Below are 115,343 nucleotides of genomic sequence, written 5' to 3' on the forward strand. Positions count from 1 at the left end.
AAGGCCTTGGTGGCGAGCCAGATGAACACGCAGCGAATCGTCACGAAAAAGACGATGAAGATGGCTGCATCGGTCCAGCTCCAGCGTCCTGGCATCAGAAAAATCTAAGCGGGAGAGCGATGTGGTTGAAAACGCTGGTTCACGCGTTCACGTGCAGCCTAGCCCTTGTTGCCTGCGCTGGCACGGTGGCCCGGTCGCGGTCGCGCGTGAGCGATATGCCCGTCACGTGGTACGCCGGAGGCATAACCTGTGACGCCCGCCCAACGTTCCGTATACATGAGTACCGGGAGGGCCTCTACATCCTGCGGCAGCCCGCCTGCACGAACTACGAGAAGCCGTTTCTCTACCTGCTCATCGGTAGCACGCGGGCGTTGCTGATCGACACGGGCGCCGGCGGTATCGACGTGGCGGCGCCAATCGACAGTCTGCTCACCGCGTGGCGCGCGACGCACGGCGGCGCTGTACGTCAGCTCGTGGTGGCGCACAGTCACGGCCACGGCGACCATACCGCTGGCGACGCGCAATTCCGTGACCGCGCCGGCATCGTGCTCGTTCCCCGCGATAGCGCGGCGGTGTACGCCTTCTTCGGATTTCGCGCGCAGCGCTCCGACGCGCAGCGTACCGACGCGGTGTCATTCGATCTGGGCGGTCGCATGCTGGACGTGCTCGCCATTCCGGGACACGAGGCCGCGAGTGTCGCCTTTTACGATCGAAATTCGGCCGTACTCCTGACGGGTGACACGTTCTATCCGGGGCGGCTCTATGTGCGCGACACGGCGGCGTTTGCCGCCAGCACGGCGCGCTTGGTCGCGTTCACGGCATCACGCACGGTGTCGGCGATCCTCGGCACCCACATTGAGCAAGCGCGTACGCCGTTCACGGACTATCCGGTGGGCACGGTTGACCAGCCGGATGAGGACCGACTCGAACTCTCGCGTGCCGATCTGGTCATGCTCGACTCCGCCGTTCGCACCATGCGCGGCCGATTTACCCGCACGCGCTTGCCGCGCTTTACGATCTGGCCGCGCTGACGAACGTCGCCGCTTGGATGCGTCATGGACGCAACATGGTCGCGTCATCGTCGCAGCATCGTCGCATCATGGTCGCAATATCTGCACACGCTGGGTCCGCCTCCGGGAGAAGCTCAGCGATAGCGGACGCCGCCCACCATCACGAATGTCACCCGCCGCGTCGCGCCGATGTCACGGGACGGATCGCCATCGACGGCAATGAGGTCCGCTTCGTAGCCCGGCACAATGCTGCCGATGCGGTCGCCGAGGCCGAGGGCTTCGGCACCGACGCTCGTCGCCGAGATGATCGCTGCCATGGGCGACTGACCTGACTTCACGCGACAGAGCAACTCGTCGGCATTTCGCCCGTGGGCGAGTGCCACCGCGTCAGTGCCGAACACGATCTTGAGCTTCGGGACGCGCAGCGCGCGCGTGTACATCGCGCTGGCCGTAGGGATGGCCGCCTTCAGTGGTGCGAGTGTGGAGTCGGTGAAGCTGTAGGCGTCAGGATGGTCGATGTAATTCTGGAACACGAGACAGAGTTGCGGATCGAAGATGGTGCCATGCTCTGCCATGAGCGTGAGCTCGGCATCGGTGACGAAGATCCCATGCTCGATCTGGGTACACCCACCGAGGACTGCAGCCCTCACGCTCGCCGCACTGATCGCATGCACCAGCGTGCGCAATCCGAGTGATTTCGCCTCGCCGCAGATCGCGGCGATCTGTTCGTTGGACAGGGTCTGCGCACCGCCCGCGCCCAAGCCGCTGGACGCAAAGAGCTTGATCAGGTCTGCCCCCTGTGCTTTGAGCCCGCGAACCAGGACGCGCATGGAATCGGGCGACGGACGCGTACTGTTGATCGGCGCGAGCGAGGTGAGCAATCGCGGCCCCGGAATGCGGCCTCGGGAAATGGCATCTCGCAGCTCGCTGTCTTCGGGTCCACCGATGCTCTGGATCGTGGTAAACCCCGCCATCAGTGTGGCGTACAGGTTGCCGGCCCGCGCCAGCGCAGCCTCGGTGGGCGTATCACCACTGCGCGGGGAATTCCGCTTACCCTGCTTGTCGACATACCAGCCGGGATGCGTGTGCGCGTCGATCAGCCCGGGCAACAGCGTCGCCGCGCCAAGCTCAATGCGGGTCGCGCCCGAGAGCGTAACGGGCCTCGTGCTCACCCGCTCGATGCGACGCCCCCGCACCACCACCCACACGTTGTTGAGGCGCCCGCCACGGCCGTCGAGCATGGTGCCGGCGTGAATGACGGTGAGCGAGTCGGGGAGTCGGCGTGACGCGAGTGCTGGCCGAGGAAAAAGACTGAGGAGGCAACCGGCCCACAGGGCCACGGAGAGCGTGAGCGCGCGTCGATTCATGATCGGTGTGGCGATGTGTATGGCTGTTGGCTATCGGGTCGCGCGCACGAATCGCTGCATCCGGGCAGCGAGGAACTCGGCGGCCCGCCACTCGCCGTAGTACCACGGATTCCACGGGCGCAGGCCGGCGGTAAAGCCCACATGTCCCCCGCGCGCAGGGAATTCGAGCTCGACCTGATCGTTCTCGCGAACCGCGTGTCGGACCTCCTCCAGCACGTCGGACGGCAGGAACGGGTCGTCGACCGCGCTGAGCAGGAGCGTCGGGAGCTGAATCCGCGCCAGATACGGTAGAGAACTGGCGCGGGCATAGTAGTCGGCCGCGTCGCGAAAGCCGTGCAGCGGCGCCGTGAAGGCGTCGTCGAACTCCCAGAGCGTGCGGGCGTTCTGTACCCGGCGCAGCGGGGCCAACTCGGGATGCCGGTCAATCTTGGTCAGCGCCTTCGGGATCAGCGACTTGAGAAAGAACTTCTCGTAGATCGCACCGAACCCCCGTCCAATATGGCGAGAGGCCCTGGCGAGGTCGTACGGCACCGACATCCCGACCGCGCCCACGACCTGCTCCGGAAGCACGTCGCCGAACTCGCCGAGTAGCTTGCACAGCACATTGCCACCCAACGAGACGCCCATCAGGCCGAGGGGCGCGTCGGGGAATTCGCGGGAAATCTGCTCGACAACCCACAGGGGGTCGGTGGTCTCGCCGGAGTGGTAGCTGCGCGGCAACCGATTCGGCTCGGTGCCGCACGTGCGGAAGAGCAGCAAATCGGCCGCCCACCCCCGCTGACTCGCCTCGCGGAACATGGCGCGGGCGTAATGGGAGTGCATGCCCCCCTCGAGCCCGTGAAATAGCAGGAGTCGGGGAGCCGCTGCACCCTCGGCGCTCTCCAATCGCGCGATCTCAACGAAGTCGCCGTCGGGGGTGTCCCGGCGCTCCACACGGACGGCTAGCGCGGGCTCCCGGCGGCCGATCCGCCCCCACAGCGTGGCGCTGTGAGGATCCGGAAGCCACCAAGCTGGCCGATAGGGGCGCGATGTCGTGGACATGGAGACAATATGTAGAGTGTTCGGCAAGGTTCCTTCCCCTGTCACCCCCCCACGTGATTTCGCGCCTCCTCAGGAACCTGACCTTTCAGGTGCTCGTTGCCGTCTCGCTTGGCATTCTGCTGGGCGTCGTCGCCCCGGATACCGCCAAGTCGCTCAAGCCCCTCGGCGACACGTTCATCAATCTCGTGAAGATGGTGATCACGCCGATCATCTTCCTCACGATTGTGCACGGCATCGCGAGCATGGCGGATCTCCGCAAGCTCGGACGCGTGGGTGGCAAGGCGCTGCTGTACTTCGAACTGGTGTCCACGCTGGCGTTGGCGATCGGCTTGATCATCGTGAACGTGACCAAGCCCGGCGCCGGCCTCGACATCTCGACGATGCAACTCGGGGACGTGAGCAAGTACACGACGGCCGGTGCGCAACAGAGCACGCTCGAGTTTCTGCTGCACATCGTGCCCAGCAACATCGTGGCCGCGTTCGCAAGCGGAGAACTGCTTCCGGTCGTGTTCTTCTCGGTGCTCTTCGGCGTCGCGCTCACGGCGGTGGGTGATGCGGGACGCGACATCGCCGATCTGCTGGTGCGATTTCAGGCCGTGTTCTTCAAGATCGTCTCGATGGTCATGGTGCTCGCGCCGATCGGCGCCTTCGGCGCCATGGCATACACGGTCGGTGCCTTCGGACTCAAGACGCTCGTACCGCTCGCCCGGCTGATGCTCGACGTGTATGCCACGATGGCCGTGTTCGTGTTCGTCGTGCTCGGATTGATCTGCCGCGCCTATGGCTTCCGGATCTGGAAGTTCCTGCGTTTCATCAAGGACGAGATTCTCCTGGTGCTCGGCACGTCGAGTTCCGAGGCCGCGCTACCGCGCATGCTGATCAAGCTCGAACAGTACGGCTGCGCGAAGCCCATCGTGGGGTTGGTGATTCCCACCGGCTATTCGTTCAATCTCGATGGCACGAGCATCTACCTGTCGATGGCCACGATCTTCATCGCGCAGGTGTACAAGGTGGACTTGAGCCTCACCCAGCAGCTCACACTGCTTGGCATTCTCATGCTGACCAGCAAAGGCGCCGCCGGCGTGACAGGCTCGGGCTTCATCGTCTTGGCCAGCACCCTCGCCGCCACCCGCACGGTGCCGGTAGAAGGCGTGGCGCTATTGCTTGGCGTGGACCGCTTCATGTCCGAAGCGCGCGCGATCACGAACCTGATCGGCAACGGTGTCGCGACGCTGGTCGTGTCACGGAGTGAAGGCGCGTTCGATGATGAAAAACGGAAGATCGCGGAGGCCACGGGGGCAACCGTGTGATCTCGCACCGGAAGTAATTTGGGTGCGAACGTGTGGTCGTCCGGTTGAAGTACCGCTTCGGCACCTCCGCACGCACCGCTTCCGCTAGTCGCCCACACGCTCACCCCCAAATAGCTTCCCCTCGGAAATCACACCATGGAAACCGTGGTCCAGGTTTTTGGCACCAAGAAAAGTGCCGATACGCGTAAAGCGCAGCGCTTCTTTCAGGAGCGCCGCATCAAGGTGCATTTCTGTGACTTGGCGGAACGACCGGCGTCGATCGGAGAGCTCAAGCGCTTCACGCAGAAGTTCGGCGTGGACGCGATCATTGATCGCACGTCGAAGCGCTTTCTCGATCTTGGACTGCGTCAGGCGCTGTACGGCGAGGAGCGTTGGCTCAGTATCCTTTCCGAGGAGCCGTTCATTCTGAAGCAGCCGCTCGTGCGGTTCCAGAACAAGGTGTGCGTTGGCGTGGACGAAAAGCTGTGGAAGGAGTGGCTCGCGTCCTAGCTCACGCGGTGTACCGCGTACCACAGTGAGGGGAGCGCCGCGCTCCACGCCAGGAGAAACCGATTGAGTCCGAAGAGTGCGGCTGTTGTCGCGTGAAATGTGAACGCCGCGGCGATGACCGCGAGGCAGGCAATGGGATCGAACCACGCCAACGGGGCGAGGCATTCGAAGCCAATCACGCCCAGCGACGCGACGCGTAGCGCTGGCAGGTCGTTCGGAATGCGACGCGGCACCCAGGCCGGTACACCATACGCCGGGAGCGAGAGAAAGGCCGACAGCGCCTGTCCGTTCCACCAGCTGGGCTCCCTCGCTTTCACGATGCCGGCGCGGACGTACGACAGCGTGAGCTGCGCGGCGATGTAGAGCACGCCGCCCTCGTGGACGACGCCAGCCACGTTGGAGAGCTGCGCCACAGCGAGCCCGCCGAGCACGGTGAAGAGCATGGCATCGCTGCCGCCGTTCACGTTCCCGCGAAAACGCAGGGCTGCAAGCCACGAGGTGAACGCCAGCGCCGCAGCGGCGACGCACCCTGCGCTTGTGCCCGGTGCAACCGCCAGGATCGCGGCAAGCGCGAGCTGCGCCATGAGTACCAACGTGAACGCGCGCGGGCCGAGCAGCCGCCGCCAGATGCCCCACTGCTGAGAGAGGAACGGTGCCCGCCACACGCCGCGATCGGAGAGCGCCTGACACGCAGCGAGCAGTTCGAGCGCGTTGACCGCGGCCGCCAGCGCCGCGAGGCGGCACATCCAGACAATGGTGGTGGTAAGCAGGGCAGGGAGTTCGCTCACGAGGTCCCACGAGCGTTCGGTCGCGTCAGGCAATCGCTCTCGTACACGACGTCCATGGCGCCATCCTCATCGTCGGTAACGACCAACCGAAGCTGCCAGCCGTCGTATCCGGCCGACTTCGCCAACGCGTTGCTGGCCAATGCGTTCTCGGCCAACGCGGTCACCAGCGCCAGCGACTCCTGGCAGGCGGCCGACCGTTCTCCGAGCTCGACCAGCTCAGTGTACCATCGCTCAACGAGCGTCTGGGCGGCCAGCGTCTGCGTGCCGGCAGGATTGAAGACCACGTGCCACCAGCGACGGGGCGCTGGGCGAACCACAGGGTCCCACGGGCTCGTCGTACCGTTGCCGAAAAGCAGTCTGAGCTGGAGGGTGGGTGGCAGGCGGGCCACGTCGAAGAACTCCCACGCCGGAAACAGCTGACGCAGTAGCGTTGAGGAAGGCGTCGTCATGGACAGAAATGTACGGCAAGAGCGGTCCGGAGCGTTTTCGCTGACAGGCATTCTCCCGACAGCAGGAGTGGGGAACCCCCGATAACGTATCGGGTTCAGTCGTCGCAGACTGGGGACAACGGAGGTGGATGTGCGCACTCGAATACGGAATGTCTCGCCGCGACCACGTGTGACACGCGACCTTCCGGTGGAATCACCGGACGCACTGGCCGCTGCGCTGGTGAGTGACGCGATACGTCGCCGTGGGGCCCGCTTCACTGGCGAGCCCATTCGAATCGCGGTGCTGGATCGCAATCAACTCTCCCGGCAGGCGCTGACCGCGCTGCTGGCGCGAGATCCGCGCCTTCATTTGGTCGGTGATTCGTCCGAACTCGAGCAGTGCATCAGCCACGCGACGCATCGCGCAGCGCAGGTGGTGCTGCTGTCCGCCGAGCCGGACGCGGCTGCCGTGATCAAACAAGTCGCGGCGTTGGCAGCGCTACCCCTTGGGCCGCACGTGATCGTGCTGAACGGCGCGCAGCACCCCGACGAAGTGCTCGAGGCATTCCGCGCTGGCGCGTACGGGTATTTGCCGTGGAGCGCCTCCTTCACGGAGCTGATCGAAGCGATCGAGATGGTCGCTGACGGCATGAGCTATGTGTTGCCAACGACCGCCAAAGCGCTGGCCACGGGACTCCGCACGCCGCCGCTGGTAGCGCCTCTGGGGAGTTCGTGTCTCGACGTGCTGAGCGCACGGGAGCGCACGGTCCTCGAGCGCATCGCGCGCGGCTACAGCGGACCGGAAGTTGCCGAGCAGTTGGGCATTACGGTGAAGACGGTGGACACGTATCGCCATCGCATTCACGAGAAACTGGGCGTGCATCATCGCAGCGACTACGTGCGGATCGCGCTCGATAACAACCTCCTGCACCGAGAGCCGGCGTAGTATCCGGCATCGTGTGAGGCGTTCGCCCGGCAGACGAGCCGAGGCAGCGACCTGAAGTTCTGCGTCCGCGATGCACTCCCCGCACGTCCCGATGGAGATCCTGATGTCTACCTCAATGCCGCAACCGTTCGATGCACAGCCGTTCTCGCCACTCTTGTCACCCGCACTGGTACAGCGCACGGTGTTCGACAACGGCGTAGAGGCGGAGATCAGCCTGATCGCCGATCGCACGTACACCCCCCGTGACGATCGCGAGTTGCTCGCGGCATCGACGCGCGCGCTGCGCGATGCGTCCCATGTGCCGAAGGGTCGCGTGGTCGCGAGCGTGCGTGGCGGCACGGTAGTCCTCGATAAACGCACGTCGTTCTACTACGAACGCGCGGCGGCTGAGTGTGCGGTGCGTTTCCTCGACGGCGTGCGCTCCGTCGAGAATCACATTCTGGTGGAGCCGACGGCCCTGGCCGATGCCGTGCGACTGCGTATTGCCGACGCGCTGCTCCGCACCGCGGTGAACGAGGCCACGCACATCGCCGTGCAGGCGGTTGGCGGAACGGTCATTCTGCAGGGTGTCATTCAATCCTCCGCCGAACGCGACGCGGCTGAGCGCGCGGCATGGACCGTTGCGGGTGTGCACTTGGTGATCGACAACCTGATCGTCAGCGCATAGCCACGTGACGCAAGCTGTTCTTTCACGTTCTCCCTTACCGGAGCCGGCAATGCCGACCCATGCGCCGAACACTCGTCGTGCGACCGACCTGCTGAACACCTTCGCGCCGACGGTCGCCCCGGCGGGGCCGATTCTCATCGCGACCGATACCTCGTCCGCCTCCGATGCCGCGTTTCCGATGGCGCGTCTGCTCGCTGCATCGCTGAATGCATCGGTGGAAGTCGTGAGCGCCCTGCGGCCGAACACCATGCCGATGTATGCGTACGAGCCCGTCCCGTATTGGACGCAGGCCGAGCCGTATCTCCTGGACGGTCGCCAGTCGGAGATCGACCGGCAAATCGGGCGTACGACGCCCGTTGGCACGGCGTGGCCCGTGCGGGTGCGCGTAGGTGAGCCACTCACGGAGATTGTGGAAGATGCGCGCGCGATCGATGCGCGCGTGATCATCGTTGGTCGCGGACGGCACTCCATGCTCGCCCGGGTGTTCGGCGGCGAATCGGTGCTGCGGCTGCTGCAACTGGGCGATACGCCGGTGTTGGCCGTCGAACCGGGGTCGGACACGCCGCCGATGAATGTGGTGATCGCCACCGACTTCAGCGCCTTCAGTCTCTATGCGGCACAGGTTGCCATGGGCCTGATTGCGCCTCCGGCCACCGTGCGGCTGGTGCACGTGGGTCCCACGCTCAGCGAACCCGATGCGGCGAACGCGGCCATCGTGGATGGGTACACGAATGAGATCGCCACAGGATTCGCTCTACTGAAGGAGCATCTTGAGCCGCGCGGCTTCATCGTGGAAACTGTCTCGCTGCAGGGCAGTCCGTCGGCGCGTCTGCTCGAGTATCTCGAGACTTCTCAGGCCGATCTCGTGGTCACGGCTACCCACGGCTACGGTTTCCTGCGTCGGATGGTGCTGGGTAGCGTGACCACGGACCTGATACGCTCGGCGCCGTGCTCGGTGTTGTGCGTACCCGGACGCGCGCGCACCATCGCCGCGGCTCGCGCCAACGCGACGGCCAAGCAGCAGACGCGCACGTATGCGCTCGACGTGCTCGACGCCGAGCTTAACGCGTTCACCACGCGCAACGCCGGTCGCTCCTGCAGCATCGAGATGGATCGTGTCGATCTCGGCGCGCAGTCGCTGGGGCACGGCATGCCGCTGGTCGGCGCCACCTATGACAAGCACGATCGCAGCGTCTCGCTGATGTTCGGTGCATCGAGCCTGCTCGGTGAGCACCTTAGTCATCGCATGCAGGGGTGCGAGTCGGTGCACACCATCTCGAATGCCCAAGGTCGGGATCAGGTCATGCGCATCGTGCACGACGGTGGCCAGACGCTGTTGCTGCTCGATTGAGAGCTGCGACCGCGCGGGTCACTAGCGCTCCAACCCGGCGGCGCGTGTGAGGCGGTCAACCTGCCGCAGCACTGCGTCACCGGTCGTGCTGTCTCCGGCCGCCCGCGAACCAAAGCCCAGCAGCTGTCCGGTAATGACGTAGGCAGCCGGAATGGACACCGACGGCGAGTCCACCCATTCACCCTGAGCCAGCAAGGCGGCTGGTGCACGGTACGATTGCCACAACGCCCGCGTGCGCTCCAGGTCGAGATGACCACCGGGATAGGCCATGTACTCCGGGTGCGATGCAGCTGGCTCGTTCAGCAGTCGCTGCGTAAGCCCCTGTGTCACCACGTAGTCGTTCAGACCAATGCCGCGCGGATAGCCGCCAATGGAGAAGTGAATGGGTCGCGCGGGGAATGTGGACTTGATGAATTGCAGCACCATCAACTGATCCCGTGTGAGATAGCCCGCCGGAATGACGGCATCGATGCCCGCGTGTTGAAATCTTGCCGTTTCCTGCAGCTGCAGATACGGCGGAACGGCGTCGGTCTCGGCCGCGGTCAGTGCGCCGAACGCTGTGGCCGGCACGGTCGTACTCAAGGCCCGATAGGCCGCAATACCACTGCCGTCGTACGGCACGGGTGGCCGCTGCAGCAGCTGTCGTGCGTACCAATCCGTGTTCAGATACGGTACCAGCGCGATGGTGACATCGGGACGTATGCCTTCAACAAACTGCGCGTACCAGACGGGAAACGAATCATTGTCGCCGTTGGTGATCAGCACGCCATTGGGTTCGACCGACTGCAGCAGGTCACGCGCCCAGAGCGCCGTGAATTCGTGTCCGCGCCGCGAGGCAGACCCGCCGTTCACCAGCAGCGGCACCAACGCCAGTGACATCACGACACTGGTGCGCGCCCACGTGGCTCGCCGGGACAGCTGCTGCCACAAGGCGCCAAGGCCCATGCCCACCCACACACTCCAGGTGGCGAAGCTCCACAAGTAGAAATAGTCACGGTCGCGGACTTCGCGGTTCACGCTGTCGCCAAGATCCGGTGCTTGTGAAGCACCGTACTTGAAGTTCAGATACACGATCAGTGCGGGCGTGAGCGTGAAGATGAGTGGCGCCACGAACGCGAACGAGGCGCGGTCACGCTGGAAATGACGCACACCACCGAACACGCCGAGTGCCAACACGCCCAGCGCGAGCAGCTGTTGCGCTCGCGGGTGCTGCTGCCACGCGTCGCGCATCCATTGCCATTCGAAGTACTGCCACCACATACCGAACTGTGCGCCGATCGGCGCCTGACGCACGGCGACGTTGTGTCCGCCGTACTGCTCTCGGCTCACGTTCGACATCAGCTTCGTCCACGTTTCGGCGCTGAAGGTACACGACAGCTCCGGCGCGCCGACGCAGGCGGTGGGTTCACCCACATTGATCACCGGGCGATGCGCGGCGCGAATGGGTTGAAACAGAAATGGCGTGAGCCCTATGCTCATCATGAGCGCGGCCGCACTCAGCGTGCGCCATCGCAGCAACGTGCCCGGACGGCGCAGCAGGACGAACAATCCCACCGCTGGTAGGGGCAGAAAGCCGGCGGGGTGATTGGCGTAGCCCATTCCGCACAGATAGGCGATGAGCACGAGGAAGGCATTGTTGCGCGTGTCGTGCCAGCGCAGTGCACACCACGCGGATACCGCGAGGCCGAGCATCGCCACCGTGTACACCTTTTCGTTCACGACGCTCTGGTTCCACACCGTGAAGGCGGTGGCACCGATCCACGCGGCGGCAGCAGCGGTGACCAGTCGCGGCACGCGCGGCATGTCGAACCCGCGCAGTGAGCGATGCGCCACCAGAAACCAGCAACCGGCCGACAGAGCACTGGTGGTGGCAGCCAGCAGATTCACCCGCGCGGCGTAGGTCAGCGATACGGGCAGCAGCGATGTCGCCTGCGCGAACGCGTGGGCGAGCAGCACGAACATCGGATTCCCCGGCGGATGCGGAATGCCGAGCACCTTGGCGGCGGCGATGTACTCGCTGGCGTCCCACATCGCCGTGGTGGGCGCGAGCGTGAACGCATAGAGCGCGAGGACCGCGAGCGAGACCACGGCCGCCGCGCGGTACGGCGGCGCGTCTTCCTCGGGTGAATCGGATCCGAATGCGTTGCCGGCTACGAGGATCGCGATCGGTACGAACACGACGTAGCCAAGGGTGAGCAACGCCGCGGCCAGGTCGGTGCCGCCGCGCCACAGGTCGACATAGCCGGCCAACAGGGTGCACAGCGCGAACAGCGCGCAGCCAGCGGGGGCCCCGCGCGAGCGGAGAGCGTGAAGCAGCATGCGTTGTGTCTGGAGAAAGGGCGATCGCGCGTCGGCGATCAGTGTGGCGAATCAGTTCTGCGCGGGGAGCGGTGCGGCCGGGATGACACGCTCACGCATCGGGGTTTCGCTGGCGTCGCTCACGACGAAGGCGAAGTCGAGGGCATCGCGGGGCACGAGCACGCGCGCCCGCCACTCGTCGGCCTGCGGCGAATCGCTGGCCATAGCGGTGCTACCGCGATGCCAGCCGTTGAACGTGCCGATCACTTCGGCCGCACCGATATGCGGTCCGCGAATGGCGAACTGCACGATCCGTAGGGTGTCGAGCAGGCGTGCGCCAAGCGAGTCAGGCGCGCCGACGGCCGGCACGACGGTGTCGCCGAGGACGACGGCCGACGTCTGCAGCTGCGCCATCACGGCGAGCTGGTCACCGCGATGCACCGACACCATGAAGGCGAGCATGACGGTGAGCAGCACGCCGCCGGCGCCGGTGAGCGAGCCGCGGCGCAACCAGCGTGAGGCCCGAACTGCGGCCGGCGCGGACAACCGACGCGGAGCGGGGAACCGACGGACGGCCTGCATGATGGACTCCGGCGAGCCACCCCGACTCGTGACCGGTGCACGCAGCGCGTCGATCGCCCAGCCGGGAAGCGAGGGAGGGATCTGGTCAGTCATGAGACTCAGGCATGGAGGTGCTCCGCGAGCAGGGCGCGTAGTCGGGTACAGGCGCGTTGCACGCGCATCTTGAGGGCGGACACGCCGACCCCGGTGATTGACGCCATCTCTTCATAGCTCAACTCGTCGGCGAAGCGCAGGACCACGGCCTCCCGGTGTTCGGGGCTGAGCAGAGCGAGCGCCTGGGCGAGATCGGTGCGTCGCTCGGCGGCTTCGTGGTCCGATTCCGCAGCGAGCTCGGCGGGCACGCCCGAGCGCTGCCCAGATAGTTCGGTATCGAACCGTGCATAGCGGGCCATGCGAGCGGACCGCGTGCGGCACTGGTTCACGAGGATGCGCAGCAGCCACGCCCCGAAGCGGTCGCCTCCGCTGTCGTCACCACTGCTTCTGGGCCGGTAGCTCCCGAGATGCCGGTAGGCGCGCACAAACGCGTCTTGCACCGCGTCCTCGGCGTCGTCGGAGTCAGCCAGCAGATGTGTCGCCACGCGCAGACAACGGGCGTGGTACCGGTCAACGATCAACGCGAAGGCGTTGACGTCTCCGGCCAGCACCCGTCGGATAATCGTGGCGTCGGCCGTAGTGGCCTCAGGCGTGGACATGCCCAATAACTCGCGGAAATCGGGGATCGTCACAAGTTGGGGGAAACCAACGTGGAGATCGTGTGGCTGGCTACTCCGGTACACCGCTGGCGAAGAAACTGGGCATCGTGGAGGGCACCGTGGTGCATGTCGTGCACGAGCCGTCGCACTACAAGACGCTGCTCGACCCGCTGCCGTCGTCGGTGCGCTTTCTGTCGCGGCTCACACCGGCGGCGCAGGTGGTGCACCTGTTCACGGCCGAGCGCGCTGAACTCGCGTCACGACTCACCGCGTGGCGCACCGCGCTTCCGGACACCGTCGTGATCTGGGTGTCATGGCCAAAGAAAAGCGCCAAGGTCGCGACGGATATCACGGAGGATACCGTACGCGCCGTGGCGCTTCCGTTGGGCTTCGTCGACGTGAAAGTGTGCGCCGTCGACGAGGTGTGGTCGGGTCTTAAGCTCGTGGTGCGGAAAGAACTCCGCGTCGCCGGCGGGCCATGAGGCCAACGGCAGCCAAGCCGGCGGCCATCAGCAGCACTGAGGACGGCTCGGGAACGACGGTGACGAAGCCGCGGATTTCACCGCCGCCAGACGTCGTGGTGTGGATGTTGAAATAGACCTTGCCGGCGTTCAGGCCGGTTGCAAACGCGGCTTCGGCAGTGGCTGTCGTTCCACCGTTTGCGGTAATGAAGGCGGCGTTCCACGAGCTGGGCAAGCTGAGATCGAGCAGGGCCCCAAACGTCCCGCTCGTTAAACCGCTGGGAAATCCCGCGAGCGTCGGCGTGGTACTCGCCACGCCGACTGTTCCGGCGAGCGCGACCGCGGTGCAGCAATGCAGGTGCGCTGCCGTGACGTTCCCTGTGAGTCCGGAAAACGACGTATTGATGCTCAGCGTGCGATTCGTCGCGTTGTACACAAACAGCGCGAAGCCGGTGCCTGCCGACACGACGGGCGGTGACTCATTGGCCCCGTTCAGCGTCGCGCTGTACGTCTGCGCTGCCGCCGTCGAGGCGACCGAAGCAAGCCCGAGTGCCACACCGATGCTCAGGCTGCGAATGCTGAAACGATTCATGAACCCCTCCCTGTCGAAGACGATCTCCGGGCTCGCCGCATTGACGAGCGCAGACGTGTCTGGCAGCACAACACGCGCCAACGCAGCTCTACTCGTCCCCATCAGGCTACTTCCACGCGGTAACGATCGCTTCACCGATCCGACCGATCACGGCGTTTCCTTCGGCGTCCACCCAATAGCGCGTGTCCGTGTTTTCCTTCGTGAGCACACAAGCAACGACGCGCGCTGGCAGCGAGAACACACCACAATCGGTGCGTGAGGCATCCACATCGCCGCTCTTGTGCGCGAGGCGTGTGCCGTAGGTGAACCGGGCCAGTTTCGAGTCGTCCTGATTATCGGCCAGGATGCGAAGCATGGTCGAGTCTGCTGCCGTACTCACCGCTTTACCTTGCGCCAGCAGCGCAAAGAGCTGCGCCATCTCATTGGGTGTCGTCACGCCCAGTCCGTATTTGGCCGAGCTGTCGGGTGCGACGCTCGCGATGCGTGTCATCGAGCCGCTGTGCACTTTCGTGTGCGCGAGTCCAAGCGCTTCCATCTTCTGCCACACGCGCCGGATCTTGATACGATCGAGCACGAGATTGGTGGCCGTGTTGTCGCTCAGCGTGCTCATGAGATAGGCCACGTCCCACAGGCGCAACGTGAGCGGGGTGCGCAGATTCTGCAGCTGCCCCGCACCGCCAACCTTGTCGATCTCCGTGAGCACGATGGGATCGTCGAGCGTGAGCTGCTTCTTTTCCGCCAAATCGAACAGCGTGACGAGAATCGGCACCTTGATCAGCGAGGCCGTGGAGAATGTCTCGTTGCCACGTTGTTCGAGATGCTCACCCGTCTCGAGATTCGTGATGCTGTATCCGACCACACCGCGGTGCGCGGCGGACAGACTGTCGAGCGTGCGGCGGAGCACGGCTGTCTTCGTGCTCTGCGCGTCGGCGTGGCGCTCGAAGGCGAGAAGCGACAGCGTACACAACATCGCGAGGGTTCCGCGCACGACGCGGCTGGGACGAGCGGACATAGCGGCAGGCTCCGGCAGAGCGAACAGGAAGGGCGAGGACTCTAATGTGCGCCTGGTTGCTTCGCGAGGGGAGCGTGCTACGATCAAGATATGCCTCGATTTCTCTCGACCGCGCTGGCGTCGATCACGATGCTGGCCACCATGCTGGTGCCGTCGATGCTGGCCGGCTGCAAGAGCGCGCCCACCGCTCCCGGCTTTCCCGAGGGCTCGGTGCGGGTGCTCTTCATTGGGAACTCGCTGACCTACACCAACGACCTGCCGGGCATGTTCATGGCCGTCGCGCAGCACGCGGGGCGCACGGACGTGCGGGCAGCCGGTGTGGCGTTCGCCGACTTCGCCCTCGAGGATCATTGGGCCGAGGGCACGGCGCGGTCGTCGCTCGCGAAGAACCGGTGGGAGTACGTAGTGATGCAACAGGGGTCGTCGGCGCTGGCGGCCAGCCAGAGCACCCTGCGCACCTGGAGCCAGCAGTTCGATCCCCCAATCCGAGCGGCCGGTGCCACGCCGGTGCTGTTTATGGTGTGGCCGACGGTTGACCGGACGTTCGATTTTCCTGCCGTGCGCGAAGCGTACACGAATGCCGCCGTCGCCATCGATGGCCTGTTCGCGCCGGCCGGTGATGCGTGGGTGGCCTACGGAAATCTCAACGCGCTCTATTCGGCCGACGGACGGCATCCGACCGCTGCCGGCACCTACCTCGCGGCGATCGTGCTGCTGGAACGACTCACCGGCATTCGGGTCGAGCTGCTACCGGCCACGATTCCGGGCTCGGCCATCGCACCGAACGATGTGCGTGCGCTGCAGCGCGCTGCGCGTACGGCGCTCGATCGCAATCCTGCGCGCCCGCGTGCCGTGCCGCAATGACCGCGTCTTTGACGGCCGACTTCGCTAAGTTCGGACACATGTCCGGACCGAAGTTTCGACGGCGGAGGCGCTGATGGAGATTTACAAGCAGTTCACTTTTGAAGCCGCGCATCGGTTACCGAATGTGCCACCGGGGCACCAGTGCGCGCGGCTGCATGGGCACTCGTTCGAAGTGACCGTCCACGTGCGAGGGCCGCTGTCGGCCCACGAGGGATGGGTCATGGACTTCGCCGACCTGAAAGCGTCGGTCAAGCCGATCATCGACGAGCTCGATCACTATTACCTGAATGATATCGCCGGGCTGGAGAATCCGACCAGCGAAGTCATCGCGCGGTGGATCTGGCGTCGTCTCGTACCTACGCTCGCCGGTCTGAGTCAGATCGTAGTTCGGGAAACGTGTACATCAGGGTGCGTGTATCGCGGCGAAGACGAGTAGCGGATGCCCCTATTGGTCGAGCGCGCTCGTGATGATCTCGACGAGCGTGTCGATGGACATGGGTTTCTGCACCACCTCGACGACATTCGCCCCACGGGGGCCGTCGGGACTCACGTCGCGGCTGAAGCCGGTCATGAGTACCACGGGAACTGCGGGATAGCGCACGCGCAGCTCTTCGGCGAGGCGATCTCCCGACATGTTCGGCATGGACACGTCGGAGAGAATGAGATCGGGCCGGACGGTGCCCTGATCGAGCTGACGCAGGGCGTCCTCGCCATCGTGGCTCGTGACGACAGTATAGCCGCGCCGCTGCAACGCCTTCGCCAGCGCCCGCGCGAGGAACGGTTCGTCGTCGACCAGTAACAACGTCCCGCCCGACGTGGAGATGATCGACGCTTCTGGTACGCGTGGCGTGGGCTCCCGATCAGCGAGCGGCAGTTCGATACGAAACGATGTGCCTTCGCCGAGCGCCGTATTCACTGAAATGGTGCCGCCGTGCGCCAGCACCGCCCCGTGCGCGACGGCCAAGCCCATGCCGTTGCCTTCGCCCATCGCCTTCGTGGTGAAAAACGGTTCGAAGATTCGACGTGCGGTCTCGGCCGACATGCCGATGCCATTATCCTGTACGGTCAGTACCGCGACCTGACGACCGGTGGCGTCGAATTCGGTGTGCAGCGTGACCGCAACCGCCGGCGAATGCGTTGCGCGCACCGCGTGCTCGGCGTTCACGCACAGATTGACCAGCATCTGTTGAAGTTCGCTGGCGTTCCCGGAAATGTTGACGGGCTCCTTCGGAAGGGCGACCTCGAGATGCACGCGCGTCGACATCGTCGAGCGTACCAGGCGGACACTCTCGACCGCGAGCGCGGTGAGGTCGAGTGCACCGTACGGCGTATCGGCCTGCCGACTGAAGGTCAAAATCTGTCGGATCAGTTCGCGGGCGCGCGTGCTCGCAATGCCGATGGACTCGAGCTCGTCGACCACCGCGGCGGGCACGTTGGGTTCGCCGAGCGCCAGATCGACATTGGCCAGGACCACCGCGAGCATGTTGTTGAAATCGTGCGCGATGCCACCGGCGAGTGCGCCCAACGACTCCATGCGCTCGCTCTGTTTGGCCTGCGCGGCCGAGGTCAGGCGCTCGGTCTGGTCTTCCACCGTTCCCACGAACCCGGTGCACCGTTCGCTCTCCGTAACCGCCGCCAACCAGAGCCGAAACGCACGGTCTTCCTCACTCCCATGCACGCCGACGCGCCGTACACGGAACTCCGTGATCAGGTCGGTGCCGGCGCGACTCGCGCCCGCCAGTTCGTCGGACACGCGATCGCGATCTTCGGGATGCACGTGCACCAGAATGCCGCCAGTGCGTGACGCGTCGGTCGAGACCCCGAGCATCGACGCCAGTCTCTCGTTCACGTACTGAAACTGGCCGGTCGGGTCGGCCAGAAAGATGCCGAGCGATGACGCCGACGCGAGCGTGCGAAAGCGCGACTCACTCACCCGCAGCGCGTCCTCGCTCACGATGCGCGCCGTGACATCGTGCGAGACCACCGACACCCCGTACACCTCACCGGTTTGATCGAACATCGGGCTGACGGTATGGTCGCGCACATAGTCGATCCCGTCGAAGGTCGTGCGCGCCGATCCGTGCACGACCGTGCCCTGCAGCGCACCGTCGTACCACGATTTCCAGCGATCGCGCATCGTGGCATCGGTGCTAGCCACGAAGACGCTGTCCCCGATCTCTGGACGGCGATTCGTCATTTGCTCGATGACGGCGTTGAACGCCGCGTTGGCGCTCTGCAGCCGATACTCGCGGTCGACCACCCAGATCGGCGTCGGCGTGTTGTCGAGGACGGTGCGCAACCGGTTCCGCTCATTCACCAGCTCGCCGACCAGCCGCCGGTAGAACTCATCGGGCGCGGGCGCGATCGGTTGCGGCAGATGCGTGAGCGGCGGGGCGGGACTTCGTCGGCGCGGTGACAGATCCACCGCGTGGCCCATCCAATGGTCCGGCTGGTCGGGAATGAACGCGCACACCAGCAGCACTGGCACGCGCGACCCGTCCTTCCGGAAAAATTCCTTCTCGTAGGGCACCGTAAAGCCACCGCTGGCGGCGGCTTGCCGCATCTCGGCATCATCAAGGTGCAGAAACTCGGGCGGGGTCAACGCGCGCCAATCGATGCGACCCGCCGCAAGCTCGTCCTGCGTGTACCCGATTATCCTCAGGAAGGCATCGTCAGCGGCCGTGATCTTCGCACCCGTGCCCCACATCACGCCCATCGGCGTATCGTATGCGCGTGACCCTGCGAACGGCGAACCCATGACGGCAATCAGCTGAAGACAGGGAGGAGTAGACCTCCGTGCGTTCAGAGGCCCAGGCTGACTCAACCATAATCATACCGCTATGACCGAAAGTATGCACGTTCCGGCGTCGCCCGGTCAGTACGCCCTGTCGCCGATCGTCGCTGGCGTGTGGCGCCTGGCCGATTGGACGTGGAGCGCGGCCGAACGGCTGACGTGGATGGAGGGGTGTCTCGATCTCGGTGTCACCAGTTTCGATCACGCCGACATCTACGGTGGCTATCGGGTGGAAGAGCTGTTCGGCGAGGCGTTGGCGTTGTCGCCGAGCGTGCGACAGCGCATGCAACTGGTGAGCAAGTGCGGCATCCGGTTGCGCCATCCCGCGCGCCCGGCGCACCGGATCAAGCACTACGACAGCTCGGCGTTGCACATCATCGCGAGCGCCGAGGAATCGCTGCGCCTGCTGGGCACGGACTATCTGGATGTGCTGCTGTTGCATCGTCCCGATCCATTGATGGATGCCGACGAGGTGGCGCGAGCGTTCGACGAGCTGCGCACGTCGGGCAAGGTGCGGTACTTCGGCGTGTCGAACTTTACCCCGGCGCAATTCGACCTGCTGCAAAGTCGTACGCCACTGGTGACGAACCAGATCGAGCTGCATCCGCTGCATCGCACGCCGCTCACCGACGGCACACTCGATCACTGCCAACGGCGGCGCATCCGCCCCATGATCTGGTCGCCACTGGCCGGCGGCAAGTTGTTCACCAGCGAAGACGTGGCGGCCCGCCGTGTGCGCGGCATGCTGCAGCAGATCGCCACCGGGCACGGGGTGAGTGCGGCCACGATCGCGTTCGCGTGGCTCCTGCGTCATCCGAGTCGCCCGATTCCCTTGGCGGGCTCCGGACGGTTGGAGGCCATGCGCGAAGCGGTGGCGGCGCTCACGGTGCGTCTGGATGCACAGGAGTGGACGGAGATCTACACGGCTGGCACGGGGATGGACGTGGCGTGATCGCGTGAGGACAGCGAACGGCAACGGCAACAGCGGGAACACGGATGAAAAGGGGATATCTCGGATTACACAGATAAACAAAAGCCTTGAGGTGTTGCAGGAAGATCAACGATGCGAGACGTACACACGGCGCGGCTTATCTGTGCGATCGGTGTCATCCCTCTAAGATCCGTGTTCCCGCTGTTGCCGTTGCCGGCGCCGGTGCTGTTCGATGCGGCCTAGCGATTACCCCACGCTTGCAGGATCACGTCGAGATCGAGATCAGGCGCCAGGAAGCAGCCGTGGCCGTGGCCGTGGAGCACGCGCATGGCGGCGTTGGGGACACGCGCCGACATGTAGGTGGCTTGCTCGACCGATGCAATGAGGTGGTCCTCGTCGGCGGCGAGAAAAAGCGTCGGCACGCGGATCTCCTTCAGGTGGCGACGCAGGTCGTAGTGTGTGAGGATGCGCAGCCGGTTGATGTAGCCGAGTCGCGTGGTGGCGCGGGTGAGCAGGAGAAAACGGTTGATCTCGTCGCGGTGCGTGTGCGACGAATGCAGGCGCGAGGCGGTGAGCTGCCGGGCCATGCGCATCGTACCCCAGGGAACGACCCTGGCGGCGGTGATGGCCGCGTACAGCTTGAGCTTGGGCGTGATGCGCGAGAAAGAGTTGAGGATCACGAGCGCACGGATGCGCGCCGGGTGTGCCAGCGCGAAGCTCATGGCGAGTGCGCCCCCGAACGATTCACCGACCACGATGGCGGGCGTTCCGTCGGGCACGGCCTCGTCCAGATGGCGAACGATCTCGGCGACCAGCGTGTCCATACTGCGCGCATCATCGCGCAGTCGGAAGGTGATCACGCGGAAGCGGTGCGCGAGCAGGCGCGCCTGTCGGTAAAAGAGCAGACCCGTGCCGTCGAGACCGGGGATATAGATCAGTGGTGGCCCTTCGCCCTGAACGTGACAATGTTCAGGGTGGTGCGAGGCGGGATAAATGTCTCCGCGCTCGCTCACCGCCGCCTCTCCGGCTTTCTCATGCGAAACGCTCTGCGTAGGGCTCAATGATGGCGACATCGCGTGGTACGGCTCGGTTCCTCTGGGCCTCTGTGTCGGTGGTGTTCGTGGAAACGATCATCACCGGCCTCGCGCTCGCTCCCGCTGTGCTGTTCATACATTGGCAGTCCACGTGGCCGCTGTCCACATGGATTCGCCTGACGCTGGCGTCGCTCGCCTTCGCGCCAGTGTACCTCGTGTGCGCCATCTCGCTCATGGCGTACTCTGCGCTCGCCACCAGAGCCCTCGGCTGGCGCACGCCGGCCGACGTGGCGCTGCCGCTGCGGGACTTCAGCTGGCCCGTGCTCGACTGGGGGCGCTACCTGATGACCATCCACGTGGTGCGCGTGTTCGCCGGTCCGGCGTTCCGTTCGACCACGATCTGGAACTGGTACATGCGCCTCAACGGCGCACGCGTGGGCCGCGACGTGTGGGTAAACAGCCTCTCCCTGATGGACCACAACCTGCTCGAGTTCGCCGACGGCGTCGTGATCGGATCCGACGCCCACGTCTCAGGTCATGTGGTCGAACACGGCATCCTGAAAACGGCCCCCGTCCGACTCGGCCGGAATACGCTCATCGGCATCGGCAGCGTGATCGGCATCGGCGTCGAATCCGGAGACGGTGTGCAGGTCGGCGCGCTGAGTGTCGTGCCGAAATTCGCCACGCTCGACGCCGGTGGCGTGTATGTCGGCGTGCCGGTGGTACGACTGCACTGACGGGCCGCAGCAGTAACGGCAACGGCAACAGCAACGGCTGGAACACGGAGGGAACGGATCTCACTGATGACACAGATAAGCAAACAGCGCGGTTCGTTTATCTGTGATATCGGTGCAATCCGCCTACTCCGTGTTCCGGCTGTTGCTTTGGCGGTTGCTCCTCTGCGGTCGTTCAACCGTTGCCGTCTGGCACACCATGTGCCTGTCAGTCAAATTCCTGACAGCGCACGTCACCCCGCCCCTTCAAATCCGGACCAATGGCTGCTTCCAGTCTGCTCGCCCTGATCGATGACATCTCGACGCTGCTCGACGACGTCGCGGTGCTCACCAAGGTGGCGGCCACGAAAACCGCCGGGGTGATGGGCGACGACTTGGCACTGAATGCGGAGCAGGTATCGGGGGTGAACGTCGACCGCGAGTTGCCCGTCGTGTGGGCGGTGGCCAAGGGGTCGTTCGTGAACAAGCTCATCCTCGTACCGGCGGCGCTGCTGATCAGCGCATTCGTGCCGGTCGCGATCATGCCGTTAATGATCATCGGCGGTCTGTTCCTCTGCTTCGAAGGCGTGGAGAAGCTCGCGCACAAGTATCTCCACCATGATGACGAGCTGAAGTCGGGCGAACTGTTGAAGGCCGTGGCCGATCCGTCGGTGGACTTGGTGGCCTTCGAGCAGGACAAGGTGAAGGGCGCCGTACGTACCGACTTCGTGTTGTCCGCCGAGATCGTCGTCATTACCCTCGGCACCATGGCCGCCGCCCCGCTCATGCAACAGGTGGTGGCGCTCAGTGCCGTTGGGATCGGCGCAACGGTGCTCGTGTACGGATTGGTGGCCGGCATCGTCAAGCTGGACGACCTCGGGCTCGCGCTACACCGCCGAACGGATGCGACCGCCCGTGCGCTGGGTGCGTTCATCCTGCGCGCGGCGCCGCTGCTCATGAAGAGCCTCTCGGTGCTGGGTACGGCGGCGATGTTCACCGTGGGTGGCAGCATCATCGCGCACGGGGTGCCGTTTATTGAGCATTTTGTGGAAGGGGTGGGCCACTCGCTGACCGAACGCAGCGCCGTACTCGCGTTCATGGCCACCACGGTGATCGATGCCTTGGTCGGACTCGTGTCCGGTGCGATTGCCGTGATGCTATTCACACTCGGGAAGAAGATGTTCGGGAAGGGGAAGTAGCGCCGAAGCGCAGGCGGTTGCACGTTCATCCGCATGCGACTCTCCCTCCTGTTCAGCCTCGCGCTGGCGTCGGTCTCGACGTCCGTATCGGCGCAGCAAGCTCCCCTTGGCGGATGGCCACAGCATTCGCGCGCGCGACCTACGCCAAAGCTCGTGACGCCGGGTGCCGGTTCCTTCACGCCGCCACCGTCCGATGCCATTGTGCTGTTCAGCGGCACCTCGCTCGCGCTCTGGACACAGAACGACGGCAGCTCGGCCAAGTGGCGCATTGTCGACGGCGCGTTCGAAGTGGCGCCGGGTACGGGTGGCATCATGTCGCGCGATTCGGTCGGTGATGTGCAGCTGCACATCGAGTGGATGTCACCGTCCCCGGCGCGCGGCAGCGATCAGGATCGCGGCAATAGCGGCGTGTTCTTTGGCGGCGGCCGCTACGAAGTGCAGGTGCTCGATTCGTATCGCAATCCGACGTACGCCGACGGTCAAGCGGCGTCGCTGTACGGGCAGTATCCGCCGCTCGTGAACGCCAGTCGCGCGCCCGGCGAGTGGCAGAGTTACGACATCACGTACCGTCGTCCGCGCTTCTCGGCCGCCAATCGGTTGCTCTCGCCGGCGATGATCTCGGTGCTGCACAACGGGGTGCTGGTGCAGGATCATCGTGAACTGATCGGGCCCACCGCCAACGGCTCGCGTCCGCCGTATGAGGCGCATCCCGACCGCTTGCCGATCGCACTGCAGGATCACGAACATCCGGTGCGCTTCCGCAACATCTGGTATCGCTCGCTCGAAGCGCTACCGGGCGAGTCGGTGCAGTATCGTTCGCCCGAAGGCGAGGTGTATCGCTCGATGGCGACGACGCGTGAGGTGGCAGACGCAAAGGAGCAGCTCGAGAGCGACCGCACACATCTGCCGCGCTATATCACGCTCGGTGTGGCGCAGTCGAATGTGCGACAGTTCCGCGAAGCCATCGTGACGTTCACCCGCGGACTGGCCGCCGTTCCCAACGACGGCACGGCGCAGTCGAAGCGCGATCGCGCGATGCTGCTGCGGTGGCGTGGACATCGCTTCTTGTCGGTACGCGAGTTCGCCAAGGCCGATGCCGATCTCACCGCTGGCTATGCGCTCGACAGCACCAATTACGGGATTCTGTTTCACCTCGGGGTGTTGCGCTATCTGCAAGGCAACTTCGCGCAGGCCGCCTCACTGTTTGCGAAAGCGCAGCCGCGCGCGCCCGATGGTGGTGAACTGACCGGGAGCACCGACTGGTTGTGGCTCTCGCTGTCGCGCGCCGGTCGTGCCGCCGAAGCCACCGCCATGCTGGCGCGAAAGCCCGATTCACTCGCTGCGCCACCGGGCTACGCCTACGCGTCGCGACTGCGGCTGTATCGTGGTGCCGTCACCCCCGATCAACTGTTCACACCGGCCGACACCGCCGACGTGCAGATCGCGACGCTCAGCTACGGCCTCGGCACCTGGTATCTCGTGAAGGGCGATACCGTCCGCGCACGTGGCTCCTTCGAACGGGCCATGCAGGGCGGTGGATGGCCCGGCTTCGCCTTCATGGCCGCCGAAGTCGAACTGCGCCGGCTCAAGAAGCGGTAGAACCGCGCGCAGGTTTAGGGGTCGTGGGGGGCAGGGGATCGTCGCGATCCACTGCCCCCCAATCGCGTTTCGGCGCGCCGCGTTTCGGACCGTCATGTGGCTTCTCCTTGGTGACCGGCTTGGCCGGAAGCCGCTTGCGCCCCGTTCCTCCTTTGCCGCCTTTCATCGCCTACTGCTTCGCGATGATGCGGTCCTTGATCTTCGCGTATAGCACGGCGGAGAGAATCTTCTTCGACACGAGATCGTTCTTCGCCTTGTACGGACGGCCGCCGATGATCTTGGCGGCATACGCGTCACCGATGCCGGGAATGCCCTTGAGCACGTCGGCGCTGGCGCTGTTGATGTCGATCAAGCCAGACGCGGCGGCCACCGCAGCGGCCTTCGGTGCGGCCACGGCGGCCGGCTTGGCCGACGGCATCGCAGACGGCTTCGCCACCTGCGCGTGAACTGCCATCGGCGTGGCGAAGGCGAGAGCGAGGCAGAACGAGCGAAGCAGGCGCATGAGCGAATCCGGCCGGAGGATGAGCGTGAAAAGTTTGTGCGTACTTCGCGTATTCTAGCGATCGCCGGTTTGTCCGTAAAACGCGTCCCCCCAGCAGCTCGCTGATCCATCGGTCTTGAGGGCGCAGCCATGACTGCCGCCCATGCCCATGCGGTGGTGTCGGGTCGCGTCGCCGCCGCGGAACGCGCCGCCGATGTTCTTCACCGGCCGGTTTACGCCGCTCGACTGCGTCTCCCCGTTGCCAAGGCCGCCGAAGTAGTTGCTGCCCCAGCAATAGAGCTCATTGCCCGGCGTGTGGGCGCAGGTGCCCACCGCGCCCGCCGCAATGCCGTCGTATGTGCGTCCGCCCACCACCGGCGAGGGCACGCCGCGATGCGAGATCACGGTGCCGTCGCCCAGCTGACCGGCGCTTTCGTTCAGGCCCCAGCAGAGCGCGGCACCGGCGGTGGTCACGCCACAGGTGTGCTCGTGGCCCGTCGCCAATTGGGTCCAGCGCCGACCGCCACTGACCTCCCGCGGACGGGCCTCGGCGAGTCCGAACGAGTTGTACGGCACCTCACCCACACCGAGCTGTCCCCAGCGATTCGATCCCCAGCAGTAGCCGATGCCGTCCACTGCCACTGCACAGGTCGTGCTCAGCGAGGCGTCAATCGACGCGAAGCGTATGGGGCTCCCCACCACCATCGGCGCCGTCCTCGATGTGGCCGTGCCGTCGCCCAGCTGTCCGAATTGATTCTCACCCCAGCACATCGCCGTGCCGCCGGCCGTGAGCGCGCAGCTATGCGCCCCGCCAACGGTAATGGCGACGAATGTGGAATCGGTCTGCACCCGTACCGGTGTGGCGCTCGATGCGGTGGTGCTGTCGCCGAGCAACGTACGTACGCCGGGGTAACCGCCACCCCAGCAGTAGGCCCGCCCCTCGGTGGTGAGCGCGCAGGTGGACGTGACGCCGGCGGCGATATCGGACCATGCCAGCGGGCCGGCCACCCGCAGCGGAGTCCGGCTGCAGGAAAACGTGCCGCACAGGGGCGGCGCGCTCGCGGCACCAAGCTGCCGGTACTCATCGCTTCCCCAGCACCAGCCTTGGCCACTCGTCGTCACCGCGCAGCTGTGAAAGAATCCGGCCGAGATGCGCGCATACTGTCGCGAGCCACTCACGGTCACTGGCGTCGGTACGGCGCGACCGGCGTACGGATTGTTCACCGCCGCCACGTCGCACGCCCCAGAGGCCACGGACAGCATGAACAGCAGCGCCACGCGCACGGCAGCAGACAGCGACGGTAAGAAACGACGGGCACGTTGGCAGTGAGATGTCATGCCGCCAAGGATACGTAGGCCGCCTGCGCGCTGACATACGTCACGCGGCGTAGACCGTATGCTGCTCACGTCGAACACGGCATGCGACACTTCGGTCAGCTGTCCGTTACCGAGCGCGTGGCAACGGCAGCTGCAGCGCCGCACGAATCGCCGACTCCACCAGCGGCGCCATGAGGCGATAGCCCGCCATGTTCGGATGCACGCCATCGTCGCCGAGTTCGCGTTTGAGTCCCATGCGCTCGTCGGCCATGGGGGTGTGATAGTCGAGATACACCGCGTGGTGTGTGCCCGCGTACTGCTTGATCCAGGCGTTCAGCGCCACGATTTTCGGCGCCGGCTCGAGGCCGGGTTTCCACGGATAGTCGAACACCGGCAGCACCGACGACAGCACCACGCGAATGCCATTCGCCTGCGCGATCTCGGCCATCGACGCGATGTTGTCCTCGATCATCTCGAGGGTCGACGGTCCCGTGTTGCCGGCGATGTCGTTCGTGCCCGCCAGGATCACCACCACCGCCGGCGCGAGCGCGACGACGTCTTGCCGAAAGCGCACCAGCATCTGCGGCGTGGTCTGCCCGCTGATGCCGCGCCCGATGTACGGTTTGTTCGGAAACATCGTGGCGAAGTGCGGGGCCCACGCTTCGGTGATCGAGTTGCCCATGAACACCACGCGCTGTTCACCCGCGCGCGGGGCGCCGACGCGCGCATTCGCACTGCGGAAGCGCGCCAGGTTGGCCCAATCGGGATTGGGCGACTGCGCTTGCATCGTGGAACCGCTCATGGTCGCGGCGGTCAGCATGCCGGTGGCCAACCACAGGCTCCAGCGCGAAGTTGTACGGGACATGGGTGACTCGGTGTGTGGTGCAGTTCTTGCTCGACTGTTCGGAGTTCCTAGAATGTCCCTGAACTGGAGCGTCCGTCCATGGTTACGTCTCAATCGCGCCTATTTCCGCGCATCGCCGTCGCGGCTGTCGCAGCGACCGTTGCGCTCGTTGGCGCCTGTAGCGCTCCCGACCGCTCGCCGTCCGACTCCGGCGGTGCGAGCGCCTCGCTGAATGACACATCGACGGTGGCCTGCCCCGACAGCAGTGGCGCGGCCAGCGCTGGTCTCACACTTCCCGCCGGGTTCTGCGCGTCCGTGTTCGCCGAAGGCGTCACCCATGGTCGCCATGTGGCTGTGGCCGCCAACGGCGACGTGTACATCGCGATCGAGGGCACGAACCCAACGCCCCAGGCGCTCCCCGCCGGCACGCGCACACCGCCGCCGACGTCGTTCGTCGCGCTACGCGACACCAACCGCGACGGCCGCGCCGACCTCATGCAGCGCGTCGGGACGCTCGGCAACACCGGCATCGCGATCGCCGCCGGCTTTGTGTATGTGGACGAGGGCACCGCGATCGTGCGCTACGCCCGCGCCGACACCGCCCTCGTGCCCGCTGGCAAGCGTGAAGTCGTGGTGGATGGGTTTCCGCTCACGCCCGGTCATCGGGCGCGCAACTTCGCGATGGACACCACGGGCTCGCTGTTCGTGAACGTTGGTTCGGCCACCAACAGCTGCCAGGTGAAAGACCGCACGCTGGGGTCGCCCGGCGTCGATCCGTGTACGGAGCTGCTCACCCGCGCCGGTGTCTGGCGCTTCGACGCGAACCGACTCGGGCAGCGCTTCAACCCCGAAGCGCGCTACGCGACGGGCATCCGCAACGGCATGGGGTTGGCCCTCGCGCAGGACGGCACGCTGTACGGCACGCAGCACGGCCGCGATCAGCTGCACGACAGCTGGCCCGATGTGTTTCCCGACGTGGCGTACCAGGCTGAGAACCCCGGTGAAGAGCTGATTCAGATCAATCAGGGCGACGACTTCGGTTGGCCGGACTGCTACTACTCGATCACCGAGCGGCACCTCGTCGACGCGCCCGAGTATGGCGGCGACGGCAAAAAGACCACCCGTTGCACGTCCAAAAAGGAGCCGCGCGCGGTGTTCCCGGCCCATTGGGCGCCGATGTCGCTCTTCCTCTATCCCGTCACCGGCAACTTCCCCGACAAGTACCGCGGTGGCGCTTTCATCGCGATGCATGGGTCGTGGAATCGCGCGCCGGCGCCGCAGGCCGGCTACAAGGTGGTGTTCCAGCCGCTCTCGGGCGGCGAGTACATCATCTTTGCCGACGGCTTCGCGGGTCTGCCGGCGGAACAGGTCCAGCCCGATCGTGCCAAGCATCGCCCGGTGGGTGTCGGCGCGATGCCCGATGGCTCACTGATCATCACCGATGATGTCGGCGGCCGAGTGTATCTCGTGACGTACAAGGGTGCGGTAAAGCCGTAGCTTCATTGTCCGGGCCGCTCGGGTGCGCTTTCTTTGCGGACATGGTGCCCGCGCCGCTCCCGTCGTTCAACCCGGATCGTTTCAGCCTGCTCCGCGCCTTCCTGCGTTGGTCGGCGCGGCGCGCGCTGCGATGGTTCTACCGGGAGACGGTCGTGGTGCAGCTGGGGATGGTCCCGAGCACGGGCCCGGTGCTGTTCATTGGCAACCACCCCAACGACTTGCCTGACGTGCTGCTGGGGCTTCAGGCCTGCCCGCGTCATGTGCGCTATCTGGCCACGATCGCCGCCGGCGCGGGCGGGGCGGCCGGGAAAGGCTACGACGCGATGGGGGTCATCCCGGTCACCCGCGTCCGCGACGCGCGGAAAATGCGGGCGATGGGTGTCGACATGGCCGCCGTAAACGCCGAAGCCGGGCGCCGGATGGCCCAGGCGTTCGCCCAAGGGCATGTGGTCGGCGTCTTTCCGCAGGGTGGTGTTCACGATGCACCGCAAATCGGAAGATTACGCACAGGTGTTGCTATGATGGCGCTTCAGTCGATCGATAATGGCTCTGTATTTGACGTAACAGTGGTGCCCTTTGGGAATCAGTATGAGGCGGCGCGCACCAGCGGCACCGATGCCATGGCCGTGGTCGGACGCGGGTGGTCGCTGCGCGGATGGCGCGATGAGCGGCTGGCCAACGGCTTTGAGGCCGGTGTCTCGGCCCTCACCGACCAGCTCCGTACCTCGCTGTTGGCCGTCACGCGGAATGCGCCCGACTGGGAAGCGCGCACCGAATGCGATGAACTCGTGGCCGCCGTGGCGGCCGTGCAGCCGCCGGCGACCACGGCGTCGCAGGCGCCGTTGCTGGAGCGGGCCGCGCGCCTGGTGCCGCTGGCCGAACCGCTGGTGGCGAACCGTCGCAGCGAGGCGGCCACGCCGCACGCCGCTCGCGTGCATACGTTCGTCTCCGAACTCTCGCATCTGGTGCACGAGGCCGGCGGCATCCGCACCTCGGCCCGCGACCACGCCAGAGTGCTGCAGGGTGCCGGCGTGGCCGCCGAAGCCCGGCTCACGCCGCGGTGGGCGTTGCTACTGATGACGCCCGCGGCGCTGATCGGGTGGCTCACCCATGGGCCGATCTTCTGGCTGGTGTGGCGCCTCGCCCACCGGTTCGCCAAGGCCCGCGCCGACGTGGTGGCTCGGGCCTTTGTGCCGGGACTGCAGGTGGTCGCCGCGTGGTACGTGCTGCTCACGCTGATCGCCGTCGCCGCGCTCTGGCTCACCGGCAACGCCACCTGGCTCACCGTCGTCGTGCTCCTGCTGCTCGTGACGCAGCTGCCCACGGCCGCCGACGTGGCCGTGGCTTGGCGCGACGGATGGCGCGGCCGCGCGCTGGTGTGGCGAGTGCAGCGCTGGCCGGCCGCGCGGCGGGCCGAGATCGCCCGCGTGGCGGAAGCGCTTCGCGCCGAGTGGAAGTCCGGTTACTCTCACGAATGACCGTTTTTGCACATCTCCTGCAGGCGCAGGCATGACTCTTATCTCGATCGGCAACGCGCGGGTGGATTTCGGCGCGTCCGAGATCTTTCGCGACATCTCGCTCACCGTCGGTTCCGGCGACCGCTGGGCCGTGGTCGGACGCAACGGCACGGGCAAAACCACGCTGGTCCGCCTGATCACCGGCGACCTCACGCCCACCAGCGGCTCCGTGGCGCGTATGCCCGGACTGCGGGTGGCGCTCATGGACCAGCACCGTCGTTTCCCCGATGGCATGACCCTCTGGGAGATCGTGGCCGACGCCTTTGGTGATCTGCGGTCGCTCGAGGCGTCGCTGGCCACGCAGGCGGCGAATCTCGAGCATGATCACGGCGAAGAGGCGATGGAGAAGTACGGCCGCGATCTCGAACGGTTCGAACGCGAGGGTGGCTATCAGATGGCCGCCAAGGTCGACGCGGTGCTGATGGGTGTCGGCTTCGATCCGGAGGCCGCGAGGGCCACCAGCATCGGCACGCTCAGCGGCGGTGAACGGGGACGCGTGGCGTTGGCCCGTCAGCTTGCCACACCGGCCGAAATCCTGCTGCTCGACGAACCGACCAATCACCTCGATCTCGAAACGACGGCGTGGCTCGAGCAGTATCTGCGCGACACCGATCGCACCGTGATCTGCATCAGTCACGATCGCGCCTTTCTCGCGGTGATGGCCAATCACGTGCTGCACTTCGAGGGCGGCTCCGCCTTTTCCTACGAAGGCAGCTACGAGTCCTTCCTCATTCAGCGCGAAGAGAAACGGCTCACGCAACAGCGCCAGTTCGACAAGCAGCAGTCCAAGATCCAGTCGGAAACCGACTACATCGCGCGCAATCTCGCCGGTCAGAACACCAAGCAGGCCAAGGGACGTCGCAAGCTGTTGGCGCGCATGCCGCGCTTGTCGGCGCCCATCGGTGGTGACGGCGTGATGGCGCTGCGCTTGTCGGCGGGCGATCGCAGCGGCGATCGGGTGATCGAAGCCGAACATGTGACCGTGGCAGTGGAAACGCCGAATGGTACGCGCGAACTGCTGCGTGACGTGAACGTGGTGCTCGAGCGCAACGAAGTGGTCGCCCTCGTGGGCCCGAACGGCGCCGGCAAGAGCACGCTGATCAAGACGCTGGTCGAAGAGCATCCGGCGCATGCGGGTCGCGTGAAGATGGGACCCAGCACCACCGTGGCGTACTACCGTCAGGATGTCGGCCACCTGCCGCTCGACAGCACCATTTACGAAGCGATCGCCACCCAACGTCCACTGTGGGAACGTCGTCAGGTGCAGGGTCACCTGGGTCGTTTCGGATTCAGCGGCGACGAAGTGCAGCGCACGGTGGGCACGTTGTCGGGCGGTGAACGGGCGCGTGTGGCATTGGCGCTGCTCACGTTGTCCACCAACAACCTGCTCATTCTCGACGAGCCCACCAATCACCTCGACGTGGAGAGCATCGAAGCGCTCGAGGATGCGATCGAGGCGTACGAGGGCAGCTGCCTGATCGTGAGCCACGACCGCGCCGTGCTGCGCGGATTGGCCACGCAGGTGTGGGAAGTGAAGGATCAGAAGTTGATCATCTTCCCCGGCAGCTTCGTGGAGTGGGAAGCGCTGCGGGCCGAGAACAAGATCAAGGCGGAGAAGGACGCGCGCGAAGTTTCGCAACGCGAGTCGGAGAAGAACGCCAAGGTGCGCGACCGTGAACGCGAGCTGCAGCGTGAGCGCGAGCGGGCCGACAAGGCCAAGGAACAGGCGTACGACAAATCGCAGGGGAAGCACGGCCACGCCGGTGGTCACGCCAAGGCCGCGGCCCCGACGTCGAACGATGTGCGCAAGGCGCAGCGGGCGGCTGACAAGGCGCTAGGCGACGCCGAGCTGCGGGTGTCGCTGTTGGAAGCCAAGATCGCGGGCATGAGCGAAGAACTCGACGACGCCACGCTGTACGACACGCAAGCCGGTGTGCAGAAGGCGGCCGCGTTGGGCAAGGCGCTCGACGACGCGCGTGACGAGCTCGATGACGCGGTGCATGATTGGACGGCGGCGGCCGAGCGGGTGCAGCAGCTCAAGGGGTAGGGAGTACGAAGTACGGGGTACGAAGTACGAAGTACGAAGTACGGGGTATGGAGTAAGGGGGTGCAACTTCGGTTGCACCGCTGCGTACCATGTGGCATGCGAATTCCCTCATTTCTCGCCGCTGCTGGCGCGTGTGCCTGGTTGGTGGCCGCGCCCAATCCCGTCGCCGCTCAGACGGATAGCACTACCGCCACCGCCCCGCGTGCGCTCCGCGATCTGTTGGCGGATGCCAGTAAACGGAATGTGCTGCCGACGTCGTTGATCAGCTTCCGGTCGAACGTGGAGACCGAGATCTCGGTGCTGCTCCGGCGCGAAGAGGGCACCGAAGCCGTCGCCGCCGTGGAGCAGGTGGCGAGTACGCTCAAGTGGAACCGCACCGGCTTTTACGATCAGCGCATTGTCGGATACCGCGCGCAGCAGACGGGCCCGAATATCTCCATGCTGTCGGTGTTCCAGACCGGCTGGCTCAATCCGGTGTTGTACGGCAACCGGTTGCGTGTGCGCTCCGGTTCGTCGCGCCGCACGCCCCCCGGTCGCCCCAGCACGCGCAACGACGACGCCGACACGCTGCCGGCCATTCATCCGTTGGCGGTCGATCGCGATCAGTACTATCGCTACTCCGGCGGTGACACGATCGTGACCATGCGCGCCGGTGATCGCGTGATTCCGATCGCGCATGTGCGCGTGCAGCCGCGTACCGATCTCAAGGGATCGGCGGTGCTCTTCGACGGCGAGATGGATCTCGACGCCTCGCGTGGTACGCTGGTGCGCTTGCGTGGCTACTTCGTGCGCGCCAATGTCCCACGGCGCGGCTTGGCGGCCTCGCTCGGCGACGCGGTCGCCTTCGTGGAATACGAGAACGGGGAACGCAACGGCGAGTACTGGCTGCCGGCCAAGCAGCGCATTGAACTGCAGGCCACCTTCCCGGGATTGGGCGACGGTCGCGCCGTGATTCGTATCGTGTCACGCTTCTCGCAGTTGGACGTGAACGACACCGTGCTCGATGCGCGCGCACTCGCCGCCGCCGACTCGTTGCGCGCCCTGTCGCGCCGCCGCCTCTCGTTCGCGAGCCCCGACTCGCTCGGTCGCTTCGGCGCCTGGCAAGCCGACGTCGGCGCGTTGTCGGTCGGCATGCACTCCGACGACTTCAATGACATCGGTCCCGACCGCTGGCGCTCCACCGGCGCTCCACGCCTCGACTACACGGTACCGCGCGCCAGCGACGCGTTCCATTTCAATCGCGTGGAAGGCGTGTACACCGGCACGGGACTCAAGTGGTCGCTGCGCGATCTCGCTCCCGGCGTTGTCGTGCGCGCAAACGCCGGCTGGGCCTGGAATGAAGGCACCGCGCGCGGCCGCTTCTCGGTAGAACGCAAGCGCGGCCCTACCGCACTCGAAGTGCGGGCTGGCCGCTCGCTCGACAACACGAACGATTTCCGCGTGCCGCTCGATTCGGGCAACACCATCGGTGCGCTGCTCGCGTCGCAGGACCCCTACGACTACGTAGACCGGCGCAGCGCCACGATCGCCGCCGTGCGCACGACCGGTGCACGCCGACTGCTAACGCGCGTCGAGTTCGGCGTGGCCGACGACCGCTATCGCCCCGCGTCGTATGTGCGCAGTCCTTTGGGTGGCGACGCCTATCGCGAGAATCGCCGCATTGATCAGGGCAGCTATCTGCGCACCACGGCGTTGATTGAATGGCATCCGGATTTCAGCGCGGAGTTTGCCAAGCCTGGTGTTGGCGCACGCCTCTCGTACGAGCGTGGTGATGGCACGTTGCAATGGCAGCGGGCCGAGGTCCGCGCGACGGCCCGCAAGCCGTTCGGTCCGTTCGTGGCCTTGGCGCGCGGCGATGTGGGCACGGTGTTCGGCTCTCGCATCCCGCCGCAACAACTGTTCGAGTTGGGCAAGTTCCAGAATCTCCCCGGCTACGAAGATAAGGAATTCGCCGGCTCACGCGCCGCCGTGTTGCGCGCCTCGTTGCAGTACACGAGCCCGTACTTTCGTCAGCCGATTCGCGCCGGCCGCTTCTTCTTGCCCGCCTTCGCTCCGGGCTTGAGTGTCGGCGTACAGAGTGGCTGGGCCGATGCGGTCACCGACGCGGCCCGCACCAGCATCGAGCGACTCGGCGCGCCGATCGACACGACGCTGCTGGCCAGTTGGGCACCGGTAGCGCGACCGACCGATGGCATTCGCGCATCGGTTACCGCCGGACTCCGGTTGTTCTCGGGCGGCGTGTTTGTGGGTGCCACGCGCAAGGTGGATCAGGCGGCGCCGTGGAAGGCGTTGATCACGTTTGGACAGCAGTGGTGAACGGATTGTGCTAACAGCTTGGCCGCGGATTGCACGGATGACCGCGGATGAGCGCGTTAGCCTCGACGGGCGCTCGTCGCCCACGACGTGTTCATCGGTGGGTGATCCGCGCAATCCGCGGTAAAGTTGTTCAGTTGCTCGCATCTCAATTCGCAAACGAACCCGTCCCTCCATGTCGGTAAAACGCACCGTCGCTCTGCACATCCACCTCAAGCGGCATGCGGATGGTTCCGCGTCGCTCACGTGTACGCGACGCGATGGGTCGGTCACGTGGCAGCGGCTGCATGGGCCAACCGCACTCGTGATGCCCATTCACGATCTCACACATTTCGCCGTCGAGACCGCACTCGGATTTCGCCAAGGGTTCTACGGACTGTTGGCCGAGGGCTGGGAGATCACCGACTTCGCCAAGCCGTGGCCAAGGGGACCGATTCCGGACGAGGCGCTCGTCGTGGAGCTGCTCGTCGGGCTCTTCGATGCGGAGTGGCGGCAGGGTGAGGCCATGACCGCGGAGGCCTTTGCGGTACAGGCGGCGCAGTACGTGGCGTCACGGGAAGCCGTGGGAAAGACCATACCGGCGGGGCGGTGGCAGCTCACCGACAGCGAGCTGGGCCGCGTACGCGCGAAGCGGGATGAACTGTTGGCGCGATGGGCGGCGGTGCCAGCCGGTGGCGATCTGGACCTGGAGTTCATCTGAGCGTTCGCCGGGCGCGACGGCGGAACGCATAATTGATGCGTCCGCAACACTCCCCCCGTTTCGCTCGAGGTTCTCATGATGCGCACCACCCGAATGTTCACGGCCGTGATGGCCGTCGCTGCCATCTCCGTCGTGGCCACGCCGAACACCGCGGCTGCGCAGGCGCCGAAGGACCCCGCCATGGCCGCGCTGTACAGCAACTGGCAGGGGATGATCGACAACATCACGAAGGCGGCCGAAGAGATGACCGACGCCGACTATGCGTACAAGCCGGTTGCCACCGTGCGCAGCTTTGGTGAACTCATCGGCCACGTGGCCGGCACGCAGGATCTGATCTGCGCGGCGGTGCTGGGCGAGAAGGTGCCGGCCGAAGACGCCATCGAGAAAGCGGCCAAGACCAAGGCGGCTCTAATGGCGGCGCTCAAGGCGTCTACGGCGCATTGCATGAAGGCGTACAACATCCCGGCGGCGTCGGGTACGGCGATGGTGGATATGTTCGGGTCGAAGAGCACCAAGCTGGCGGCGCTCGCGCTCAACGCGGTGCACGACGGAGAGCACTACGGCAACATCGTGACGTACATGCGCATGAAGGGCATGGTCCCGCCGTCGAGCAAACGCTGAGCAGCAAACGCTGAGCAGCAAGCGCTGAGCAGCAAGCGCTGATCGCATTAGGTTAGGAGATGCGCACTCATCTCCTCGACTCGCGCCAGGGGTTCGCCGGCGACGATCTGATCTTCACGCTCAACGCGGCCGCCCAGCAACGGGCGGCCACGGGAGCGCCGGTTATCAACGCCACCGTCGGCGCACTGCTCGACGACCATGGCAAGCTGGTGGTACTCGACAGCGTGATGGCGCTCTGGCGAGAACTCACCCCGATGGAGATCGCGCCCTACGCGCCGATCGCCGGCGATCCGGCGTTTTTGCTGGCGCTCACGCAACGGCACTGGCCGCAGCTCACGAGTCCCGGCGTGGCGGCGGCCACGCCCGGTGGCTCGGGCGCGCTGGCGCTCACGCTCAAGAATTTCGTGGAGCGCGGGCAGGCCATTCTCACCGCCGCGCCCTTCTGGGGTCCGTACGCCACCATCGCCGCTGAAGCCGCGGTGCGACTGGAAACGGCGCCGTATCCCGCGCCCGGTGAATCGCTCGACGTGGGCGCCTGGGAAGCCAAGGCCCGCGATCTGCTGGAAGATCAGGGCCGGTTGCTGGTGTGGCTGAATGACCCGTGCCACAATCCCACCGGCCGCAGTCTGTCGCGCGACGATCGTCGCACGTTGTTGTCGGTGCTGCGGGATATCGCGTCGCAGGGCCCGGTCACGTTGCTGCTGGACTTCGCCTATCTCGACTACGCGCGCAATCCCGACAGCGTGCGCGAAGCCCTCGATGACTACGCCGACTTCGGGGCGGAGCAGTCGGTGCTGGTGTGCGCGAGCCTGAGCCTCAGCAAGGCGTTCACGCTGTACGGCTCACGCGCCGGTGCGCTGGTGTTTCCGTGGAGCGGCGACCCCGCGCTCAAGGGCGCCCTGGTGTCGAGCTGCCGCGGAACGTGGAGCAATTGCGCCCGCGCGCCGATGAGCGTGCTGCTGCGCATGACCAAGAGTGAATCGGCGCAGGCCGCTTTGGCCGCCGAACATGCGCATTGGCGCGGCGTGCTCACGGAACGCGTGGCGGCACTCGATGCCGCGCTCAAAGCCGAGGGACTGCCGGGAGCCGCGTGGGACGGCGGATTCTTCGTGACCTTGCCCGCGCCGCCGGATCCGTTCGTGGTGTGCGAGAAGCTGCAAGCCGCAAACGTGTTCGTGGTGCCGATGCCGGAGGGACTGCGGGTGGGCGTGTGCGGAATGAAGGCGGCGGATACGGGGCGGTTTGCGGCGGCGTACGCGGCGAGTATTGCCTAGGCGAGATAGATCGAGAACAGCAACAGCAACTGCAACAGCAACTGCAACAGCGGGAACACGGATTCAAAAAGCCCGATATCGCCGATTACACAGATAAGCCGATTGAGGTGCGCAGCAGAGATCGATGATTAATCGTTCTTTGCTTATCTGTGTGATCGGTGGAATCGCTGCCTGAATCCGTGTTCCCGCTGTTGCTGTTGCCGTTGCCGTTGCGATCTATCAGGAACTCAGTAGCTCCCCCCCAACAGCACCGCATTCGCAAAAATCGGCAGCGTGCCGCGCAGCTGATCGCGGTACACCGGGTCATGCGCGAACATGATCACGCGTCCGCGTCCCGCGCGCTCCGTCCACAGGTACGGTGAGCCACCAAGCTTGGCCGCGGCCTCGGGCCAGTAGTAGCCCGCAATCCGCACCCGCGCCGCCGGCGCGAAGCGCATCACGGCGTCGCCGGCCGCGAGATCCTTCGGGATCGTGTACACGCGATCGCTGTTCACGAACACCGGCATTTCCTTATTCAGAATGCCAGCCATGAGCGGCGACAGCGTGTCGACCGTAGCCCGTGCCAGCACGCCCGGCAGGCTGGCCGGCAGCGGTGCGCCACCCGTGCTGTCGGCCCGCGTGGAGTCACGCTTCACGCGCGTGCGCACGAGTCCCACGCGTTCCTGCGCCACCCACGCGCTGGCGGCGTCGATCGTGATCAGCACACCCCCGTTGCGCACCCAATCGGCCAGGCGCGCACGACCGGCGTCACCCAATGCGCGATCGAGCGCCGCGGACTGCACCGACGGAATGATGAGCGTGTTGAAGGCGCTCATGTCGCCACCGGACACGAAGTTCGCGTCGATGATGGTGCTGGCGTAGCCGATGCGCTGATCCATCGCGTACCACGCAAAGCCCATCGACGTGCCGTTCACCGGGGCGCCACCCAGCAACGCCACCTTGGGCCGCTGCACCGGGATCACCGAGTTGCTACCCAGGTCGGTGCCTTCGTCCACACCGGCCGACGGAATGGAGGCCACCTGCGCCCCGGCTTCGGCGGCGCGACGCATGACCACGTCGTGCACATCGGCGCGATTGAGCGCGGCGCGAATCACGAAGGCGCCGTTGTGGAATTTGTTCGTTTTCGACGTGAACGAGTACGGCGCGTACCATACGCGCACCGAGTCGGTGAGCAACGACGCCAGCAAGCGGATGCTCGCCTCGCTGCCCGGCGCAAACGCATAGCCGTACACCGAGCGCGCCGGGGCCACGAACGTGCGCGGCATGTCAGTTACCATCGCCAGTGAGCCCGGCACGGTGGAGAGCGCGTACGCATCGACGCGCCACGCTAACGGCAACGACCACGCGGTCATGTCGTAAAAGCGATTGCGCTGTCCCGTACGACGGAGCTCGAGTTCGAACTTGATGAACGCCGAATCCAGCGCGGCATCGGGTTCCAGCAACGCCTTGGCCAGATAACCCTGCGGCTGCGCGAGGTCGACCACATAGCTGCCTGCCTTGGCGGTCATCGTGGGCACCGTACCACCGGCGTACATACTCGCGTTGGCCACCGCGACATCGGCCGTGAGACGCTGCACCTCGATGCCGTTGTCGCGCAGCTTCTGCACCAGTGAATCGGCCCGACCTTGGCCATCACGCACCAGCATCACCGCCCGCAGCGGTCCTTTGGCGTGCACCGTGATCGCGTTCGCGCGCGCCGCTGCATAGTCACGCACCAGCTCCGTACGTCTGCGTGCTGACGTCTTCACCGTGGCCCATTCAGCCGTGAAGTGCTCGAACGCCGCCTGGCGTAGCGTACGCAGCGTGCCGTCGTTGCGCATCACCGCACCGCCCGAGCTCGAGGCGCTCTCGAACAGCATGCCGATGGCGCCCGTGAGCATGGGCCACCCTTCGCCGTAGCCCGGATAGAACGAGTCGTAGCCTTCCCGGCGGAAGTACGACCACCCATGCACGTCGAACGCCGCGCCGTGCGCGGCGGCGAAGATGTCGAACCATTTTGGCAGGTGCTTGGGGTTGTTCTGATTGTCCGGCTCACGCGGCGGCGCAAAGTAAAAGCTCGAGCTGCTGCCCTGCTCGTGCAGATCCACCGCCACATGCGGCCACCACTTCATGTACGTGCTCACGCGCCCCTTCGACTCGGGGTGCGACTGCGCGTACCAGTCGCGATTGAGATCGAAGTAGTAGTGCGACGTGCGCGGCCCCGGCCACGACCCGGCATTGTTGAGCGCACCGGGCTCACTGGGCACACCCTGCGAGCTGCCGTAGCGCTCGATGTCATGCGTGTGCCGCTCGCGTCCGTCTGGATTCTCGTTGGGGTCGATCAGCACCACGGTGCTGTCGAGCGCCAGCCTGGTATCGGCATCGGTGCCGGCCGCCAGCTGATACAGCAGCGCCAGGCCCGCCTCAGCGCCCGACGCTTCACCGCCATGCACGGAATGCTCGAGCCACACGATGCTCGGGATACGCTTGATCGCCGCATCGATATCCCCCGCACTCGCCCCGCGCGGATCGGCGATGCGCTTGGCGTCGCGCTGGATCTCCTCCAACCGCGCCATGTTGGCTTCGCTCGAGATGGTGATGATGAGCATCTCGCGCCCCTCGAACGTGCGGGCCACGGTGTCCACCTTCACCCGCTTCGACGTGGCGGCAATACGCTCGATGTAGCGCATCATGGCGCGCTGCGGTGTGAAGCGGGCACCGATATCGTAGCCCAGGATCTGCGCGGGAGTGGGCACGCGCGGATCGAACGTGGCGCCGGGGTCGGCGAAGGCATGCTGTGCCTGCGCCGGGCTCGCCGCGAGCGCGCCGGCGAGTGTCGCGGCGATCAGGGCGGAGCGAAAGAATGATGTGGTCGACATGCCGTGAACTTCGCGCCGTGCGGGCGATCTGTCACGGGTCGAGTTTGGGTTGAGAACCGCTACCGCAAACGCAACAGCGGGAACACGGATTTGAACATCGATGCCGCGGATCACACAGATAAGCCGTCCCGCCCCCTATCCACAGCTCGTAGTTGTATCGCTTTTGCTTATCGGTGAAATCGGTGATATCCCTTTTGAATCGGTGTTCCCGCTGTTGCTGTTGCCGTTGCCGCCCTCTCCCGCCGTCCTCCTACTTGCTGCATGCATTGCGGCACCTTCGCTCGCAGCCCAGCGTGCCCCGACTGTCACGATCGTTGTGAAGTAGTCCGCAACGGAAACGGCAACAGCGGGAACACGGATTCTCGAGGATTTCACGGATCTCACAGATAAGCAAAAACGATCAGTCATCGATTTTGCATCGCGCGCCAATCGGCTTATCTGTGTAATCGGCGATATCCAGTTCTTGAATCCGTGTTCCCGCTTTTGCTGTTGCAGTTGCTGTTAGCGATCACTTACCGCCCCACCTTCACCTCAACCGGCTCCACCCCAGCAGCCGTGTACATGGCCACGGAAAGCCGCCCGGCTTCAAACGCCACACGATCGGCATAGGTCAGCGGGAACGACCCACTCCCCGAGCTCTGACCCGGCCCCAGCAATCGTGCGCTCACGCGACTGGCACCAGCCGGGATCGCGATGCTGGCAGTGGTCGTACCGCCCACCACGGCGCCCGAGATCGGCCCCGAGATGCGGCCCGCATCGCCCGTGCGCCGCAGCACCAGTGCCGACAACGGGGCACCACCGCTGTTCTGCACCGTGGCCGACCAGCGCAATACACTGTGCACGCGATCGAGCGTAATGCGCGTAGTAGCCACCAGTCCACGGGCGCGCGTGGTCACCACGATCGCCGCCGACACCGGCGCCTTGCCCGCGATTAACGCCGGCGTCGTACTCGGCGCCACGCGACGCGACCCCGATTGCTCGAAGGCGTACGCCATCGCCACCAGGCGCGTGTCGGTGAAGCCCTTGCCGAGCAGTTCGATACCGATCGGCAATCCATCACCCGCGAATCCCGCCGGCACACTGATACTCGGCAGGCCACTCTGCGCGCCCAAATTGCACGTGCTGCCACTTTGCACTTCGCCCACGAGTGTCGGCTTCTGCCGCACCGTGGGATACGCGATCGCATCGAGCTGCAAGCTGTCGAGAATGCGCTCCATGCGCGCCCGCAGCGTCACCTGACGCGCCAACGCTGTGCGATGCTGCTCGCTGTCGGCGTTGAGCACGGTGTCGATCACGCGGAAGCGCACTTCGAGCTGACGGTCATACAGGCCACGATCCAAAATCTCGCGGAGCGACTTCACCGGTGCGTTCGGTATGGTGCGCAGGTAGTCGATGAGATCGAACTTCGTTTCCAGGTTGATCACGCTGGTGTTGGCCATCAGCGTGTCGAACTCCGCCATCGGCACATCGATCACCGTGGCGCCCTGTGCGCGCATAGCCGCAATGGCGGCCCGCACGGTATCCGCAATCTCGGCGTCGGTGTCGCGGAAGTACGGCAGGAACAGCCCAATGCGCGCGCCACGCAACGCGTTCTTGTCCAGCGATGCCATGAACTTCGGCGCGGGCTTCTCACGCAACACCGACGTGACCGCGTCTTCGCTGTCGTAGCCCACACTCACATCGAGCGCGATGGCGAGATCGGTCACCGTACGCGCCAACGGACCACCGATATCCTGCGTGTGCGACAACGGCACGATGCCACGCCGACTCACCAGCCCCTGCGTAGGGCGCAGTCCAACCAGTGCATTGAACGCGCTCGGAATACGAATGGAGCCACACGTGTCCGACCCCCATCCCACCGTGGCAAAGCTGGCCGCGATCGCTGCACCGGTACCACCACTTGAGCCACCGGGGCATCGCGTGGGGTCGTACGGATTGCGTGTTTGTCCGCCGAGTGAGCTGATGCTGGTGATGCCGGCCGCGAGTTCGTGCAGGTTCGACTTGCCCAGGATGATCGCCCCCGCGTCGCGCAGCTTCTTCACCACGAACCCATCGCGCGCCGGCTGACTGGTGGCCATCGCCAACGATCCCGCACTGGTCGGCATGTCACCGGTGTCGTAGTTGTCCTTGATGATCACGGGTATCCCGTGCATCGGCCCGCGCACCTTCCCCGCCTTTCGCTCCGCGTCGAGTACCGCCGCCTCGGCGCTGGCCTTGGGGTTGATGCGAATGAGCGAGTTCAACTCCGGACCCGCGTGATCGTACGCCGCAATGCGCGCGAGATACTGCTTCACCAGCTGCACACTCGAGATCCGCCCCGCCGTCAGCGCCGCCTGCACGTCCGTGATCGACGCCTCGGTGAGCTCCATCGGCGCACGCGCCGTCGCCGTCTGCGCACCAAGTGTCGGTGCCACGGTCAGCATCGCCCCCACCATCATCATCGCTCGAATCTTCACGATCACACCCGAAAAAAGAAAAGCTGTTGCCGTTCTCCTTGTCTCCTTTTCTCCTTTCCTCTGTGCGATCAGTTCCGCAGCCTCGCAACCGGTACGGTAGAACTGATCACACAGAGACAAAGAGGCAAAGAGACAAAGAGAACTGCGAAAAGCTTAAATGGGAAAAAACATCGACTCGTATTTCACATTCGTGCGCGGCGAGGCCATCATCGGCTCCACCGTATCACGCCACCGCGCATAGTGTGCCGTCGCCTTGTGCTCGGCCGGCGCGGCATCGGTGAGATACGCCTCGATCAGCGTGAAGCGCGTGGGATCGTCGGCCTGCTGCAGCACGTCGAAGCGCGCGATGCCCGGTTCGAGTACGCTGTTCGTGGCGTTATCGAGCGTGGCGGCCTTGAACGCGGCCACATGCTCCGGGAGCACGTGCACAAACACCTGGACGACGAGCATGGCGGGGGAGCTGGCTGGAGAAGAGCGATGGCGAGACGGACAAGCTGACGCAGCGGATATAGTGTTCGGACGGCCGGAACACTATATCGGAGCGCATGTCGAACTCGCCGATGCACCTGCCCCTCCGCATGCTTGGCATGCTGGCCACGCTGGCCACGCTGGCCGCCCTCGCACCGTCGCTGTCCGCCCAGCCCGCGGCACTCCCAGCCGACGCGATCTACACCAACGCCCGCATCTGGACCGGCGACGCCGCGCAGCCGTCGGCCCAGGCCCTCGCCGTCCGCGACGGCAAGCTTGTCGCTGTGGGGACCGCCGCCCAAGCGCTGGCGTATCGCGGGCCGTCCACCAAGGTGGTCGACCTACAGGGCCGCCGAGTGGTGCCGGGCTTCAGTGATGCCCACTGGCATCTGCCAACCACCGCTCAGGCCGACCTCACCGACGCCAAGTCGCCGGCCGAGATCGTGCGCCGCCTCAAAGCGTGGGCCGCCAAGCGACCCGCCGAGGCGTGGGTGGTGGGGCGCGGCTGGACCCCGAGTGATTTCCCCAACAACACGCCGCATCGCCGCTTTCTCGACGCCGCGTTCCCCAACCAGCCGGTCGTGCTCACCGACCGCGACGGCCATCAGTCCATTGCCAACGGGAGCGCCTTGGCACTGGCCAAGGTGACCGCCGAAACCCCCGATCCCCCGCGCGGCGTGATCGAGCGCGAGGCCCAAGGCGTGCCCACCGGCTTGCTGAAAGAGGCCGCCCGCCAGCTCGTAGTGCGCCTCATCCCCGAGCCCACCGTGGCCGACATCGCCCGCCGTATCGACGAGGAAACCCGAAAGGCCGCGTCGTTCGGCATCGTACTGATCCAGGACGCCAGCGGTCGCGCCCCCGAGCACCCCGTTTTCACGATTTTGCGCGCCGCCGCCAAAGCCGACACCCTGCGCGTGCGCTACCGTGCCGCCTTCCCGTTCACCCCCGACGCCTCGGCCGCGACCGTTCGGCGCTATACCATGCTGCGCGACAGCACCACCGGCCCGTGGCTGCGCGTGGGGATCGCCAAAGGCATGCTGGATGGAACGGTGGACGCCAAGACCGCCGCCATGCTCGAACCCTATGCCGGGTCAGATGATACGGGGCTCCCCTTCTGGCCCGCCGCCACCCTGAACAAGGGCGTCGCCCGCTACGACTCCGCCGGCATTCAGGTGGAGCTCCACGCCATCGGCGACCGGGCCGTTCGCACCGCCCTCGACGCTTACGCCCACGCCGCCAAGGTCAACCGCACCCAGGGCCGCCGTCATCGCATCGAGCACATCGAAGTGCCCGCCCTGACCGATCTCCCCCGCTTCAAGCAACTCGGCGTCATCGCCAGCACCCAGGCCGTCTTCGCCACCCCCGACCAAACCACCCTCCAGAACTACGCCCCGCTGCTAGGCCCCGAGCGTAGTTCGAGGGCGAACGCCTTCAAGAAATTCGACGCCGCCGGCGCCACCCAGGCCTTTGGCAGCGACTACCCCGTCTTCCCGATGGACGTCCTGCTGGGCATCTACACCGCCGTCACCCGCCAGACCAAGGAAGGCACCCCCAAGGGCGGCTGGTACCCCGAGAACCGCATCACCGTCGAAGCCGCCCTGCGGCACTACACGAAGGACGCCGCCTACGCAGCGTTTATGGAGCAGGAGACCGGCTCGCTGGAGGTCGGCAAGTTCGCCGACTTCGTAGTCCTCTCCGCCGACATCATGACCATCCCCCCATCTGACCTCCTCAAAACTCGCGTCCTCCAAACCATCATAGGCGGCCGCCAAGCCTATCGCCGCCCATAGCCCCCCCAAAGCTCAAAGCCCACGGCCCAAAGCCCAAAGCCCAAAGCCCAAAGCCCCAAAGCCCAAAGCCCAAAGCCCCCCAGCGCTCCCACCCCGAGCAACGTTTCTTCAAGCAACAGCACTACCGTCCCGCCCAACCCCCAATGCCAATCGTGCCCCCCACCTCCCGTCTCCTCCTCGCCGCCGGCTGCCTCGCATCCGCCAGCGCCGTTTCCGCCCAGCCAAGACCCGGCGCCCAGCCCCGAGCCGCCGACACCACCTTCGGCGTCTCCTGGCGCAACATCGGCCCCAACCAAACCGGCCGTATGGTCGCCGTGGCCGGCTCTACCCAGCGCCCCGACGAGTACTACCTCGGCACCACCGGCGGCGGCGTCTGGAAGACCACCGACGGTGGCAAGACGGCCCTCCCCGTGACCGACAAGTATTTCGGTGGCACCATCGGCGCGATTGCCGTGCAGCACAGCAATCCCGATGTCGTGTGGGTGGGCGGTGGTGAAACGCCGATCCGCGGCAACGTGTCGCACGGTGACGGTGTGTGGAAGAGCATCGATGCCGGCAAGACGTGGACGTACATGGGTCTCAAGGAGACGCAGTACATCTCGCGCGTGCGCATCGATCCCAACAACCCCGACATCGTCTTCGTCGGCGCACTCGGCCACGTCTTTGGTCCGAATAAGGAACGCGGCCTGTATCGCACCACCGACGGCGGCAAGACGTGGAAGAACATCCTGTTCCGCAACGACAGCACCGGTGTCGCGGACATGATCATGGATCCGTCGAACTCGAAGATCATGTACGTCACCTTCTGGCAGGCCGGGCGGAAGCCGTGGTTGCTGGTGAGCGGTGGCGCGGGCAGCGGCATCTTCAAGACCACCGACGGTGGCGACACGTGGCAGGAGATCACGCGCGCGAAGGGCTTGCCGCAGACGGGTCTGCTGGGCGCGATCGGTATCACGGTGTCGCCGGCCAAGCCGAGTCGCTTGTGGGCGATTCTCGAGCATGAGGCGAATGGTGGTGTGTATCGCAGCGACGACGCCGGTGCGTCGTGGACCTTCATGAGCGGCGATCGCAATCTGCGTCAGCGCTCGTGGTACTACTCGAAGTTGTATGCCGATCCGAAGGATACCAACGTCGTGTACGCGCCGCAGGTGAGTCCGATGGTGTCGAAGGATGGCGGCAAGACGTTCGCGGCCGGCTTCGGTGGTGGCGACAATCACGACATCTACATCGACCCCACCGATCCCAAGCGCATCGCGGTGGCGCACGACAACGGCGTGATCATCACGAAGGACGGCGGCACCACGCGCCAGGCCGTGGCGGTGGCGACGGGTCAGTACTATCACGTACATCTCACGAGCCACTATCCGTATCACGTGTGTGGTGCGAAGCAGGACGCGGGTTCGTCGTGCGGCCCGGTGCGTGAAACGCCGGCGTTCGGTCGTGGTGGATTTGGTGGACCCGGTGGACCTGGTGGGCCAGTAGCGCCGCCGTCGCCGTTCTCCACGTTTTACGGTGTGGCGGGCGGTGAGTCGGGCTACATCAGCAGCAAGCCCGACGATCCCGACATGATGTTCGGCGCGAACTACGGTGGCAGCATGGACGTGCTGAACCGTCGCACCGGCAAGTCGCTGTCGCTCGATCCGTGGCCGCTCGATCCCATGGGCCACGATGCCAAGGATTCGAAGTATCGCTTCCAGTGGACGTACCCGATCGTGCACTCGCCGCACGATCCGAACACGATCTATGTCGGGTCGAACGTCGTGTTCCGTTCCACCAACGGCGGTACCACGTGGACGCCGATCTCGCGCGATCTCACGCGCAACGATCCCGCCACGCTGGGCAGCTCGGGTGGCCCGATCACGAAGGACCAGACCAGCGTGGAGTACTACGGCACCGTGTTCACGTTGGCCGAGTCGAAGCTCACGAAGGGTTTGATCTGGACGGGTAGCGATGACGGGTTGTTGCACGTGTCGCGCGACAACGGTGTGACGTGGAAGAACGTGACGCCGAAGGGACTGCCGGAGTGGATGCGCTGGAGCATCATCGAAGCGTCGCCGCACAACCCGGGTACGGCGTGGGTGGCGGGCAACCGCTATCAGATGGACGACTTCGCGCCGTATCTCTATCGCACCACCGACTACGGTGTGACGTGGACCAAGATCACGAACGGCATCGCGTCGGAGCATTTCACGCGTGCGATCCGTGAAGACCTGCATCGTCCGGGCATGGTGTACGCGGCCACCGAGCGTGGCGTGTACGTGTCGCATGACGCGGGCGCGAACTGGAAGAGCCTGCAGAAGAATCTGCCGCCGGTGCCGGTGAGCGACATGATGCTGCGCGACGACGATCTCGCGATCAGCACGCACGGTCGTGCGTTCTGGGTGATGGAGAACCTCACGCCGTTGCGTTGGGAGCCCGAGACCGAGAAGGCCGCGAGCGCGCCGTATCTGTACAAGCCGGTGCCGGTGTTGCGCCTGAACGGACAGGCCGCGCCGACGTTCGTGTATCGGTTGCCGAGCGATTCGATGCCGGTGACGTTCCAGTTCTACGACAAGGCCGGCAAGCTGTTGGCGACCGTTGCGAGCACCGATACCAACCCCACGCCGGCCGCGGGTGGTCCTGGTGGTGGACGTGGCTTCGGTGCGGCGGCGCCGGCTCGCCCAAGCAACCGGAAGGGCGTGAACCGGTATACGTGGACCATGCGTCACCCTGATGCCACCACGTTCCGCGGCATGATCTTGTGGGGCGGACGTGGCACCGGCCCGTCGATGGCGCCGGGCACGTACAGCGTGAAGATGACCGCCGGCAGTGCGGCGCCGGTGCAGTACACGTTTGTCGTGAAGCCCGATCCGCGCTCGGAAGCGACCGAAGCGGACTTGGTGGAGCAGACGCGGATGGCGCTGCAGGTGCGCGACCGCATGAGCGACGCGAACAAGGGCGTGATCGAGATCCGCAACCTGAAGAGCGACGTCACGGATCGTACGGCGAAGATGACGGCGAACGCCGCGTTTGCGCCGTTGGCGAAGAAGTTCGCGGACTCGTTGAGCGCGGTTGAGGATTCAGTCTATCAGACGAAGAATCAGTCGGGACAGGATCCGCTGAACTTCCCGATCCGGTTGAACAACCAGTTCTCGAGTTTGCTGAGCTTCGTCTCGAGCGGCGAGCGTCGCCCGCCCAAGCAGGCGTACGATGTACTGGCGGTGCTGAACCCGAAGCTCGACCTGCAGATGGCGCGCATGGAGCGCATCATTGCCGCGGACCTGCCCAAGATCAACGCGATGTTGAAGGCGGCGGGATTGCCGGAGATCACGCGGAGCAAGGTGGAGAAGGGCGGGCCGGGTGCGCCGCAGGCGGTGTTTGTGCCGGATGAGACTGCTGGGTTCGATCGGTAGGGATTCGCGCTGGTGGAAGTGATGACGCCCGGTCGACTTGGACAGTCGACCGGGCGTTGTTTTGTGCGGGGGCAGGAATGTGGCGCGTTAGATCGTTCGGCATAACTACGGCTGGCGCCGCGGCTCTTGGAACGAACCGGTTGAATTGCTTTCGCTAGAGCTGCTTGCGGACTTGCGAGCGAGCGCGGATTGTATGGATTCGGCCGTACACGCTGCTCGACCGGTGTCGAGTCGGTCGAGCGAATCTAGGTTAGGTAGCCTTACCCAACCTCTCGCTCAGTAGGAATCTCGTCAGAAGTGGAACCACGGCACTTGCACCCTCAATCGAGAGCCAAAGTGGCAAAAGTGTTCATCAGTCATTCCGGAAATGACAAGCCCCTCGTCGATTCTCTAGTCGATCTGCTTCAGCTGGGATGTCATTTGAATCTCGTCGACATCGTCTGCACCTCCGTTGAAGGAGCGGGCATCGAAACAGGTGCTGAGTTCATTCACTGGATCGACGCGAGTATGTCCGATTCGGCGATCGTTATCTTGGTACTGACACCAAATTTCTACGCAAGTCGCTTCTGTCTTGCAGAAATGGGCGCCGCATGGGCAACCAAGAAACCGGTCTTCCCATTGGTGGCACCGTCTTCCGCAAGGGATCCTGGTGTCGTATTTCTCGGTAGACAGTCGTCGCGAATGGACTCAACCGGCCTGGACGAACTGAGAGATCGGATTGCCGAATTCAACCCACATACTGCGACCGCTACACCGCGCTGGACTCTCAAGAAGAATGACTTCCTGACGTCTCTGGATTTGATTCTCGCCGCACTTCCGATTCCGGCAACGGTAGACCGAAAGCAGCTCGAGACGGAGAAGGAGCTCACAGAGGCAGCAAGACAGCTCTATAGAGATAACGAAGTTGTCGTGCGTGAACTGCGGGAACGCATTCGTCTCCTGGAGCTAGCCAAGGATGCTACCGAAGTCCGGAAAATCCGAAACCAGTTCAGCGACGCTGTTACACGATACGAAGCGACAAAGAAGGAAGTTCGAGTCGCTCTGGACTCACTTGGGCGCATTGAAACTCGAGCCATCTACGCAAGTTTAGCGCAGGAACGTTGGCGACCCGAGCACACTACTTGGGATCTTTGGGGTTCAGACATCCACAAGGCAACCAAGAGCGGTTGGATACTTGAAACAGAAGACATGTCTGGATCGAAGATGTATACCGCAAACAAGCAGCACCCGCGACTGTCAAAGGTGTTCAAGCTTCTCGAAGATCTCCGATGCGTCATTGAGGAGATCTCAGAGGAGGATAGCTCGACGATAGTGAGTGATATCGGATGTCTCCTCGAAGTTGACAATTGGCAGTACTGGGAAGAGCAGTTGCTTGACTACCGGCTCCTTGCCTAAAAACCACCTCGCCGACTTGGTCCTGCCAGTTCGCGCGCGGGAGGTGTCAAATCTCGCGTTGGTGCTGTCCGCGCCTTCAAGGATGGCGACCTTGCTCCATTCGGTCGCTGGTCGCATCCGGTGGAAGGGCCCTGCGGCAAACGCTGGCGGTTAGGCAGCGAAAGTACACCCCAAAGAGAATCTCAATGAGTCTTTCGAAGACGCAGTTCAGCGACATCGACTTGTCCGATCCCTTCTTCGACTCTTTAAAGGCCGACTACGCAGAATTCCCAGTGTGGTTTGCCAAGAAGGCGAATGAGTCCGCGTATGTATTTCGCGGCGACAGCGGTGCAATCGACGGCTTTCTCTATCTCAAGATCGAGGATGGACCGCTGTCGGACGTTGAACCCCCACTTGCAGCTGCGCGGCGGCTGAAGGTCGGCACCCTCAAGATCAATCCGCACGGTACTCGGCTCGGCGAACGCTTCGTCAAGAAAATCTTCGATCACGCAATTGCCGAGAAGGTTCAAGAGATCTACGTCACCGCATTCGAAAGGCACGGGGCGCTGGTTGCACTCTTCCATCGATATGGCTTTGAGAGCGTCGCGACGAAGACAAGCCCGAACGGAACCGAGCTGGTGTTGCTCAAAGAAATTCCGAAGGATCAGCCCAACCTGCTACAGCGATATCCGATAGCAAAGATCGGCGACAACGCGATCTACATGCTTTCACTTTATCCAAAGTGGCATACGAGACTACTCCCGGACTCCATTCTCAAAACCGAAGACGCGTCAATTGTCGAGGACGTCTCGCATACCAATAGCATTCACAAGGTTTACCTTGCGGCGATGAAGGGAATGCAGGATCTGCGCTCGGGCGACATTCTGTTGATCTACCGAACCACCGATGGCGTGGGTGCGGCTCACTACCGATCAGTCGTCACGTCCGTTTGCGTGGTTGAACGGTACCGAAACATCAGTTCGTTTCCCGACAAGGATGCATTCATCAAGTATTGTCTGCCGTACAGCGTATTTGAGCTCTCTGAGCTAGAGGACTTTTGGAAAAGCAAGAAGTATCCCCATGTTCTGAGATTTACTTACAATTTTGCTCTCCCACGCCGCGTTACGCGCGGTAAGATGATCGAAGAAATGGGATTCGATCCCGGGGCGTACTGGGGCTTCATGCCGCTCACACGCGAACAACTACGAACCGTACTAGAGGCCGCAAATCTCGATGAAGATCTTGTTATCAATTAGACCCGAGTACGCTCGGAGGATCCTCGATGGCACGAAGCGATTCGAGTTTCGGAAGCGCATCCACCGCGACCCACGCGTCCAGACAGTTGTTATCTACGCTACAATGCCAGTTGGCATGGTGATAGGCGAGTTCACCATTGAGTCTGTACACGCGGATGATCCGGAAAGTCTTTGGGAGCATACGAAGGAGCACTCTGGGATCTCCAAGGAGTTCTTCTCTTCGTACTTTCACGGGCGTGATGTCGCGTACGCAATCGAAATCAAAAAGGTGAGGAAGTTCCGAAAGCCAAAAAGCGTCTCCGAGTACTTGGCGAGTGGGATTGCGCCCCAGTCGTATGCGTACGTCGACTAGCCGATGGGCCCCTGCCCTCGCTGCGTTTTCGAGTGCTCCCTGCGTCAATGATGGCTACCCACTCACTGGCAATACGTGAACCAGTTCGGATCATACCGCGCTCTGCTTGGCAATTCTGTCTCTGCTCTATCTGCTGCGCTTGAGATCTACAACAAGCCGCGAATCGAGTACCGCGATGAGTGCACGGTCATCCTACTCGTCAACGCATGGGAACTCTTGCTGAAGGCAATGCTATCGAAGAATCGTGTTCGGATATTCTAGAAGAAGCGCATCAACGAACCGTATCGAACATACAGTCTTTCCGACTCACTCAATCGCGCCACTCCGTACTTTCCGGCCGGTGTGGATTTTGGCGCAACAGCGAAGAATCTCGAGTTGCTTGTCGACTATCGTGACAACGCAATTCACTTCTACAACGAACCCGGCTTCGGAGTAATTGTCTATTCACTCGCGCAAGCAGCCATCACAAACTTTCGCGATGTTGCGAAGGTAGTATTTGGAAGGGATATTTCAGCGGACATCAACCTCGCGCTCCTACCGCTTTCGTTGGCTGCTCCAGTCGACCCCATCTCCTTCGTGCGCAAGAGCGAAGAGGATTTATCGACATCTCCGAGCGTCCGACAGTTCAACGCACAACTCCGTACCCTAGTCGTTGAGCTCGAGTCGGCATCAGCGGATACCGGTCGCCTAATGACGGTATTCCATCCCGTTTTGATCTCAACGAAAAAGATCAGCCAAGCCGATATCACAGTTGGCATCGATGCAACGGCGGGCGCTGGCCCACCGGTGCTGATCCAGCAGCGAGTTGACCCGAACAGAACGCATCCATATCGCGAAGTTGACATTATTACGCGGAACGGAAAGACGGGCGGGCTTGGAATCTTCATCGGGAAGGTTAGTCTCACACAGTTCCCGTTTCGAGCACTCGGACACCATTTGAAGGTCAAAGAGGATCCGAAGTTTTATTGGGCAGATCAAAGTGGTGCCGTAGCCCGGTACTCGGATGCGTACGTTGCCCGCATCAAGTCCACTTCGGAGCCGGAACTTGCTGCAGCACTTAAATCGTATCGCGCGCATATGATAGCGCGTCAGCGGTAGCACGGGGGTTTGATCTTGTCTGCTCGTTCGCGAGAATTCAAAGAAATATCACAGACATCCGAATTCACGCGAGTGAGGTCACCTCTCCACCCCGTTGTGCTGAGGTCGCGCCCCTCAAGTCCGGCCACTGATCGACACCGCAACGACGGCCACCACGCCGCGAGGCTACACGTAGTGCGGAGCAATGCACAGGGTGGACACCTCTTGCACGCGAAGGGTGCTGTCATTGGCGATTTCGAGTGTCTCGATGTGTCGACTGCCGCGTGCCGATCTAGACCTGTTGCACTCAGAAGTCCCTCAGGCTGGCGGTCGCTGCTGCCTCACACCAGTAGCTTCATCGGCATTGAACTTCGTCATCAGTGCCATCACGCTTGTTGGCGGCAGGACAATCCGACCGAATGGACTGCGCGACGTAAGTTCGTCGACAACCTGACGGACGTACGGAAACAGGAGCGCCCGGTTTTGCGGTGTCGATCAGTGGCCGGATTTGAGGTGTCCACCGAGGAAAGTGTCCACGGGGTATCGTGATACGAGGGGGGGGGGCGCACACGCGGTAGTTTACTAGAGTATCCAGGGGACCCCGGAAAGCTCAGCTCTGCTGTCCGCGACACCAAGCGCGTGATCAACAATCAATTCACGTTTTTCTGAGTCATCAATTGAATGATGGCGCAGGAGGAAGAATCAAGTTGGCAAATGCAAGCCATGTTGGAAGATCGCAGCGCCTGCGTCCGAGTATCGCCAAAACAGTGGACGACCGTAAACCACAAGAATCATGAGTGGCGAGAGACGGCGAACTGTTGTCGCCATCTGCGGAATGCTGGCAGTTTTCATTTGGGTGATAAACGTCGATGACAAGCGCACATCGCCATCGCCCGAGAGCGTTGGCGAGATAGCGCCAATGTCTGTCGAGTCGTCGGCGCTGTCGGAATCGGAACATGCTGCGCTGCCGAGCCCACAGTCGTTCGCTAAGACTTTAGAGAGTCGTGAGCCAGTGACTGAAGATGCAGATTCGACTGGTATCTCTGGCCCGCCATCGCTAGACCAAGAAGAAATAGCAACGATGCCCTCGAAGCCGCCGCGGTTAGCTGCAGCAAGTTATGACTGCTCTTCGGCACGTCTCTCACTGGTGGAGCGAACAATCTGCGGTGACGCAGCACTACGTTCGCTCGATGCGACAATGGCACGACTCTATAGGCGCGCACGCTCGGAACAACGAACCTCCGTCGAACAGCAGCGTTCGTGGCTAACCGTTCGCGCAGGTTGCGAAGCTTCCCCTGCAATAACGACTTGTCTGAAGGAGCTCTATGTGGCTCACATCAGGGACTTACAGTAGCAGAGTAAGTCTCGCGATTTCGCACGGTCCTGCGATTGCCAAAAAGAGTGTGCCCGAGGGATCGCTCCGCGGATTGATAACTGCGACGAGAACGATGAGCGTTCTCTGTCCACGAAAGTCTAGCAGTTGAACGTCAGCTGGCTCAGTGCGTCCGACAGCCGTATTGCTATGAGGACCTGCGGAAACGCTTTTCGCTGGCGGGTGGCAGCTACAGATAGTACGTGAATAGCGTCCCACGCCGGAGCTCTTGCCAGACTGAGTGCACGGGTCATCCGGCCGTTGTCTGGCCGAGAGCTCACTTCCAACGTATCGAGGATGTCGCCAAGTGGTATCTCCAATCGCTACTGCTCAGAATCTGACTGGCCGTAATCCGATGAGGCTGGCAGGGTACACGAACCTCGCGTGTGGTACCTTGAAGGTTCTCGCGGCGGCTTACGTCGGAAATGAAGCGATTTCCGGAATTCGAGCGATGGTCGCCTCATCGAGCGACTCAATAGGTTTGCCGCCGGTGGTGGGATTGATACTCGGCGTGAGCGCGTTTGTTCTCGCGATTGGCGGCCTGCAGCAGGTGGTTCGCGGTATCGGTCAAGTTGGCACACTCGTAATGCCCCCGCGTGCGCCGGCTGACTTGGCCGACTACGAGGCAGACCTCGCTGTGCCACTCATGAGGCGCGAGCTGCCAGCGTTCAAGCTCCCATCCGTTGATGAATATCGGTTGGCACACCGTCTCTTCCCGACACAGTTCCCGTTACTCTCGCGAAGAGTTCGGGAACAGTTGATTCTTGCTGTCTCCAGCGCGACCTCGGCTGCTCTTCTATCCGCGCTGGTAGCATGCTTTCTGTGGGGCTTGACGTTCGTGCAGTCAGAGGCTGTTCAGGCACTTCGCCCGTCGTTTCCTTGGATAGTCATTCTAGGGCTTTTCGCCTCAAGTGCGGTGCGACTTCGATTTGTGCAGTCGCATTTTCAATCTTCGACTCCTTCGCTTTTTCGTGAGGAGTTTCGATTTACGGCGGCTGGTGGTGGGGATCCACTGCAGATTCCGATTGGCCTTGAGCATGAACTGATGTCTCTGCGCCCCTTCAGCGGTGCGCCAAATCGTGGCCGAGTGTTCGGCTTCGCGATGCAGCCGGGTGGTGTCGGTAACACTGGCGAATACTCAGGGGACATCGTCTTAGAGACACAACCGGAGCTCGTCGAACCCAAACTGCCGATGTCGCCCGACATCGTGCTAGCAGTCGCTGCGGCAATGACGCTCACAGCACTCGGTCTGATGCTCGCACGACCAGATTACCTCGCTGACGGCTCCGCATTCTCGAACGCACCAAACATGCCAGGCGTCGCTGCCCGATTTTCAGCACGCATGTTCGGAGCGTTCTTTCTGCTGGGATCCGCAAAGGAGACCATCGGGCAAGCTGAGCATTTCCTGAGCGTCTTTCGCTTTCGCTCTCTTGGCGTCGTGGTCTCTGTACAAGGCACTTTCGGGCGAGCTGGAGTCAAGGTTGGTAAGGCGATCCGCGACTCTATCGAAAGCGAGAATGTGATTGTACGAAGCGACTCCGCCATTGTTGGCTACATAGCGAGAATCGAGTCGGAGAGTAGTGGCCTGATGGGCGTTCGATCGGTTATTTCGATGTCGGCAGATCCACTGAGCGAGTTGGTCCGCAGCACCCTCGAACAATGGTTTGAAGCATTTCGTGCCCGAGGATCAGACATTGTCGGAATCGACCTACGGAGCGAGAAGGTACGCGATCTCGTGCAAGCAAATGTGGCGATTGATGCACAGCGGACCGGCGCCAAGGAAACGGCACGCATTCAGGCATCACAGAGGGCTGGCGCTGATTCGAAACTGTCGAAGCCGCTGAGCGAAGGAGTTTCCCGCATCGAAGAAAGAAACCAAGAACCACCGCGAATGCTTCACCCGCCGAGCGCAGGGCGTACCGATTTGCCAGATGAGGACTCGAAGGTGTGCCCGGACTGTGCTGAGCGAGTTCGACTTGCCGCTCGCCGGTGTCGCTTCTGCGGGTATGATTTCGCCACAGACTAGCAAGCTGCGACAGAATAAACATCGGTTGGTCGGGGTTCAAAAATGGGTCCGCCTCGCGAACGCGATTACGCACCCCGAAGCGGCTGACTGAACAACAATCATGTGGCGACCGTGCAGTAGTGATCGGCATCAGCTGTTCAGTGGATCGACTTCGACCGAAACGAGCATGGTCGCCATCGTCGAAACGCGTACTCGGCTGCCGGGCTACCGCCGGCAGTACTTCTGAGCCCCACGCCCTATCGGAGCGCAAGCGGAAATGGTTGCTGACGCGGGGATCGCACCGAGCCGAAGATGGCGGTGCGCCCGCGTCAATATCGTAAAAGAGTTGCCAACGATTCCCATTCCGCACCTCAAGAACGCGACCTCGGCTGCGCTGCGTGAGCGCACTGCACACTTCTTCGGCATTCTCGGTAACCTACCGAACTTCAACTGTTCACGCCCTCGCACGGTCACATACGAGCAATCGCTATCCTCACCGCTGCAGCATCGATGTTCGCTAAACGCGAGCGCCACAGACGGCAAAAGGCCAACGACATCCTAAAGGTTTTCGCGATCACGACAGACCTCCGGGAGCTCCAAGGTGTCCGCGAATAGCACAATCGCGTCCGCTTCTCCGTTCATAGCGCGGATGACGATGCGTTCGCATTCTCCTCCAGCCTTGAATCGGATCACATTACGCACGTCGGAAGCAGCACTTCCAAACATCATCCTGCTGTCGAGAAAGCTTCTAACGCGTTCCATAAATCGCCCACGTTCAGATCTAGGAGGAGGGCTGTAATCCGCTCCAAGTCGCGATGCTACGAATCGCACTAACCGTGCGTCCAGAACACCTTCATCGACTTTCATATCAAGATACTCAGCGTATTCACTCGCATCCTGCGTACACATTGCGTGCGGGAACCACATATCTCGGTCAAAATACACTTCGCCGCCTGCGAAGTATTCCTTAGGCGCGTCGGCGAAAATTGAATCAAAGACGGCCGGGTTGGAGTTTGATTGAATGAAACGACATACGGGTGGAATCGCACTCTTCCTTGCCTTCTCCTTTGGCGCATCGACCACCGCCCTGCTTTCAACCTGAGCGACAGCAGCACGGAGCGTCGTCCCGTCTGCGAATACGGCCGGATTAAGTTCTAGGTGCCTCGAAAACGAAACTCCATCGATTCGCCCGCGAATCCTTACGATATCCCCAGTCTGCAATCGTCGAACGTACGACTGATCTTCCGCAGAGAGCGCGACAACTCGGGCTGAAACGGCGGGCGCTCTATCGGGGCCAAGGCAGTCACTGCTGGTCAGCAAGAAGGCGGTCTCGTCAAGCTTGCTGATCTCATAGACCTGGACATTCCATTCGACGACGCTACCGCGCATCTGTTCTTCGGCCTCTTCGCGCTGGAGATCGGTGTTCTCGGATCCGTACTTGAATAGCGCGCACAGGGCGCTGGTCTTCAACTGTGTAGGCGTAGTCGCCGCCAGCGATTGAAGAGCGTCGACGTGGGGCGCTGCAGGACCACAAGCACCAAGCACAATGCTTGCCGAGATCAGCACAGGAGCGAAAAACCCAGTCAAGCCCTTTTTGAACGGCGATCGGACACATTGTGAATTGCGAGAATGCTGCACTGGGAGGAACTCCGGCGAAGGACGAATGAATCAGCGTAGAATCCGGCCACAGCTCGACACCGCAAATCCGGCCATCCTGCCGGTGAACAGAGAAGGGATAGTAGCTGCATAAAGTGATCGAGGCGTCGATGACCAGCTGAATGTTCGTGCGCCAGCTAGCCGGGCCGCAAGTGCGAACTTGGGCGGCGTGGTCATCTCTTTGATGCTGCCTTCACTCGCTAACGACGCAGCCAGAACCCAGAGTTTGAACTCGGTGCTAGACCGTCGGGAAGTCGTGTCACGCAAGAACCTTCGAGGGGCTTCCTCGGCAGCGGTCGCCAACCAGTGTGTCGGCGACAACAGACACGTCCGGGCCATCCGCAATCACACGCGCCTCACCGCGCACGGCGAGCGCCGTGTGCGGCGAGCCGAACGCCGCGTGAATCCACCGCATCGCCGAATCGGCTTCAGTCTGCGGCGGCAGTCGACGAGCCGCATCACCGCGTGTCGCCACCGAGAACGAGCCCTCGCGCATCGCGGCCGCCGGCTCGACAAGCCACGCACTATCGGCATCAAGCGACGTCACGTACACGAGGTTCTCCCGCGTGGGTCGCGCGTCATCGCGTCCGACCGTAGCCGCGCCACCAGCGATAAGCGCCAGCGACGCCACCAGCATCAGCCCCGCCGATCGCGCAAGACGTTCATCACCCATCAACCCGCTAAACGACTCGAGCTGCGGCGCCAGCAACCACGCCAGCATCGGCACCAGCACGCCCATCGCAATACCACCAGGCCCCTCCAGCGGCAGGATGTATCCATCGGTCGTGAAGCACACTGGCACAGGGAACGACGCGGCGATCGTGGTCGCCACCCAGCGGGCGGCACGCGCACCCGCGCAGTCGCGCCACACCATCTCCACCACATCGGCAATTGCCACCGCCAGTAGTGGCCACGCGAACAAATAGCTCGCGCCCGGGAGCTTCATCGCGGTAAAGCACGCGAGCCCACCCCACACGATCAGCGCCCCCACGTGCAGCGCCTCTCGGCTACCCCATCGCCGCACGAGTGCCCAGGTGCCGGCGGCGATGGAGAGGGTGAGCATCGCCCACGCCAATGCGTAGATGCCGCTCCACGATAGTTGGCCGCCCCATGTGGTGGTGGTGTGCAACTTCTCGATCGCGGTCGCGAGCTGCGACGTCACCAAGCCGCCGAGCGCGGCGGCTACGATCATGGCGACGGCGCCGAGTGCGATGCCGCGTGCCCACTTCTTGTCTTGGCGCGCGGTGAACACGGCCAGAGCGATCACTATCGCCGCAACCACCAGCGCGAGCGGCACGCTGAACGACTCGGGATACGCCAGCACACCAACGAACGGGCTGTCGAAGAAGACCGCGCTTTAGGCGAAGTTGAGCGTGGCCAGCGCGAGCGCGACATCGAGGTGGCCGGTGACGGACTCCTCGGCGTCGGTGAAGAGCGCGATCACGTCATGTTCAGATCACATGCCCGGCCGCGGGATACCGCAACGCGCCTGTACTCCGCAACAATGCACCGCCTCATCACGCGCTAACTTTCCGCGATGCGCCCCCTCGACCACCTCCGCTCCGCCCTCGCCGACCGCTACACCGTCGAGCGCGAGTTGGGGCAGGGCGGGATGGCCACGGTGTACTTGGCCAGCGATCGCAAGCACGACCGCCCCGTCGCCATCAAGGTCCTCCGCCCCGAACTTGGGAACGCGCTCGGCGCGGAGCGGTTTCTCCGGGAGATCCGGACCACCGCAGCGCTCCGGCACCCCAACATCCTCCCGCTCTTCGACTCCGGCGCCACCGACACCGGCCCCGACGGGCTGCTCTTCTACGTGATGCCGCTGGTCGAGGGGGAGTCGCTCCGCGCCCGTCTCGACCGCGAACGCCAACTCCCCGTCAGCGACGCGCTCCGCATCACCGGCGAGGTCGCCGCCGCGCTCTCGTACGCGCATTCACGCCTGATCATCCATCGCGACATCAAGCCCGAGAACATTCTCCTGGAGAATGGTCGCGCGATCGTCGCCGACTTCGGGATTGCCCGGGCCGTCACGACCGATAGCGGCACCGCGCTCACGCAAACCGGCCTCGTGCTCGGCACGCCGGTCTACATGAGCCCGGAGCAGGGGATGGGCGAATCCGGGCTCGACGGCCGGAGCGATCAATACGCATTAGGCTGCGTGCTCTACGAAATGTTGGGAGGCGAACCGCCCTACACCGGCCCAACCGCCATGGCGATCGCGGCCAAACGACTCTTGGAACCGGTACCGAAGATTCGGACACTGCGGGAGACGGTGCCCGAGCACGTCGCAGCGGCGCTCAACCGGGCGCTCGCCAAGACGCCCGCCGATCGCTTCACCGACGTTGCTGAGTTTGCGCGCGCGCTCGTTGCCGCCGAAGCCGTCTCGCCGCCGCCAAGCGCTTCTCGGCCAAGCGCGCCGCCGACACCCGCTTCGCGGCGCCTGAGCGGCGGGCTGGCGATTGGCGTGGGTGCCGCGGTGGTCTTGTCGCTCGGCGCGCTCTGGTTCGCAAGCCGAGACCGGGCGGCACCGTTCCCGACCATCGGCAGCACGAGCCAAGTGACCCGCGATCCGGCGCTCGAACTCGACCCGGCGCTCTCGCCCAACGGGTCGATGCTCGCCTACGCCCAGGGCACGCCGACCAAGCTCCAGGTCTACGTCCAGCCAGTCGCGGGTGGTCGGCCCATGGCACTGACCTCCGACACCACGGAGAGCTTCCGGGCGCCTGTCTGGTCTCCCGACGGGCGCTCCGTCGCCTTCCAGGGCAAGGACGGCGTCTGGGTGGCGCCGGCCGCTGGCGGGGCGGCAAGACGGGTGGTGCAGCTGGACACCGCCTTGATGCCCATGGGGTCGGGCTCGATCTCGGCGGTGACGGGTCTGGCCTGGTCCCGCGACGGGACGCGGCTTGCCTACACGAGCGTGGAGCCCATCCTGAATCTTGCGTCGGTCGCGCCCGGCAGCGAGACGGTTCGGCTCCAGACACCGGCTATGCCTTCGTCGCCTGCCTGGTCGCCCAACGGGAAGTGGGTGGCGGTGGCCGTAGGTAACTCCCCGTTCATCTTCGGCACCGGGTATCTCGGTAACACGGGCAACAGCGCCATCGTGCTCATCCCCACCGCTGGCGGTCCTGCGGTCCCTGTCACCGACGGAGCGTCCCTCAATCAGAGTCCGCAGTGGTCGCCCGATGGTCGGGCCCTGTATTGGATCTCCGACCGAGGGGGAAACCGGGACGTCTACCGAGTCCGGGTCGCCCGCACGGGAAGCCCAGCGGGACCGGCCGAGCGGCTCACGACGGGCCTCGACGCCCACAGCATCAGCCTCGCCGCGAACGGGTCAGCGCTGGCCTACTCCGTGTTCCGAACCTACTCCAACATCTGGTCCCTTCCGGTTCCTGCCGCAGGTCCCGTCGTGGCCGCCGCGTCAGCCACGCCACTCACCACCGGCCGGCAGACCATCGAGAGTGTGGAGGTGTCCACCGACGGGCAGTGGCTGGTGTTCGACTCCGACCGGGGTGGTAACGCGGATCTTTATCGGATGCCCGCGGTCGGCGGCGAGCCGGTCCGGATCACCAGCGACTCCGGGGGCGACTTCAGCGCCGTCTGGTCGCGCGACGGTGGCCGGATCGCCTTCCACTCGTTCCGGGGCGGCGTTCGCCACGTGTACACCATGAACGCGGACGGCACCGGATCAGTCCAGCGGACCCTCGGCCAGGCGAGCGAGCTCGACCCGACTTGGTCCCCCGACGGCACCGCGCTGGGTTTCCAGTCGATCCGGAACGGCCAGAACACCCTCCGGGTCGTGTCGCTGTCGGGGAAGGACTCCTCCCGGGTGGTCGCGATCTCAGGGGACTTCCTGCGTTGGTCGCCCACCGGTCCGTGGCTGGCCTACCACGCCGTCGACGGCATTCGGGTAGTCGCGGCGACGGGCGGGCAGAGCCGATTGTTGGTGGACAACACCCTGGACGGCGGCGACGCCTTTCTGGCGGCGTGGGCACCAAACGGGGAAACGATCTACTACCTCTCTCGGCGGCCGACGGGATGGGCGATCCGGTCGGTGCCGTTCGCCGGCGGGACCACACGGGCGCTGGTGGACTTCGGCGACCCGGCGAGTCAGCCGGCCCGGTACGGCTTCTCGACCGACGGGCGGCGGTTCTACCTGACCGTGGGGAGTAGCGAGAGCGACCTGTGGGTGATGCGGTTGGAGGGGCGGTGAGATTCTCCTGGTTTGCTACCAATTTGTCCCAAATTGGTATAAAAGTATTGCGGGCCAATTCGTCAACTCCTAATTTAGCATGAATTAGTAGGAATCTGGTAGTTGGGCCGCGCCCCCCGAATCCCGAGCCGTGAAGCTGCCTGTTCCGCCCCCAAGCTTTCCTACGCTGCTGGCCGACCTTATTGCCACGGCCGACGGGCGGGAGCGCTTTGAAGCGCTCACGCGCGAAGGCCTCGGTGCCGCGCCCGGCGGCAGGTACCGCCACTGGGACACCTTCCGGCACACGCCCCCTTCAGCGCAGTTCTCCGCAGAGGAGCAGTGGATCGCCGTAAAACTGGCCAGGCGTGCGCTGTACCGGCCGCTGCCAATGAAGGACGTTCGCGGAGTACTGTTTCAGTACGCGCTGCCGAACGCCGCGCTCGACATGCTGCATCAGATCGAGCGGACTGCCGGCGCAAGCCTTAGCGGCAACATGCAGGGCAATGCGCTGGTGACGAACCGCGCCACGCGCGACACGTACCTGTTCACGTCGATCGTGGAAGAGGCGATCACGTCGAGCCAGCTTGAAGGTGCCTCGACCACGCGAAAAGTGGCCAAGGCAATGATTCAGGAGGGACGCGCTCCCAGCAATCGAAGCGAGCGCATGATCCTGAACAACTATGAAGGGATGCTGTACGTCCGAAAGTTCATTCACGCTCCGCTCACACCGGAAATCGTGATCGAACTACAACGACGGATGACCGAGGGAACGCTGGACGATCCCAACGCGGCTGGACGATTTCGGCGCGATGACGAACACATCGTCATCGAAGACGAAACAGGAACACGCCTGCACACGCCTCCGCCGGCCGCCGAGCTGAAAGCACGCATGCGCGCGATGTGTGACTACGCCAACGGTGCAGAGCAGGGAGAATTCGTACCGCCGGCCGTGCGCGCGCTCCTGTTGCACTTCTGGCTGGCGTACGATCACCCATTCGTCGATGGCAACGGCCGAACCGCGCGCGCCTTGTTCTACTGGTGCATGGCGCGCGAAGGCTACTGGCTGTGCGAGTATGTGTCGATCTCTCGAATCCTTCGTAAGGCACGCGCGCAGTATGCGCGTTCCTATCTCTATACGGAGACCGACGACAACGACGCGACGTACTTCTTGTTGTACCAGATGCGTGTGCTACTTCGCGCCATTGGAGACCTGCATAAGTATCTCGCCAAGCAGGTCGTGGAGATGCATGACGCCGAGGAGATGGTACGTCGCGCCTCAGCGATAAATACGGAGCTCAACCCCCGACAGCTCGCGCTGATCAACCACGCGCTGAAGAACGCTGCGGCTCGCTACACCGTGGAGTCACACCGACTTTCGCATGGCGTGAGCTACGAGACAGCACGCAGTGATCTGCTCAAGTTGGTCGGGCAGAAATTGCTGACGCAGCGGAAGGTCGGGAAAGCGTTCGTGTTCGTGCCGGCGGCGAATGTTCGCGAACGCCTCAGCGATAGGTGACTCAACCGTACTGAGAATTTTTACTCAGTACGGTAAGCAAAATGCACGAGGCCACGAGAACCCTTACTACGGAGGCTATCCGGGCGCGGCGCCCGTGATTGGCGAACCCGCCCGCTGGGCGCGCTACGTGGCCGACAGCCTCATCGAAACGTCGATCTCGCGCGACGTGCGGCTGCTCACGCGAGTGGACAAGCCGGCTGTCCTCCGCCGGCCATACCACCGCCATCGCTCCTACGCGAGTGCCCACGCCTAACGCCGTCGCCTAGCGGAGCAGTCCGATGCACTTGAATTGTAGAATCCAAAACTAAAGCGTAGACCCTCTCGCTTTAGTTTGATTCCGCCACGCTGTCGCGCGACATCAGCGCGGCCGGGCCGAGTGGAGGCGCTATCGGCTTCCCGCGTTGCTCGGCAACGTATCCCGAGGCGGTCGCCGCCTCTGCGTTGGTGTCGGCGGCGGGGTGCGTCGGGACTCCCGGATTCTGGCTCGTTCTTCGGCACTTTGCATCGGCTCCGGTGCGCCGAGCTGTGGACTTGTGCGCTCCGGCGGATCGCCTGGCTTCCTCAAGCTTTCGCCCAGCTGCGCCGCAACCTGCTGATCCGTCAGAAATGGCACCAGCGTGTACGCCTCCGCGAGCGTGACCGGGCACGTGGTGCGCGGTGCGCCAACCCGCAACAACGGGTGATTGGCCATGCGGGAATCAAGTCGAGCAGGATCCGCCGCCGCTGGGACCCGCGCGTACCAGAAGGAAAAGCTCTGCACACGATTCACGTTTTCTATGACATAGCGACAGTAGAGCAGGCGAGCGTCGGATGCCACGGCCGCGATATCCTCACGAAGAATCGTTCGCCACGGCTCACGAAACTCTTCTGGGTTGGAGTATCGGATACCTGGGCCGATCCCGCTCATGCCCATCACGCTCAGCGACTTTACCGACCCGAGCGCGACGCGGTCTGTGGAAAGATGATAGTACTTTTCAGGCTGTGGCGTCTCGATGGGGAATGCGACGTTTGGTAGCGCATTGTAGTAGTGCACCTTGTGCGTGACCTGATTCGAATCGTGCTCGAAGATGAGTTCACCGCGCTCTTTGCGTTGGACAAACTGCAGGTACTCGTAAAACGCCTTGGCGTTTCCTGCAACGCAGAGGTTGTGAAGCCTTTGCTCCGTATGACATGCCCCGCCGAAATTGCCCGCGTACTTGTTGTCATTCTTCACCGCGCAGTCGTAGGCGCGATCGTACAACAGGATGCAGAAGTGGGGCTCCTTGCGCACGGCTGGTGGTCGTGACTTCACGCCCATCTTCCACGCCGTCCACTGATCAATGCCATAGGCTTCAACGACCGCCGTTTCCAGCTTTTCTACGATCGCCTTATCTCGCTCGGCTTCGGCGAGCTGTTGCTGCAGAAATCCTCGGTCTTTGCAGGTTCCGCATGCTGCTAACCGCGAACGAAGCGTGGCCGGAAGCTGCTCGGTAACGACCCGCATGGAGGCATAGTTGATGACCGATTCGAGAAACCCCGGCCCTTCGCGCATATCTTCGCCCATGCGCCGGAGATAATGCTCATAGAGCGTCATGCGTGTACCGATGAACTGTGCGAAGGCCGCCTTCACGGGAGCGCACAACACCAATATCAGTCCGACAGACATCGTAATCCGACGCATACAGTACCTCAGAAATGTTTGGTGTTATCAGTCGCTATCACGCGTTCACGTGATGGACAATGCATTTGGCTACGCGCACGGTACTGGTCTTCCTCGCAAGCCTGTGAGTCCGCAACGCGTAACCGAGCGAACAATTTCATGTGGTACACGTGTCCCCGATGTAACAGTCAGAACGCAGGCGGATCATGTGCCGCTTGTGGCTATCACTCCCAGGGCAACGCATTCGGCGCAATGATGGATGACATGCGCGCCAGCACGCCTCCAGCCCGGCCGAAAACACCAATCGAGAAGGACTCCTCCTTCGCGAATATTCTGGGGGTTGCAGCGGCGGCTTCCGTGCTCTGGGGCGGCCTTCGGCGCGGTGCGATCACGGATGCGTACCTCGTTGCTGCTGCTCTAACAGGGGTGGGCGTCGCTTATGCACTGCGGCGCATGCCGTGGCTTGTGCGACCGCTGCGGTGGGTCGCGTCAGCGGTGGCAGTGTGCGCGATGGCCGGCGTGCTCCTATTCCTGCTGCGTGCCATAAGCTGAGGTTGCGTTACGATGGCATTGCCTTGGCCGCGTGGTTACTCCGCTCGCGAACGCAGCGTAAGGCGTACCGCGGCATCCCCTCGCGTCGGTGTATACGCTGACGTGTTGTCGATGATGACAACGAGCGGACCTGTCACCACGCGAACCCACGGGGATTCAAACCGGCGGAATGCTCCCTTCTTGGACAGCGAATTTCCGAAGACGCTCTGTGCGTTCTTGGTGCCAGCCACTCCGTCGAGCGCTTCACTGAACTCGCCGACCGGCGCCACCAGCAACCACTGTTCCTTGGTAATGCTCTCCTGAGTCGCTACCACGTCCAACGGAACGTCACCATTCACTTCTACCAAGACCTGCACGAGCATGGGCGCAGGGATGGTGAACCCGAACGCCTCGGCGTCCTCGGTGGCGATGTAGCGATCATGTACAAGCTCGCTGATAGCGGGCGCGGCCGGCCGAGGCTCGTCGGCCGGCTGATCACTCCGACGCCGCGTTGTAGAAGCGCCTTGCGCTTCGCCCTTCTCTCTCGCGGTGCGCCTCGACGTCACGTCGTCCATCATGGTGTCGAACGATCGCGGCGGCGAGACATTGCTGAACAGCAGCATCGACAGCGCGAGCGTGATGCTGAACAACACGTTCCCGCGCCACTTACGAAACTCAACGACGTAGTCGCCCGACTCGCTAATGCGGATGGCCCGAATCGACCGTGTATCTGCCTGCGCGAGTGCGCGGGCCATGATGCCTTCGAGGATCACTTTGGCCGCTGGTGGTGCAGCGGCGAACACGGCGCGGAAACGAGTGCTGGCAAACCCTTGGGATATCGACGTGTTCACGAACTCGCTGGCACCTTGGGCGATCCCCGAGAGCATCAGAGCAGCAATCAGGAACGCCAATCGGACCGCATTGATGGGAGCCAGAGTCCCGTCCGTTGCGGCGCCGAGGAAGCGCATCAGCATGTCGTGGCCGACGAAGTACAGAAAGCCCGACATCCCTACAGTGAACAACACGATCACCAGATGCCAGCGAGGCTGAATCCGCGGAGCGAGTCGACCAACTTCCTTCTCGATATCACGCTGAACATCAGGACCGAACACACTGTCCGCAGGGGAAGTCATTGATGGATGCGGGAGGGAATGCATGGCTTTCCTACAATGTCAGCGAATGGTGCTCTCGCGCCTCACGTGAATACGGGAGGGCGCGCACCGGTTGCTACCATGTACCAAGTCGCCCTTCGGGTCTCGACACCGTCCGGTCCCGCTCGCAAGTTGACCGTGCATTGCAGAACAGTCGTCGTCCAATCACACCGCAATGAAGGCATGCCACGATGGCCGTTCGGATTGCTGTTTGCTGAGGCCCGCGGCGTGGCGTCACTCGAATCGCTTGAGCGTATGGCTGGGCTTGCTGCTGTGCCTCTTTCCGGTAACCGGACGCACACAGCCACTCCCGGCCCTCGACGAGTATCGCGTTCGCTCATTCAGCGCGTCCGACGGACTCCTCGGCTCCGATGTGCGCGCCGTGATACAGGGCAGCGACGGCTTCATCTATGTCGCCAATAGCCGTGGCGTCGCGCGATTCGATGGTCGGCGCTTCGAGGTGGTGCGGTTGCCGGGTTTGAGCAGCCTGTTCGTGGTCGCCCTCATGCGAGACCAGCGCGGCCGGTTGTGGATTCGCACCGATGGCGGCGAGATCGGCATACTCGATCGTGGCCGATTTCGTGCGCTTCCCAAGCCCGCGGTTCCTGTGCGGTCATGGAATGAGACGCCCGATGGTGTGATCTGGCTCGGTGGAGATGCGGGGCTGGTTCGGGTCGCGCCCGACGAGGCACACCCCTATACGTACTTCACGCGTGCCGATGGGCTGCCAAGCGAATCCGTGGCTGGTGTCTTCCGGATCGAAAATGGGGAAGTCATTGCGCTGACAGACACGCGCCTGGCCAGGATGGTGGCAGACCCGAACTCACCGCGCGGCGCGCGCTTTGAATCGTTCGGACCTGTACTCGCCGGCGGTAACGACGAATACACGACGGCGCGGCGAGATGAGCGGGGACTCTGGTTTACCGCGCGCGACAGCGATGGTGCACGTCTGCTGGTTCGGTACCGGTCGGGTACTTTCCGAACGTTCCGTGGCGCAGCGGCACTCCCACTCGACAGCCTCGACTGGACGTCGCGTTCACCGTCTGTCACTGGTCCAGACGTTGCCCCGGCTTTGCGAGTGCATGGCACAAAAGGTCTTGGAACCGAGCCGGGGCGGATTCTCATGATCGCGCTCCGGGCCCGTGACGGCAGCGACTGGCTTGCCCTCCGTGAAGTGAACGGAAAACAGGATGACGTGGTGCGCCGCGTCAAAGGCGCGCTCGAACGGATTGATGTGAAACGCTACGCCCGATTCACGCGCGTCTGGCAGCTCATGGAGGACCACGAGGGAACCATCTGGATAGGCACCGATCGAGGACTCGTACAGGTGTCCCCTCGAAGGCTTTTCGCCTTGACGCCGGCAGACGGGCTGAGTGCCGATTTCACGTCACCCGTCCTCCAAACAGCGGACGGCACACTCTGGGTGGGCACGTGGGGAGGAGGAGTCGACGAGTTCTCTCGCGGCCGCTGGCAACGTCGATATACTACGGCAAGCGGCCTCCCGAATAACCAGATCAGGGCACTGTTTCAGGCAGCCGATGGAGTTCTCTGGATCGGCACGAGTCTGGGCTACGCGGCGATTCGCGATCGGCAGGTCATCTTCGCGGCGACGACCCAATCGGAGGTGCGCGCATTTGCGTCCGCTCCGGGCGGTGGCCTCTGGATCGCTACGGAGACCGCGCTTCTGCTGCGAACAGCACAAAGCACGTCAGCGCAGTTCGCCGACATCCTGCGCGGCAGGCATCTTTGGTCGTTGCATCGTGACCGCACGGGATCGCTGTGGATAGCAACAGAACGCGGCCTGTTCCGTGTCGTGGGAGACTCGATTCACGAGTACGGTATCGGTGATGGGCTGCGAGGAAACTCAATCGCATCGATAGCCGAAGAACCCGACGGCACGCTCTGGTTCGGCAGCTATGACCGAGGAATCCACCGCTGGCGTGGCTCGCGATTCACTCCAATTTCGACGGCGCACGGCCTGCACAGCGACGGCATATGGCGCATGCTTTTCGACGAGTTTGGCGCCGTCTGGATGTCCAGCGACCAAGGTATTGCACGAGTTCCCACTAGGCAGCTGCACGCCATGGCCGACTCTTTGGATGAAGGCCTATCCCCCCGCGGGAAGCTTACGCCGATGCTTTTCACTGAAGCAGACGGGATGCCGAATCGCGAGAGCAATCGTGGATCGCCCGCTGGCTGGCGCCTACAGGACGGTCGATTGATTTTCAACAATCTCGAAGGACTGGTGGTCATCTCCCCTCCGTTGACAGCGCGACGCATGCCCGCGCCCCGCACCGCACTCCGGAGCGCCCGCGCCGATGAACGTGACATCGTCATCACCGACACCTCCATTGCGGTGTCGAGTGCAGTACGCCAACTGCGGTTCGAGTACACCGCGCTCTCGTTCATTGCGCCAGACCAGAATAGGTACCGATATCGGCTCGATGGATACGATAACCACTGGGTCTCGGGCGGTACGACGGCGCAGGCGACGTACACTGGTTTACGTCCCGGGCGGTTTGCGTTCCACGTGCAAAGCACGAGCGGCGCGGACTCGACGTACGGGCCCGAGGCAATGGTGTCCGTGCAGATTGTGCCACGCTACTGGCAAACGCTGTGGTTCCGTGCGCTCGCCATTGCCAGTGTGCTGGGCGCGCTGTTCACGCTCTATCGCTACAGGGTTCGTCAGCTGCTCGCTCTGCAGCAGATGCGTTTGCGGATCGCTTCCGATTTGCACGACGACATTGGATCCAATCTCAGTTCGATCGCGCTGTTGAGCAGTATGCTCGAGGATCACGATGAACTCGCCGATCGGGAACGCCAGCAGCTACGGCGCATCAATCGTACAGCCGCCGAGACCGTCGATGCGTTGCGCGACATTGTGTGGCTGGTCAATCCAACCCACGGCGACGTGAATGATCTTGCCGTACGGATGCGCCGAATTGCGTCGGACCTCCTTCCGGGTGTTGCGTTCACGTTGCAGGTGGACACGAAGGGCGAGGCAAAATTGGGCATGTCAGCGATGCGGCACACATTGCTCGTGTACAAAGAGGCCTTGCACAATATTCGCCGGCACGCGGCCGCCTCAGAGGTTCTGGTGGCGCTGTCTGCCGCGCGCGACAACTGCAGACTCTCAATTCGCGATAACGGTCGAGGGTTCGTTGACGGGGCACCGGGCGAAGGGAATGGGTTGGCCAGTATGCATCGTCGGGCAACGCAGCTTGGCGGGTCACTGCGAGTAAACAGCGCAGCTGACCGCGGGACGCACATCCTTCTCGAGTTTTGTCCAGAATGAACGAGCGACTCTCCGGACGCCGTGCACCACGACCGGCAGACATCTGGGTGGTGGAGGACAACGCCGCCATGCGTACGACATTGGCTGAAGTCCTCGACAATCCGCCACTGACGACGTGCTCTTTGGCGTGCGCGACGGCCGAGGAGGCACTAACGGAGATTGCCGCGGGCCGAGTGCCAACACTCGTTCTGATGGACCTTGGTCTGCCGGGTATCGGCGGCATTGCGGGAATCGAGCAGATCTGTCATGCCCGACCGGACGTGCGCGTCATCGTGTTGACTGTGCACGATGACGAGGAGCACGTCTTCAAGTCGCTTCGTGCGGGAGCATCCGGCTACCTGATGAAGCCAGTGTCTGCGACACAGCTGACTGCCGAAGTAACGACAGCGCTGCAAGGCGGTGCCCCTATGAATGCGTTCATTGCCCGTAGAGTATTGCGACACTTCGGTGACAGCCGCCCGCCAAAGCCTGAGTACGGCCTGACGGCGCGGGAGCGCGACGTGCTTCTGCGCTTGGTGAACGCCCGCACGATACGCCAGATTGCAGTTGAACTCGACGTCAGTCCGCACACGATCGACACGCATGTCCGCAATATCTACACAAAGCTTCACGTGACATCGCGCTCTGGCGCGGTGGCAACAGCGCTGCGCAAAGGGCTCGTTGGCGGCGGAGAAAATGACTAAACCCACCCGTCCCACCGAAACGGGGCATACGCGATCCATGATGCAAACGGACTACGTGGTGATCGGAGCGGGAGCCGCCGGTATGGCGATAGCCGATGTGTTACTCACCCATACCGACGCCACGGTCACGATGGTGGACCGCCGCCACGCGCCGGGCGGGCATTGGATCGATGCATACCCGTATGTGCGACTGCATCAGCCTTCGGCATTCTACGGCGTGGATTCCACACCGCTTGGACAGAATGCAATTGACGTGACCGGCTTGAATGCCGGGCTCTATGAACGCGCCAATGCCGACGATATCCGCTCGTACTACGGGCAGGTCATGCAGCACCGCTTTCTCGCCAGTGGTCGCGTGCGCTATTTCCCCAACTGCGACTACCTGATCGACCAGCGCGTGCGCTCACGAGTGACTGGGGAGACTTGCAACGTTCGCGCCGCGCGCAAGGTCATCGACACGACGTATCTGGAGGGCGACATCCCCGCCACGAGTCCACCACCTTTTGAAGTGGCAGACGGCCTACGGTGCGTCCCGGCGGGTGCCATTGCGCGACTCGACGAGCGACCAGAAGAGTTTGTCGTTGTCGGCGGCGGCAAGACGGCGCTTGATGCCTGCGTCTGGTTGCTCGAACAAGGCGTGGCGCCTGAAGCCATTCGCTGGGTCAAGCCGCGAGAGAGCTGGTGGATCAACCGCAAGTATGTACAGCCGGCCACACTCTTGCCCGACCTCTATCTCGGCCATGCGCTGCAATTGGAAGCCACGGCGCAAGCCACGTCAATTCGCGACCTGTTTGCCCGCTTGGAGGCAAAGCGATTCATGCTGCGCGTCGACACTGAGGTGGAGCCGAGCATGTATCGCGGCGCGCTCATCAGTGAGTCTGAACTCGATCTTGTCCGAACGATCAAGAACGTAGTGCGACTTGGTCACGTGCGAAGGATTGATCCTCACACCATCACGCTGGATCACGGTCAGATACCAACCAGTTCGCGCAGCCTGCACATTCACTGTGCAACGCGAGCGCTTCCTCGGCCCGAACTCCGTCCGATGTTTGAACCTGGTCGAATCACCGTCCAGCCGTTCATGAGAGGACTCGCGTGCTTCCAGTTTGCCATGGTGGGCGTTGCCGAAGCGCTGCTGGACACGGACGACGACAAGAACCGCGTGTTGCCTCCGATCAACTACTGGGACTCGACCAGGGATTCTCTGACCAGCCAGCTGGCCGGCATGTCCCATGCGAGGGCTCGTGCCGAGTATCCGGCGCTCACCGAATGGGCGAATTCATCGCGCCTCAATCCGATGGGCTCCCTCGGGTCGTATCGCGATCACCCCACCGTGGTGGAGGCACGAGCACTGATCCAACGGTATGGTGCTGCGGCCAACAGCAATCTGTCGCGACTCGTTGCAATGTGAATGTCAGCGGCGCCACCGTCGACCACCGTTGGCTATCGCCGCCGCCGTCTATCGCACATCCACCCGCGTCCGCTGCGAACCCAATCCGTCGCTGCACACTACCGCCACGGACCCGGCCGATGCGGCCGCGACGCGCAGCGAGGCCGCCGGCGCTGATCCAAGCACCGTACCCGTTGGTGCATCGAGCACGAGAATACCGCGCGCGGATGCATCGGCGCACGCCACGTTCACCATGCCGTTCCCTTCGCGCACGGCCTGGGTGGCACGCGCCAGCGGTGCCATGCCCGTTACCGGCGATCGGTTCATGCGCTGTGTCCCGGCAGGACCGCGTACGACGATGGACACGAGCTGCGCTTCGAGCGCGGCATCGCTGGGCAGTACGACGGTGAAGGGGCGTACATCAGGCATGTGGGCGAGCACAAACGGCTCGAAGGCGTGCGCGAAGAGCACACCGCCATCGGCATCGAGTCCTTCGACCCGGTACGAGCCCGCGCGATCGGGCAGCGACGGCCTCGCGTCGAGTGTGAACGCCGGTTCGATTCGGAGTTGGTGGCCATTGGTGATGCTGCCCCGAACCACGAGTGCACGTCGTCTCGCGGCGCTGGGCGCTGCGCGCACGCGCGGCAGGTCCACGGCGAGTGCGGACGCCGCGATCAGGCCACGAAACGCGAGGATGGCGCGATAGGTGTACGCGCTCGACCACGCCGGAAAGCAGTATCCCATGGCGTCGCCCGAGCTCTTGTCGACCGTTGGCGCACTCGTTGCCAGCCCATTCGCCCAGGCGTACACGTCATGCCCCGATTGCTCGAGCGTACCCGTCGCCAACGGATACGTCAGATCGAGCGGCGAGCCCGCACCGCCGCACGGTGCGTGTGCCCTGCCAAAGGTGTGCCCGATCTCGTGGGCGACGAGGTCGCGCGCCTGCGTGGGGCGATTGAACCAGTTGATCTGGACACCCACCGACGTGCGTGTGCCCGGGCCGGTGTTCGCGGCGTTCGTCGGGACGTACGAGAACCCACCGAACGATGTGTTGTTGAATCCCGCCGGTGGCACGACCACGCCGTACCAGTTGACCGTGGGCTCGACCGGATCGACGACTCGCGCCAGATCAAGTTCGGCGAGCACCTGCTGCCAGAACGGCGCTGCGCCGCCTGATGGTGCGGTCCCGAAACTCGCGGCCGTGGTCAGCGGCGTGCCCACGCGTGCATTCACCACGCCCAGCGGATGGATGCTCAACAGCGAACGCAGGTACTGCGGCAGCACGGCCGTGTTGACGGCGCCGGTGGCGTTGCCATGAGCCGAGAGTACAATGGGCACAAAGCGGATGTTGAGCGGCGGTACGGTGACCGTCGCCAGCGTCGCGACTCCGGCGCGCGGAAAGGCGTCGTTCGCCACCGAATCGTCGGGCGACTCTCGCTTGGGATCACGGAGCACCTGCCATCTGAGTCCGCTCCGCAGCACAGCGGCTGGCACGAGAAACTGTACGCTCGGGGCCTCGAACGAGGGCGCGGTGCCGAGTGCCCCGACGGTGAGCGCGGTATCGCTGCGTACGAGCGCGCCGCTCGCATCGAGCAGCCGAAGCACGATTTGCATCGGCTTCGTCACCGAGGTCGACGCGCGCACCAGCACGTTCACGACGGCCGCGTTCCCGGCGAGCACCATCGGCAGGCTTCCGTCGGCGACCTGCACGCCTTGGGTGAACTGCGCATCAACGATCGCGAAGTCGGCGATCGCGGGCGCGAGCTGCACGGTCAGCGCGGCCGTGCCTTGCTTCCCCTGCGTCGCGCCAGTGATCGTCGTCTGCCCGGGCGCGAGCGCGCTGATGGCGCCGCTCGGCGAAATGGTAGCGACCGACGGTGACGAGGACGACCAGGTCACCGCTCCAACACTGATTGCGCGGTTGTTCTGGTCGAGCCCCGACGCCGTGGCCTGGGTGGACTGGTTCACCTGCAGCGTTGCGGAGCCCAACGCAACGGAGAGTGTCGTGAGCACTGCCGTGGGCGCTGTGACGGTGCCGTCCTTGCCGCCTCCGGTGCAGGATACACTGGCAGCGAGTGCGAGCAACAGCAGCATGGCACGACGTGGAGCAGGGTGTATCAACATTGAATTCTCTTGCAAGCATCAGTGAGTGAGGAGCGACTCTTCACGTTGGGCGCGCAGCATCACCCGCGCACCCAGCAACGGCTTCGGTGTTTCCGGCGCCGGCGCCGACGCCCCCGCCGCGTCGAACACCTTCACGGTTTCAAATGCGGTGAGGGAATCACCCCGCACCGTGACTTGCATCGAGAACTCTAAGCGGCCCGCGTATTTGTGCGTGGTACGATCGGCCGTGAGCTCCACCCACTTGGCCTCGATGCGGTCACCGCGGGACTGCCAGACGCCCTTGCCGTCGCTGTCGCTGGTGCGCGGATCCCCCGCATCCGGATTGGCCTGCTGCATCGTGCCGTCGGCATTGAACACGTACAGGTGGTACGGGAACGGCGCGTTGGGGTCCTGCACCAGCCACGTGCCTACGATCGGGTGCGCACGGAGCACGTCGCCCGGCGTACCTACGGGCGCGTTGTCTCTCTCTCGGTCGCAGCCGGACGCGGTCAGCGCGATGCCGGCCAGCAGCAGGAGTGCGAGAAGATTGCGAGATGCGCGCATGACGTGTCGATTGAAGGAAGCGGAAGGAAACGGACTGACTTCGAGGTGAAATTATGCGTGTACTGCTGCTCGGTATGCTACTGGCTACAGGCGTGATGATCTATCGCCCATGGCAATACACGTGGGCCTTTGGCCAAGACGCGGGTGCCGCGCGCTCGGCCGACTGGAAGGACAAGCCCTGCACGAAAGCGCTGGCGGCCTCCCTGTACGATGACAATGCCGATGCCAATGCGCGAGTCGCCGGCAAGCAGGACAATCGGTTTTTCATTCCTGGATCGCCAGGGCATATGCACTACGTGTACGGGTTCCGCTCGCAGAAAGCGTGCGAAGAGGCACGCGCGGCGATGGGCACGGCGCAGTGGGATCAATCAACACGGTGAGGCATGCCCGGTAATCAGCAGCTGCACCGGGTAAAGCTCCTGCACACGAGCGCGTGGGCGTTCTTCGTGTGCTGCATCGTGGCCATCTACCTCGCCGCGTGGCAGGGCGCGCTTGGCCTGGCGTCCATCTATATCGCGATCGTGGCGTTCGAGGTCGGCGTGCTCGCCTTCAATGCATGGCGTTGTCCCCTAACGGCCGTCGCGGCGCAATACACCGACGACCGCGCGCCCAACTTTGATATCTATCTCCCCCGTTGGCTCGCGCAGTACAACAAGGAGATCTTCGGCCCGCTGTATGTGCTGGGCGTGCTCTTCACGCTGTATCGGTGGCGAACGGCGTAAGCGCCTTACCCCAGCGCGTCGCTCCACAAGCTGGCAAGCGGAATGCGCAGCCCCGGTAGCACCGCGCCGCCGTCGATCGCGTCGTGTTCGCCGACCAGCGCGATCGTGCCGTCGGCCGCATAGCACTGCGCGTGGCGGCGCACCGGGTCGATGACCCACACCATCGCAACGCCGGCGTCCAGCCACTGCCCGACTTTTTGCAGCAGCGCGCCCGTGCGGTCAGTGGGTGACCGGATCTCCACCGCGAGATCGGGAATGACGGTGAGGAATCCGTCGGGGACTGCTCCATCCACGAGTCGGTCGCGAGAGACAAACGCGAGATCGGGCGCGCGCACCGTGTCAGGGTCGCGCGCGAGCCACACGCCGGGGTCGCCCATGAGCACACGCCGCCTGCATCGTAGGCGAGCAGCTCGTCGCCGGTCATGTGTGCGTGTTGGGTGAGCATGACATTCGAACGATACGCTCGGCGCGCGCGCCGAGTCCAGATGGACCGCGAAGCCTCACGCCAAGCGAAATGGCTGAGCGTAACGACAACGTTGCGCGTTCGGGACACGCCAAGGATTGATCGCAGCGCGACGGCGGGGGAGACTGCATGCGTACGCTCGCGCCGTCCTTGACGTAGCGGGCTCGCCTGACATCGTCGCTTCGTGGCAGATGCCGGAATCCACAAGCGCCAGGAGGAATGCAATGTCGCGCATCAGGAAGACATGGTTCGATCAGGACGTGGCCGCTCGCGAGGTCGGGGTCAACCCGGCGCTTTTGCGAGCGGTGAACGTGGTGGCGGCGGGGGGGCTGATGGTGCTCTCGCTACCGGTGCTGGTTATCGCCATGCTGGCCGTGCGCCTCACGTCGCAGGGGCCGGTGATCTATCGGCAGGTACGCGTGGGGCTGGATCGGCGCAGCTGTGGTGACCACCCGGAGTGCCGCCGCAGCGACGACATCGGCGGCCGTCCGTTCACGATCTACAAGCTGCGTTCCATGGTGGCGAACGCGGAGCAGGGCACCGGTGCGGTGTGGGCGACCGCGAACGATCCGCGCATCACACCGGTGGGGAAAGTCCTGCGCGCATCGCGCATCGACGAGCTGCCTCAGCTGTGGAACGTGCTCCGCGGGGACATGAACCTCGTCGGTCCACGTCCCGAGCGCCCGAGCATCGTGCGACTGCTCAAGGATGAAGTGCACGGCTACACGTTGCGTCATCGCGTACGTCCCGGCATCACCGGCTTGGCGCAGGTGTCGCAAGCCTACGACAGCAACATGGACGATGTGCGTCGCAAGCTGAGCTACGACCTGACCTATCTGCAGCAGCGCCGGCTGCGCACCGACATGCACATTCTCGCGCGAACCGTACCGGTCATCCTCAGGCGGTTCGGGGCGAACTGAGCGCGACGTAGGACGCAGAGCGCTTCGGCCCGCGCGCTGATGGGTCTGCGGGCGCGGAATTTGCGCTTCGGCGCCTCGATTCTGCCATCAGCATGGCGGATCGCGGTTTCTCCGCACTCAATCCATCCATCCAACGGAGCGCAACCATGGCCGTCTGCGCTCGTCCTCTGCGAAGAACGCCGTGGTGTCGCGACGTCGTGCCGTTGTGCTCGGTTCGTGCAGGTGCGCTCGCGCCGGTGAGCGCAGCGGTGCTCATTGCCTTGCTCACTGTTGCCGCCACATCGGCGTCGGCGCAATCGCTCTCGTACACCGAGGCCTTGCAGCGGGTGCAGGACGCCAACGAACGCATACGCAGCGCCGGTGCCGGTGTGGATCGGGCTCGCGCGGATCGCGACGCGGCGCGCGGCCGCCGGCTGCCAGAGGTGAGTGTAGCCGGGCGCAGCACGCGCATCGACGACGACATCGTCATCGATCTCGATCCCATCCGTCAGGTGATCCTCGGGTTGCACCCCACCGTTCCGTCGGCGGCCATTCCATCCTTCACCCAAGTCGTTCAGCGGGAACGGTTCAACAATCTCACGCTCAACGCGTCCGTGCCGCTGTTCTCCGGCGGTCGTATCAGCGCTGGCATTCGCGCGGCCAATGCCGGCATCGATGTCGCCCGCGAACAGGAGCGCGGGACTCGCCACGAAGTGGCCACCGAGCTTGCCCAGCGCTATTTCGGCTTGCAGTTGGCCAACGAGAATCGTCTCACGCGCGAGGTCACGCGCGACAACATGGCGCAGCATGTCGAGCGCGCTCGCAGCCTCGAGCGCAATGGACAGATCGCCCGCGCCGAGCGCTTGCGTGCCGAGGTGGCGCTGGCCGACACGGAACGTGATCTACAGCAGGCGGTGCGGGAGCAGCGCATGGCCTCGCTCGCCTTGGCGAGCACAATCTCCAGTGACACCGCGATCGTCCCGACAACGCCGCTCTTCCGCGTCGGCGACATTGCGCCGGTCGATTCATTCCAGGCGATCGCGGAGAAGACGAGTCCGATTCTCGCGCGTCTTGCCGCCGAGCAGGCGCGGGCGCGTGAAGCCACCCGGGCGGCCCGCGGTGAGTTGCTGCCGACCGTCGGCGCCTTTCTGCAGCGCGAGCTGTACACCAAGGATCTGACGCTCTTACAACCGACGTGGGCGACTGGTGTGGCGCTCAGCGTTCCTGTCTTTCAGGGCGGACAGCGGCTGAATCGGATCGAAGCGGCGCACGCCGTAGTGCGACAGGTGGACTTCATGCGCACCCGCGCGCGGCGCGATATCGCGTTGCTCACGGCATCGCGCTATGAGTTGGTGCAGCAGGCGCGCGATCAGCTGGTCTCGCTGGAAGCCACGCAGGCGTTGGCGGAGGAAAGCCTGCGCGCGCAGCGGGTGGCGTTTGCCGCCGGGCTTGCCACGTCACTCGACGTGGTCGACGCCGAGCAAGCGCTTGCACGGGTCCGGCTGGGGATGCTCAAGGCTCGCTATGATGCCGACATCGCACTTGCCGGCTTGCTCGAGGCGGCCGGCATCAGCGAGCGCTTTCCCGAATACATCACCAAAGAGGCAGGACGATGACGCAGCGCATGGCGCAGCGCATGGCGCAGCTCCGGAGTGGTGCGCGATACTCGTTTGTCCTCCATTCGTTCGCGCTGCTGGCATGCGCCGGAAGCGGCGACGGGGACGTGCTGCAAGGACAGGTCGAAGTCCGGAAGGTCAACGTGTCGTCGAAAATTGCGGGACGTCTCGACTCGATCCTGGTACGCGAAGGTGACACGGTGGGCGTCGGGCAACTCGTCGCAGTGTTGCGGAGTCCGGAGCTGGCGGCCAAGGCCGAGCAGGCGTCGGGCTCGGTGGATGCCGCGCTCGCCCAGCAGGCGAAAGCGCAGCAGGGTGCCCGCGCGCAGGAAATCAGTGCAGCCCGCGCCAACTGGCAGCGCGCCGCGGAGGCGGAGAAGCTGGCCGCCATCACGTTCGAACGCGTGCAGAATCTGTTCAAGGACGGCGTCGTCGCCGCGCAGCGCCACGATGAGGCTGAGACGCAATTGAAAGCCGCCCGCCTCACGACCGAGGCGGCAAAGGCCGCGTATGATCTCGCGGTGGCAGGCGCTCGCACCGAAGATCGGAGCGCGGCAACCGCACTCGTTCGCCAGGCCCGCGGCGGAAGGGCAGAGGTGGAATCCTACTTGAGCGAAACGCGCATCATGGCGCCGATCGCCGGTGAGATCTCACAACGCACCGTTGAACCGGGAGAGATCGTCTCGGCGGGACTCGCGATCGTCACGGTGGCGGATCTGACCGACGCCTGGGTCACGTTCAACGTACGCGAAGATCGGCTCTCGAGAATCGGCATGGACAGCATCCTGCATGTCACCGTTCCCGCACTTGGCGACAAGGACGTTGCACTGAAGGTCAGCTACATCGCGCCGGTGGGTGACTTTGCGACGTGGCGATCCACCGGGGAAACGGGCGGTTTCGACCTGCGTACCTTTGAGGTTCGCGCACGTCCGACGGCCAGAGTGAACGGTCTGCGCCCTGGTATGACCGTGGTGCTTCAGGCGTCGGCCCTCGGCCCGCCCAGTCCGCGCGTTCGCAACTGACCTCGTCCGCATGGACGCGCAGCCGCCCACGCCCGCCATCGCGCCCGCGCGCATCAACCGCGAGCACACGCTCGGATTGCGCGCCGTCGTTGGGCGCGAAGTGCGTCGGATCGCTGCACGGCGAACGAATGCGATGCTGGTGCTGGTGCTGCCACTCCTGGGTTGGGTGCTGCTGAGGAGTGTCTTCGGTGCGCACGTCGTGCGCGACCTGCCGGTGGTGGTCATCGACGGTGACCACAGCGAGCTTTCTCGGCGCGTGGCCCGCGCGATCGAAGCCACACCCGTGGTGCGAGTCGTCGATAAACGCGCCGATGTCTCCGATGCCGAGGGGATTCTGCTGCGCGGCGACGCGTATGCCGTGGTGGTGATGACCGCTGGAATGCAGCGCGCCGTCGCCCGTAACGAGCGCGCGCCGGTGCAGCTGTTCACCAACGGGCAGTGGATGCTCCCGGCAAGTCTGATCACGCGCGATGTGCGTGCCGCCGTCGGCACGATCTCAGCCGAGCTCGATGTGCGCAACCGCGTGGCCCGTGGCGCGACGCTGGCGGGCGCCCAGGTCAGTGCGGAGCCGATTCGTAGCGAATTGCATCCGCTCTACAACCCGGCGCTTGACTATGCGGCGTTTCTCTTTCTTGCACTGGTGCCGACGCTATTGCACGTCTTTGTGCTCGCGCTCAGCGTGCAGGCGCTCGGCAGTGAACTGAAAGATGGCAGCGCGGGCGAGTGGATCGCGTGTAGTAATGACAACGTGTTCATTGCCACCGTCGGCAAGCTCCTGCCGTATACGCTCTGGTTCACGGCGCTTGGCATCGCGATGGTGGAAGGCGCCTTGCGTTCGCTCAACCTGCCCATGGCGGGCAGCCGACTGCTGCTGTATGCCGGGCTGCTGCTCCTTGTGCTCGCCTATCAAGCGATCGCGCTGCTGCTCGTCGCCTTCACGGCGAACTTTCGTCTGTCCACGAGCGTGGCCGCATTCATTGCCGGCCCCGCCTTCGCCGTTGCTGGTGTGTCATTTCCGCGCGCGGCGATGCCACCGGCTGGGCAGGCGTGGTCGGCCGCACTGCCGATCTCGCATTTCCTGCAATTGCAGATCGAACAAGTCATCGCCGACGCGTCGATTCGCGTGTCGCTGCCGTTGCTTGGCGTGCTCGCCCTGTTCGCCGTTGTGCTGCCGACCATCTCACTGCGTCGGATGGGATTCGTGACGCGAACGCCATCGTTCTGGGGACGCATTTGACGTCCGGCATCGGGAGCGTGTGGCGCACATGCGTGACAGCGGTATGGGAAGAGTGGCGCGCCATCGTCAGCGACAAGGGGGCGACGACGGTGATTGTTGCGGGCGCCTTGGCGTACGCGCTCCTCTACCCGTTGCCGTTCGTGCGGCAACTGGCACGAGACATTCCAATCGTCGTGGTGGATCAAGATCGGACGGCCATGAGTCGGCAACTCACGCGCATGGTCGATGCCACGGAGCAGGTCAATGTGGCCACGAGCGTGAACAGTACCATGGAGGGAGAGGCATCAGTTCGAACGCAGCGAACGCGCGGTGCGATGGTGATTCCCGTTGGCTTCGAGCAGAGCGTGCTGCGCGCGGAACGCACGATCGTCGGTGTCTACGGCGACGCCAGCTACCTGATGGTCTACAATCAGGTCGCCACCGGGATCGCGCAGAGTGTGGCGACGATGTCCGCCGGCGTCGAGCTGCGGCGGCTGCAGGCGTCGGGGTTTACGCCTGCCGCTGCGCTCGTGACGCGCGACCCGCTCCCCATCTCCGTGCGTGCGCTCTACAATCCGAGTGGCGGGTACGGCAACACCAACGTGCCGGCCGTGCTCATTCTGATCCTGCAGCAGACGCTGCTCATTGGTATCGGTTCGCTGGCGGGCGTACGCCGCGAACGGGGAACGGCGATGCATGCGGAGGTGGTTGAGGGCGGCCTGCTGCATCGCGCGGCCGGAATACTCGGGGCTGGAGTCGCATACGTCGCGATCTACTTCGTGCACCTGATGCTGTTCTTCGGTGTGGTGTATCGCATATACGACCTGCCGCAGCGAGGCTCGATGCTGGCCGCTGCGTTATTTTTGGTGCCCTTTCTCTTTGCGGTGGCTTTTCTCGGCCTTGCCATTTCGCGCCTGTTTCGCGCGCGCGAATCGGCCATGCTGGTGCTGCTCTTCTCGAGCCTGCCCGCGATGTTCATTTCGGGATTCTCCTTCCCTCCCGAGGCGATGCCGGCCTGGACGACCGCACTGGCGCAACTACTGCCGAGTACGCACGGCATTGATGGGGCGGTGCGCGTGCTACAGATGGGCGCGTCGCTGGCGGACGTGCTCCCGATGTCGTTGGCGCTGTGGGGACTCGCTGGCGCGTACTTCGTGCTGGCGATAGTGACGCTGCGTCCGGAGAAGAAGGCGCACGGTGCAAACGGTCCGGCACATGCTTGACCATGATTCCGGCTGTCTTCCGGGCAAGCCCAACGCGAGTTCGCTCGCGCGAACGGTGCCGGTCATCCTCAGGCGGTTCGGGGCGAACTGAGCGCGGCGATCGGTACAGTGGACCACGGCGTGTCGGGCAAAGCCTTACTTCGCGGCAATTCGGTAGCTGGCATCTTGGTGTCCCAGGGTGAGGCGGCCACAGCTTCGTCGCTCCCCTGCCGAGCTCGAGAACGTCCATCATGACTTGGAGGATGAGTTCATGGCCGATCTATCGAACGTTGCCGCGCCGCCGAGTACCTCGCCGATGTCTGCTGCCGATGAACTCGAGTTGACGCGGATGTATCGCGAGCGATACCCCGACCTGGTCGCCGAAGCGAAGGATGCGCTGGGTAGCGAGCTTGAGCACTACAGCGGCAAGATCGCGCAGCAGGGGGTGCTCGACGCGTGGCCGCACCGCGCCGAGTACTCGGTGCCTGGTGCCTTCGACGGCGCACTGCATGATGCGATTCGCGCGGCGGCGGCGGTGCAACGGCAGAAGCACGCCGCGCTGCATCAACGCGGCGGTGCCCGCGTACCGCACCTCGCACCACTCAGCACTGACGACGCGGTCGCGCAGTTGGTCGCGCATCTGCACCATGCACCAATCGATCACGAGGCCGCAGTTCGCGCGTCCCGCGAGGTGAGTAAGCATCATGCGGCCGAACATGTGCAGCACGTCGCGCGCACACGTTCGTGGAAGGGACCCGCGATCGGCGTCGTCGTGTTGGCCATCGCCATTGTGGGCGGCAGCACGCTCTTGTCGGGCGCCGGCGAAGAGATCGCGGTCAAGAAGGCGATTGCGGCCGAGGATGCCCGCACGCTGTCGGCGGCGCGCGGACAGCGTGGCAACGTGGATCTGGCCGATGGCACGAAGGCGCGCATCGGCTCGGACTCCCGACTTCGCATGCCACGCGCCTTCGGCACCACCATGCGCACCGCCGAAGTGGAGGGCACGGTGTCGTTCACCGTGGCGGCGGGACAGCCGTTGCCCTTCACCATTCTGGCCGGCAATGCGATCGTGACCGCCACGGGCACACACTTTACGGTGCGTGCCTTCCCGGAAGAGCAGGCGGTGGTGGTGGGCGTTGAAGAAGGCAGCGTGTCGGTGCGCGTGAAGGATGGCGGCGACGCCACCGACGTCGCGGCGGGTCAGGCGGTGCGCATCACACCCGATGGCGCGGTGACGGTACTCGACGCCGTGGCGCGCGATGTCGCGCTGGCCTGGGTGCGCGACTCGCTCGTGTTCACCGACACCCCGGCGCGCGTCGTGCTCGACGAGCTGGCCCGCTGGTTCTCGCTCAGCGCCACGTTCGCTGACAGCACACTCGGCGCACGCCCGGTCACGATGCGCTTAGGGCTGGAGTCGTCGGGAAGCGCGACGGCGGCGTTTGCGAAAGCGGCGGGACTTACGATCGGCTTCGATAAGCAGGACAAGGTGGTGTTGTCGGCGGCGCCGCAGCGCTAGGACGCTCCCCCGTCCATCGCTTGAACGCCCGCGAAAAGGCGGCGGGATCGGAGAAGCCCACCAGCGCGGCGGCTTCACGCACGCTCACACCGCCGCTGTGCAGGCGCTCCAGGGCCACCGACCGCCGCAGTTCGTCGAGCGTGTACTCGAAGGTGACGCCTTCGGCTTTGAGTTTGCGGTGCAGTGTGCGACGGCTCATGGCGAGCGCGCTCGCCACGCGGTCGACGCCGACATCAGCGCTCGCCAGTCGCGACCGCAACACCAACTCTACCCGACCGCGCACGGTGCGCTGCGCATCGATCGCGCGCAATCGCGTGTCGGCCTCGGCGGCAATGATTCGGGTCACGTGCGTCGGTGCTGGCGTGAGCGATGTGTCCAGAAACGCGGGGTCGAGTAAGAGCGCGTTGCGCGGACTGCCGAAAACAATGGGCACCTTGAACACGTTGCCATAGGCGTCGCCATGCGCTGGTGCAGCGTGCGTGACATGCACGGCGCGCAACACGCTGCGACCGGCAGCGCGAGCGGTGCCGCGGGCAATGCGTGCGAACACCAGCTCGGTGATCTCAGGCCATGTGTCGTGTGGTCGAAGATCCTCGAACCACGCACCAGCCGCGTTGACCTCAATGCGAAAGCGATCGCCGGCGCCGATCGTAGGGAAATCAATGCCAAGTCGCGCATAGCGATTCACCTGCTGCAGCGCACCGAGCACCATGGTGGCCGACTGCCCGAGTGGTGAGGCGAGCGAGACCTGCTCGCACGGCACGTAGTCGCCGCAGTGCAGCGCGAAGGCGGGGTCGTGTGATTGCGCCGCGCCGGTTCGCAATACGGCCATCAGCGCCTGCATCGGCAAACGGACGTCGTCAACGGCGATATCGGCCTCGTGCACGCCAGCCGCGCACAGTAGCGCACCGCGATCCAGACCGCGCGTGACCGCGTACGCCACGACCCCGCGCACGTATGTCGCGGAAACCGTCACCTGGGTGGCGAGGTCCACCGAAATGGTGGCCCCGCGAGTCACGTCGGTGTCCCCAGCAATCATCACCACGCTCCGCGCGAATTCGTACGTCTGGTGGCGAGCCACCGCAGGACACCCTCGGACACTCCGGGCCACGCTCCCCACCACCCACGCTCCCGATGCCCACTACGGTCGATACCGCTCCCGTCGCTCCTCTTTCAGAACGGATGCAACCCGCTCCGGGATTCACCGACCGCCCGACGGCCGGCCGACCCCAAGCCGGTCGATCCGGTCAGCGCCTGCTCGCTTTCGCCGTCCGCGCGTGGTGCGTCACCGCACTCGCGGGCCAGTTCATCTTTGCGCTGTACATCACGATCGTGTACGGCGGTGCGGTGGTGTCGGGCGACCACGCGCGGTGGAACACGATCATGCGGGCGGCGTACGTGCCGGGACAGACGCTCGGCAACGCCGCCATCGCGGCACACGTGCTGCTGGCCGTACTCATCATAGTGGGCGGTGCCCTGCAGCTCATGCCCGCGGTGCGACGCCGCGTTCCGGCGCTTCACCGCTGGGTCGGGCGCGGCTACATGGTGTCAGTGCTGTTCACGAGTGTCGTGGGCCTCTACATGGTGTGGATTCGCAAAGGCGGCAGTGGCAGCATGCCACAGCACATCGCGATCTCCCTCAATGCCGTGATCCTGTGCACGTGTGCGGTCATGGCCTGGCGCGCGGCCCGTGCGCGCGACTTCTCGACGCACCGGCAATGGGCGCTACGCACATTTCTCGCCGCCGGTGGCGTGTACTTCTTCCGGCTGGGCGTATTTCTGTGGCTCGCCGCGTGGCGTCGCCCGGTCGGCTTCGACGCGAAGACCTTTAGCGGACCGTTTCTCACCACGCTCGCCTTCGCGGTGTACGTGGTGGTACCGCTGAGCGTGCTGCAGCTGTACTTCATGGCGCAGCGGAGTCGCACTGAGGTGGTGCCCCGCGTCACGGCGGTTGGATTCTTTGCACTGACGTTGCTGACGGCGGCTGGTATTGCGAGCGCCACGATGATAATCTGGCTGCCGCGTATGTAGCGCTGCACATCCGACCAGCACGCTCATTCTTTCACTCTTCCGTCTGCTTCATGCTCCGTTTTGCTCGCCTCCTCTCTCTCGCCGCGCCGCTCACGTTGGCGTTCACGCTTGCCCTGCGTCCACTGGCCGCGCAAACGGCACCGTCTCCCGTTCCATCTCCTTGGCGCATGGTGGCGCGCGTCGGTCTCGAGTACGGCGGCGAGAAAGTCGTGCAGTTCCGCTACGAAGATGGCACGACACCAACGGTGACTGCCGGTGGCGGCTTGTTGCTCACCGCCGGCGGCGTGTATCGCGCCTGGAGCGATGGCGGCCACGCCGTCGAATTGCAGGGACAAGGCGGAATCAAATGGCGCACCATTCCGGCCGCCACCAACCAGGATGCCAACTGGCTGCGCTTCCCGGTGGAGGGGCTCGTGTTCTATCGCGCGCCAGCCGGCGTTCGGCTAGGCGCCGGCGCGACGGTGCATCTGCGCAACGTGCTCAAGGCGAGCGGCGAGGTACTCGACAGTCGCCTTGAGTTTGCGAACGACGCGGGTCTGTTGGTGCAGGCGGAGTATGTGCGCGGCGACTTCGCGTTTGACCTGCGGGTGACGAGTCTCACCTATCGCACCGTCGACGCACCGACCAGTGAGGTGGGTGCGTCGAGCGTGGGTGTGGGCGCGAGTTGGTTCTTTCCGGGCACGCGCACCCCTCGCTGAGTTTACCCGCGAGCGGTACGCCGCCGCACCACCACGCCACCCAACAGGCCGAGTCCAATAGTCATCAGTACGACGGTGCTCGGCTCCGGGACTACGGTGGGCACGTAGCCGTTGATGTTGGCCTTGTAGGACTGCAGCACGCCGGGAAGCAGCGCATACTCGCCCGTCAAATTCGCTGCCGTGCTGTTGTTCGACGTCAGGAAGCACCCCGTCACCGCCCCGATGGGGCACTGGATCGACGACGCGTACGGATCGGTGTCGCTGAAGCGGAAGTACACGTCGAACTGCGTGCCGGCGCCATTCTGCGTCACGCTGTAGTCGTTGTCGGTGCCCATCAACAGCATGAACGAGCCGTCCGCCAGCATCGGTCCGACGGCGAATCCTTCCATCTTCTCGGGAACCTTGTTGCCGATTGCGGCGAGGGTGTTCGCATCGAGGTCGATCACCTTGCCACTCTTGGCTGCGGCGCTATAGCCGAGCGGCAGGGCGCCCGTGGTCGGCAAATTGATGTCAGTGACATCGGTCGCAGCTGACAGGTCGATCTCGAAGATGTTCTTGTCAGCAGAGGCCAAAGTGGCGCCTGGTCCGATGCCACGGTTGTTGCGCTCGAGCACGAGGAATCTGTCATCGCCAAGCGCCACGATAGAGGAAATGCCGCGTCCCTGCGTCGTTCCTGCGAGCTCGTACGCGTACTGGGCGACGGCTTCGCCGGTGGCGATCTCGTACTTCACGATGCGAGTGTACTTGCCGCGGCCCGCGGCGGTCCAGCCATCCGCGACCGTTCCGTTCTGCAGCATCGCGTACGCGTACTTGCCGTCGGGGCTGATGGCGAGTCCTTCGTAGCCGCGGTTGGGCTCACGGCCGGACGTCAGCGTAGGCGGCGTGCTGGCGTAGTCCGTGACGGCACCGACCTGTGGAACCAGATTGGCCGGTGCGGTGAAGCGGCGGAGCAAGTTGCCGTCGCGGTCGAACTCGAGCACCGACGGGCCATACTCATCGGACACGAGGAAGTTGCCAGTCTGCGGCACCACCACGAGGCCTTCCGGGTCGAACGAATCGCCGAGCGTACTGGTGTTCGGCGCCGTAGGGGCCAGTCCGTTCAGCGGCACGCCGGCCGACTTGAACAACACGGTCTGCTGCACCTGAAAGTTGCTGATGGCGCCGGTGGTGCCGTTGATATCGATGGTAAAACGCTGCATGCGGGTGTCATACGAAATGACGCCACCACCCGGGCCGCGATCGGACACCGCCCACCACTCGTTCCGATTGCGATCGTAGTACAGATCGGAGAAGAAGCCCAACCGGTTGAACGATGACGTGGACCCGGCAAGGTCTTGTGCGTTGCCCGGAATCGCGATGCCGTTCACGTAGGAGATGTTGCTGAGCGACTGCGCGCCAACAGGTGCAAACGCCGCGGCGAGCGCCACGGTGAGCGGGAGTGACCAACGAAAATGCATGACGATCTCGGAGTGGGCGGCTAGCGAGCGACTCAGCGTCGAGTCGCAGCGATCGCCATCAGAGTAGGTCGCCGCACTCACATGTGGAGGATGCCGCGGGGCCCCGGTCGTTGACCGCGACACAACCGTGACCGCCTAGTGACGCACCTGTGTTCGCCGCTGAGTCTTTGCGCATGAGTCTGGTCGACCACCACATGTATGGGTCACGTCTATCAGGCCGCGACCAGCGCGACGTATATTGCGAATCGAGGAAGTTGCTGCTCGACACGTCAGCAGGCCGTGTCGTCTCCGTCTTGGAGTTGCCGCAATACGCGCCGTCGTCGGCCTCGCCGTATTCCTCTCTCAGCTTCTCCGCCGGCGCGTTGGTTGTCGCGTTTGGCGCACCACGGAAGCGCGTGTGCCGAGCGTCCCATGGCTCCTGCAACTCCTCAAACGCCAGCGCGAATGCCGTCGGCGCGATCGCCGATTCTTCAGCGCCTCCGGGCGGAGACGGCGCTCCGGCATGCCGAGATGGAAGCCGCCCTTCCGCTGCACAATGGGCAACTGACCCGCGCAACGTACCAAGCGCTGTTGCTTCGCTTTTGGGGCTTTTACAAGCCGCTCGAACAGCGGTTGCACTTAAGCGCATTGTATGCCCAACCGAACTTTGACTACGGCGCGCGGCTGAAATCGCCCAAGCTGGAACACGATTTGCATGATCTCGGGATCACCTCGGACATGTTGTTACGCGCCCCGCAGTGTCGCGAGCTGCCAGTGGTCACGACACTACCCCAGCTGCTCGGCTGCTTGTACGTCATCGAAGGAGCAACGTTGGGCGGGCAGGTCATTACGCGCCAACTCCAGGCCAACGCCGGATTACTGCCCCACGCGGAGGCGCGGTTCTTCAACGGTTATGGCGCCGACACCGGACCACACTGGAAGGCCACTGGGGCGTTTCTCACCGAGCGCGCTGAGGCAGTCGATCAAGACGATGCGATCGTCGCTAGCGCGAACGACACGTTTTACGCACTTGGCCGCTGGGTCGCTGGCGCGTCATTCCCCGAAGGGCTATGAACTCGATACGCGATCACGCAGCGCCAACGCCACTTCCGTGGGCTGACGGTGCCTACAGCATCAAGCGTCACGGTGTCACGCTGACGAACTGCGATAGCGAGCCGGTGCAGACCCCGGGGTGCAGTCAGGCGCATGGCGTGGTGCTGGTGTTGCGAGTGAGCGATCTCACGATTCTCCAGGTAAGTGAGAACTCAGCGGCACACCTCGGCCTACCCCCGCACGAGTTGCTGGGTTGCTCGATTGCGCTGGTCGTCGCGGACGAGGGGGTGTGGCGCTTGCGCGCCTGCCTCGAGAAGGAGCCGATCGAGCGAAATCCCCTGTACGTGTTCACGCTGCCGGCGCGCGACGGTACCGCAGCGCTCGATCTCACGTTGCATACCATAGATGGGCTCGCCGTGCTGGAATGCGAGCCAGCCGCGCCTCACGAGACCTTGGCGCCGGACTACTATGCACTGGTCAAGAAGTCGGTGGCGCGATTGCAGGCCACGGACAATCTCGCCGATTTTTGTCGGAGCGTGTCGGACGAAGTGCGCACGCTCACCGGGCTCGATCGCGTGATGGTGTATCGCTTTCATCCCGACTTTCACGGCGAGGTGGTTGGCGAAAGCCGACGCGACGACCTGGATTCCTGGTTCGGGATGCACTATCCCGCTGAGGATATTCCTCGTCCCGCGCGCGAGATCTTCAAGAAGATCTGGGTGCGTCCGCTGCCGGACAACGGTGCGCCGGTCATGGAACTCATGCCGCTCGTCAATCCCGACACCGGTCGTGCTCTGACGATGACGCACTGCGCGCTGCGCGGCGCATCGGTGATGTATACGGAGTACCTGCAGAACATGGGTGTGGCCGCCTCGCTCACGTTGTCGTTGCTTGTCGACGGCGAGCTCTGGGGGCTGGTGGCGTGCCATCATCTCACGCCGACGCACTTTCCGTATCAGATGCGTGCGGCGTGCGAGTTCGTGGCGCAGGTGGCGTCGCTACAAGTCCGTGCGGTGGAGCAGCGCGAGTCGCTGGCGTATCGACTGCAATTGGAGGAGGCGCACAACCGGATGGTCGCCCAGGCGGCAAACGCATCTGGGCTGGCGTCGATGACGGTGAGTACACCCGGACTGCTCGATGCCATGAACGCTACGGGCGCAGCGATCTTCCACACCGAACGCTGGTGGTTGGTTGGTGACACGCCGACGGAGGCCCAACTCGCGGACCTGAAAGTGTGGCTCGAATCGCGTGCCGAGTATCAGTCGGCCACGCGACCGGTGTTCGCCACCGACTCGCTGGTGAGGGAATACCCGGCCGGCGCGGCATTCTCCGCGATCGCGAGTGGCGTGCTGGCGTTGCCGTTGGCGCGGAACAAGGGCAGCGCCGTACTCTGGTTTCGCCCGGAGACCATGCAGACGGTGCACTGGGGCGGCAATCCGAACGACAAGCCGTTGGTGACAGGGCCGCATGGCTCGCGTCTGACGCCGCGACGCTCGTTCGAACTCTTCACGGAGTCGGTGAAAGACCGTGCATTGCCATGGCTTCGTGTAGAAGTCGAGGCCGTGCTGCGGTTACGTGTGCTCATCATGGAACTCGTGGTGAGTCGCGCCGACTACCTGGCGGTGTTGAATGTCGACCTTACGCGCAGCAACGAAGAACTCGACGCCTTTGCCTACATCGCGAGCCATGACCTGAAGGAACCGCTGCGCGGAATCTCCCACTTTGCGCATACGCTGTTGGACAGTGCAGTGTCGGCAGATGTCGCGGCGCATGAACGCCTCGAAGGACTGTTGCGGCTGACGCAGCGCATGGATACGCTGCTCGATGCGTTGCTGCATTTTTCGCGGGTCGGGCGCGCTACGCTGCTCGTTGAGCCGGTCGACCTGAACGAGGTGGTGGAGGAAGCGTTGGAGATGGTCGCCGCGCGACGCCAGGAAGTACCCACCACCATCCGTATCCCGCGCACCTTGCCCACGGTACTCTGTGACCGGACACGGGTGCGCGAGGTATTCATGAATCTCCTCGCCAATGCGTTGAAGTACACCGATCGCGCATCCCGTGACATCGAGATCGGCTGGCGCGACGACCCGTCGGGCGTTCCCGCCTTTTATGTCCGCGACAATGGTATCGGTATCGAGCCGCGGCATTTCGATCTCATCTTCACGATGTTCAAGCGCCTGCACGGCCGTGAGTTGTACGGCGGTGGTTCGGGTGCAGGGCTCTCCATTGTGAAGAAGCTCGTCGAGCAGCATCGTGGGCGTGTGTGGCTGGAGTCGAACGTCGGCGAGGGGACCACCTTCTCGTTCACGCTCACCACACCCGCATCGTCATGACCAAGTCGCGTGAGCATACTGCCCCCTTTCACGTGCTGTGCATTGAGGATTCGCCGGAGGATCGGGCCAATACTCGACAGATGTTGCTGCTCGGGTCGTCGCGTCGCTACATCTTTACCGAAGTTGACACGGGCGCGTTGGCGTTGCGCATGTTGCGCGATATGCCGAAACCGCCTGACTGCATTCTGCTGGATTTCAAGCTGCCTGATATGGACGCGCTCGAAATCATCGCGGAGCTCCGCGGAGGCAAGTCCCTGCCGTCGTGTCCGGTGGTGGTGCTCACCGGCGTGGCGGAAAGCGGTCCGCAAGTTATCGTGGCCGGTGCGCAGGACTTTGTCGGCAAGAGCTGGGCGTCACCCGAGAGTCTGACACGCGCAATTGAAAGCGCGGTGCAGCGCTATGCCTTGGCACTCGAACGGGAGCGCGTGGCCGACGCCTTGTACGCCAGCGAGCAGGTGTTGCGGTTGTTCGTGCAGAACGCCCCGGCCGCTGTAGCGCAGTTCGATCGCGAGATGCGCTACCTCTGCGCCAGCGGTCGATGGCAGCAGGATTATGGGTTCACGGGCGACATCACCGGTCGTTCCCACTACGAACTTGTTCCTGATCTTTCGGACACCATGAAGGCGGTGTACCGGCGCGTGCTGGACGGCGAGACGATGTCCTCCGACGGCGACCGGTCGGCACGCGCCGATGGGAGCGTGCGATGGGAAAAGTGGGAAGCACTTCCGTGGCGAGATGCCACGGGTGGGATCGGCGGCATTCTGATGTCGTCGGAAGACATCACCGAGCGGGTGCAAGCCGAGGAAGAGCTGCGACGTCTGGCCGCCGAACTCTCGGACGCGGCGCGTCGCAAGGACGAGTTCCTGGCCACCTTGGCGCATGAGCTCCGGAATCCGCTGGCCCCGATCCGGAGCGGATTGCACGTGTTGCAGCTCACGAGCGGCGTCGGGTCGGCCGCCGACGAGGCGCGGATGATGCTGGAGCGACAGATCGCGCAGATGGTGCATCTCGTAGATGACTTGCTCGACGTGAGCCGCATTAGTGGCGGGAAGCTCCAGCTTCGCAAGGAGCGGATCGAGCTTGCTGGCGCGCTACACAGCGCCATCGAGATCAGCCGTCCGCTAATCGATGCCGGTGGTCACGTGCTCACCGTCGTGGTGCCGTCGCAGCCGATCTTCGTCGATGCCGACATGATGCGGCTCGGACAAGTGTTCGCCAACTTGCTCAGCAATGCGGCCAAGTTCAGCGATCAGAGCGGGAGCATTCATCTGTCCGTCGCGTTTCAGGGCGGCAATGTACTGGTGAGCGTCAAGGATTCCGGCATCGGTATCACGCCCGACATGTTGGGCGGTGTGTTTCGGATGTTCTCGCAGATCGATCAATCGTTGGAGAAGTCACAAGGAGGCCTTGGCATTGGCCTCTCGCTGGTGAAACAGCTGGTCGAGCTGCACGGCGGAAGCGTCGAGGCGCGCAGCGCCGGCGCCGGTCAGGGCAGTGAGTTCGTGGTGACATTGCCGATGGTCGCGGCAGTTACGCGCGTAGTACCGCCACTCCTCGTTGACGACCTGCTGCCCATCGTCTCGGTGCCGCGCCGAATCCTGGTGGCCGACGACAATGAGGATGCGGCGGATAGTCTCGCCATGCTCCTCACGTTCCTCGGTCACAACGTGCGAACGGTCGGCGACGGACTGGCGGCGGTAGCGATGGCAAATGCGTTTCGGCCCGAGGTGATCCTGCTCGACATCGGCATGCCGATGCTGAATGGACACGATGCGTGTCGTCGCATCCGGGCCGAACCGTGGAGTAGCGCCGTGCTCCTCATCGCGCTGACTGGCTGGGGACAGGAGGATGTTCGGAATCGATCGGTGGAGGCAGGGTTCAATCACCATATCGTGAAACCGGTCAGCCTGGCCACGCTCACGCGGCTGCTGGCCGAGATGCCGGCGGCGCTCGCATAAGTCGTGGAATCGGTCGCATCAGGCGGATCTACGCAAACGTCGGTAGCGATGCCATTCGCGTGCCTCACCGTATCCGGACCGCGTTGAAGTTGGCGGTAATCGTTCAGGGGACTTCAGGATCGTCAAGAGCCGTGCAGCCGACCTGATCGGCGTGCCGTTGGAACACATCTGCGGCGCACGATTTAGTCTCTGGAGGGCGCACGCGTCACGCGCCAACCCACGATGACTATCTCCTGATTCTCTCGCACCCATGTCGTTCACGATTGGCTTGCTGGTAGTGACGTTTTTTGCGTCACTCGGCGGACTCGGGCTCTTCATCTGGTCGATGTCGAACGGACTGTTCGGTCCGGAATCGGCAGCGAGTCGGGTGATCTTTGGCGCCAAAGAAATCGGCTTGGCGGAGGAGCCCGCGGCGGCGAGCGTCGCCGGACAGAATGCGCTGCAGGAAACGATGAATCGGACGGGCCACACCGGTGAGTTCTCGGTCCTCACCGTGGAAGAAGCCAACGAACGTCTCATCCAGGACGCATCGGGCCGATGGCCGGTGCTGTTGTGCATCGGATTTGCCGTGGCGTGGTTGGTCATCGCCTCCACGTTCGGGCTGGTCGCGTCGATCAAGCTGCACGTTCCGGACTGGCTCACGGGGCAGGCCTGGCTGTCGTTCGGTCGCATCCGACCGGCGCACCTCAACAGTGTGGCCTACGGCTGGTGCAGCATGGCGGCGTTCGGCGTCGCGCTCTGGCTCATGCCGCGCTTGCTGCGTACGCCGCTGGTGGGCGCAAAAACCGCCGCGGCCGGCGCGGTGCTATGGGGCGTCGGCGTCAGCTCCGGCATCATCGCCGTCCTGGCCGGCCGGAGCACCGGTCTCGAGTGGCTGGAGTTTCCCTGGCAGTGCGACGTGCCGATGGTGATTGGCGGAACCATGATGGGGGTCGCGCTGCTGCGCACGTTGCGCAACCGCACGGTCGAACACTTGTACGTGTCGGTGTGGTACATCGCGGCCGGTCTGATATGGCTGCCCATTCTCATTACCGTGGCGAACTGGCCGGGCATCCACCACGGCGTCAGTCAAGCGGCCATGAACTGGTGGTATGGACACAACGTGCTTGGGCTTTGGTTCACGCCCATCGGCCTGGCGGCGATCTACTACTTCATTCCGAAAGTACTCGGCAAGCCGATCCATTCGTACAACCTGTCGCTCGTCGGCTTCTGGACGCTCGCCTTCTTTTATAGCCAAGTGGGCGGACATCATCTCATCGGTGGTCCTGTGCCCGGCTGGATCATTTCGCTGTCGATCGTGCAGAGCGTCATGATGATTGTGCCGGTCACCGCCGTGGCGATCAACCAGCATCGCACCTCGTGGGGACACCTTGGGGCGCTTCGCAACTCGCCCACGCTCCGTTTTACCGTGCTGGGCGGCATGATGTACACGCTGGCATCGGTGCAAGGGTCGATCGAATCGCTACGCGTCGTGAATACGGTCACCCACTTCACGCACTACACCGTTGCGCACGCGCATCTCGGTCTCTACGGCTTCTTCAGCATGGTCATGTTCGGCTCGATCTACTTCATGCTGCCGCGCGTGCTCGACTGGGAATGGCCGTCGCATAAACTGATCAGTCTGCACTTCTGGCTCGTCATGGTTGGCTTTGCTATCTACTTCATCGGACTCTCCATCGGCGGATGGTTGCAGGGGCTCGCCATGCTCGACGCCTCAAAGCCTTTCATCGAGAGCGTCGTCATCACCAAGCCATACCTGCTGGTGCGAACCCTCGGCGGTTCGCTCATGACCCTCGGACATCTCGTGTTTGCCCTGCATGTGGGCCTCATGCTCACGCGCCGTGGCGCGGTGAAACGCGGACCCACGCTGCTGCGCACAACGAGCTACACGCCGGGTAGCGCCGGCCTCGCGTTGGGCGGGAGCGGCGCATGAGTCGGGAAGCGCAGGTCGATCTCACCCGGCTCATTACGGGCGCATTGGCGATCGTGACGTTCTCGATCGTCGCGCTCGTGGTCATGCCGTACTTCCTCACGCGCCAAACCGCGCAGCCCGTGAAGCCGGCCCCGTATACCACGGCGCAGCAGGCCGGTCGGGCGGTGTATATCGCCAACGGCTGTATCTACTGTCACTCGCAGCAGCCGCGCGATCCGAGCATCGCGCCCGACCAGCAACGGGGATGGGGGCGGCCCTCGGTGCCGGCCGACTACGTGCACGATCAGCCGCACTTGCTGGGCACCATGCGCACCGGCCCCGACTTGTTCAACATCGCGGTACGGCAGCCCAGTCGTGACTGGCATCTCGGTCATCTGTATCAGCCGCGGGCGTACATGGCGCAGTCAATCATGCCGGCCTATCCGTTCTTCTTTGAGGAGCTGACGGGACCCGCGCAAGCGGGCGAGGTGGTGGTGACGCTGCCGCCGGGAGCGGCGCCTGTCGGGGTGCGCGTGGTGGCTAGGCCTGAGGCGATTGCGCTGGTAGACTACCTACTATCGTTGGACCACACGTATCCCGTTCGCACCGGGCGCAACGCCGGAGCAGCGCGATGACGCCGGAAACGCGGGCGCCGCGGGATCGAGAACACGACGAGCCGGAAGAACAGATCCGTCCGTTGCCACGCGTGTTGCTGGCGCTGGCACTCAGCGGTGGACTGTGGGGCGGCTGGTATCTCGCACGCAGCGAGTCGGACGTCTCCCCCACGCTCGGCGATCGGCGTTCGGCTGCGGCGTTCGCCGCCCCACCAGCCAACGCGGCGGTTAGTGGTGCGCAGGTGTATACGGGGAAATGTGCGGGGTGTCATCAAGCCAGCGGCCTTGGCTTGCCCGGTGTGTTTCCGCCACTGGCGAAGTCGCCGTGGGTGTCGGGATCGGAGCAACGGCTGTTGGCGATTCTGCTGCATGGTATTCAAGGTCCGATCGAAGTGTTGGGAACGACCTATAACGGCATGATGCCGGCGTGGAGTACGCTCAGCGACGCCGAGCTCGCGGCGGTGTCCACGTATGTGCGGAATGCGTTCGGCAATACGGGCAGCGCGATCACCGTCGGCGACGTGGTCGCGGCACGCGCCGCCACCGCCGCACGTACATCACCGTGGGCTGGTGGCGAGGAGCTGGAGCGCGTTCCGTGAGTGCCTGGCGCGGCATGGCCGGCGCCGCTATGTCGTTGACCGCCGTGGTGACGTTGCTGGGTGGCGCCACGCACGGCTTTCGGGTGTGGACCACCGACGCGGCGCGTGCGGCGGCGGTGGCGACGCATCCGATTTCTGTGCCGTCCGTGTCGCTGGTAGACGAACACCGTGCGCTGCAGTCGATCGCGACAACGCGTCGCGCCACGATCGTGGACTTCGTGTACACGCGCTGTATCACGCTGTGCGGCACGCTCGGCGCCACGTTTCAACAGCTGCAGGCGGCCATCGTGCGTCGCGGCGTGGCCGACCGCGTGCGGCTACTCACGATCTCGTTCGATCCGGTGTGGGATACGCCAGAACGGTTGCGCTACTACGCGATCGCGATGCATCCCGACCCGGCCGCCTGGACCATCGCGACGTTCTCGAATACACACGAGGTTGCGGGCGTACTACGCACCTTCGGGATTCGCGTCATATCCGATGGTGCCGGCGGCTTCGTGCACAATGCGGCCCTGCATGTGGTGAATCCGGCGGGACAACTGGTCGCCATTGTGCCGATCGACGCGCGCGAGGACGCCATCGATGCGGCGCTCGCCGCCGCGCCGGTGACGCGAGCATTGTTGCCGTCGCGGCGCGTGGGCGCCCGATGAGCGATCGCCGGCTGTTGGTGAGCATGGCCCTCGTGGCGGGCTGCCTCGTGGCACGCGATACGCTCGAGCGCACCATGTGGTTGCAGATGCTCGTCCAGATTCCGCTGTTGATCTCGGCCGGCGTGATCGCGAGTGGCGTGATCGCGTCGCGCACGACTTCGTCGGAGCTACTGTGGCGCCGCTGGAACCGCCACGGCATGAGTGGCCTCGTCCTGGCCGCTGGTGGGGTCGCCTTCTGGATGATTCCGCGGTGGCTCGACGCCGCCGTGGAGCACCCGGGCGTGGACGTCGCGAAGGCGCTGTCGCTGTGGGCCGTCGGTATCGTGGGCGCACTGTCCTGGCGAGCCGCCGGCGCGATCGTACAGCTTTTCGTGCTCGGCAACATGGCGTGGATGACCGCCACAGTGGGTCTGCTGTTGCTTGATGCGCCAACGCGCCTGTGTGTGACCTACGGCGCCTCCGATCAACGCCTCGCGGGATACGGACTGCTCGTGGTCACACTGGCCGTCGTGGTGAAGGCACTGCTGCGGGCAAGCGTGGCGTTGCCGTTGGCGGTACCGCTGGCGGTCGGTCCCGATACGCCGCTATCGGCTCACCTGGACACCCTGTAGCGCCGCGATACACAGGAACAGGTTGATCACCATGAGCACGGCGGCCGGGATGGCCTCGATAACGGGATCCCGCACCCGCACACGGGTGATCACACCCAGCGCCATCAGTAAGGCCAATCCGCCGGCGGAGGGAAAGACCAACGCCGGAATGACGAGGCTGCTCAGCAAGCCGAGCGCGCCAAGGACTTCGAGCAGACCAACCAGTCGGCGGAACCGGGACAGGTTGTAGCGTGCGAATTCGTCGATCATGGCGCCCATGAACAGGCAGCTGAAGCCGTAGCCCAGAAAGAGCGTCACGGATAGCGCAAAGGAAATCTGAACTGCGAGCGTCATGAAACCGTTGTTAATTCAAGAATGCGTTGGCGCGTGCTTTACACGTAGACACAGGAGCGACTCATGACGTCATCGCCGATTCTGGTGATTCTGCAGCTGGTGGTAGGCCTGGGCCTGCTGAACGTCTGGATGATTCGCCGCAGTGGCCCGACTGGCTATCGCGGCGGACACGCGCAAACACTGCGTGGGGAGTTCGAGGCGTATGGGTTGCCGGACTGGATGTTCCTTGTGGTCGGGGGTCTCAAGGTCGTGGCCGGACTGGCGTTGATCGCGGGCATCTGGGTGCCGGTGATCGTGCGCCCGGCGGCCTTGGTGGTCGCCGCACTGATGGTCGGCGCGATCGCGATGCACGTAAAGGTGAAAGATCCCGTACAGCGCTCGCTCCCAGCCCTCGCGGTGCTCGTGATGTGCCTCTGGATCGCGACGCAGCGCTGATGAGCACCAGCGAGTCAACGTCCGCGGCCGGTGACTTCGTTCCGGCTCCGCCCGCGTCACCTCTGCTCGACGCGCGCCTGCGGGACAGCTGGGACGCAAACGCCACCGCGTGGACACTCGCGGTGCGCGAGCAGCGCATTCCCAGTCGTCGCGCCGGTACCGACGCCGCGATCGTGGCGGGGATCGAGTCGGCATGTGCCGAGCGTGCCCCCGTTCGTGTATTAGACGTGGGCTGTGGCGAAGGATGGCTCGCGCGGGCCATCGCCAACCCGTCGCGAGACGTGCTCGGCATCGATGGCAGCGCGGGACTGATCGAACAGGCCCGCGCGTTACCCGCGGCCGGCGTTCGGTTCGACACGGTCAGCTACGAGCAGCTGATCGCCGATGCCGGGGCGACCGCCGGTCCGTGGGATGTGATCGTGTGCAATTTCGCCTTGCTGGGTGACCCACTCAGCCCGTTGCTCGGTGCACTGGCCCAGCGGTTGTCGCCCGACGGGTGTCTGCTCATTCAGACCGTCCATCCTTGGACCGCCATGGGCGACGGCCCCTACACGTGCGGTTGGCGCGAAGAGCAGTTCCACGGTTTTGGCGTGACGTTTCCCGACGCCATGCCGTGGTACTTCCGCACGCTGGCCTCGTGGCGCCACGAGATTGACGAGGCGGGGCTGCTGATTCGCGACCTGGACGAACCGTTGCACCCCGAGACGCGCCGTCCGCTCTCATTGCTATTGCGCTGCGACCGCCGGCGTTAAGACTCTCGGTCCTGTCTGGCTCCGTTCGGTTGTCCTCGCTATATGTCACGCATTCCACCAACGCGCAGGACCGTGGCCGACAGGTAGGTCGGCCCGTGACGGACACGTAGAATCGGAGCCAACGGATGATTTTTCGACAGGTGCGGCGCAGCGCGATAGCACTCGCGCTGGCGCTGTTCGCGCCGCCGGCCATACTGGCGGCACAAGCAGGAGCAGCAGCAGGAACGGGCATCGTGCGCGGCAAGGTGACCGACGCGGCGAACGGTCGGGGGTTGGCCGAGGCGCAGGTCACGGTCAGCGGCACCCGTGTCGGGGTCACCAGTAGCACCACGGGCGAGTACGTGCTCGTCGGCGTTCCCGCCGGTCCGCGGGTGATCAGCGTGCGGCGCATCGGCTACTCACCGACAACCTTGCCGGTTACGGTCACGGCGGGTGCAACAGCGACTCTGGATTTCACGCTACGCGTGAGTGCCGTCAATCTGAGCGAAGTGATTGTGACCGGTTCGGCAGCGCCCACCGAGAAGCGCAAAGTGGGCACCAGCATTGCATCGGTCGACTCGACGATCATCAGCCGCGCGCAGTCGGTCACGCTCGATCAGGCGCTGCAGGGCAAGGTGGCCGGCGCCCAGATCTCGCAGAACTCCGGCGGTCCCGGCGGCGGCGGCATGTCGGTACGCCTGCGCGGCACCAACTCGTTCATCTCGGGCTCCGATCCGCTGTACATCATTGACGGCGTGATCATCGACAACGGGTCGGCGCAGCTGACCGATCTCGGTGGTCGCTCCAATCCGCAGAATCGCCTGGCCGACCTCAACCCGGCCGATGTGGAGCGCATCGAAATCATTCGCGGCGCTGCCGCCGCGGCGCTGTACGGCTCGCGTGCGAACAACGGCGTGGTGCAGATCTTCACCAAGCGCGGCAGCATCGGCAAGCCGCGCTTTTCGCTCTCGAGCCGCTACTCGTCGAACGAACTGCGCGAACAGCAGCCGTTCAACCTGTATCCCTTCGACGCCAACGGACTGCCGGTCAAGCGCTTCAACTATCAGGACGACATCTTCAAGCGCGCCACGGGTACTGAACAGAATCTGACCGTTGAAGGTGGCAGTGAGCAGACGCGCTACTTCCTCAGCGCGAACGCATCGGCCGAAGACGGTATTCTGAAGAGCACGTCGTCGCGCCGGCAGGGCGCGCGCATCAACCTGCAGCAGACGCTCAATCCCAAGCTGGTGGCGAACGTGACGGCCAACTACGTCACCACGCAGAACCAGTTTCAGGCGTTCGGTGAGCAGAACGACTACGGCATCATGGGCTCACTCTTCTTCGCGCCCACGAACGTCGACTTCCGCCCGGTGAATGGCATCTATCCGCTGCCGCCGGCCCTCGGCACGAATCCGCTGCTCGCCATCGACCGCATCAAGAACCCGCAAACGGTCGACCGGTTCATCGGCTCGAGCAAGCTGACGTGGACGCCGGTCCCTCAGCTCGTGCTCGACTACACGATCGGCGTCGACAACACGTCGTTCGAGCAGCGGCAGTTCATTCCGCGCAACGCCGTACTGGGCACGACTCCGCTCGCCACCGGACGCTCGCAGTCGGTGTTTCAAGGCAACCGTATCGTGAACCAGGACGGCATCGGGACGTACTCCTGGAAGCCGATGGGCGCGTTCGAAATGCGTACCACGGGTGGGTTCAACTACACGAGTCAGAAGGTGCGCACCACGAACGCCGTCGCGAACGGACTTGCGCCGGTGGGCGAACTGGTGGGTGCGGGCTCGGTGTTCAGCGCCGGACAAACGGAAGTCGAACTGCGCACGCTGGGCTTCTTCGGGCAGCAGGAAGTCGCCATCAAGGACCGCCTGTTCCTGAGTGGTGCGGTGCGCTACGACGCGTCGAGCACGTTCGCCCCGTCGGAGCGCTGGCAGGCGTTCCCCAAGCTGTCGGCCTCGTTCGTGGTGCTCAACAACCGCGACGGACTGGTGAACAATCTGCGCCTGCGCAGTGCGCTCGGTTGGGCGGGCAGTCAGCCGGGCATCGTGAACGCCTACTCGCAGTTCATCTCATACGCACAACTTCCGTTTGCCGGCCGCCCGGGCTTCGTAAATGACGTGACGTTCGGCAACCCGACGCTGCGCAACGAACGGGCGCGCGAGTGGGAAGTGGGCACCGAGGCCGGACTGCTGAATGGCAAGCTGTCGGTCGATGCCACGTACTACAATCGCGTCGTGTCGGACCTGCTCTTCTTCCGTCCGCTCGCCACGAGCACCGGTTTCTCGCGCCAGTTCTTCCCGATCGGCAGCATGTCGAACAAGGGCGTCGAGCTCATGGTCAAGTCGACCAACGTGGACAAGACCAACTTCAAGTGGTCCACCACGGCGACCTACTCGACCAACAAGAACATGGTCGAGAAGCTGGACATTCTCGACTTTCAGTCGGCCGGCGGCTACCCCAATCGCATTCGCGCCGGCGAGCCGGCCGGTGTGTTCTACGGTTCGTACGCGGCACGCAACTGCGTGACCGGCGCGCTGCTGCTCGACTCGCTTGGTCGCTACCGCCGCAGTAACCAGGCGGTGGACATGGGCGCCACATTGGCCCAGCGCCAGGCCATCAGCCAGGGTACGTGCAACGACTCGCTGAACAAGGTGATCGGCGACCCGAATCCTTCGTGGCTCGGCTCCCTGCTCAACGAATTCACGCTGGGGAAGAAGCTGCGATTCCGCATGTTGTTGGACGGTGTATTCGGCAACGACGTCATGAATCTTTCCACGCGCGCACAGAACGCCGGCGTGGCCAGCAACTCCCAGACCTTCGAGCGCGAACTGCTTCCGTATGGCGACCCGCGTAAGGTGTCTCCGGGCTTCAATGCGCGTACGCAGGGCGTCTTTCAATACTGGGTCGAGGACGGATCATTCGTGAAGCTGCGTGAGCTCTCGGCCACGTACACGCTCGATGTGCCGGTTGCCCGTCGGCTCTTTAAAGATGGCATCGACGTGACCGTTTCCGGCCGCAATCTCGCCGTGTGGACCAAGTACAGTGGCTACGATCCCGAGATCAACCTCTTCGGCACCAACGCCGGCGGTCTCGGCGCAGGGCAAACCACGGCCGCTGACCGTGGTTTCGACTTCGGTGGCTATCCCATTCCGCGCGTGTGGTCCGTCAGTGCGCGATTCTCTTACTGACCCGCGGAGAACATTACTCATGCGTATGATCAAACACAGTGCGGTGCTGCTCGCCGCCATGTCTCTCGGGGCGTGCAATCTTGATTTGCAGAACCCCAACTCGCCCACAGAGTCGCAGGTCATCACCAATGTTGATGGGGTGATCGGACTCGCCACGGGACTGCAGTCGCGCTTCGCGACCTCGTACGGCAACTACGCCTACACGGCGGGCTTGGTGACTGACGAATTCGCGGCAACGAGTGCGGCGCTGATTTCCATCAGCGACGCCGAGCAGGGCGCGGTTCCCCCTGGAACCGGCATCGCCGATGCCGTTTTCAACTCCGTGTATCGAACCGTGCGCACGGCTGATGAATTGCTCGCCGGCGCCGATGCGCTGGCGGCCGGGATCGACCCGGGCACACGCAGCGGTCTCAAGGCGCTGGCGTGGACGCTCAAGGCCGAGGCGCTCGGGGAGGCGCTCCAATCGTATCAGAAGATCCCGCTGCAGAGCTTCGGCGTGGCCGCACCAACCTACGAAAGCCGTACGGCGGGATTGGTGGTCGTGCGAGCGTTGCTCGACTCGGCGGCTGCGACGGTAGCGGCGACTCCACCCAGCCCGTTCTTCAACAACAGCATCCTGACGCCGGGCGTCAGCTTGCCGAACGTGATCCAGCTGTACCGGGCCCGCTATGCGCGCATGGCGAACGATCAGGCCACGGCGTTGGCCGCCTCCAATCTCGTGGCGCGCACGGGAACGGCCGCGTTGTCGGTGCTCACCTTTCCGGCACCAACGGTCAATCCCTATGCGAACGTGACGGGCGGCGTGAACGGGATCGCGGTGCGTCGATCATTCCGCACGTCGATGCTGCCGCAGGATCAGCGATTCGCGTATTTCGTGACGCCGTCCACCACGCTCACGGGTCGCGTGGGCGCACAACTGGATCCGTTCAGCCGCTGGGCGAATCCGCAGGCGCCGCTGCCGATGTACATGCCCGACGAGGCGTTACTCATCAAGGCCGAAGCGCTCGCCGTGCAGGGTAATCTCGTGGCGGCGCAGGCCGTGCTCGATTCCGTGCGCACCGATTGTCCGGGTGGTCGCGGACTGGACGACCCCAAGGCATGCCTCCCGGCGCTCACGTCGGCGCTCACGCAACCCGAGCTGCTCACCGAGATCTACACGCAGCGCCGCTACGAGCTGCTGGGCACGGGACAGCGGTGGGAAGACTCGCGGCGTCGCGGCGCCATTCGTGGGCCGACGGCGGCGCCGGCGGTTCCTGTACAGGGACAGCGGTGCTGGCTGCCCTATGCCTTCGGCGACCGTAATGCCAACCCGAACGCCACCTTCGCGGCGCTTCCCGATCCCACTGAGCCGAGCACGTTCCCGGCCAGCTGTCAGGTCCAGTGAGAACGCCTATCATGACTATGAACCCGATCAACTCAACGAGCGTGCGCGTGACACGTCGCTTCACCACGGCGCTGCTCACGGCGCTGGCCGTCGCCGGAACGGCGTGCGGCACCACCGACGCCGAGGGTCCGCTGCAGCCCTCCGGCCCTCAAGGGCGCGTGCGCTTCGTGAACGTGATCACCGATACCACCCGTGGGCGGGTGAACGCGATTCTCGAGTCGAAGCCCTTTGGCGTGAACATCACGTACACGCAGAGTACGCCGGCCGTTCTGGCGGCACCGAATACGGCGCTGTACGCCGCAGTGCTCTCGGGCTCGCGTTCGCTCGTGCTCAAGCGCACGGCGGACACGAATACGACGGTGGCTACGATTAGCGTCAGCGTGACCGCCAGTCAGGATCGCACCATCTACGCCATCGGCGGGGCGTCGGGCACTGCCGTGACCGCCTTCCAAACGGTGGATGACAACGCCGTGCCTGCGTCGGGTCAGGCGCGTGTTCGTGTCGTCCATCTGAGCCCGACGGCCGGCGCGGTGGATATCTTCGTCACCGCCGTCGGTGCAGATCTCGCCACGGCGACGCCGACGCTGACCAACGTGGCATATCAGACGGCCTCGTCGTACTTGCCGGTGGCCGCCGGCACGTATCAAGTGCGCGTGGTGCCGGCCGGAACCGCGCCCGCGTTGCGTGCGGGTGCGGTCGCGATCAACGTGGCCAGCCTTACCCTCACGGCGGGCACCGGGCGCACGATCGTGGCGGCGGACAACAATGTTGGTGGTGCGCCGTTGCGCGCCTTCGTTCTCAGCGATCAGTAGCGATCGTTGCGTGATGTGCACGGGCCATTCACCATCACGGTGAGTGGCCCGTTGTGCATTCTGCTGGACAAGCCGCCATCCTCTCGCGCAGCTTCCACGCATGCATACACCGCCATTCGTCACGAGGTCGCTAGGGCTCGCGTCCGCCCTGATCGTCAGTTTCGCACCAACGCACGCGCGCGCTCAGGCCCAAACCGGGATTCTGTCGCTCAGCGTCACGAATACGACGCTCAAGAATCAGGTCAAACCGACCGGTGAGCTCAAGACGCAGATCGATTCACTCGATGTGCTTATTGCCAGCGCGTCGAAGTACGGCCGCACGTCCGAGCTGCGACGACTGTTCGCGCAATCGAACGCGTTGCTGCAAAAGCGACCGTGGACGCCGGAAGCGGAGTTCGCGAGTTCTGTGGTGGTGCGGTCGGATCGCTTGATCGTCGATCCATCGCGCCCGTGGACCGTGCGCCTCGAGCAGAGCTTCTCGCCGACCATCGCCCTCGAGCGCCCGCTCACGGCGCGCGTGGCGCTTCGCCAGCGGGACGCGGCGAATCCGCGTGCACCGCTGGCCCTCGTGAAAGAACTCGGGAGTTTCGATGGCGTGCCGCGTGACCTGCGTGATTCGCCGTTCGCGATCAACGCCGACCTGCAGCACGTGCCCGACGGCTCGTATGTGGTGACCGTCGAGATGTCGGACAGCGCGCGCACGCTTGGCACCGCCAACCTTGGCATTGTCGTGCGGAACGGCCTCGACGCGTCGATGAAGCGGCTCGAAGCCGCAGCGGCGAAGGCGCCGGAGCCGTTGCGGTCGGACCTGCTGTTCCCCATCGACCGCATGCGCACGGTAAACGCCAGCCGCGTGGCGCTCGGCACGTTCAACGCCGCGCGTGACTTCGCTGCGGCGGAATCGCTGCTGAAATCGGTAGCGGCAGGCAAGAACCCGTGGGTCGGACGGACCGGTGATCTCAAGCGGCATTACCGTCTCGAGGCGGCCGACGAGATCATGCCATATCGCCTCTACATCCCGACGGCATACGCCGCGAAGAAGCCACTGCCGCTGATCATTGCGCTGCACGGATTGGGCGCCACCGAAGACTCATTCTTTGAAGCGTACGGCGGCACGCTACCGAAGTTGGCCGAGCAGCGTGGCTATATCGTGGCGGCACCGCTGGGCTATCGAGTGGATGGCGGCTACGGCGTGGCGCTCGGTGGTGGAAACGATCCGGCCGCCGTGCGCGCACGCACGCTGAGTGAACAGGATGTGATGAACGTGCTGGCCGCCGTGCGCACGCAATACGCCGTCGACAGCACCCGCATCTATCTCGTGGGCCACTCGATGGGCGCCATCGGCACGTGGGCGATTGCCGCGAAGACGCCGACGCTGTGGTCCGCGCTGGGTGTGTACTCCGGGTTCGGCGTGGCGTCGACCGCCAAGGCGATCGGTGGCATTCCGCAGTTTGTGGTGCACGGCGATGCCGATCCCACGGTGCCCGTGGGCGGCTCGCGCGTGATGGTAGCCGCGCTCAAGAATGTCGGTGCCAACGTGCAGTACATCGAGGTGGCGGGCGGTAATCACACGAATGTGGTGGAGCCGAATTTCGCGGCGATGTTCGACTTTTTCGATCGCCTTCCGCGCCGGTCAAATCGTTGATGATGACCCTCCGGTCGACGGTGCTGGCGGTGAGCATCGCGGGAATCACCGTACTGTCGCGGGGCGTGCAGGCGCAGGTACTGCCTGAGCGGCGCCTTGTGGCCGGCGTCCTCCACTTGGCGCACCCGTTCGACGCGCTTCGCCGCGCACCGCAGTGGGCGCTTGCCTCGTCGCCCAGTGCATCGACGAGCGGTATGGACGCACCCGATTTTGATCTCACCAACGCGCGCCAGGTCCAGCTGCTCGCCGACGGTCGCATCATCGCGCTCTCGTCGATTGGGAGTCGGCTGGTCGTGTTCGCCCCCGATGGACGCCCTGAGCGTGTGCTTGGCAGGCAAGGCAAGGGACCGGGTGAACTGATGGCACCAAGCGGCCTGACGCGCACGCGCGGTGACACGCTGTTGATTCCGGACGCGTCCAACAATCGTCTGAACTGGGTGGTGCCGTCGAAAGGATTCGTACGCACGCGTCCCCTGCCGGCGCTGCCACCACTGGCAGGTGGTCGATACCTCAGACCCGAGGGCTCCCTGAACACGGGCGAACTTGTGCTCAGCACCGCCGGCGTCGTGCAGGCCGGGCTCGGGGGGGCGGGCGCGGTCACGCGTCCGACCGCGTCGGTCATCATGCTGACATCGGATGGCACGCGTGCGACGATCGTGGCCAACGTTCCCGATCTGGAAGTGCGCGACATCGAAACGCGCTTTCGAGGGAGACGATCGTCCGATTCGCGCCCGCTGCTATTTACGCGGTACGCCACCGTGACGGCCTGGGACACCGTGGTGGCTACCGGCTCTGGTGATGGCTACCGTATCGATCTCCGGAACGTTCGCGGCGTGGTGCGCACCACGATCACCGTGGCCCGCCCGCGGCGCGTCGTGACCTCCGCCATGCGCGACTCCATGATCGCGCGTGCGCTGCAGCGCCTGAACGCGCCGGGGAGAGAGCGAATGGTGGATCCGGAGGAGTTGCGTCGTCAGGCAGTGGAGGCCCCCGCGGCCGACTCGCTGCCTCCCTACGGCTCGTGGTTCGTGACACCCAATCGCACCCTCTGGGTCCTCGATGCGTGGGCGCCCGGTGACCGTACCCGCGCTGCTACCGCGTTTCGACAGGACGGCGCGATCACCGCGCGGCTGACCTGGTCACAACCCGGCGACGCCGTCGCGTTCACTGATGATGCGGTTGTCCTCCGACAGACGGATGCTGACGACGTCGTGTCGCTTCGCGTGTACCGGATGCAGCGGCCACCTCGAGCGGCACTCGCTCCCCACGCCCGGTAACATCACGGCGCCGGCCATCATGCGTCGCGCACCGGTGACTGGTCAGGAAATGCCAGCTGCGCCGAGTAGACAGCAATGTCGTGGGGCCACGCCGCTATCAGGTCGCGGAATCGCGCTTCGTCGCCGCGATACAGGGCGCGGATCACTTCTTCGAACTGACTGAAGTCGCCGGCTACGGCGTTCATGAATCGGTAGGCCACATCGCGCGCGGCCTTGGCGCGATCGTCGTCCGACGGCGCGCGACGCGCGGCATCCACGAGTTTGCGGAGCGCGACCGACGCGCCACCCGGCTGCGTGGCGAGCCACTCCCAGTGCCGCGGCAACAGCGTGATCTCGCGCGCCACCACGCCAAGCTTGGGACGTCCACGCGGGCGAGGGGCCGTGTCGGGGGCGGCGATATCGTCCGCGCGCGCAACTGGATTCGCGCGCGCCATGGCGTCGAGGTGCGCCAACATCGCGCGCTCGTCGCCTCGCATCTCGAGATCGATCACCCGAGCCGTCGCATCGTCGAACACCAACACGGCACCATGATGCGGCTCGGCCTCCTTCACGGCACGCCACACCACCCGAGCCACCTCACGCAGTTCGCCCGCCGCCAGCAGTTCGTGTCCGCGGAACGCGGTGACCATCGGCGAATCCATTGGCGATGTCATGGGCGATGTCTCGGGAGCACTCATGCGCGCTTCACGGATGCCCGCGTGCTGTAGCTGCCGTGACCGTCGGCCTGCATGCGTTCGCGCCACATGGTTTCCAGCAGCACCAGATCTTCGGTGGGATCGAAGTCGGGCGAGGTCAGGGTGTCGAGCACTTCGAACACGAAAGCGTCGGCGCCGCGCGCGTTCCAGTCTTGCTGCAAGCGCCGGTTGGAATGCCCGCCAAAGCGCAGCGAGGTCCGTTCGCGGTTAACGACCGAATGCAGATCGATGGAGCGCCCGATCAGCGCCTCACCGGTCTCGAGGTTGCGCACGCAGTACACCCCCATGGGGCGGCGCGACTCTTTGTAGGCGCGCGTGAGCGCTTTGCGATCCATATAGGCGGTCCGGATTGGCGTATCATTCAATTCTATCCGGATAATAATGGTGTGTCAATATACCCGGGTAAATATTGACCAGCGTACCCCGCCGCCGCCCGGGCTCGACCTTGTGGTCATCTTTCGCCGATGGCACGCACCCCATTTGACCTCACCGAGCTGACCGTCGTTCTCGGCCCGCCGACACATCTGTCCGCGCTGTTCGCCGAGTTTCAGCAGCGGGCGGCGGCCGGCGAGCAGGTGACTGAACATGCATGGGCGCAGCATGAATACGCGGCGCTCGACGCGCTCACGTTCCGCGACGGCTCGGTGAAAACGCACACCATTCTGGAAACGATGCTCTCCAGTGTGCTCGGCGCCGCAGTGATCGTGCTGGACGTAGACCGTCGATGGGTGCGCGCCGAAGACGGACAGCTCTATACCGCACTCAGTATGTGCTCCGAAGACATCCGCTCGCGCGCCGAGGTCGCGTCGCTGTCGGCGCCGGCGTTTCTCGAAGCATTGAACGCGGCGGCAGTCACCATCGCGCAGCTCGACGGGCGAGAATGGATTCGCTGGAGCAGCCGCGCATGGACAGATGAGGGCACTGCCGACAGTATCGAGCGCGCGGCGCAACTCGTGGTGCAGATCGCCGAAGCGGTGCTGGGCAGCGCGCCAGCCGACGACGATTTCGCACGTGACGACGTCGCGATCGATCTGGCGTCGGAGCTGGTGCAGGCGATCGGTCATGGTCGTGAAGCGGCGAGCGATGAAGGCGGAGCGATCGCACAAGCGCTGCGTGCGCTGCGTTTCGTCGATCCGCTGCGCACCGAGTGGGCTCGCGTGACCGCCGACGCCCTGTACATCGGGGCGCTCGACATGTCGCTCGTGCGCCATCGCGTGACTCGCGAAGACGCGGCGGGCTTGGCGTTTCTCTACCTCGGCAAGCAGCGCGCTGATCAGCTGCAGCAGAGCGGCGAGATCACGCCGCGCTTCCGCCGGGAAATTGTCGCCAAGACGTTTATGACGAGTTATGCGCTGGAGCGACTTGCCCCCAAGGTCTCGCGGGAGCTCTTCGAGTTCATGAGCACGCGCTGACTCGCCGAATTCTGGTGAGTGGTGCCGCCGCGTCCAACGACGATGCCCCTCAAGGCCAAGCGTCCGGGAGGACGCTGACGCCGAGAGGGGCAGGTCAGTGCACGAGAGACTACGCTACTTCACGTCGACGACCTTTACGCCAGCGGTACTGGCCGCGGCACTGACATAGCCGACGGCGCCGGGCGTCGATTTGACGAAGGCGATCACGTCGTCATCGGATGCCTTGGCGGCCGGGGGAACGTCCTTGCCGGAAAAAATCTGCTGCTGCCAGTAGGTATCCACCGCGCTGACCGGTCGGCCGATGATCCGCTTGCTGAACGCGGCGCGCACGGGGCTGGACTTGCCCTGGTCAACTGGCGTAGCGGAACCACCGCCGGGAAACGCGGCGGCTTCCTTCAGGAAGATCTTGCTCAGGGCCGCGGCCGGAATGTCGCTGATGGGATTCGCGCTGTTCACGATCACCTTGAAGTCCTGGGCAGCCAGCGGTGCGGTCGACGTCAGGGACAGCAGGCAGGCCGCCACCGCGGCCACGAAGGAACGAGAGAGAGTATTCATGGATATGGTCTCGGTTAGAAGCTGAACGCGAAACTACCGAGCCAGTACATGCCGGCCGACTGCGGGGCGACCACACTCTTACCCGCCACGGTGCTGAGGAGGGGAACGAGCTGGTCGAACGCATAGCCGCTCACATCGTGGCGCTCGAGTCGCAGCAATGCGCCCCCACCGATGCGATACGTCACACCGAGCGCGCGATCACGTGTGGCCACGACATCCACGTTTGACAGTGGTGGATTCTGAAAGATGCGATTGTTCGTGAGGCTCATCTCCGACATGATGTCGAACTTCTCGCTCACGTTGAACACGCCCTGCACGTAGCCGCTCTTTCGATCTTGCTTGGGGCCGACGCCGTAGATGCGGAGCCCTTCGGCGCGGAGCACGGTGCGGGGCACGATGTGCGTTTCCGCCGACACCAAGCTCTCGTGACGCCAGCCATACACGCGGGCGGAGTCGATGCGATACTGCGCGAAGTAGCCGCCGAACCGTGTGCGACCCGGGGCCACATTCACCCAGGCCTGCGCGCCCTTGAACACGTTGCCGCGGAACGCCCGAATTGAGTTTCCAGTGGCGGTCACCACCTGCGTGCGTACCTCGTTGCTGCCACCGAATACGTTGAGCTCGAGCGAGCCGCTGCCAAGGGGATCGGTGCGCGAGTACACGAAACCGTCCACGGTCTCGCGTCCCTCGCCGTACACCTCAAATGACGGGCGGAAGAACGGCAACACGGTGCCGACAAAGCGGGTCTCGTTGAAGATGCCGCGCGGCATCGGATTGCGACCCACCTTGATCGTGCCAAGCCTTCCGCGACGCTGCCAGTAGGCCCACTGCAGCGCAACGTCGGGGAGCGCCGCCTGCAACGGGCTCAGTCCGAGCCGCCGATTCACCAGCTGCACGACGAACTGGTCCGAGTTGTCGAGCCGGTACCGGAACTGCAACGCGGCCGTCCGATAGTCGAACGTGCCGAAGGACGGAATGCCGAGGATCGGGAGCTTCCCGGAGACACCGGCGCCGGCATTGATCGCGGCGTGGAAGCTGAAGGGGGACTCGCCAGTCTGGGCGGCCGCCGTGGTGGAAAGACCCGCTACCAAGAGCGGAAGTACCGCAATAAAACGCGAACGCATAAAAGAAGCGCCTGAATACACAGGGTCGTCGATCCGGGCCACATCGCCCCACGACTGTGTATCGACGGCGGCGGCTGGATTCTTGAGCGACATTGTTCCGGGTCCGTGACTCGCCCGGGCGCCACCGTTGTTCTGGGTGCCCGCCGTACACTCCCTCTACCTGCGTTTCTCATGCTGACCTCTTCGAGGGCCTTGCGCTCGTGTGCGGCGGCCCTGGCCGTCGCGACGCTCGGCTGCGCGCCGCCCGCGGTACCGGTCGCCGTCAATGCGGCCGACCGTGATCTGCTCGATGTCACCGTGCCGGCGTTGGAGCAGCTGTACGCCGACAAGCGCTACACGGTGACCCAGGTAGTACAGTGGCACCTTGATCGCATCGATCGCTACAACGGTGTATATGGCGCGCTTGAAACGGTATTGCGCGAGAGTGCGCTGGCCGACGCCGCGCGACTCGACGCGGAAGCGGCGACGGGCGATCGCGCGACACGCGGTCCGCTGTGGGGCGTACCGATTGTGATCAAGGCCAACACCAGCGTGCAGGGGCAGATCACCACCGCCGGCTGGGAAGGCTTCACGCGGGCGGGACACGAATTGATTGCGCCCAAGGATGCGACGATCGTGACGAGGTTGCGCGCCGCCGGTGCGATCATCGTGGGCCTCGCCAACATGCCCGATCTTGCCAACAGCGATACGAATCGCAGCAGCTCGTTTGGTCGCACCGGCAATGCGTATGACGTGCGCTTCTCGCCCGGCGGCTCGAGTGGCAGCGTGGTGACCGCCGTTGCCGCGAACATGGCGGTGTTGGGGAACGGCACGGACACGGGTAACTCCATTCGCATGCCGGCCGCCACGAGTGCGCTGGTTGGGGTATTCCCAACTCGTGGCGTGGTAAGCATCGCCGGTATCGCGCCGCTCGATTGGCTGCTCGACAACACGGGTCCGATTGCGCGTACCGTGACCGATGCTGCGATCGCGCTGGCGGTCATGGCGGGGAAGGACTCGCTCGATCCGACAACACGGTCAGCGCCGGATTCGCTGCGCGTAACCACGGAGGGCTTGGCTGCCGCCTCGCTCAAGGGCAAGCGCTTCGGCGTACCCGCGTTCATCATGGCCGGCAGCGGCATCCCGTTTCACGGCATTCCCGCGGGCGTGCCGGAACGCGCTGCCGATTCCATTCGCGCCGCCGCCAACATGGCGCTGCGCGACGATACGCGCGCGTTGTTCATGAAGGCGGTGGAATCGCTGCGCACCGCCGGTGCCGAGGTCGTGATCGGTGACGGCATTCTGCCGACCACGTTCGCGACGATGGCGAGCCGCGTGTCGACCTATGCCTACATGCGTGATGGCACCGACCGCTTTCTCGCCACGTTTGGTCCCGCCGCGTATCACTCGGCCGCGCAGTATGAGCAGGTCGTTGGCGCACCATTGTATGTGTCGTCGATTGGCGTGGAAGAGCACTTCCGCGTCATGCCCGGCGTGCGCCTCGAGCAACGCACGCTCGAGCGCGACGCGGAGGCGGAACGAAATTATCACGCGCCGCGTCGTGCCATGCTGGCGGAGTACGTGGCGACCCTTGACCGCCTGAAACTGGACGGATTCGTGTATCCGGCCATTCAGATGGCACCACCAGATGAATCGATGCCGCAGGACGGACGCGTCAGCGAGGGTCCGCACTCGGCCACGAGCTGGGTGAACATGATCGGCGTGCCGGCGGTGGTCGTGTATGCCGGCAACTATGCGAACGGCCTACCCTTCGGCCTCGAATTCTCGGCGCGTCCGTGGACCGACCGTGCGCTGCTGGGTATCGCGTCAGCGTGGGAGCAGGCGACACCCAAGCGCACGCCGCCGAAGCTGGTGGAGGCGGGATTGCTGTCGGTGGTGAAGGCGCGCACCGCCAAGTAGATGCTCAACTTCTCCATTCGCGGACTCAAGGTTCTCGCGGTGTTGTGTACGCTGCTGCTGATTTATCTCGTCTACATCAGCGTGACCGGCAGCTATCCGTGGCGCGAGCATTGGATTGGCATGCTGTTGCTGCAGCTGGCCGTGTTCCTGTTCCGCCGTGCGGCGCGACTGCTGGATCAGGAGAGGCGCTCGGGCGCCGTGCTCGGACTGATCGGTGTGGTGTTCGGTCCGACCCCCACGCTGTTCACCGACGTGCATCCCGCGGTGCAGTGGTTCTGGCCGGTGCTGCTGGGTGTGCCACTCGTCGTGGTGTGGTTCCAGCTCGCCAAGCGACCGACATCGGTGGTGGACCGTGTGCCGGAAGCGTTGTAGGCGCCCCGTTCCGGCCCGTGGCGGGCATTCTGGTGGCACGCGTTCTGCGCTGAATCGATGAGCTGCGCGATGATCGCGCCGCGTCGATAAATCCGCCATCAGGAGCCAGTATCATGTCAGTCGCCAAAGTCATTGAGATCATTTCGTCGAGCACCAAAAGCTTCGACGACGCCGTGACGCAGGGTATCGCGAAGGCCTCGGAAACGATCACCGGGATTGCCGGCGCCTGGATTCAGGACCAGAGTGTCGAGGTCGCCAACGGCAAGGTGACGATGTACAAGGTCACCCTCAAGCTGACGTTCGTGCTCAAGGCCGACTGAACTCATCGGACGGTCGAGTTGTCGTACAGTTGCTCCGCGTCATCTGCTTGGGTTCTCACCTACTGGAGTTGCTGATGTCTCACGAGACTCGCCGTCGCTATGCCGTCACCATGGCGGCGTTCGCCCTGACCTCGTCGCACGCTCTGCCACCGGGTCATCCGTCGGTCGGCAGGGCGGTTGCGACCGCGGCCGGCTCCGTCGTCACGACGTCCGCCATGCGTGTCGAGCGCGCGGCCCACACGGCAACCGCGCTACGTGATGGTCGGGTGCTCGTGGCGGGAGGATTCACCAACGAGGAGAACGCGGTTAGCGGAGCGGAGCTGTTCGATCCGGCCGGATGGCGATTCGCCGCGCTGCCGCGCATGCGTACGCTACGACACAGCCACACCGCGACGCTGCTGCCCGACGGCAAGGTCCTGCTCGTGGGTGGCTACACGGCGGGCTCCACCGTGCTCGCCGCCGCTGAGTTGTTCGATCCGGCAACCAATCGCTTCGTGCCCACCGGATCACTTGGTGCGGCGCGCGCGGGGCACGTTGCGGTCGCTCTCCCGAATGGGAAGGTGCTCATTGCCGGCGGTGTGGGTCCAGCGTGGAGTTTTCTCTCCAGCGCCGAGATCTACGATCCGGCCACCGGACGCTTTACGCCCACGGGGAGCATGATCATCGCCCGTGAGAGTCACGCGGCGGTGCTGCTGCAGAGCGGTCATGTCCTTGTCGTTGGCGGGCATCAGGGGCGTCGCGCGGACATCACGCTCTTCACGTCAGCCGAACGCTATGACGTAACGAGCGGCACCTTCCGGAAAGTCGGCGACATGCGCGTGCGCCGGCATAAGCACGATGCCGTGTTGTTGCGCGACGGGCGGGTGCTGATCACCGGTGGCACCGATGAGCGCGACAGCGACGGCATTTACAACAGCACCGAGTTGTTCGATCCGACCTCCGCCACGTTCACGATGGGGCCGGACCTCGTACGTCCACGCTACAAGCACAACGGCAGCGCCGTGCTCCTGGTCAACGGCACCGTGCTGATTGCTGGTGGGGCCGCACAAGCCGAGACGTTCGATCCGCGATCGAGTGCGTTCTCGCTGGTTTCCGGCAATAGTCAGATGGCGGGCCAGTTCTCCGCCGTCGCGCCAATCAAGAATGGCGGCGTGCTGATCACCGGGGGCTACGGCGGCGGACGCGGGCCGCGCGCGAGCGCATGGGTGTATCGGCCGTAAGCGCAGATCTTGCGATAGCATGTCGCATGAAACGCCATCCTGTCTGCACCCTGGTCGTATCGCTCGCCGGCGTGTTGCTCGTCGCGCCGATGGTGGCGTCCTGCGGTGGCCGCGCCCAGCTGCCACTCGCCGCTGGTATCGGACCGACGCCGACGCTCGACGCCCCGCGGACATCGCTCATTCCCACCATCGGTGTCGCCAGCGCGCGCCCTTGGTTGGCACGTGAGATGCCGGTGGCCGGCCCCGGACTCGCGGTGCACCCCTTCGCGCGCGGTCTCGATCATCCGCGGTGGTTGTACGTGCTGCCCAACGGCGACGTGCTGGTCGCGGAAACCAATGCACCGGAGCGGCCGGACGATGCCACCGGTATCAAAGGCTGGTTCTTCAAGCGCTTTCAGCGGAAAGCCGGTGGTGCGGTCGCGAGCGCCAATCGCATAACCCTGCTGCGCGATACGGATGGTGACGGCATGGCGGATGTGCGCTCGGTGCTGCTCTCCGGACTGACGTCGCCGTTCGGCATGACGCTGGTGGGTGACGTGCTGTATGTGGCGAACACCGATGCCATCGTCCGCTTTCCGTATCGCGCCGGTGTGCAGCGCATCGACGCTACGGGCACGCGCGTAGTCGCGCTTCCCGCCGGCTCGCGCAATCACCACTGGACGAAGAACGTGGTCGCGTCGCTGGACGGCAGCACGCTGTTCGTGGCGGTGGGATCGAACAGCAATGCGGCCGAGCATGGTATGGATGTCGAAGCCGATCGCGCCGCGATCTGGGCCGTCGATGTGCGCACGGGACGCCATCGCATTCTCGCCAGCGGTTTGCGCAATCCCGTCGGGATGAGCTTCGAGCCGACGACCGGTGCACTGTGGGTCGCCGTGAATGAGCGCGATGAGCTGGGGAGCGATCTCGTGCCGGACTACATGACGCGGGTACGCGACGGCGCGTTCTACGGCTGGCCCTACAGCTACTTCGGCCAGCATGTCGACACGCGCGTGAAGCCGACACGAGCCGATCTGGTCGCGAGCGCGGTGGTGCCCGACTACGCGCTCGGGGCCCATACTGCGTCGCTGGGGCTCGCCTTCTCGCGCGCCGGTGCGATGCCCGGTGCGCTGCCGCGTGCACTGCAACAGGGTGCCTTCGTCGCGCAGCACGGCTCGTGGAACCGCAAGCCCATGAGCGGCTACAAGGTGATCTTCGTGCCGTTCGTGAATGGCGTGCCGTCGGGAGCGCCCATTGACGTGCTCACGGGATTTCTCGAGCGCGAGGAGTTCGCGCGCGGGCGTCCGGTCGGCGTCGCCATCGACGCGCGCGGGGCGTTGTTGGTGGCCGACGACGTGGGCAATGCGATTTGGCGCGTCACGGCGAAGTAGTGGTGACGCGCCGGATCGCTTCTGCATGTTGTTGACGCGGCTCCGCTGCTACATCATCGTGATGACGATCGCTCCGCAGGTTCCTGATACCAACTGCAAGCCGCTCAGCATC

The 115,343-nt window shown here is 64.3% G+C and carries 95 protein-coding genes and 1 pseudogene (1 of these 96 running past the window's edge); 64 read left to right on the forward strand and 32 right to left on the reverse strand.

Translation table 11 applies throughout. The features are described from left to right. Positions 1 to 215 precede the first annotated feature (215 nt). Positions 216 to 1,031 carry an MBL fold metallo-hydrolase gene (locus tag RMP10_RS20005; protein WP_310572015.1) on the forward strand — a complete coding sequence of 272 codons (816 nt, stop codon included), beginning with the start codon at positions 216 to 218 and terminating at the stop codon, positions 1,029 to 1,031. A 113-nt stretch (positions 1,032 to 1,144) separates the two neighbouring features. Here the strand turns inward: RMP10_RS20005 and RMP10_RS20010 are convergent, their stop codons facing one another. Next, complete coding sequence (locus tag RMP10_RS20010; RefSeq protein ID WP_310571854.1) at positions 1,145 to 2,377, reverse strand: amidohydrolase family protein; 1,233 nt, start codon at positions 2,375 to 2,377, stop codon at positions 1,145 to 1,147. 30 nt (positions 2,378 to 2,407) lie between these two features. After that, a complete protein-coding gene (locus RMP10_RS20015; protein WP_310571855.1) occupies positions 2,408 to 3,418 on the reverse strand; it encodes an alpha/beta fold hydrolase in 1,011 nt (336 codons plus the stop codon). Positions 3,419 to 3,474: 56 nt separating this feature from the next. On the opposite strand from RMP10_RS20015, the gene RMP10_RS20020 reads away from it, so the two are divergent. Both RMP10_RS20020 and RMP10_RS20025 read left to right on the forward strand, forming a co-directional pair. Then, entirely contained in the window at positions 3,475 to 4,728 is a 1,254-nt protein-coding gene (locus RMP10_RS20020; RefSeq protein WP_345785834.1) for a dicarboxylate/amino acid:cation symporter, read from the forward strand. 135 nt (positions 4,729 to 4,863) lie between these two features. Beyond that, entirely contained in the window at positions 4,864 to 5,217 is a 354-nt protein-coding gene (locus RMP10_RS20025) for an ArsC/Spx/MgsR family protein (protein WP_309671164.1), read from the forward strand. On the opposite strand, the gene RMP10_RS20030 is transcribed toward RMP10_RS20025, so the two are convergent. Further along, positions 5,214 to 6,038, reverse strand: coding sequence for a hypothetical protein (locus RMP10_RS20030; protein WP_310571856.1), 825 nt, complete (start codon positions 6,036 to 6,038; stop codon positions 5,214 to 5,216). The genes RMP10_RS20025 and RMP10_RS20030 overlap by 4 nt on opposite strands. After that, the gene (locus RMP10_RS20035; RefSeq protein WP_310571857.1) at positions 6,002 to 6,454 is read right to left on the reverse strand and encodes a hypothetical protein; all 453 of its coding nucleotides are present in this window, start codon (positions 6,452 to 6,454) and stop codon (positions 6,002 to 6,004) included. The genes RMP10_RS20030 and RMP10_RS20035 overlap by 37 nt, the downstream gene beginning before the upstream one ends. Before the next feature lie 169 nt (positions 6,455 to 6,623). Between RMP10_RS20035 and RMP10_RS20040 the strand changes: the two genes are divergently transcribed. The 3 genes from RMP10_RS20040 (at position 6,624) to RMP10_RS20050 (ending at position 9,397) form a co-directional block, all read left to right on the forward strand. After that, positions 6,624 to 7,379, forward strand: a complete 756-nt coding sequence (locus RMP10_RS20040) for a response regulator transcription factor (RefSeq protein ID WP_310571858.1) — start codon at positions 6,624 to 6,626, stop codon at positions 7,377 to 7,379. A 103-nt stretch (positions 7,380 to 7,482) separates the two neighbouring features. Continuing rightward, on the forward strand, positions 7,483 to 8,046 hold the full coding sequence (locus RMP10_RS20045; RefSeq protein WP_310571859.1) for a BON domain-containing protein: 564 nt from the start codon (positions 7,483 to 7,485) through the stop codon (positions 8,044 to 8,046). A 49-nt stretch (positions 8,047 to 8,095) separates the two neighbouring features. Further along, the gene (locus RMP10_RS20050; protein ID WP_310571860.1) at positions 8,096 to 9,397 is read left to right on the forward strand and encodes a universal stress protein; all 1,302 of its coding nucleotides are present in this window, start codon (positions 8,096 to 8,098) and stop codon (positions 9,395 to 9,397) included. Positions 9,398 to 9,418: 21 nt separating this feature from the next. Here the strand turns inward: RMP10_RS20050 and RMP10_RS20055 are convergent, their stop codons facing one another. Genes RMP10_RS20055 through RMP10_RS20065 form a run of 3 tightly spaced genes read right to left on the reverse strand, consistent with a single transcriptional unit; the run spans position 9,419 to position 12,969 of the window. Then, positions 9,419 to 11,716, reverse strand: a complete 2,298-nt coding sequence (locus tag RMP10_RS20055) for a DUF2723 domain-containing protein (protein WP_310571861.1) — start codon at positions 11,714 to 11,716, stop codon at positions 9,419 to 9,421. A gap of 51 nt (positions 11,717 to 11,767) precedes the next feature. Further along, positions 11,768 to 12,370, reverse strand: coding sequence for a hypothetical protein (locus RMP10_RS20060; protein WP_310571862.1), 603 nt, complete (start codon positions 12,368 to 12,370; stop codon positions 11,768 to 11,770). A 5-nt stretch (positions 12,371 to 12,375) separates the two neighbouring features. Continuing rightward, positions 12,376 to 12,969 carry a sigma-70 family RNA polymerase sigma factor gene (locus tag RMP10_RS20065; protein WP_310571863.1) on the reverse strand — a complete coding sequence of 198 codons (594 nt, stop codon included), beginning with the start codon at positions 12,967 to 12,969 and terminating at the stop codon, positions 12,376 to 12,378. 62 nt (positions 12,970 to 13,031) lie between these two features. Here RMP10_RS20065 and RMP10_RS20070 point away from each other — a divergent pair, with 62 nt between their 5' ends. Further along, a complete protein-coding gene (locus RMP10_RS20070; RefSeq protein WP_310571864.1) occupies positions 13,032 to 13,451 on the forward strand; it encodes a DUF3052 domain-containing protein in 420 nt (139 codons plus the stop codon). Here the strand turns inward: RMP10_RS20070 and RMP10_RS20075 are convergent. Beyond that, positions 13,405 to 14,022, reverse strand: a complete 618-nt coding sequence (locus RMP10_RS20075; RefSeq protein ID WP_310571865.1) for a CHRD domain-containing protein — start codon at positions 14,020 to 14,022, stop codon at positions 13,405 to 13,407. The two genes, RMP10_RS20070 and RMP10_RS20075, sit on opposite strands and share 47 nt — an antisense overlap. Before the next feature lie 106 nt (positions 14,023 to 14,128). Continuing rightward, positions 14,129 to 15,034, reverse strand: coding sequence for a serine hydrolase (locus RMP10_RS20080; RefSeq protein WP_310571866.1), 906 nt, complete (start codon positions 15,032 to 15,034; stop codon positions 14,129 to 14,131). Between the two features lie 90 nt (positions 15,035 to 15,124). Here RMP10_RS20080 and RMP10_RS20085 point away from each other — a divergent pair, with 90 nt between their 5' ends. Further along, on the forward strand, positions 15,125 to 15,898 hold the full coding sequence (locus RMP10_RS20085) for a hypothetical protein (RefSeq protein WP_310571867.1): 774 nt from the start codon (positions 15,125 to 15,127) through the stop codon (positions 15,896 to 15,898). A gap of 73 nt (positions 15,899 to 15,971) precedes the next feature. Continuing rightward, entirely contained in the window at positions 15,972 to 16,334 is a 363-nt protein-coding gene (queD, locus tag RMP10_RS20090) for a 6-carboxytetrahydropterin synthase QueD (protein ID WP_309671178.1), read from the forward strand. Positions 16,335 to 16,343: 9 nt separating this feature from the next. On the opposite strand, the gene RMP10_RS20095 is transcribed toward queD, so the two are convergent. After that, entirely contained in the window at positions 16,344 to 18,656 is a 2,313-nt protein-coding gene (locus tag RMP10_RS20095; RefSeq protein ID WP_310571868.1) for a PAS domain S-box protein, read from the reverse strand. An 82-nt stretch (positions 18,657 to 18,738) separates the two neighbouring features. Between RMP10_RS20095 and RMP10_RS20100 the strand changes: the two genes are divergently transcribed. Then, positions 18,739 to 19,644, forward strand: a complete 906-nt coding sequence (locus RMP10_RS20100; protein WP_310571869.1) for an aldo/keto reductase — start codon at positions 18,739 to 18,741, stop codon at positions 19,642 to 19,644. 218 nt (positions 19,645 to 19,862) lie between these two features. Here the strand turns inward: RMP10_RS20100 and RMP10_RS20105 are convergent, their stop codons facing one another. After that, complete coding sequence (locus RMP10_RS20105; protein WP_310571870.1) at positions 19,863 to 20,636, reverse strand: alpha/beta fold hydrolase; 774 nt, start codon at positions 20,634 to 20,636, stop codon at positions 19,863 to 19,865. A gap of 47 nt (positions 20,637 to 20,683) precedes the next feature. On the opposite strand from RMP10_RS20105, the gene RMP10_RS20110 reads away from it, so the two are divergent. The 3 genes from RMP10_RS20110 (at position 20,684) to RMP10_RS20120 (ending at position 24,168) form a co-directional block, all read left to right on the forward strand. Then, positions 20,684 to 21,394, forward strand: coding sequence for a hypothetical protein (locus RMP10_RS20110; RefSeq protein ID WP_310571871.1), 711 nt, complete (start codon positions 20,684 to 20,686; stop codon positions 21,392 to 21,394). Between the two features lie 257 nt (positions 21,395 to 21,651). Further along, a complete protein-coding gene (locus tag RMP10_RS20115) occupies positions 21,652 to 22,569 on the forward strand; it encodes a DUF808 domain-containing protein (RefSeq protein WP_310571872.1) in 918 nt (305 codons plus the stop codon). A gap of 33 nt (positions 22,570 to 22,602) precedes the next feature. Beyond that, on the forward strand, positions 22,603 to 24,168 hold the full coding sequence (locus RMP10_RS20120; RefSeq protein WP_310571873.1) for a family 16 glycoside hydrolase: 1,566 nt from the start codon (positions 22,603 to 22,605) through the stop codon (positions 24,166 to 24,168). Positions 24,169 to 24,337: 169 nt separating this feature from the next. On the opposite strand, the gene RMP10_RS20125 is transcribed toward RMP10_RS20120, so the two are convergent. From RMP10_RS20125 to RMP10_RS20135, 3 genes are all read right to left on the reverse strand, one after another. Beyond that, positions 24,338 to 24,670: a helix-hairpin-helix domain-containing protein gene (locus RMP10_RS20125; RefSeq protein WP_310571874.1), complete on the reverse strand. Its 333-nt coding sequence runs from the start codon at positions 24,668 to 24,670 to the stop codon at positions 24,338 to 24,340. A gap of 54 nt (positions 24,671 to 24,724) precedes the next feature. Beyond that, positions 24,725 to 25,987: a hypothetical protein gene (locus tag RMP10_RS20130; RefSeq protein ID WP_310571875.1), complete on the reverse strand. Its 1,263-nt coding sequence runs from the start codon at positions 25,985 to 25,987 to the stop codon at positions 24,725 to 24,727. A gap of 106 nt (positions 25,988 to 26,093) precedes the next feature. Then, a complete protein-coding gene (locus RMP10_RS20135; protein WP_345785835.1) occupies positions 26,094 to 26,786 on the reverse strand; it encodes an SGNH/GDSL hydrolase family protein in 693 nt (230 codons plus the stop codon). A 123-nt stretch (positions 26,787 to 26,909) separates the two neighbouring features. On the opposite strand from RMP10_RS20135, the gene RMP10_RS20140 reads away from it, so the two are divergent. The 7 genes from RMP10_RS20140 to RMP10_RS20170 all read left to right on the forward strand — a co-directional run bounded on the left by RMP10_RS20140 (position 26,910) and on the right by RMP10_RS20170 (position 36,779). Beyond that, positions 26,910 to 28,307 carry a PQQ-dependent sugar dehydrogenase gene (locus RMP10_RS20140; RefSeq protein ID WP_310571877.1) on the forward strand — a complete coding sequence of 466 codons (1,398 nt, stop codon included), beginning with the start codon at positions 26,910 to 26,912 and terminating at the stop codon, positions 28,305 to 28,307. Positions 28,308 to 28,348: 41 nt separating this feature from the next. Further along, positions 28,349 to 29,785, forward strand: a complete 1,437-nt coding sequence (locus RMP10_RS20145) for a 1-acyl-sn-glycerol-3-phosphate acyltransferase (protein WP_310571878.1) — start codon at positions 28,349 to 28,351, stop codon at positions 29,783 to 29,785. A 31-nt stretch (positions 29,786 to 29,816) separates the two neighbouring features. Next, positions 29,817 to 31,871 (forward strand): ABC-F family ATP-binding cassette domain-containing protein, encoded by a 2,055-nt coding sequence (locus RMP10_RS20150; protein WP_310571879.1) that lies wholly within the window; start codon positions 29,817 to 29,819, stop codon positions 31,869 to 31,871. Positions 31,872 to 31,967: 96 nt separating this feature from the next. Next, complete coding sequence (locus RMP10_RS20155; RefSeq protein ID WP_310571880.1) at positions 31,968 to 34,187, forward strand: hypothetical protein; 2,220 nt, start codon at positions 31,968 to 31,970, stop codon at positions 34,185 to 34,187. A 172-nt stretch (positions 34,188 to 34,359) separates the two neighbouring features. Beyond that, positions 34,360 to 34,884, forward strand: coding sequence for a hypothetical protein (locus RMP10_RS20160; protein WP_310571881.1), 525 nt, complete (start codon positions 34,360 to 34,362; stop codon positions 34,882 to 34,884). A gap of 75 nt (positions 34,885 to 34,959) precedes the next feature. After that, on the forward strand, positions 34,960 to 35,505 hold the full coding sequence (locus RMP10_RS20165; protein ID WP_310571882.1) for a DinB family protein: 546 nt from the start codon (positions 34,960 to 34,962) through the stop codon (positions 35,503 to 35,505). A 59-nt stretch (positions 35,506 to 35,564) separates the two neighbouring features. Then, positions 35,565 to 36,779 carry an aminotransferase class I/II-fold pyridoxal phosphate-dependent enzyme gene (locus tag RMP10_RS20170; RefSeq protein WP_310571883.1) on the forward strand — a complete coding sequence of 405 codons (1,215 nt, stop codon included), beginning with the start codon at positions 35,565 to 35,567 and terminating at the stop codon, positions 36,777 to 36,779. Positions 36,780 to 37,006: 227 nt separating this feature from the next. On the opposite strand, the gene RMP10_RS20175 is transcribed toward RMP10_RS20170, so the two are convergent. The 3 genes from RMP10_RS20175 to RMP10_RS20185 form a co-directional block, all read right to left on the reverse strand. Further along, positions 37,007 to 39,637 carry a M14 family zinc carboxypeptidase gene (locus RMP10_RS20175; RefSeq protein ID WP_310571884.1) on the reverse strand — a complete coding sequence of 877 codons (2,631 nt, stop codon included), beginning with the start codon at positions 39,635 to 39,637 and terminating at the stop codon, positions 37,007 to 37,009. Positions 39,638 to 40,149: 512 nt separating this feature from the next. Further along, a complete protein-coding gene (locus RMP10_RS20180; protein ID WP_310571885.1) occupies positions 40,150 to 42,093 on the reverse strand; it encodes an amidase family protein in 1,944 nt (647 codons plus the stop codon). 153 nt (positions 42,094 to 42,246) lie between these two features. Further along, positions 42,247 to 42,543, reverse strand: a complete 297-nt coding sequence (locus RMP10_RS20185; protein ID WP_310571886.1) for an antibiotic biosynthesis monooxygenase — start codon at positions 42,541 to 42,543, stop codon at positions 42,247 to 42,249. 95 nt (positions 42,544 to 42,638) lie between these two features. On the opposite strand from RMP10_RS20185, the gene RMP10_RS20190 reads away from it, so the two are divergent. From RMP10_RS20190 to RMP10_RS20215, 7 genes and pseudogenes are all read left to right on the forward strand, one after another. Then, the gene (locus RMP10_RS20190; protein ID WP_310571887.1) at positions 42,639 to 44,351 is read left to right on the forward strand and encodes an amidohydrolase; all 1,713 of its coding nucleotides are present in this window, start codon (positions 42,639 to 42,641) and stop codon (positions 44,349 to 44,351) included. Positions 44,352 to 44,503: 152 nt separating this feature from the next. After that, positions 44,504 to 47,743: a glycosyl hydrolase gene (locus RMP10_RS20195; protein ID WP_310571888.1), complete on the forward strand. Its 3,240-nt coding sequence runs from the start codon at positions 44,504 to 44,506 to the stop codon at positions 47,741 to 47,743. A gap of 336 nt (positions 47,744 to 48,079) precedes the next feature. After that, positions 48,080 to 49,138 carry a toll/interleukin-1 receptor domain-containing protein gene (locus tag RMP10_RS20200; protein WP_310571889.1) on the forward strand — a complete coding sequence of 353 codons (1,059 nt, stop codon included), beginning with the start codon at positions 48,080 to 48,082 and terminating at the stop codon, positions 49,136 to 49,138. 185 nt (positions 49,139 to 49,323) lie between these two features. After that, entirely contained in the window at positions 49,324 to 50,373 is a 1,050-nt protein-coding gene (locus RMP10_RS20205; RefSeq protein WP_310571890.1) for a hypothetical protein, read from the forward strand. After that, a complete protein-coding gene (locus RMP10_RS23475; RefSeq protein WP_345785832.1) occupies positions 50,351 to 50,725 on the forward strand; it encodes an ASCH domain-containing protein in 375 nt (124 codons plus the stop codon). The genes RMP10_RS20205 and RMP10_RS23475 overlap by 23 nt, the downstream gene beginning before the upstream one ends. 75 nt (positions 50,726 to 50,800) lie before the next feature. After that, positions 50,801 to 51,823 (forward strand): annotated as a pseudogene (locus tag RMP10_RS20210) (DUF3644 domain-containing protein). 1,745 nt (positions 51,824 to 53,568) lie between these two features. Continuing rightward, complete coding sequence (locus tag RMP10_RS20215; RefSeq protein WP_310571892.1) at positions 53,569 to 55,200, forward strand: zinc ribbon domain-containing protein; 1,632 nt, start codon at positions 53,569 to 53,571, stop codon at positions 55,198 to 55,200. A gap of 537 nt (positions 55,201 to 55,737) precedes the next feature. Here RMP10_RS20215 and RMP10_RS20220 read toward each other — a convergent pair. Then, positions 55,738 to 56,817 (reverse strand): hypothetical protein, encoded by a 1,080-nt coding sequence (locus RMP10_RS20220; protein WP_310571893.1) that lies wholly within the window; start codon positions 56,815 to 56,817, stop codon positions 55,738 to 55,740. A 277-nt stretch (positions 56,818 to 57,094) separates the two neighbouring features. Beyond that, a complete protein-coding gene (locus RMP10_RS20225; RefSeq protein WP_310571894.1) occupies positions 57,095 to 58,159 on the reverse strand; it encodes a hypothetical protein in 1,065 nt (354 codons plus the stop codon). A gap of 213 nt (positions 58,160 to 58,372) precedes the next feature. On the opposite strand from RMP10_RS20225, the gene RMP10_RS20230 reads away from it, so the two are divergent. The 3 genes from RMP10_RS20230 to RMP10_RS20240 all read left to right on the forward strand — a co-directional run bounded on the left by RMP10_RS20230 (position 58,373) and on the right by RMP10_RS20240 (position 62,796). Next, positions 58,373 to 61,048 (forward strand): protein kinase, encoded by a 2,676-nt coding sequence (locus RMP10_RS20230; protein WP_310571895.1) that lies wholly within the window; start codon positions 58,373 to 58,375, stop codon positions 61,046 to 61,048. Between the two features lie 130 nt (positions 61,049 to 61,178). Further along, positions 61,179 to 62,543, forward strand: a complete 1,365-nt coding sequence (locus tag RMP10_RS20235; RefSeq protein ID WP_310571896.1) for a Fic family protein — start codon at positions 61,179 to 61,181, stop codon at positions 62,541 to 62,543. Positions 62,544 to 62,637: 94 nt separating this feature from the next. Further along, entirely contained in the window at positions 62,638 to 62,796 is a 159-nt protein-coding gene (locus RMP10_RS20240) for a hypothetical protein (RefSeq protein ID WP_310571897.1), read from the forward strand. 132 nt (positions 62,797 to 62,928) lie between these two features. Here RMP10_RS20240 and RMP10_RS20245 read toward each other — a convergent pair whose 3' ends face one another. Both RMP10_RS20245 and RMP10_RS20250 read right to left on the reverse strand, forming a co-directional pair. After that, positions 62,929 to 64,152: a hypothetical protein gene (locus tag RMP10_RS20245; RefSeq protein WP_310571898.1), complete on the reverse strand. Its 1,224-nt coding sequence runs from the start codon at positions 64,150 to 64,152 to the stop codon at positions 62,929 to 62,931. 617 nt (positions 64,153 to 64,769) lie between these two features. Continuing rightward, positions 64,770 to 65,846, reverse strand: coding sequence for a hypothetical protein (locus tag RMP10_RS20250; RefSeq protein WP_310571899.1), 1,077 nt, complete (start codon positions 65,844 to 65,846; stop codon positions 64,770 to 64,772). A gap of 265 nt (positions 65,847 to 66,111) precedes the next feature. Between RMP10_RS20250 and RMP10_RS20255 the strand changes: the two genes are divergently transcribed. From RMP10_RS20255 to RMP10_RS20265, 3 genes are read left to right on the forward strand one after another with little or no spacing between them, the layout of a single operon-like run. Further along, the gene (locus tag RMP10_RS20255) at positions 66,112 to 69,159 is read left to right on the forward strand and encodes a two-component regulator propeller domain-containing protein (protein WP_310571900.1); all 3,048 of its coding nucleotides are present in this window, start codon (positions 66,112 to 66,114) and stop codon (positions 69,157 to 69,159) included. Continuing rightward, the gene (locus RMP10_RS20260; protein ID WP_310571901.1) at positions 69,156 to 69,842 is read left to right on the forward strand and encodes a response regulator transcription factor; all 687 of its coding nucleotides are present in this window, start codon (positions 69,156 to 69,158) and stop codon (positions 69,840 to 69,842) included. Before RMP10_RS20255 ends, RMP10_RS20260 begins: the two co-directional genes overlap by 4 nt. Then, positions 69,835 to 71,253, forward strand: a complete 1,419-nt coding sequence (locus tag RMP10_RS20265) for an NAD(P)-binding protein (RefSeq protein WP_310571902.1) — start codon at positions 69,835 to 69,837, stop codon at positions 71,251 to 71,253. The genes RMP10_RS20260 and RMP10_RS20265 overlap by 8 nt, the downstream gene beginning before the upstream one ends. A 48-nt stretch (positions 71,254 to 71,301) precedes the next feature. Here the strand turns inward: RMP10_RS20265 and RMP10_RS20270 are convergent, their stop codons facing one another. After that, positions 71,302 to 73,326 carry an Ig-like domain-containing protein gene (locus tag RMP10_RS20270; RefSeq protein ID WP_310571903.1) on the reverse strand — a complete coding sequence of 675 codons (2,025 nt, stop codon included), beginning with the start codon at positions 73,324 to 73,326 and terminating at the stop codon, positions 71,302 to 71,304. 48 nt (positions 73,327 to 73,374) lie between these two features. After that, on the reverse strand, positions 73,375 to 73,899 hold the full coding sequence (locus tag RMP10_RS20275) for a hypothetical protein (RefSeq protein ID WP_310571904.1): 525 nt from the start codon (positions 73,897 to 73,899) through the stop codon (positions 73,375 to 73,377). A gap of 53 nt (positions 73,900 to 73,952) precedes the next feature. Between RMP10_RS20275 and RMP10_RS20280 the strand changes: the two genes are divergently transcribed. Both RMP10_RS20280 and RMP10_RS20285 read left to right on the forward strand, forming a co-directional pair. Beyond that, complete coding sequence (locus tag RMP10_RS20280) at positions 73,953 to 74,279, forward strand: hypothetical protein (protein WP_310571905.1); 327 nt, start codon at positions 73,953 to 73,955, stop codon at positions 74,277 to 74,279. A 3-nt stretch (positions 74,280 to 74,282) separates the two neighbouring features. Then, entirely contained in the window at positions 74,283 to 74,621 is a 339-nt protein-coding gene (locus tag RMP10_RS20285) for a hypothetical protein (RefSeq protein WP_310571906.1), read from the forward strand. Positions 74,622 to 74,626: 5 nt separating this feature from the next. On the opposite strand, the gene RMP10_RS20290 is transcribed toward RMP10_RS20285, so the two are convergent. Continuing rightward, the gene (locus RMP10_RS20290) at positions 74,627 to 75,004 is read right to left on the reverse strand and encodes a Uma2 family endonuclease (RefSeq protein ID WP_345785833.1); all 378 of its coding nucleotides are present in this window, start codon (positions 75,002 to 75,004) and stop codon (positions 74,627 to 74,629) included. 304 nt (positions 75,005 to 75,308) lie between these two features. On the opposite strand from RMP10_RS20290, the gene RMP10_RS20295 reads away from it, so the two are divergent. From RMP10_RS20295 to RMP10_RS20320, 6 genes are all read left to right on the forward strand, one after another. Next, positions 75,309 to 76,004, forward strand: coding sequence for a sugar transferase (locus RMP10_RS20295; protein ID WP_310571907.1), 696 nt, complete (start codon positions 75,309 to 75,311; stop codon positions 76,002 to 76,004). Positions 76,005 to 76,150: 146 nt separating this feature from the next. Next, entirely contained in the window at positions 76,151 to 77,599 is a 1,449-nt protein-coding gene (locus RMP10_RS20300; protein ID WP_310571908.1) for a TolC family protein, read from the forward strand. Then, a complete protein-coding gene (locus tag RMP10_RS20305; protein WP_310571909.1) occupies positions 77,596 to 78,621 on the forward strand; it encodes an efflux RND transporter periplasmic adaptor subunit in 1,026 nt (341 codons plus the stop codon). Before RMP10_RS20300 ends, RMP10_RS20305 begins: the two co-directional genes overlap by 4 nt. Positions 78,622 to 78,631: 10 nt before the next feature. Next, positions 78,632 to 79,858: an ABC transporter permease gene (locus RMP10_RS20310; RefSeq protein ID WP_310571910.1), complete on the forward strand. Its 1,227-nt coding sequence runs from the start codon at positions 78,632 to 78,634 to the stop codon at positions 79,856 to 79,858. Positions 79,859 to 79,890: 32 nt separating this feature from the next. Continuing rightward, positions 79,891 to 81,060: an ABC transporter permease gene (locus RMP10_RS20315; RefSeq protein WP_310571911.1), complete on the forward strand. Its 1,170-nt coding sequence runs from the start codon at positions 79,891 to 79,893 to the stop codon at positions 81,058 to 81,060. 250 nt (positions 81,061 to 81,310) lie between these two features. Beyond that, positions 81,311 to 82,555, forward strand: coding sequence for a FecR domain-containing protein (locus tag RMP10_RS20320; protein ID WP_310571912.1), 1,245 nt, complete (start codon positions 81,311 to 81,313; stop codon positions 82,553 to 82,555). Here RMP10_RS20320 and RMP10_RS20325 read toward each other — a convergent pair. After that, positions 82,497 to 83,594 (reverse strand): AraC family transcriptional regulator ligand-binding domain-containing protein, encoded by a 1,098-nt coding sequence (locus RMP10_RS20325; RefSeq protein ID WP_310571913.1) that lies wholly within the window; start codon positions 83,592 to 83,594, stop codon positions 82,497 to 82,499. The two genes, RMP10_RS20320 and RMP10_RS20325, sit on opposite strands and share 59 nt — an antisense overlap. A 143-nt stretch (positions 83,595 to 83,737) precedes the next feature. Between RMP10_RS20325 and RMP10_RS20330 the strand changes: the two genes are divergently transcribed. Together RMP10_RS20330 and RMP10_RS20335 are read left to right on the forward strand one after the other, a co-directional pair. Continuing rightward, entirely contained in the window at positions 83,738 to 84,586 is an 849-nt protein-coding gene (locus RMP10_RS20330) for a DUF2306 domain-containing protein (protein ID WP_310571914.1), read from the forward strand. A 50-nt stretch (positions 84,587 to 84,636) separates the two neighbouring features. After that, the gene (locus tag RMP10_RS20335; RefSeq protein ID WP_310571915.1) at positions 84,637 to 85,284 is read left to right on the forward strand and encodes a hypothetical protein; all 648 of its coding nucleotides are present in this window, start codon (positions 84,637 to 84,639) and stop codon (positions 85,282 to 85,284) included. A gap of 2 nt (positions 85,285 to 85,286) precedes the next feature. Here RMP10_RS20335 and RMP10_RS20340 read toward each other — a convergent pair whose 3' ends face one another. Next, positions 85,287 to 86,741, reverse strand: a complete 1,455-nt coding sequence (locus RMP10_RS20340; RefSeq protein ID WP_310571916.1) for an esterase-like activity of phytase family protein — start codon at positions 86,739 to 86,741, stop codon at positions 85,287 to 85,289. A 444-nt stretch (positions 86,742 to 87,185) separates the two neighbouring features. Here RMP10_RS20340 and RMP10_RS20345 point away from each other — a divergent pair, with 444 nt between their 5' ends. The 8 genes from RMP10_RS20345 (at position 87,186) to RMP10_RS20380 (ending at position 96,450) form a co-directional block, all read left to right on the forward strand. Beyond that, positions 87,186 to 87,794, forward strand: coding sequence for a biliverdin-producing heme oxygenase (locus RMP10_RS20345; RefSeq protein WP_310572017.1), 609 nt, complete (start codon positions 87,186 to 87,188; stop codon positions 87,792 to 87,794). Continuing rightward, positions 87,791 to 90,106 carry an ATP-binding protein gene (locus RMP10_RS20350; protein ID WP_310571917.1) on the forward strand — a complete coding sequence of 772 codons (2,316 nt, stop codon included), beginning with the start codon at positions 87,791 to 87,793 and terminating at the stop codon, positions 90,104 to 90,106. Before RMP10_RS20345 ends, RMP10_RS20350 begins: the two co-directional genes overlap by 4 nt. Next, complete coding sequence (locus RMP10_RS20355) at positions 90,103 to 92,064, forward strand: response regulator (RefSeq protein ID WP_310571918.1); 1,962 nt, start codon at positions 90,103 to 90,105, stop codon at positions 92,062 to 92,064. The genes RMP10_RS20350 and RMP10_RS20355 overlap by 4 nt, the downstream gene beginning before the upstream one ends. A gap of 250 nt (positions 92,065 to 92,314) precedes the next feature. Then, positions 92,315 to 93,997, forward strand: a complete 1,683-nt coding sequence (locus RMP10_RS20360) for a cbb3-type cytochrome c oxidase subunit I (RefSeq protein ID WP_310571919.1) — start codon at positions 92,315 to 92,317, stop codon at positions 93,995 to 93,997. Continuing rightward, positions 93,994 to 94,611 (forward strand): cbb3-type cytochrome c oxidase subunit II, encoded by a 618-nt coding sequence (locus RMP10_RS20365; RefSeq protein WP_310571920.1) that lies wholly within the window; start codon positions 93,994 to 93,996, stop codon positions 94,609 to 94,611. The genes RMP10_RS20360 and RMP10_RS20365 overlap by 4 nt, the downstream gene beginning before the upstream one ends. After that, positions 94,608 to 95,189 carry a cytochrome c gene (locus RMP10_RS20370; protein ID WP_310571921.1) on the forward strand — a complete coding sequence of 194 codons (582 nt, stop codon included), beginning with the start codon at positions 94,608 to 94,610 and terminating at the stop codon, positions 95,187 to 95,189. Before RMP10_RS20365 ends, RMP10_RS20370 begins: the two co-directional genes overlap by 4 nt. After that, positions 95,186 to 95,839, forward strand: a complete 654-nt coding sequence (locus RMP10_RS20375; protein WP_310571922.1) for an SCO family protein — start codon at positions 95,186 to 95,188, stop codon at positions 95,837 to 95,839. Before RMP10_RS20370 ends, RMP10_RS20375 begins: the two co-directional genes overlap by 4 nt. Beyond that, complete coding sequence (locus RMP10_RS20380; RefSeq protein WP_310571923.1) at positions 95,836 to 96,450, forward strand: hypothetical protein; 615 nt, start codon at positions 95,836 to 95,838, stop codon at positions 96,448 to 96,450. The genes RMP10_RS20375 and RMP10_RS20380 overlap by 4 nt, the downstream gene beginning before the upstream one ends. Here the strand turns inward: RMP10_RS20380 and RMP10_RS20385 are convergent. Continuing rightward, the gene (locus RMP10_RS20385; RefSeq protein WP_310571925.1) at positions 96,424 to 96,783 is read right to left on the reverse strand and encodes a DoxX family protein; all 360 of its coding nucleotides are present in this window, start codon (positions 96,781 to 96,783) and stop codon (positions 96,424 to 96,426) included. The two genes, RMP10_RS20380 and RMP10_RS20385, sit on opposite strands and share 27 nt — an antisense overlap. Before the next feature lie 63 nt (positions 96,784 to 96,846). Between RMP10_RS20385 and RMP10_RS20390 the strand changes: the two genes are divergently transcribed. The 7 genes from RMP10_RS20390 (at position 96,847) to RMP10_RS20420 (ending at position 106,264) form a co-directional block, all read left to right on the forward strand. After that, positions 96,847 to 97,218 carry a DoxX family protein gene (locus RMP10_RS20390; RefSeq protein ID WP_309669193.1) on the forward strand — a complete coding sequence of 124 codons (372 nt, stop codon included), beginning with the start codon at positions 96,847 to 96,849 and terminating at the stop codon, positions 97,216 to 97,218. After that, positions 97,218 to 97,970: a methyltransferase domain-containing protein gene (locus RMP10_RS20395; RefSeq protein WP_310571926.1), complete on the forward strand. Its 753-nt coding sequence runs from the start codon at positions 97,218 to 97,220 to the stop codon at positions 97,968 to 97,970. The genes RMP10_RS20390 and RMP10_RS20395 overlap by 1 nt, the downstream gene beginning before the upstream one ends. Before the next feature lie 125 nt (positions 97,971 to 98,095). Continuing rightward, positions 98,096 to 101,146, forward strand: coding sequence for a TonB-dependent receptor (locus RMP10_RS20400; RefSeq protein ID WP_310571927.1), 3,051 nt, complete (start codon positions 98,096 to 98,098; stop codon positions 101,144 to 101,146). A 19-nt stretch (positions 101,147 to 101,165) separates the two neighbouring features. Further along, complete coding sequence (locus RMP10_RS20405; RefSeq protein ID WP_310571928.1) at positions 101,166 to 102,530, forward strand: RagB/SusD family nutrient uptake outer membrane protein; 1,365 nt, start codon at positions 101,166 to 101,168, stop codon at positions 102,528 to 102,530. Positions 102,531 to 102,541: 11 nt separating this feature from the next. Next, entirely contained in the window at positions 102,542 to 103,342 is an 801-nt protein-coding gene (locus tag RMP10_RS20410; protein WP_310571929.1) for a DUF4397 domain-containing protein, read from the forward strand. A 100-nt stretch (positions 103,343 to 103,442) separates the two neighbouring features. Beyond that, positions 103,443 to 104,987: a PHB depolymerase family esterase gene (locus RMP10_RS20415; protein ID WP_310571930.1), complete on the forward strand. Its 1,545-nt coding sequence runs from the start codon at positions 103,443 to 103,445 to the stop codon at positions 104,985 to 104,987. Next, complete coding sequence (locus RMP10_RS20420) at positions 104,987 to 106,264, forward strand: hypothetical protein (protein ID WP_310571931.1); 1,278 nt, start codon at positions 104,987 to 104,989, stop codon at positions 106,262 to 106,264. Before RMP10_RS20415 ends, RMP10_RS20420 begins: the two co-directional genes overlap by 1 nt. 17 nt (positions 106,265 to 106,281) lie before the next feature. Here the strand turns inward: RMP10_RS20420 and RMP10_RS20425 are convergent, their stop codons facing one another. Further along, the gene (locus RMP10_RS20425) at positions 106,282 to 106,917 is read right to left on the reverse strand and encodes a DUF2239 family protein (protein ID WP_310571932.1); all 636 of its coding nucleotides are present in this window, start codon (positions 106,915 to 106,917) and stop codon (positions 106,282 to 106,284) included. A gap of 20 nt (positions 106,918 to 106,937) precedes the next feature. Continuing rightward, positions 106,938 to 107,231: a GIY-YIG nuclease family protein gene (locus RMP10_RS20430; RefSeq protein ID WP_310571933.1), complete on the reverse strand. Its 294-nt coding sequence runs from the start codon at positions 107,229 to 107,231 to the stop codon at positions 106,938 to 106,940. Positions 107,232 to 107,423: 192 nt separating this feature from the next. Between RMP10_RS20430 and RMP10_RS20435 the strand changes: the two genes are divergently transcribed. Continuing rightward, positions 107,424 to 108,371, forward strand: coding sequence for a hypothetical protein (locus RMP10_RS20435; protein WP_310571934.1), 948 nt, complete (start codon positions 107,424 to 107,426; stop codon positions 108,369 to 108,371). 114 nt (positions 108,372 to 108,485) lie between these two features. Here RMP10_RS20435 and RMP10_RS20440 read toward each other — a convergent pair whose 3' ends face one another. After that, on the reverse strand, positions 108,486 to 108,902 hold the full coding sequence (locus tag RMP10_RS20440) for a hypothetical protein (protein ID WP_310571935.1): 417 nt from the start codon (positions 108,900 to 108,902) through the stop codon (positions 108,486 to 108,488). 38 nt (positions 108,903 to 108,940) lie between these two features. Continuing rightward, positions 108,941 to 110,050: a hypothetical protein gene (locus RMP10_RS20445; RefSeq protein WP_310571936.1), complete on the reverse strand. Its 1,110-nt coding sequence runs from the start codon at positions 110,048 to 110,050 to the stop codon at positions 108,941 to 108,943. Positions 110,051 to 110,221: 171 nt separating this feature from the next. Between RMP10_RS20445 and RMP10_RS20450 the strand changes: the two genes are divergently transcribed. From RMP10_RS20450 to RMP10_RS20470, 5 genes are all read left to right on the forward strand, one after another. Next, on the forward strand, positions 110,222 to 111,949 hold the full coding sequence (locus RMP10_RS20450) for an amidase (protein ID WP_310571937.1): 1,728 nt from the start codon (positions 110,222 to 110,224) through the stop codon (positions 111,947 to 111,949). Next, complete coding sequence (locus tag RMP10_RS20455) at positions 111,950 to 112,321, forward strand: hypothetical protein (RefSeq protein WP_309671743.1); 372 nt, start codon at positions 111,950 to 111,952, stop codon at positions 112,319 to 112,321. Between the two features lie 113 nt (positions 112,322 to 112,434). Continuing rightward, on the forward strand, positions 112,435 to 112,641 hold the full coding sequence (locus tag RMP10_RS20460; RefSeq protein ID WP_310571938.1) for a dodecin family protein: 207 nt from the start codon (positions 112,435 to 112,437) through the stop codon (positions 112,639 to 112,641). Positions 112,642 to 112,715: 74 nt separating this feature from the next. Beyond that, positions 112,716 to 113,861 (forward strand): kelch repeat-containing protein, encoded by a 1,146-nt coding sequence (locus RMP10_RS20465; protein WP_310571939.1) that lies wholly within the window; start codon positions 112,716 to 112,718, stop codon positions 113,859 to 113,861. A 26-nt stretch (positions 113,862 to 113,887) separates the two neighbouring features. Then, the gene (locus tag RMP10_RS20470; protein ID WP_310571940.1) at positions 113,888 to 115,231 is read left to right on the forward strand and encodes a sorbosone dehydrogenase family protein; all 1,344 of its coding nucleotides are present in this window, start codon (positions 113,888 to 113,890) and stop codon (positions 115,229 to 115,231) included. Positions 115,232 to 115,279: 48 nt separating this feature from the next. Here RMP10_RS20470 and RMP10_RS20475 read toward each other — a convergent pair whose 3' ends face one another. Then, positions 115,280 to 115,343 carry the final stretch of a carboxypeptidase-like regulatory domain-containing protein gene (locus RMP10_RS20475; RefSeq protein WP_310571941.1) on the reverse strand. It continues 728 nt past the right edge of the window, so only the last 64 of its 792 coding nucleotides appear in the window; the start codon falls outside the window, past its right edge — the gene reads right to left on this strand; its stop codon occupies positions 115,280 to 115,282.

The sequence above is a fragment of the Gemmatimonas sp. genome (assembly GCF_031426495.1).
Classification (GTDB): domain Bacteria; phylum Gemmatimonadota; class Gemmatimonadetes; order Gemmatimonadales; family Gemmatimonadaceae; genus Gemmatimonas.

Coding starts and splice junctions, on each gene's coding strand:
- RMP10_RS20005 (WP_310572015.1), top strand. CDS start 216: ATGCCCGTCACGTGGTACGCCGGAGGCATAACCTGTGACGCCCGCCCA.
- RMP10_RS20010 (WP_310571854.1), bottom strand. CDS start 2,377: ATGAATCGACGCGCGCTCACGCTCTCCGTGGCCCTGTGGGCCGGTTGC.
- RMP10_RS20015 (WP_310571855.1), bottom strand. CDS start 3,418: ATGTCCACGACATCGCGCCCCTATCGGCCAGCTTGGTGGCTTCCGGAT.
- RMP10_RS20025 (WP_309671164.1), top strand. CDS start 4,864: ATGGAAACCGTGGTCCAGGTTTTTGGCACCAAGAAAAGTGCCGATACG.
- RMP10_RS20035 (WP_310571857.1), bottom strand. CDS start 6,454: ATGACGACGCCTTCCTCAACGCTACTGCGTCAGCTGTTTCCGGCGTGG.
- RMP10_RS20045 (WP_310571859.1), top strand. CDS start 7,483: ATGTCTACCTCAATGCCGCAACCGTTCGATGCACAGCCGTTCTCGCCA.
- RMP10_RS20050 (WP_310571860.1), top strand. CDS start 8,096: ATGCCGACCCATGCGCCGAACACTCGTCGTGCGACCGACCTGCTGAAC.
- RMP10_RS20055 (WP_310571861.1), bottom strand. CDS start 11,716: ATGCTGCTTCACGCTCTCCGCTCGCGCGGGGCCCCCGCTGGCTGCGCG.
- RMP10_RS20060 (WP_310571862.1), bottom strand. CDS start 12,370: ATGACTGACCAGATCCCTCCCTCGCTTCCCGGCTGGGCGATCGACGCG.
- RMP10_RS20065 (WP_310571863.1), bottom strand. CDS start 12,969: ATGTCCACGCCTGAGGCCACTACGGCCGACGCCACGATTATCCGACGG.
- RMP10_RS20075 (WP_310571865.1), bottom strand. CDS start 14,022: ATGAATCGTTTCAGCATTCGCAGCCTGAGCATCGGTGTGGCACTCGGG.
- RMP10_RS20080 (WP_310571866.1), bottom strand. CDS start 15,034: ATGTCCGCTCGTCCCAGCCGCGTCGTGCGCGGAACCCTCGCGATGTTG.
- RMP10_RS20085 (WP_310571867.1), top strand. CDS start 15,125: ATGCCTCGATTTCTCTCGACCGCGCTGGCGTCGATCACGATGCTGGCC.
- queD (WP_309671178.1), top strand. CDS start 15,972: ATGGAGATTTACAAGCAGTTCACTTTTGAAGCCGCGCATCGGTTACCG.
- RMP10_RS20095 (WP_310571868.1), bottom strand. CDS start 18,656: ATGGGTTCGCCGTTCGCAGGGTCACGCGCATACGATACGCCGATGGGC.
- RMP10_RS20100 (WP_310571869.1), top strand. CDS start 18,739: ATGACCGAAAGTATGCACGTTCCGGCGTCGCCCGGTCAGTACGCCCTG.
- RMP10_RS20110 (WP_310571871.1), top strand. CDS start 20,684: ATGATGGCGACATCGCGTGGTACGGCTCGGTTCCTCTGGGCCTCTGTG.
- RMP10_RS20115 (WP_310571872.1), top strand. CDS start 21,652: ATGGCTGCTTCCAGTCTGCTCGCCCTGATCGATGACATCTCGACGCTG.
- RMP10_RS20120 (WP_310571873.1), top strand. CDS start 22,603: ATGCGACTCTCCCTCCTGTTCAGCCTCGCGCTGGCGTCGGTCTCGACG.
- RMP10_RS20125 (WP_310571874.1), bottom strand. CDS start 24,670: ATGCGCCTGCTTCGCTCGTTCTGCCTCGCTCTCGCCTTCGCCACGCCG.
- RMP10_RS20130 (WP_310571875.1), bottom strand. CDS start 25,987: ATGACATCTCACTGCCAACGTGCCCGTCGTTTCTTACCGTCGCTGTCT.
- RMP10_RS20135 (WP_345785835.1), bottom strand. CDS start 26,786: ATGCTGACCGCCGCGACCATGAGCGGTTCCACGATGCAAGCGCAGTCG.
- RMP10_RS20140 (WP_310571877.1), top strand. CDS start 26,910: ATGGTTACGTCTCAATCGCGCCTATTTCCGCGCATCGCCGTCGCGGCT.
- RMP10_RS20145 (WP_310571878.1), top strand. CDS start 28,349: ATGGTGCCCGCGCCGCTCCCGTCGTTCAACCCGGATCGTTTCAGCCTG.
- RMP10_RS20150 (WP_310571879.1), top strand. CDS start 29,817: ATGACTCTTATCTCGATCGGCAACGCGCGGGTGGATTTCGGCGCGTCC.
- RMP10_RS20155 (WP_310571880.1), top strand. CDS start 31,968: ATGCGAATTCCCTCATTTCTCGCCGCTGCTGGCGCGTGTGCCTGGTTG.
- RMP10_RS20160 (WP_310571881.1), top strand. CDS start 34,360: ATGTCGGTAAAACGCACCGTCGCTCTGCACATCCACCTCAAGCGGCAT.
- RMP10_RS20165 (WP_310571882.1), top strand. CDS start 34,960: ATGATGCGCACCACCCGAATGTTCACGGCCGTGATGGCCGTCGCTGCC.
- RMP10_RS20170 (WP_310571883.1), top strand. CDS start 35,565: ATGCGCACTCATCTCCTCGACTCGCGCCAGGGGTTCGCCGGCGACGAT.
- RMP10_RS20175 (WP_310571884.1), bottom strand. CDS start 39,637: ATGTCGACCACATCATTCTTTCGCTCCGCCCTGATCGCCGCGACACTC.
- RMP10_RS20185 (WP_310571886.1), bottom strand. CDS start 42,543: ATGCTCGTCGTCCAGGTGTTTGTGCACGTGCTCCCGGAGCATGTGGCC.
- RMP10_RS20190 (WP_310571887.1), top strand. CDS start 42,639: ATGTCGAACTCGCCGATGCACCTGCCCCTCCGCATGCTTGGCATGCTG.
- RMP10_RS20205 (WP_310571890.1), top strand. CDS start 49,324: ATGAGTCTTTCGAAGACGCAGTTCAGCGACATCGACTTGTCCGATCCC.
- RMP10_RS23475 (WP_345785832.1), top strand. CDS start 50,351: ATGAAGATCTTGTTATCAATTAGACCCGAGTACGCTCGGAGGATCCTC.
- RMP10_RS20230 (WP_310571895.1), top strand. CDS start 58,373: ATGCGCCCCCTCGACCACCTCCGCTCCGCCCTCGCCGACCGCTACACC.
- RMP10_RS20250 (WP_310571899.1), bottom strand. CDS start 65,846: ATGACTTCCCCTGCGGACAGTGTGTTCGGTCCTGATGTTCAGCGTGAT.
- RMP10_RS20260 (WP_310571901.1), top strand. CDS start 69,156: ATGAACGAGCGACTCTCCGGACGCCGTGCACCACGACCGGCAGACATC.
- RMP10_RS20265 (WP_310571902.1), top strand. CDS start 69,835: ATGACTAAACCCACCCGTCCCACCGAAACGGGGCATACGCGATCCATG.
- RMP10_RS20270 (WP_310571903.1), bottom strand. CDS start 73,326: ATGCTGCTGTTGCTCGCACTCGCTGCCAGTGTATCCTGCACCGGAGGC.
- RMP10_RS20275 (WP_310571904.1), bottom strand. CDS start 73,899: ATGCGCGCATCTCGCAATCTTCTCGCACTCCTGCTGCTGGCCGGCATC.
- RMP10_RS20280 (WP_310571905.1), top strand. CDS start 73,953: ATGCGTGTACTGCTGCTCGGTATGCTACTGGCTACAGGCGTGATGATC.
- RMP10_RS20285 (WP_310571906.1), top strand. CDS start 74,283: ATGCCCGGTAATCAGCAGCTGCACCGGGTAAAGCTCCTGCACACGAGC.
- RMP10_RS20295 (WP_310571907.1), top strand. CDS start 75,309: ATGTCGCGCATCAGGAAGACATGGTTCGATCAGGACGTGGCCGCTCGC.
- RMP10_RS20300 (WP_310571908.1), top strand. CDS start 76,151: ATGGCCGTCTGCGCTCGTCCTCTGCGAAGAACGCCGTGGTGTCGCGAC.
- RMP10_RS20305 (WP_310571909.1), top strand. CDS start 77,596: ATGACGCAGCGCATGGCGCAGCGCATGGCGCAGCTCCGGAGTGGTGCG.
- RMP10_RS20310 (WP_310571910.1), top strand. CDS start 78,632: ATGGACGCGCAGCCGCCCACGCCCGCCATCGCGCCCGCGCGCATCAAC.
- RMP10_RS20320 (WP_310571912.1), top strand. CDS start 81,311: ATGGCCGATCTATCGAACGTTGCCGCGCCGCCGAGTACCTCGCCGATG.
- RMP10_RS20325 (WP_310571913.1), bottom strand. CDS start 83,594: ATGATTGCTGGGGACACCGACGTGACTCGCGGGGCCACCATTTCGGTG.
- RMP10_RS20330 (WP_310571914.1), top strand. CDS start 83,738: ATGCAACCCGCTCCGGGATTCACCGACCGCCCGACGGCCGGCCGACCC.
- RMP10_RS20335 (WP_310571915.1), top strand. CDS start 84,637: ATGCTCCGTTTTGCTCGCCTCCTCTCTCTCGCCGCGCCGCTCACGTTG.
- RMP10_RS20340 (WP_310571916.1), bottom strand. CDS start 86,741: ATGCATTTTCGTTGGTCACTCCCGCTCACCGTGGCGCTCGCCGCGGCG.
- RMP10_RS20345 (WP_310572017.1), top strand. CDS start 87,186: ATGCCGTCGGCGCGATCGCCGATTCTTCAGCGCCTCCGGGCGGAGACG.
- RMP10_RS20350 (WP_310571917.1), top strand. CDS start 87,791: ATGAACTCGATACGCGATCACGCAGCGCCAACGCCACTTCCGTGGGCT.
- RMP10_RS20355 (WP_310571918.1), top strand. CDS start 90,103: ATGACCAAGTCGCGTGAGCATACTGCCCCCTTTCACGTGCTGTGCATT.
- RMP10_RS20360 (WP_310571919.1), top strand. CDS start 92,315: ATGTCGTTCACGATTGGCTTGCTGGTAGTGACGTTTTTTGCGTCACTC.
- RMP10_RS20365 (WP_310571920.1), top strand. CDS start 93,994: ATGAGTCGGGAAGCGCAGGTCGATCTCACCCGGCTCATTACGGGCGCA.
- RMP10_RS20370 (WP_310571921.1), top strand. CDS start 94,608: ATGACGCCGGAAACGCGGGCGCCGCGGGATCGAGAACACGACGAGCCG.
- RMP10_RS20380 (WP_310571923.1), top strand. CDS start 95,836: ATGAGCGATCGCCGGCTGTTGGTGAGCATGGCCCTCGTGGCGGGCTGC.
- RMP10_RS20385 (WP_310571925.1), bottom strand. CDS start 96,783: ATGACGCTCGCAGTTCAGATTTCCTTTGCGCTATCCGTGACGCTCTTT.
- RMP10_RS20390 (WP_309669193.1), top strand. CDS start 96,847: ATGACGTCATCGCCGATTCTGGTGATTCTGCAGCTGGTGGTAGGCCTG.
- RMP10_RS20395 (WP_310571926.1), top strand. CDS start 97,218: ATGAGCACCAGCGAGTCAACGTCCGCGGCCGGTGACTTCGTTCCGGCT.
- RMP10_RS20400 (WP_310571927.1), top strand. CDS start 98,096: ATGATTTTTCGACAGGTGCGGCGCAGCGCGATAGCACTCGCGCTGGCG.
- RMP10_RS20405 (WP_310571928.1), top strand. CDS start 101,166: ATGCGTATGATCAAACACAGTGCGGTGCTGCTCGCCGCCATGTCTCTC.
- RMP10_RS20410 (WP_310571929.1), top strand. CDS start 102,542: ATGACTATGAACCCGATCAACTCAACGAGCGTGCGCGTGACACGTCGC.
- RMP10_RS20415 (WP_310571930.1), top strand. CDS start 103,443: ATGCATACACCGCCATTCGTCACGAGGTCGCTAGGGCTCGCGTCCGCC.
- RMP10_RS20420 (WP_310571931.1), top strand. CDS start 104,987: ATGATGACCCTCCGGTCGACGGTGCTGGCGGTGAGCATCGCGGGAATC.
- RMP10_RS20425 (WP_310571932.1), bottom strand. CDS start 106,917: ATGACATCGCCAATGGATTCGCCGATGGTCACCGCGTTCCGCGGACAC.
- RMP10_RS20435 (WP_310571934.1), top strand. CDS start 107,424: ATGGCACGCACCCCATTTGACCTCACCGAGCTGACCGTCGTTCTCGGC.
- RMP10_RS20445 (WP_310571936.1), bottom strand. CDS start 110,050: ATGCGTTCGCGTTTTATTGCGGTACTTCCGCTCTTGGTAGCGGGTCTT.
- RMP10_RS20450 (WP_310571937.1), top strand. CDS start 110,222: ATGCTGACCTCTTCGAGGGCCTTGCGCTCGTGTGCGGCGGCCCTGGCC.
- RMP10_RS20455 (WP_309671743.1), top strand. CDS start 111,950: ATGCTCAACTTCTCCATTCGCGGACTCAAGGTTCTCGCGGTGTTGTGT.
- RMP10_RS20460 (WP_310571938.1), top strand. CDS start 112,435: ATGTCAGTCGCCAAAGTCATTGAGATCATTTCGTCGAGCACCAAAAGC.
- RMP10_RS20465 (WP_310571939.1), top strand. CDS start 112,716: ATGTCTCACGAGACTCGCCGTCGCTATGCCGTCACCATGGCGGCGTTC.
- RMP10_RS20470 (WP_310571940.1), top strand. CDS start 113,888: ATGAAACGCCATCCTGTCTGCACCCTGGTCGTATCGCTCGCCGGCGTG.